This is a genomic window from Kitasatospora sp. McL0602 (genome assembly GCF_052076145.1).
Lineage (GTDB): Bacteria > Actinomycetota > Actinomycetes > Streptomycetales > Streptomycetaceae > Kitasatospora.
Genome location: NZ_CP197246.1, coordinates 4,093,092 through 4,205,217, shown reverse-complemented (window position 1 = coordinate 4,205,217; position 112,126 = coordinate 4,093,092). Strand labels below are relative to the sequence as shown.

Genomic DNA, 112,126 nt, shown 5'->3' with positions numbered 1-112,126 from the left:
CGTCCCGGATGCGGCCGTAGCCGCGCAGGATCTCCATCAGCAGGGAGTGCTGGCTCCAGCCCTCCATGATCGGGTGGCACTCGGTGACCGAGATCCACCAGCCGTGGTCGGTGACGTGCGCGTGGAAGCGCATCAGCGAGGGCACGGCCAGGTTGAAGAGGTTGGCGCGCTCGCTCGCGGTGAAGGCGCGCAGCGCGGCCGTCACCTGGTCGGCGGGCAGGCCGCGCAGGTCGGTCAGGCCCGCCGAGACCTCGGCGGTGGCGTGCACCAGCTGCATCGGGCGGGAGAAGCCGCCCAGGTGGATGGAGGTGCGGAGCATCTCGTGCCGCTCGGTGACGAAGCGGACGATCGCCTCGAACGCCGCGTGGTCGAAGGGCTTGTCGTCCTTGATCCGGCCGGTGCTGACGTTGTGGTAGTTGTTCTGGCCCTCGTCGGCCAGCATCTCGACGACCATGCCGAGCTGCACCTGCGAGAGCGGGTAGGCGTCGGTGACGTTCGGGGGCAGCATGGCCCGGTCGACGTCGGAGACCAGCGCGAACGGCGCGGCGAGGGTGACGGCGTGCGCGGCGGCCGGGCGGCCGGTGATCAGCTCGCTGAGCCGGGCGACGGTGCGGCGCTCGAAGACGTCACGGACGGCGAGGTCGAAACCGCTCTCGCGCAGCGCGCCGACCAGGGCGACGGCGCGGATGGAGTCTCCGCCGAGCTCGAAGAAGCCGTCCTCGACGCCGACCCGCTCGACCCCGAGCACCTCGCGCCAGACGGCGGCGACCTGCTCCTCGACGGGGGTGCGCGGCGCGACGAAGGCCGCGCCGGTGCCCAGGGCGTCCTGGTCGGGGGCGGGCAGCGCGCGCTGGTCGAGCTTGCCGTTGACGGTGAGCGGGATGCGCTCCAGCTCGACGAAGGCGGTGGGGACCATGTAGCCGGGCAGCACGGCGGCGCAGTGCGCGGCCAGCTCGCCACCGGTCGGCAGCTCACCGCCGATCAGGTACGCGACCAGGCGCTTGTCGCCGGGGGCGTCCTCGCGGGCGACCACGACGGCGTCCTCGACGCCCGGGTGCTCCTGGAGCACCTTGGCGATCTCGCCGAGCTCGATCCGGTAGCCGCGGATCTTCACCTGCGAGTCGATCCGGCCGAGGAACTCCAGGCTGCCGTCCGGGCGGCGGCGGGCCAGGTCACCACTGCGGTAGAGCCGGGCACCGGCCGGGCCGTACGGGTCCGGCACGAAGCGCTCGGCCGTCAGCTCGGGGCGGTTCAGGTAGCCGCGCGCCACACCGGGGCCCGCGACGTGGATCTCACCGGGGACGCCGATCGGCGCCAACTGGCCGTGCTCGTCCAGCAGGTAGACGCCGAGGTCGGCCAGCGGGTGGCCGATCGCGTTGCCGGCACCGGCCGCCAGGTCGGCGGCGCCGACCCGGTGGTAGGTGGTGTGCACGGTGGTCTCGGTGATGCCGTACATGTTGATCAGCTCGGGCGTGTCCAGCCCTCGGCGCCCGACCCACTCCCGCAGTGCGGCGAAGTCCAGCGCCTCACCGCCGAAGACGACGGTACGCAGGCTCAGGTCGGCCGGCTCGGCGCGGAGGCCGTCGACCCGGATGAGCTGGGCGAAGGCGGAGGGCGTCTGGTTGAGCACGGTGACGCCCTGCTCGACCAGCAGGTCGAGGAAGAGCTCCGGGTCACGCGCGGTCAGGCTCGGGACGATGACGACCCTGCCTCCGTGCAGCACGGCGCCCCACAGCTCCCAGACCGAGAAGTCGAAGGCGTAGGAGTGGAACATCGTCCAGACGTCGGCGGGGCCGAAGCCGAACTGCGGTGCGGTGGTGTCGAAGAGGCGCAGCACGTTGGCGTGGCTGAGCACGACGCCCTTGGGCTTGCCGGTCGAGCCGGAGGTGTAGATGACGTAGACGGTGTTCGCCGGGCCGGCCAGCGGCTCGGGGTTGTGGGCCGGGGCTTCGGCGGCCTCGGCGGCGTCGACCAGCCGGCCCGCGAAGACCTCGGCGAGCAGCGGGCGGGTCTCGGCGTGCACGACGGCCAGCTCGGCGCCGGAGTCGGCCAGCACGTAGCCGAGGCGGTCGCTCGGGTTGGCCGGGTCCAGCGGGAGGTAGCCCGCGCCGGACTTGAGCACGCCGAGCAGCGTCGGGAGCAGTTCGGGGCCGCGCTCCAGGCAGACGCCGACCAGCCTCTCCGGGCCCGCGCCAAGTGAACGCAGGTGGTGGGCGAGCCTGTTGGCCTGCTCGTTGACCTCGGCGAAGGTGAGCTCCACGCCGTCGGCGACGACGGCGACGGCCTCCGGGGTGCGGGCGGCCCACTCCTCGAAGACCTGGTGCAGGGTGCGGTCGACGGGGGCGCTGGGGGTGTGGCCGTCCAGGGCACCGGTCAGCACGGCGATCTCGTCGCCGCCGAGGATCTCCAGGCGGGCGACGGGCTTGGCGGGGTCGGCGGTGGCCTGCTCCAGCAGGGCGGCCAGGTGGGCCGTCATCCGGGTGGCGGTGGCCGCGTCGAAGAGGGCGGTGGCGTACTGGAGGCGGCCGCCGAGGGTGCCGTCGGTGCGCTCCTCGACCTGCAGCAGCAGGTCGTACTTGGCGATGACGTCCTGCCACTCGAAGGTCTCGACCTGGATGCCGGGCAGCGAGATCGCGTCGTGCCGCTCCTCGTGCCAGGTCAGGGCGATCTGGTGCAGGGGCGTGCGCGAGGGGTCGCGCTCGGGCTGCAGCTCGTCGACCAGGCGGGCGAACGGCACCTCCTGGTGGTCGAAGGCGTCCAGCACGGTGGCGCGGGCCTGGTCGAGCAGCTCGCCGAAGCCCGGGTCACCAGCCCAACGGGCGCGCAACACCAGGGTGTTGATGCCGTACCCGATGAGCTGCTGGAGCTCGGGGCGGGTGCGGCCGGAGACGACCGTGCCGACGTTGACGTCGGGGCGGCCGCTGTAGCGGGCGATCAGCACCTGGAAGGCGGTGAGCAGCACGACGAACGGCGTGGTGCCGTGCGCCTCGGCCAGCGCCCTGACCCGGGAGGCCAGTTCGGCCGAGAAGGCGAGGGGCACGTCGGCGCCGGCCGAGTCCCGGATCTCCGGGCGGGGGCGGTCGGTCGGCAGTTCGGTGGGCAGGCTTCCGTCCAACTGCTGGCGCCAGTGGCTGAGTTGCTTCTCCAGCACCGGCCCGGCGAGCTGCTCGCGCTGCCAGGCGGCGTAGTCGGCGTACTGCAGGGTGAGCGGTGCGAGCGGGGCGGGGCGGCCCTCGACGGCAGCGGTGTAGAGGGCGCCGAGCTCGGCGCCGAAGACCTTCACCGACCAGGCATCGCAGGCGATGTGGTGGAAGACCACGGCCAGCAGGTGGTGGTCCTCGGCCAGCTTGAAGAGGCTGGCGCGGGCGGGCCACTCGGTGGCGAGGTCGAAGGAGATCCCGGCCTCCTGCTCGACCAGCTCGGTGGCGCGCTGCTCGATGTCGGCGGAGCCGGTGAGGTCGACCAGCGGCAGCTCGACGGGCGCGGCCGCGTCGATCAGCTGGACGGGCTCGGTGCCCTGGAGGGCGTAGCGGGTGCGGAGGATCTCGTGTCTCGCGACGACCTCGCTCCAGGCCCGCTCCAGGGCGGCGGTGTCGAGGGTGCCGCGCAGCCGCAGCACCAGCGGCACCAGGTACTCGGCGCTCTCCGGGTCGAGGCGGTTCAGGAACCACATCTGCTGCTGCCCGGCGGAGAGGGCCAGGGCGCCGCTCCGGTCGGCGCGGCCGATCCCGGCGGCCGCCTTGCGGGTGCCCTTGCGGCCGGCCAGGCGGCTGCGCAGGAGCTCCTCGCGGCGCTCGGCCGCGGTCATGGTCTCGTTCTGGGCGGTGCTCATGCGCTCTGCTCCTCCATCAGCTCGGAGTCGGTCATCTGGTCGATCTCTGCCGTGATGGCGGCCTCGACGGCCTCGGCCATCTGGGCGACGGTGGGGCCCTCGAAGATGGCCCGGACGGGCATCGGGACCTCGAACTCGGCCTGGATCTCGGCGATCAGCCGGATCGCCAGGATCGAGTTGCCACCGGAGTGGAAGAAGTTGTCGTGCACGCCCACGGTGGCGCCGAGCAGTTCGAGCCAGATCTCGGCGATCCGCTCCTCGACGACGGTGCGCGGGGCGGTCTTCTCCTCCTGGCGCACCTCCTCCGGCGCGGGCAGCGCCTTGCGGTCGACCTTGCCGTTGGCGTTCAGCGGCAGGGCGGCCAGCGGGGTGAAGGTGCTCGGCACCAGGTAGCCGGGGAGGTACTCGGCGCAGTACGCGTCGAGCTCCTCGGCCGGTACGGCGGCGCCGTCCTTGGGTACGAAGTACGCGGCCAGGCGGGCGTCGGGCTGTCCGCCGTCGGTCTCGGTGACCAGGGCGACGACCACGGCCTCGGCGACGTCCGGGTGCCGGACGAGCACGGCCTGCGCCTCGCCGGGCTCGATCCGGTAGCCCCGGATCTTCACCTGGTTGTCGATCCGGCCGAGGAAGTCGACCGCGCCTTCGGGCAGCCAGCGGGCCAGGTCACCGGTGCGGTAGAGCCGGGTGCCGGGGGCGCCGTACGGGTCGGGCAGGAAGCGCTCGGCCGTCAGCTCCGGCTGGTCGGCGTAGCCCCGGGCGACGCTGATGCCGCCGACGTAGAGCTCGCCGATCGCGCCGATCGGCAGCGGGCGCAGGCCCTGGTCGAGCACGTACATGGTGAGGTTGGGCAGCGGGCGGCCGATCGGGACGATGCCCGTGGTGCCGTGCTGCGCGACCGGGTAGATGCAGGTGCCGACCGACGCCTCGGTCGGGCCGTACTCGTTGACCAGGCGGCCGTCGCCGAGCCACTCGGCCCACTGGCCGGCCAGTTGGCCGGAGAGGGCCTCACCGGCGACGACCACGACACCGGCCAGTGCGGCGGCCTGGGCGGGCGTCACCTGGCGGGAGAGGATCTCCAGGTGGCCGGGGGTGAGCTTGAGGAAGCTGAACGGGCCCGCCTCGACCAGGCGGGAGCCCAGCTCGGAGAGGTCCATCGCCTGCGGCAGCATCGTCACCCGCTGGCCGCAGAGCAGCGGCGCCCACAGGTTGGGCACCACCAGGTCGAAGGCGACGGAGGAGAACACCGCGCCACCGCCCTGCCCCTGCGAGGCCAGCTCGGCGACGGCCCACTGGAGGTGGTTGGCCAGGCCGCGGTGCGGCACGGCGACACCCTTGGGCTTGCCGGTCGAGCCGGAGGTGTAGATCACGTACGCGAGGCGGTCGAGGTCGGCCCGGACGCCCGGCGCGGTGGCGGGGAGCAGCTCCAGCCGCTCGGCCACGGCGTCGACCCGGACGACCCTGCCGTCGTAGCGGCCGTCGAAGCGGCTGCCGTACGAGGTCTGGGTGAGCACCACGGGGGCCTGCGCGTCGGTGGCCATGGTCGCGACGCGGCCGGCCGGCCAGCTCGGGTCCATCGGCACGTACGCGGCGCCGGCCTTCCAGACGGCGAGCAGCGAGGCGAGCAGCGAGGCGCCGCGGTCGATCAGCACGCCGACCACCGACTCCTCGGTGACGCCGAGTTCGCGCAGGTGGTGGGCCAGGCGGTTGGCCTGGGCGTCCAGCTCGGCGTAGCTGGTGAGGCTGCCGTCCTCGGCCACCGCGACGGCGGCCGGGGTCTCGGCGGCCTGGCGCTCGAACTGCTGGAGCGTGGTCAGCTCGACCTCGTAGCCACGGCCCAGGGCGAAGCCGTTGAGCAGCGTGTCGCGCTCCTCGGCGGGCAGCAGGTCGATCTCGCCGAGTGCGGCCTGCGGGTCCTCGGCGACGGCGGTGAGCAGCCGGACGAAGCGGTCGGCGAGGGCCTGCACGGTGCCGGTGTCGAAGAGCGCGGTCGCGTACTCCAGCTGCCCGGCCATCGTGCCGTCGCTGCTGCGGCGCATGTAGAGGGTGAGGTCGGTGTGGGCGAGGCCCCAGAGCGCGGCCAGGGTGTCCTGGTCCTCGGCCTGTTCGGTCGCGCCGTTGAACTCCTCGTCGTGCAGGTCGAAGGCGACCTGGTAGAGCGGGGTGCGGGAGAGGTCGCGGATCGGCGCCAGCTCGTCGACCAGGCGCTCGAACGGCAGGTCCTGGTGGCCGAAGGCGTCCGTGCAGACGGCCTTGACGCGCTCCAGCGCCTCGGCGAAGCCGAGCTCGTGGTCGAGGGCGCAGCGCAGCACCAGACTGTTCAGGAAGAAGCCGACGACGTTCTCGATCTCGGCCCGGTCGCGGCCCGCGACGGGGGTGCCGACGGGGACGTCCCACTGGTTGCCCTGGCGGGCGAGCAGCGCGGCGAAGCCGGTCAGCAGGGTGGCGAAGGGGGTCGCGCCGTGCTCGCGGCCGAGCGCGGTCAGCTTGCTGACGGTCTGCTCGGGGACGGTGAAGAAGACCACCGAGCCCCGGCCGTCGCGGACGGCGGCGCGCGGGCGGTCGGTGGGCAGGGCGAGCGGGGTGAAGCCCTCCAGCACGCCGCGCCAGTGGTCGAGTTCGGCCTCCAGCAGCTCGTCGGTGAACTGCTCGCGCTGCCAGACGGCGTAGTCGGCGTACTGGATCTCCAGCGCGGGCAGCTCGGGCTCGCGCTCCTCGATGGCGGCGGCGAGCAGCTCCCTGAGCTCGCGCTCCATGATCGCGGAGGACCAGCCGTCGGTGACGATGTGGTGCATCGTCAGCGTCAGCACCTGCTCCTCGCCGGGGAGGCGGGCGAGCAGGCCGCGCAGCAGCGGGCCGTTCTCGAGGTCGAAGCCCCGGCCGAACTCCTCGGTCAGCAGCTCGGTCAACTCCGGCCGCTCGACGTCCAGTTCGCGGACGTCGACGGAGAACGGCTCCTGCACGAACTGGAGCGACTCGCCGTCCACCACGGCGTACCGGGTGCGCAGCGCCTCGTGCCGGGCGACCAGCGCGTCGACGGCCCGGCGGACGTGCTCGGCGCGGGTGTCGGCGGGGACGCGGAGGAACATGCCGGCCACCCACTCGGCGCTCTGCGGGTTCATCCGGTCCATGAACCAGAGGCGGTGCTGGCCGAAGGAGAGCGGCAGGCCGCCCTCGCGGTCGATCTTGGCGATGGTGCTCACAGCGGTGTCGTCGGCCGGCGCGATCAGCTGGGCCTGCGCCTCGACCGTGCTGGCGACCAGCAGGGCGCGCAGCTTGACCTCGCGGCCGGAGAGGCGGCAGAGCTGGTTGGCGAGCCGGGTCAGCTGGAGCGAGGTGCCGCCGAGGTGGAAGAAGTCGTCGTCCAGGCCGACGCGTTCGACCTTCAGCAGGTCCTGCCAGACCTGGGCGATCAGCAGCTCGGTCTCGGTGCGCGGGGCCTGGTAGGAGGCGCGGCCGCTCTCGGCGTCGAGGCCGGGGACGGGCAGCGCCTTGCGGTCGACCTTGCCGCTGGAGGTCAGCGGGAACTCCTCGACCTCGATGAAGGTCGCGGGGATGTGCGTGTCCGGCAGCCGCTCGCGGAGGAAGCCGCGCAGTTCGCCGAGGATGTCGCCGCCCCGGGTCTGCACGTACGCCGCGAGGCGTAGGCCGCCGTCGGGGGCGGTGAAGGTGGTGACGATGGCGCCGCCGACGCCCGGGTGGGCGACGAGCGCGCACTCGACCTCGCCGGGCTCGATCCGGACGCCGTTGACCTTGGCCTGGTCGTCCGCGCGGCCCAGGTACTCCAGGACGCCGTCCTTGCGCCAGCGCACCCGGTCACCGGTGCGGTAGAGCCGGGAGCCGTCCTTGGCGAAGCCGTCCGGCACGAAGCGGTCGGCGGTCAGGTCGGGGCGGCCCAGGTAGCCACGGGCGACACCGACGCCACCGGCGCACAGCTCACCCGCGACGCCGATCGGGACGGGCAGGCCGTTGGCGTCGGCCACCAGCACCCGCATGTTCTCGATCGGACGGCCGATCGGCACCGGGCCGGCCAGCTGCGTACGGTCGAAGCGGTGCGCGGTGACGTCGATCGAGCACTCGGTCGGGCCGTAGGTGTTCCACACCTCGACGTCGACGAGGCGCAGCACCCGCTGCACCAGCTCGGCGTGCAGCGCCTCACCGGCGGAGAAGAGCAGGCGCAGCGAGCTGCAGCCCGCCCAGCCCGGCTCCTCGACCAGCAGCCGCAGCACCGAGGGCACGACCTGGAGCACGGTGACGCCGTACTCGGCGGTCGCGCGCAGCAGCGCGCCCGGGTCACGCTCGGCCCCGACGGGCGCCAGCACGACGGCGCCGCCGGTGATCAGCGGGGCGAAGACCTCCCAGCAGTGCGCGTCGAAGGTCAGCGCGGTCTTCTGCAGGACGCGGTCGTCGGCGCCGAGGCCGGGGCCGCTCAGGACCCAGCCGATCCGGTTGCCGATCCCGGCCTGGGTGACGACGACACCCTTGGGGGTGCCGGTCGAGCCGGAGGTGTAGATGACGTACGCGGCGTCCGCCGGGGCCAGTTCGGCGCCCGGGGCGCTGGTGGGCCGAGCAGTGGTCTGCTCGCGCAGCTCGGCCGCCGTGACCGCCCGGACGCCCGCCTTCGCGAACACCCCGGCCACCGCGTCCTCGGTCAGCACCAGTGCGGCACCGGTGTCCTTGACGATCCAGTCGAGCCGGGCGAACGGCTGGTCCGGGTCGAGCGGCACGTACGCACCGCCCGCCCGCCACACCGCGAGCAGCGCGACCACCAGGTCGGCGCCGCGGCGCAGGCAGATCCCGACCACCTTGTCCGGGCCGACACCCTCGCCCCGCAGGAAGTGGGCCAGCCGGTTGGCCCGCGCGTCGAGCTCGGCGTAGCTGAGCTCGACCCGCCCGTCGACCACGGCGACCCGGTCCGGCGTACGCGCCGCCTGGCGGGCGACGAGCTCATGGACGGGGGTGAACTCGCCGGTTGAGCCGTTCGACCACGACTCGGAAATCATAGGTACTCCTCAGACGGTCGGCAGCTGCCGATGGGCGGGTCGAGTGGTGCGGTGTTCTTGCGGGGGTCAGGCGGCGGCTGCGGTCTGCTCCATGCGCTGACGCAGGCTCAGCGGGCGCATGTCCGTCCACACCTCGCCGATGTGCGCCAGGGCCTCCTCGCGGGTGCCGGTGAAGCCTTCCGCGCGCCAGCCGGCGGGCAGCTCGCGGTCGGCCGACCAGAGCGAGTACTGCTCCTCGTCGTTTAGCACCACGTGGAAGGCGGGAGCGGTGTTCTGTGCACTGGACATGGAAATCTCCTCAGACTTCACGAGTCAGGTTCTGGTCCGTCGGGACCAGCCTCGGGGGGGCGTCTATACGAGGTCTCTGTGATCACTACTGCCGCCGCATACGCCGACGGCCCGCCGGAGATGTCTCTCCGACGGGCCGTACGCGATGGGATGTTCCCCTACTGGGGAGGCCGCCTGATCGCGGGCGTCAGCACGGCGGCGACCGCCATCAGCGCCATCGCCGCGGCGACCCCCACGACCGTCGTCCGGGTGCCGAGCGCGCTGAGCAGCAGACCGCCCGCCAGCGCCCCCGCCGAGTTCATCCCGGAGCTCGCCAGCGCGAAGACGCTCGTCACCCGCCCCTGGAGCGCATCGGGGGTGACCTGCACCTGGTAGACCCCGGCGACGACGTTGACCAGCGCCCCCGCGAAGCTCATGCCCGCGAACAGCGCACCCAGCTGCACCGGCCCCGAGGTGAAGGCGACCGGCAGCGTCAGCAGCGCCCAGGCGACCAGCGTGCCGCAGATCAGCACCGACATCGGCAGCCGCCGCATGCACCACGGGCCCGCCAGCGCACCGGCCACCCCGCCCACACCCGACACCATGCCGATCAGGCCGATCGTCAGTGGCGAGCCGCCGTGCTGCTTGACCACCAGGACGAGTGCCAGCGCGAGGATCTGGAAGAGCAGGTTGCTGCCCGCGATGAGCGTCACCGCGGCCCGCATGAAGCGCTGCTGCCAGACCCAGGCCAGCCCCTCGGCGATCTCCGTCCGCACCCGCCTCGGTTCGACCGTCCGGGCCTCCTGGAGGTCCTTGCGGATCAGCAGCAGCGTCACCAGCGCCGCCAGGTGCGCGACGGCGGTGAAGCCGAACGGCAGCCAGCCGGCCAGGGTGAACAGCCCGCTCCCGGCCGGGCCGCCGAGCAGACCGGCGGCCTGCCCCCGGGCCTCGTTCTGGCCGAGCGCGGCGGACAGCTGGTCGGGCCGGACGAGATTGCGGACGGCCGCCCGCTCGGCCAGCCGGTAGACCAGCGCGGCGCTGCCCTCGAAGAAGGCCGCCGCCATCAGCAGCGGCAGCCAGAGGCTGCCGTGCAGCACCATCGCGGCGACGGACCCCATCGCCAGGACGCCGACCAGGTCGCAGGCCACCATCACCCGGCGCCGGTCCCAGCGGTCCACCGCCACCCCGGCCGGCAGCTGCACCAGCAGCTGCGGCAGCACGGCGGCGAAGCTCACCAGACCGGCGGCGACGGGCGTGCCGCCCTGCCAGACCACCAGCAGCGGGTAGGCGACCGTGCCCGCCCGCAGGCCCAGCATCGAGATGCCCGCGCCGATCCACAGCATCAGGAAGTCCCGGTTGCGGCGCAGTGGTTCGGCCGGTGCCGCCACCGGCGCCTCGGCCTGGAGCACGCTCATCGGAGGTCGTCCCCGTCGGTGTCCCAGGCCGTGACGGTGCCCTTGCGGCACCACTCCAGCACCGCCATCGCGCTGTACATCTTGTTCGCCGCCTGGTCGAAGGCGATGCTCGCCGGGCCGTCCAGCACCTCCGCGGTGACCTCCTCGCCGCGGTGGGCGGGCAGGTCGTGCAGGAAGACGGCCTTCGGGCTGTCCTCCCACAGCGCGGCGGTGATCTGGAACGGCGCGAACAGCTCACGCCAGTTCGGGTCCGGCTTCGAGGTGCCGGTGGTCTGCCAGCGCGAGGTGTAGACGGCATCCACGTCGACCGGCAGCTCGTCCATGTCGTGCCGCTCGACCAGCCGCGAGCCGCTCTTCGCGGCCCGCGCCAGCGCCTTGGCCCGGATGTCCTCGGTGATGCCGAAGCCGGGCGGCGTACGCAGCTCCAGCTCGACCCGCTCGAAGCGCATCAGGCCGAGCGCCAGCGCGGCCGCCGTGTTGTTGCCCTCCCCGATGTAGAGCACCCGCAGGCCGTCGATCCGCCCGAACTGCCGCAGCAGCGTGGTCAGATCGGTCAGGCCCTGGGTCGGGTGCTCGTCGGCGCTCATCGCGTTGACCACCGACATCCGGTCCTGCCCGGCCCAGGCCCGCAGTTCGGCCGTCTCGCCGGCCGTCCGGGCGACCAGGACGTCCAGCATCCGGGAGAACACCTCGCCGGTGTCCTGGGTGGTCTCCCCGGTGTTCAGTTGGAGGTCGTCGGGCCCGTAGCTGACGATCTGTCCGCCGAGGCGCAGCGCCCCGGCGGAGAACGCCGTCCGGGTCCGGGTGGACGTCTTGCGGAAGTAGACCCCGGCGACCGCCCCGTCCAGCGGACGCACGGCCCCGGCCCGCCCGGACGCGAAGTCGGCACCCCGTGCCACGACGGACCACAGCTCGGCGTCGGTGAGGTCTTCGAGAGAGATGAGGTGGCGTACGGCCACGGCGTGCTCCTGGGAGTTCGATCGACTGGGGACCATGCGGCTGTCAGACGGCGATCGGCACGACCTGCGGCTGTGCCAGCACCTGGTACGCGACGCTGGACAGCTCGGCCGAGCGGTCCAGCCGGGCGACGTTGAAGTAGATCCGACTGTGCGTCAGAAGCTCGGGGGCGACGACGAGTTGCAGCTCGGGGTGGAACGAGAACGGGATGATGGACCCGCTCACGCAGCCCGTCAGCCGCTCCGCCGTCGTACGGTCCGCGAAGCCGACCCGGGTGCCACCGAGCAGGCGGCCGACCGCGTCGAGGTCGACCCGGCGGTCGCCCGGCACCACGGCCAGCGCGTATCTCTCGCCGCCGCCGGCGAGCTTGACCCGGACGACGATGCACTTCGCGGCCTGCTCCAGCGGGTGCCCCCGCAGCTCACTCGCCGCCGCCGTGTTCCCCTCCGGCTCGTGGTCGATGATCCGGAGGCCGCCGGGACCGGCGCCCTCCAGCAGCTCCATCAGACGTCCGTAGGTGGAGACTTCGGCCGGGCTCTCGGTCAGCAGGGCGACGGTCATCTTGGCTTCCTCACACGGATCGGGGTCAGGGTGTGGAGCGGCCCGCCGCCCTGCCTCAGGCAGCCACGGCGGGCCTTCGTGCTTGTCGGAGCTCAGACCCGCGCGGGCTCCCGCACGGCCTTCGGCTCCGCTTCGAACGTCGGGAGGTGGTCGGCGGCGGGAGTCTCGAAGTCCTCGTCCTCGATCTCGCCCTCGACGGACAGACTCGGCACCCAGGCCAGCCACTTGGGCAGCGTCCAGGACTTCTCGCCGAGCAGCGCGAGCGCCGACGGGAGCAGGATGCCTCGGACCAGGGTGGCGTCGATCAGGACGGCAACGGCCATGCCGACCCCGAGCATCTTGTAGTCGGCCATCGACAGCGTGGCGAAGATCGAGAAGACCGCGACCATCACCACCGCCGCGCTGGTCACCACACCGGCGCTGCCGGAGATGCCCTTGGTGACGGCCAGCCGGCCGTCCGCCCCGCGCAGGTGCAGCTCGCGGATCCGGCTCAGGATGAAGACGTGGTAGTCCATCGAGAGCCCGAAGAGGATCACGAACATGAAGAGCGGCAGCCAGCTGATCACGCCGCCGTAGGGGCGGAAGCCGATCAGTGAAGCCCCGTGCCCGTCCTGGAAGATGAAGGTGATGACGCCGTACGCGGCGCCGATCGAGACCAGGTTGAGCAGGATCGAGATGAGCGGCACGGCCAGCGAGCGGAAGGCCGCGACCAGCAGCAGGAAGGCGAAGCCGAGGACGAAGGCGAACACGATCGGGATGCTGCTGCGGACGGCGTCGGCGAAGTCCGAGATGGCGGTCTCACCCGTCACCGCGTACTCCAGGCCGTCGACCTTGCCGAGGCTCTCCGGCAGGGCCTGCTCCCGCAGGGTCTTGAGTGCGGCCACGGCGGGCGCGTCACTGGTGTTGCCCGCCAGCGGCACGTACACCACGACGGTGTTGTTGGCGGCCTCGCCGACCGGCGTGACGGCCACCGGCTCGTGCAGCGCACCGCCGCTGGCGGCGACCTGCTGGTGCAGGGCGGCGACGGCCTGCTCGAAGGCGGGGCTGTGCACGGCGGCGCCGCGCGCCACCACGATGGCCGGGGCGGGGCTGCCGGGGAAGGCGTCCTGGATGGCCACCATGTTGGCGATCTCCGGGACGCTGCGCGGCAGTTCGTCCTGCAGGCTCGGGTCGGCGAGGCGCATGTTCAGCGCGGGCACGGCGGCGATCAGCAGCAGTGCGAGCACCGAACCACCCCAGACCAGCGGGCGCTTGACGACCTGGCCGACCAGCGCGCCCCACATCCGGGAGTCCCGGGCGGCGGCGCGGCGGCGGCCCAGCCAGGGCAGCCGGCCCGCGTCCATCCGGTGGCCGAGCAGCGAGAGCAGCGCGGGCAGCGCGGTCAGCGAGCCGATCACGGCGAGCAGCACGACGATGATCGTGCCGACGGTCATGCCGGTGAAGGTGTCGATCCCGGTGAAGAGCAGCCCCGCCATCGAGACCATCACGGTCAGGCCGGAGACGGCCACCGCCCGGCCCGAGGTCGCGGCGGTGATCCGCAGCGCCTGCTCGGGGGTGCGGCCGGAGAGCCGCTCCTCGCGGACCCGGCGCAGGTAGAAGAGCGAGTAGTCGACGCCGACGGCCATGCCGACCAGCAGCACCACCGAGGCGGCCGAGTTGTTGACGGGCACCCAGTGGCCCGCCAGGTGCATCAGGCCGAGCGCCGCCGCGACGGCGGTGATCGAGAGCAGGACGGGGATGCCGGCCGCGACGAGCGCGCCGAAGACCACCAGCAGGACGAGCAGCGTGAGCGGCACCGAGGTCTGCTCGGCCGTGGCGAAGTCCTTCGCGGTGGCCTTGGCGACGGCCTGGTTGACGCTCGCGTTACCGGCCTCGACGATCTTCAACTCGGGGTGCGCGGCGGCGACCTTGGCGACCGCCTGCTCGGCGGCCGCGACGGTGGTGTCCGCGTTGTCCCAGCCGTAGCCGGGGCCCGCCAGCTGGAAGGTGACCAGCACCGACCGGCCGTCGGCCGCGATCAGACCCTGACCGGCCTCCGGCGTCGGCTCCTTGACGTTGGTCAGGGTGTCCGAGGGCAGTGCCCGCAGCGCGGCGGCGATCTCCGAGACGGCCTTGCGCATGGCGGTGTCGGTGGCGAAACCCGTGCTGGCCGGGCCCGCCTGGACGAGCACGCTCTCGGCCGGTGGGCGCGAGTTGGGGCCCGCCTGGTCGATCATCCGCTGGGCGACACCGGACTCGCCCGGGTCGTAGCTCTTCGGGCTCTTGCCGCCGCCCACCACCGAGCCGACGGCCAGCGCCAGCACGACGAAGGCGATCCAGCCCAGCAGGGCGGTCTTTCTGTGTCTGGCCGACCAGCCGGTCACCCGCTCGATCAGCGGCTTGCGGTGTGACTGAGTCGGTTGGGCATGACGGGCAGTCCGTTCGACGGGGGTCGGCACGGCCATCTCCTCTTCTCCGGTGCTGCTCACTCAGAGATCTGGTCGGTCGGTCGGGGGTTCAGCTGGTCAAGCTGTGGTCACGAGCGTCCGCGCGGGTTCCGCGTACGCTGTTTTCGTTCCTGGTTGCCGGGGTGTACGCAGCCGGGGTGTAGGCGCGCACCACCAGCTCTCCGGCGCCCGCGGGTTCGCGGGCGATGGCGGCCCAGCGGCCGCCGCCGATGTGCAGGTCCTCCACCACCCAGGCCCCGGGGCCCGTCACGGCGGAGTGCCGGACGAACACCGGCCCGGGGAGGGCGGGTTGTACGTCGACCGAGCTGACGTCGGCCATCAGGCCGATGCCGCTCGCCTTGAGCACGGCCTCCTTGCGAGTCCAGCACCGCAGGAACTCGGCGAAGCGCCGGTCCTCGTCCGGCTGGGCTCTCAGGTGGGCGAGCTCGCTCGCGGAGAGCACCATCGGTGCCACCTGCTCCGCGTCGACGAAGTTCAATGAGGCTTCGAGGTCCACGCCGAGCTGGTAGCCCGCCGTGATCCCCAGCAGCCAGTGCGGGCCGGAGCGCGACAGGTTGTAGGTCAGCTCGCTCGGCGGCCACACCACGCACGGCGCACCGTGGTCGGTGCCGCCGCACTCGGGGCAGCGCAGCCGCCCCATCCGCAGCCGGGGAGGTGCGGTGTCCAGATAGCCGGCCAGGATCCGGCGGACGGCGACGTGCGCGCCCGCGTAGTGCCGGCCCGCCTGTTCGGCCATCTGCCGGGCCCGGTCGCGTTCGGCGACCGAGAGCACGGCGAGGTCGTCCGCGCTGAGCGGGCCGGAGGTCGTCCCGTGCCAGACATGCGTCACGCCGGCGTCGAAGACCTCCCGGCGGTCGCCAGCGTCCATCAGCCCTCTCCCTTCCTCGTGCTCCCCGGACGGGAGATCTGCCACGACCCAGCGTCGGACCGGGCCCTATCAGAGCCCTATCCGGGCCCTATCAGGCAGCTATCAGGCAGCTATACGAAGGGGGTTGGACGCACGGAGGCCCAGGTCGGATGTGCTCCGACCTGGGCCTTTGGGCGTTCCCGAAAGGGCTGCTTACCGCTGCGTGGTGATCACCAGCCGCTGCCGGACGTAGTCCAACGCCGCCTCGCGCTCCTCGGGCGAGGCGGCGTTGATCAGCACGTGGCCCATCCGCTGGTCGGAGGAGAGCAGCGGCTCGACCAGGTCGCCGACCTGCTTGCGCAGCCGGACGCGGACCACGGCCGGGTGCTCCAGCACCTCGTCCACGCCGTCGATCGCGGTGATCGTACCGGGGGTGGTGGTGGGGAAGAAGGTCGCCGCGTGCGAGACGGGCTTGGTGTTGACCAGCTCGTCCACGGGCAGGCCGAGCGCCAGCCGGAGCACCGCCTCGTAGAGGTCGAAGCCGTACGTCAGGCTGATCGCCTCGGGGATGTAGTCGCCGGGGGTGCGCACGGCGACCTCCATCAGCACCGGGACGCCGTCCGGGCCGACCCGGAACTCCAGGTGCACCAGGCCGGTGCCCATCCCGATCGCGCTCACCACGCCCCGGGTCAGCTCCGCCACCCCGGCGGCCACCGCCGGGTCGGTGAAGTCGTGGCCCGGACGGTGTGCCAGCTCGACGAAGGCGGGCGGCGGGGTGGTCGCCTTCTCGGTGACGTTCTCGAACAGCACCTCGCCGTCCCTGACCAGCGCCTCCCAGCTGAACTCCGGCCCAAAAATGGCCTGTTCGACCATCAGGCGGCCCTCGGCCGCACGCCGCGCGATCACGTCGTCGACCGCCGCCCGGTCGGCGACCAGCTCGACGCCGGTGCTGCCGCTGAGGGACAGCGGCTTGACCACCACCGGCAGGTGGTCGAGCATCCACTGCTCGGCCGCCCGCAGGTCGTCCGTCTGCAGGTACGCGGGCTGCGGGACGCCGTGCGCCGCGAAGGCGTTGCGCTGGAGCGCCTTGTTCCGAGAGATGGTGGCGGCGTGCAGCGACGGGCCGGGCAGGCCGAGCCGCTGCTGCGCCAGCGCACCGGCCAGCACGTGCGGCTCGGCGAACGCGACGATGCCGTCCGGCACCCGGTCCAGGATCGCCCGCTGCACGCCGTCCAGCCAGGTCTCCTCCAGCCCGTTGGCGATGCGGTAGTGGGGGGCACGGTCGTCGTCGGGGTTGGCCTCGACGTACCGGACGGCGAGGCCGAGCCGCAGCGCCGCGTCGAGGTAGGGGCGGCCCATCGTGCCGACGCCGACCAGCAGAATGTCCTTCATCGCGAGTTGCCTTTCTTGGGCGGTCGGGCGGTCAGTTGGTGACGGTGGCGACGGTCAGGTCGGAGCTCTGCCGCTCCAGGAGCCGCTGCACCGGGACGACCAGCAGGGCGGCCGCGCAGAACACCACCGCCAGCCCGACCCAGCCGAGCGGCCCGGCGGCGATCACCAGCCCGGTGAGCACGGCCGGCCCGGCGATCCGCTGCCCGGTGTCGCCCAGGCTGAACACGGAGAGGTAGATGCCCCGGCTCTCCTCCGGCGCGTACGCGAAGGACAGCTCCCAGCCGCCGACGGCCTGCCACAGCTCGCCGAAGGTCAGCAGCGCGCAGCCGATCACCAGCGCGGCCCCCGCCCAGAGGGCGGTGCGCCCGTGGGCGGCGGCCAGCGCCAGGCAGCTGGCGGCCAGTGCGACGCCGCCCAGGCGCAGCGCGCGGGCGGCACCGGCGGGGCTGTCCACCTTCTTGGAGAACGGCACCTGCAGTGCGATGGCGAGCAGGGTGTTGACCAGGATCAGCACCGGGACGAGCCCGGCCGGGGCCTTGGTGGCCTGCAGCGTCCAGAGCGGGATGGCGACCGAGAGGATGGTGCCGTGCAGGCTGATCACGCCGTTGAAGCCGGTCAGCACCAGGTAGCGCCAGTCCCGGAAGCCCTTGATCGCGGTCAGCGGGCTGACCTTGCGCGGCGCGGCGCCGGTGGTGAGCCGCAGCCGGGCCAGCAGCCCGGCCGCCAGCACGAACGCGGCGGCGTTGCCCAGCACGATCCCCCGGTACGCCCACGGGCTCTCGGCCGTCAGCAGCGGAGCGGCGAGCAGCGCGCCCAGCGAGAAGCCGACGTTGCGCACCGTGCGGATGATCGCCATGGTGCGGGTGCGGTCCTCGGCCTCGGTGGTGGCGGCGGCAACGGCCTGGCTCATGGCCGGAGTCGCGCCCTCGGCGGCGGCCAGGCAGGAGGCGACCACGGTGAAGCCGACCACGCCGTGCACCAGCGTCAGCCCGACGAACCAGCCGGCCCGCCAGAGTTGCAGCACGATCAGGGTGCGCTGCGGGCCGATCCGGTCGGCCACCGCGCCGATCGGCACCGTGACCAGGAAGCCCACCGCACCGGCGATGGCCAGGCCGAGACCGACCTCGGTGGTGGACAGCCCGACCGACCGGACGAAGACGATCGTCGACCCGGCCAGGAAGAGGCCGGTGCCGATCGCGCTGATCAGCGAGACGACGGCGAAGGTCCGCCCGGCCGGGCTGCTGGGCAGGTAGTCGCGCGGCGAAGGCAGCCCCATCACTCGGCCCCGTCCGTCTCGGTGGTCCGGATGTCGACCAGCCCGGCGGCGTGCTCGGCCCGGCGGGCGGCCTCGGCGGTGTCCGGCCCGGTGGCGATGACGAACCCGGCCCGCTCCCAGGAGCTGGTGGCGGCCCGCACGGTCGCCCCGGCGGCGAGGTTGAGGTGCACCTCGTACACGCCGGGGGCGGCCTCCGCCGCAGCGGCGTCGACGGCGGTGACCACTCCGGGGGGCGCGGTGACGAAGCGCACGGAGGCGCCCTGGGTGACGGGGAGTTCGGGGACGGCGCCCGCGCCGGACAGCACCTGGATCAGGTTGACCAGCACGTCGCTGTCGTAGGCCAGGTCGAGCAGGACGGTGATGCCGTCGCCGGGGAGCCGGCCCGCGCACTCGACCAGGTGCGGCCGCCCGTCCGCGAGGATCCACTCGGCGTGCAGGATGCCGCTGCGGAAGTCGACGGCGGTGGCGAGCTGTTGGATCGCCCGGCGCAGCCCGGCGACGGTGTCGGCGGGCAGGTCGGCGGGCAGCGCGTGGCCGACCTCGACGGGGTACCTGGAGTCCTGGACGCTCTTGGCCGTCACGTTCCAGAAGCCCACCACGCCCTCGTGCACCAGCGCCTCGACGCTGACCTCGGGGCCGTACAGCCGCTGCTCGACCAGGAAGCGCGCGGCGCCCTCGTACTTGGCCCGCAGCGCGGGCTCGTCGGCCTCGGTGGCGTGCGCCCAGGCGGTGGCCGAGTCGTCGGCCTCGTCGAGGAGTTGGACGCCGAGGCTGGCCTGCCGGTTGGCGGGCTTCACCACGACCTCACGCCCGTTCGCGGCCCGGAAGGCCTCCACCTCGGCCGCCGAGGTGACGGTCGCGAAGGCGGGCTGGGCTATCCCGCTGCCGTCGACGGTGCGGCGCAGCACGGCCTTGTCGCGCAGCACCCTGGCCGCCTTCGGCCCCGCCCCCGGCAGCCCCCACGCCTCCGCCAGCGCCGCCGCGATCACCACGCCGTACTCGGCGGCGGGCACCACCACCTGCACCCCAGCCGGGCGGTCCACCGCCTCGATCACCCGCTCCGGGTGCTCCTCGTCCTGTGTCGGCGCGGGCCGCAGCTCGGCCACGCAGCGCAGCCCCGCGACCTGCTCGACCGCGCCGCGCGCCTCGATGACGCCGGGCTCCTCCAGCACCAGGACGGACCGCTCCGGTAGGAACGTGTCCAGCTTGGCGAGCATCACGGGGCTGTAGCCCACCAGTACGTGTGTGACCTGCTGAGTCATCAGAGCCTCGCTCGTGGGGACGGAACGGTGGGATGGGGGTGAGCCGAGCATGCCGTGGCCCGGCCGACCGGCAACAGCACCTCGACGGTTCGGGTCTGCGCAACTGCCAAAACCCGTGAGGACGTTGCCCCGAGGGGCGCGGGTGGCCCGGCTCCGGACGGAGCCTCTAGGCTGGCGGGCATGTTCGTGAAGGTGTGCGGGGTACGCAACGAAGGTGACGTCGCGGCGGTGGTCGCGGCAGGCGCGGATGCGGTGGGCTTCCTGCTCACCGAGAGCGTCCGGCGGGTCGAGCCCGAGGTGGCGCGGCAGCTCGCCGCAGCGGTGCCGGCGCAGGTGCTGACCGTGGGTGTTGCGAGCGGCGTCCCGGCGGCCGAAGCGGGGCGGCTCGCGCTGGCGGCGGGCGTCGACGCCCTGCAGCTGCACGGCGCGTACCCGAGGGAGGCGTTCGAGGAGCTGGCCGGGCTGCCGCTGCGGCTGCTCCGGGCGACGACGCTCGACAGCGGCACCGAGCTGACCACGGGGGCGTACGGCGAGGAGATGCTGCTGCTGGACTCCCCCGTCGCGGGCTCCGGCGAGCGCTGGGACCTCGCGGTGCTCGACCAAGCCCGCCCGCAGGGGCACTGGCTGCTGGCGGGCGGCCTGACCCCGGCGAACGTCACCGCCGCCGTGCGGGCCGCCCGGCCGTGGGGCGTCGACGTGTCGAGCGGCGTCGAGTCGAGCCGCGGGGTCAAGGACCACGCCCTCATCCACGCCTTCGTCGCCGCCGCCCGCGCGGCCTGACGACCGGCCGCACCACGCCTCCCGGGGGACATCTCAGCCCTCTCCCCCGGGCACCGCCCGCTGCTCGGCGAGCGCGTCGCGGGCCCAGGTGAGCAGCGCGACGGCCATGAAGGCGCCGCCGACCGCGCAGACCCCGCCCCAGCCCGCCAGCCGGTAGGCCGCCGTGCCGGAGGCGGAGCCGAGGGCGCCGCCGACGAAGTACGAGGTCATGTAGACCGAGGCGATCCGGGCCCGTGCGACGTGGGTGAGGCTGTAGACCACGCTCATGTTGAGCAGGTGGGTGCCCTGGACGGCCATGTCCATCACCAGCACGGCGACGATGAGCCAGGCCAGGCTGCTGTGACCGGGCCACATCACGGCGAAGGAGGCGACGCCGAGGGCGGTCAGCAGGCCGGTGAGCGGCCGCTGCCAACCCGCGTCGGCGGCCCGGCCGGTGACCTTGGAGGCGATCGCGCCCGCCGCGCCGACCAGCGCGAACAGTCCGATCGCCGACTCGCCGTAGTGGTACGGCGAGCCGGAGAGCAGGAAGGCGACCGTCGCCCAGAAGGCGCCGAAGCTGCCGAAGACGCAGGCGCCGATCACCGAGCGGCGCCGCAGCACGGGTTCCGTCCGGGCCAGCTGCCAGGTCGCCCGCAGCTGGCTGCGGTACGAGATGTCGACCTCGGGTTCGGTGGCCGCCATGATCTTCGCCAGGGTGAAGGAGAAGGCGAGCGCGACCACGGCCGCGATGGCGAACATCGCCCGCCAGCCGAGCGCGCCGCCGACCAGCCCGGCGATGGTGCGGGAGAGCAGGATGCCGACCAGCACGGCGGTGAGCATCGTCGCGACCACCCGCCCGCGCTCGTGCTCGGCGGCGATCGTCGCCGCGTACGGGAGCAGGATCTGCACCACGCTGGCGCCCAGCCCGACGGCGGTGCCGGCCACCAGCAGCACCGGCAGGCCGGGTGCCAGGGCGGAGAGCACCAGGGCCGCCGCTTCGAGGCAGAGCAGCACGCAGACGAGCCTGCGGCGGCGGACGATGTCGCCGAGCGGGACGAGCAGCAGCAGGCCCAGCGCGTAGCCGATCTGGGTGGTGGTGACGAGCACGCCGGTGGAGCCGGAACTCGCGTGGTACGTCTCGGCGATCTTCGGCAGCAGCGGCTGGCAGTAGTAGAGGTTGGCCGCGCCGAGCCCGCAGGCGACGGCGAGCAGCCAGACCAGGCGGCGGGGGGCGCCGAGCGCCTCGCCGTCGGCGGGCGTCACGGGGTCGGCGATCGTCGTCATAGTGGCCTGCTCGGTGCCGGTGCTGATGCCAACTCAAGATCCCATTCTGTGACGGTTCGCGGACCTCGCGGGCCCACGCTGCTCAGCGGCTGTGGACCGGGCCGTTCCCGAACGAACTCCAGGCCTCCTCACGCTCCGCCTGGGTGGGCACTACAACCAGTACATGGCGGCGTCGCCGCGAGGGGGAGGTCGGCGGGAGTACTTCGTCACCTCTGCCCCGGGCACGCCACGGCGCGCTCCGGGGCAGGGGGGAGGTGTCAGGCCGGGTCGCCCGGCCGGGTGCGCACGGTCACGGCTGCCCGGACGCGCTGCTCCAGCTCGTCGAGGGCGGCGGCGGTCGGCGCGTCGATGACGAAGTTGCCGACGCGGTCCTCCGAGCTGAGCAGCGGGCCGAGGTAGCGGCCCTGCTCCTGCTGGACGAAGACGGCGCGCAGGGTCGGCGGGTCACCGGCCTCGCCGACCGGCACCTCGGGCCAGAGGTCGCCCTCGCCGGCCCACTGCGGGGTGATGCCGGGCCAGTCGACGGTGACGCCCTCCAGGACGCCGGGGGTGTGCTCCAGGTAGACCTGCCGGGCGTGCCGGGTGGGCGCCGGGTAGGCGGCGTCCTCGCCGAGGGCGATCCGGATGATCTCGGGCTCCAGCGGGCTGCCGGTGGCCAGGTGGTAGAGCACGGTGATGCCGTCACCGGGGGTGCGGGCGGCGACCTCCATCAGGTACGGGCGGCCCTCGGCGTCGAGGCGCCACTCGGAGTGCGTCATGCCGTCCTGGAAGTCCAGGCCGGTCAGCATCCGGTGATTGGCGTCCAGCAGCGTGTCGCGCTCGGTGCCGGGCTCGCCGGAGACGGTGTGCGCCAGCTCGACGAAGGTGCTGGCGTGCGCGTCGGTGGTCTCCTTGCGGGTGACGGAGGAGAAGATCACCTTGCCGCGCTGGATCAGGCTCTCGACCGAGTACTCCTGGCCGATGATCTTCTGCTCGACCAGGATGGTCTCGTGCTCCGGGTAGCCCATGAGCAGTTCGAGCAGCGTGGCCTCGTCCTCGACCGTCTCGACGCCCGAACTCGAGTGCCGGGTGGCCGGCTTGATCACGGCCGGGTAGCTGACACCGGCCGGGTCGAAGGCCTCCCGGGCACCGGCCGGGACGACCACCGCGGCGGGGCTGAACTCCGGGAGGTAGAAGCGCTGGAGGTACTTGCTGCGGCAGGCCCGGGAGGCCCGCAGGCCCGGCGAGGGCAGGCCGAGCGCGTCGGCGACGATCCCGGTCGGCTCGACCAGGGTCTCGCCCGCGGCGTAGATGCCGACGACGGTGTACTGCTCCCGCCAGGCCTGCACGGCCGCGACGACACCGGAGTTGAACGAGCCGTCCACGTCGACCGAGCCCTCGACGAAGGCGATGTCGTCGATCACGGAGGCCGGGTGCGCCGGGTCGGCCGTCCCCGCGACGGCCTGCTCGCGCCAGACCGAGCCGGTGATCAGCAGGACCTTGAGGCCGCGCCGGGAGAGCTCCCGCAGATAGAGCGGCGCCCGGCAGATCGCCAGGAACGATCCGGTGAGTATGAATGCTTCCGGCTTCGCCGCCGGGGCGGAGGTGTCGCCCATGCCGTTCGCCCCTTTCCGGGGAAGTGCGCGCGCGGGCCGTCGACCCGGAGGTGTCCGGCCCGCGCGCGGGAGCCTTGTCAGTTGAAGTCGAGCTTGCCGGTACGCGTGCGCTTCAGCTCGAAGAAGTGCGGGTACCGCGCCAGGGCCAGCGCGCCGTCGAAGATCTTGACGGCGTCCTCACCGCGCGGGATGACGTTCAGCACCGGGCCGAAGAACGCGACACCGTCCAGGTGGATGGTCGGCGTGCCGACGTCGTCGCCGACCGGGTCCATGCCCTCGTGGTGACTCCTGCGGATCTCGGCGTCGTACTCGGTGCTCTCCGCCGCCTTCAGCAGGTGCTCGGGCAGGCCGAGCGCCTCCAGCGCCTCCTTGGCCACCGCGAGGTAGTCCTTGTTGCCACCAGGGTGGATGCGGTTGCCGAGCTCGGTGTAGAGATCGCGCAGGACTCCGTCACCTTGGTGCCGGGCGGCGGCCGCGACGACCCGGATCAGGCCCCAGGAGTTGTCGATCAGCTCGCGGTACCAGTCCGGCACCTCGCGGCCTTCGTTCAGGACGTACAGGCTCATGATGCGGAACCTGACGTCGACGTCGCGGAGCTGCTCGACTTCGAGTATCCAGCGGGAGGTGATCCAGGCGAACGGGCAGGCCGGGTCGAAGTAGAAGTCGACCCGGGGGGTGTCCTCGGTGCTCTTCGCCAGGGTGGTGTTCTCGGTCATGCAGACATCTCCACTATGGTCGATCCACTGTCCGTCGGCAGGCCCGAGCCGGGCCCGCCGGATGGCCGGCGACCGCTTAACAAGCGGTCCACCGGCCATCCTTGAGTGTAAAACGGGGTTCCGCCAGATCTCAGAAGCTGGCGGCGATCTTCTTGCCGGCCGCGTCGGCGACGTAGTCGGTCAGCGAGGCGTACTTGTCGCGCAGCTCGCGCTTGAGCACCTTGCCGGTCACGCCGACCGGGAAGTCGTGCTCGTCGCTGACGATCTCCAGGAAGCCCAGCTCCTGGTGACCGGCCGCCTTGAGCGCCTCGTTCGCCAGGGCGAAGACCTTGTCCGCGCTCAGGTCCTCGGAGACGGTGACCACGCCGACCGGCACGGTCTTCCCGCCGGCCCGGCCGGCCAGCACCGCCGCGTCCTCGATGCCGGGGACGTCGAGCAGCAGGACCTCCTCCATGTGCACCGAGTAGGCGGTGCCGTGCTCGGTCTCGATGGCGTCCACCGCGCGGTCGACCAGGAAGTGGTCACCGTGCTCGTCGCGGTAGGCCATGTCGCCGGTCAGCCAGAAGCCGTTCAGCTTGAAGCTGTAGGTGGTGGCCGAGTCGTTCCAGTAACCGGGCGTGATGGCCGGGCCCTTGGCGGCGAGGAAGCCGATCTCGCGGTCCTCCGCGACACTGCCGTCCTTGCGCAGGATGGCGACCTCGGCGACACCGACCGGCTTGCCCGCGCAGCGGTCGTTGCGCTCGGACTCCAGCGTCCGGGCCTTCAGCAGCACGCCCCAGCCCAGCTCGGTGGTGCCCAGGCGGTCCAGGAACTGGGCCGGCGTACGACTCGCGCTGCGCTGCTCAAGCACCTTGGTGATGTGCGCCTGGTGCAGCGCGTCACCGATCGAGATCCAGACGTTGACCGAGTCGATGGTGCCCGCCGGGAGCTCCAGCGCGGCCATCTCGGTGTAGCCGTGCGCGAAGGACATCACCGAGGTCGGCTGGTACTTCTCGACGGCGGCGGCCAACTCCTCACCGCTGCCGTCCCGCAGGGCGACCAGCGGGGTGCCGCCGAGCACCGCGTAGACGGTGTACGCGACGCAGCCCAGGTGCGACTGCGGCAGCGCCGTCATCATCAGGCCGCCCGCGGGCTCCTTGTGGTCGACCAGGCGGAACTTCGGGCCCGCCGCGATCGACTCGTGGGTGTGGATGGTGGGCTTCGGGCGGCCGGTGGTGCCCGAGGAGTGCAGGATGGTGACCGGGTCGGAGGGCGAGTGCTTCCAGTACGCCTTCTCCGGCAGGGTGGCCTTCGGCGGGGCGGGCAGCTCGTCCTCGGCCTGGGTCCAGAGCAGGCTGGTGAGCTTGCCGAGCGCGTCGCCCAGCTCGTCCAGCCGGCCGCGGGAGGCGTACAGGCCGACCGGGCCGGTCTGCTCGATCAGCGAACTCGCGATGAACTGCGAGGCATTGGAGTTGAGCAGGACGGCGATGGCACCGATCTGGGCCAGCGCGTAGAAGTGCACGTGGTAGGCGAAGGAGTCGTCGATGAAGATCGCGACGCGGTCGCCCTTCTGCACGCCCTTGGCCAGGTACCAGACCGACCAGCTCTGGGCCAGCTCGTCGATCTCGACCAGGCTGAAGTCGTACTGCGGCTGCCCGTCGGTGTTGACCACCGGGCGCGGCGAGTGGACGAAGGCCAGCTCCGGGTGCGGGTTGGCCGCGATGGCCGAGCGGAGCAGGTTGCCGCCGCCGACGGTGGTGTCCTCGGCCAGCTTCACGCGCTGGTCGGGGCTCAGGACGGTGAGGGCGAACTCGGACATGGTGGTTACCTTCCGGGATGCGTGGGGCTGATCGGCAAGTTCGGCACGTTCGGTAAATTCGGTACGTTCGGGGTGCTTCACGTGTGCGCCTCGAAGATCCGGGCACAGGTGTCGCGGTAGTGGTCGAGCTCGGGGCCCAGGAACCCCTTCAGGCGGCCGAGAAGGTGCTCGAAGCCCGTCTCGTCACCTGCTTCGACGAGGTCGGCGACCCGGCGGATCGAGGCCGCCAACCCGCTGCGCGCCGAAGGGGCCTGCGGGTTGGCCGACTGGACGTCCCAGTAGACCTCGGGGGTGCCGCCCGCGATCCGGGCCAGCAGGGCGAGCAGGGTGTCGTGCGGCGGGGGCGCCACCGCACGCAACTCGCCGATGGTGATGTCGAGTTCGGTGAGTGCCAGGCCGAAGGAGAGCACCGTGGCGTGGGTCAGGGCCTGGGTGGCGGCGGCGAGCCGGTCGTGCTCCCGCTCGGTCACCTCGACCACCTTGCCCTGCCAGCTCTCCACCAGCCCGATCAACTCCCGTACCAGTGGGCCGTCCTGGACGACAACGGCGGCCACCGGGCGGCCACCGAAGCCGAGCGACGGGGCGAACATCGGGTTGAGGCTGAGCGCCTCGACCTTCGGCGCCTGGTCCCGGATAGCCGCCACCACCGACTGCTTGACCGACAGGGTGTCGACCAGCAGTGCGCCTTCGCGCATCGCGGCCGCCACGCCCTTGACGGCGGCCAGCGCCACCGGCTCCGGCACGGCGAGCACCACCAGGTCGGCGGCGGCGAGCACGGCGGCCAGCTCCGGGCCGATGTCGGTGATGTCGCCCCGCAGTTGGCGGACGCCTTCCGGGGCCCGGCCGGTGTCCACGACGGTCACCGCCCGGCCCGAGCGGAGCAGCGAGTCGGCGAACAGGGCGCCGACCGCGCCGGCCCCGCCGACGACGACGCAGCTGTGCAGCTGCGAGGAGGGTGCAGTGGTCACGACTACCGTGCCTCGACCGGGAATTCGGCGGTGGCCAGGAAGGCGGAGACCATCGCACGGGACTTGACGACCGTCTCCTGCCACTCCTCGTCCTTGTCGGACAGGGCGATGATGGCCCCGCCGACCCCGAAGGTGGTGCGGTCCTTGGTCGCGACCAGGGTGCGGATGATGATGCTCAGGTCGGCCGCGCCGCCCAGCGAGAACCAGCCGGCCGAGCCGGAGTAGATGCCGCGCGCACCCTCCTCCAGCCGGTCGATGATCTGCATCGTCCTGACCTTCGGCGCACCCGTCATCGAGCCGCCGGGGAAGGCCGCCCGGACGGCACTGACGGCCGACTCCTCGGCCCGCAGCACACCCCGGATGGTGGAGACCAGCTGGTGCACGGGTGCGTACGTCTCCACGTGGAAGAGCTTGGGCACGTGCACCGAGCCGACCTCGGAGACGATGTTGAGGTCGTTCCGGAGCAGGTCCACGATCATCAGGTTCTCGGCGCGGTCCTTCTCCTGGCTGAGCAGGTCGAGCCGCAGCGCCTCGTCCTCGGCCGGGGTCGCGCCGCGCGGGCGGGTGCCCTTGATCGGCTTGGACTCCGCGACCCGGTCGGTGCCGACCGTCAGGAACCGCTCGGGCGAGGCGCTGAGCACCGCGACCTCGGGGAAGTTGAAGTACGCGCCGTACGGCACCGGGCTGATCCGGCGCATGTGCGCGTAGGTGCGCAGCGGGTCGATCCGGCCGTGCAGGCTGACGGTGTTGGTCAGGCAGACCTCGTACGACTCGCCGTTGCGGATCTCGACGTGGCAGTCGTCGATCCGGGAGAGGTAGCCGGCCTCGTCGTGCTGGAAGCTGATCTTCTCCGCCAGCGACGGGTCGGTCATGCCGACGCCCTCGAAGGTCGCGGACAGCTCCGGCCAGGTGGCGAACTCGGCGGGCGGGTTGACCGCCAGATCGGCCAGCCGGTCACCGACCCGGTCCAGCCAGGCGAGCGCCGAGGCGTCGTCGCCGTCCTTGGAGAGCGCCAGCACGTAGGAGGTCTTCTCCTGGTGGTCGAAGGCGATCATCCGGTCGGCGAAGACCAGCGAGGCGTCCGGCGTCTCCGCCTTGTGCCGGAGGTCGCCGCCCGTCTCCGCCTTCAGCTCGTAGCCGAGATATCCGACGTAGCCGAGGTTGAAGTCGAAGGGCAGGCCCTCCGGGACGGCGGTGGCGCGGGCGGAGATCTGCTCCTGGAGGTAGTCGAAGAACGGCTTCTCGACGATTTCCTGGCTGCTCCCCGGGCGCTTGACGCTGACCGCGCCGTCGAGCGTGCTGTAGGTGAGGTACTCGGCGAGCGGGCCGTCGGCGTCGCCCATGAAGGAGAACCGCGACATGCCCTCGACGACATTGCTGCTGTCGAGCCAGAAGGCGTGCTCGGAATCCGCGTAGAACTCGCGGAACACGGCCTCGCGGCAGGGCAGTGCGGGCACCTTGCGGACGTGCACGTCGTACGCCGAGGTCTCCGGCTGTACGACCGGGCGCGGGGCCCCGGCGACGGAGTAGTCGACGGGAATCCGCTCGCCGCGCGGCGCCTGCCCGAGGGCGAGGTCACGGAAGTTGGCGAGCAGTTCGCGGCCGAACTCGCTGCTGATCGACTCGGGGTGGAACTGCACGCCCCAGATCGGGCGGGTGCGGTGCCGCACGCCCATCAGGATTCCGTCGGTCGTCCAGGCCGTCTCCTCCAGCTCCGCGGGGATGTCGGCGCCGACCAGCGAGTGGTAGCGGACGACGGTGTACGGGCTGGGGATGCCGGTGAAGAGGTCGGTGCCGTCGTGCGTGACGAGGGCCTCGCGGCCGTGCATCGGCTCCGGGGCGTGGGTGACGGTGCCGCCGAAGAGGTGCACGATGCCCTGGTGGCCCAGGCAGACGCCGAGCACCGGCAGTCCGCTCTCCAGGATGGCGCGGGCGCTGATGCCGAAGTCCTCGGCGCGGTCCGGACGGCCGGGGCCGGGCGAGATGACGATGGCGTCGAACTCGTCGAGGTCGATCGCGGACCAGTCGGCGCCGTGGCGCACGACGACTGGCGGACGACCGTTGACCTCACCGAGCAACTGGTACAAGTTGTAGGTAAAAGAATCGTAGTTGTCGATCAGAAGTGTGCGCATGAGGGCCCGTTCCTTCTCCGGAGCGATTCGTGGGGAGCGTTCCGGATGTCGTTCATCGGTTCGTGTCGGTGACTGCGGCTCCGGCGGGCGCCGACGGGCCGTCGATGATGAGGTCCTCGACCCGGCAGGTCTCCGCGATGATGAGTTCGTAGAGCCCGCGCAGGAAAGTCCCGCTCATCCCGTGCGTCTCGGCGTACTGCGCGGCGCGTTCCTGCACGATGCCGATCCGGTGCGGCTGCATCATCGGCACGTCGTGCTCGCGCTTCACGTGGGCGATCTCGATACAGATCTCCAGCCTGGCGCGGAGTTCGTCGAGCAGTCGCCGGTCGATGCCGTCGAGGGTCGTTCGCAGCGATTCGAGGAGTTCCGAACCGGTCCGGTCGAGTTGACCGGATGCGGGCGGCGTGCGGGGCATGGGAAATTCCTCCGGTGCCGGCGTGGAGAGGATTCTTGTTCGATGCCAAGACTCTGCCGCCGCTGGACGGGGAAGAAAAGGGGCTCGATGGTTCGGGTCAGCGCAGTACAGAAACACGAGGGGAGAAACCCGGGGGGCGGCGCACCGAACGCCGCGCAGGCCCTGCCGGTCACCCGACGGGCAGGGCCTGCCAGGCTGTTGACGCTGCGTCAGCTGGCGAGCCGGGCGGCGACACCGAGCACCAGGTCGTTCGCCTCGGGGGCGCCGACGGTGATGCGCACGCCCTCCCCCGGGAAGGTGCGTACCCCCACGCCGACCGCGCTACACGCCGCCCCGAAGGCCTCCGACTCTTCGAGCAGCGGCAGCCAGAGGAAGTTGGCCTCCGTCTCGGGCACCGTCCACCCGGTGGCGCGCAGGCCCGCCACGAGCCGCCCGCGCTCCTTGACCAGCTCCTCGACCCGGGCCATCAACTCCGCCTCGGCGCCCAGTGAGGCGACGGCCGCGGCCTGCGCCAGGCCGTTGATCCCGAACGGCGTGCCCTGCCCGCGCAGCGCGGCCGCGACGGGCTCGTTCGCGACGGCGTAGCCGACCCGCAGGCCCGCCAGCCCGTACGCCTTCGAGAAGGTCCGCAGCACCGCGACGTTCGGCCGGTCGCGGTAGAGCTCGATGCCGTCCGGCACCTCTGCGTCGCGGACGAACTCGCGGTACGCCTCGTCCAGCACGACGGTGACCCGCTCCGGCACCCGGTCGAGGAAGCGCTCCAGCTCGGCCCGCCGCACCACCGTGCCGGTGGGGTTGTTGGGGTTGCAGACGAAGACCAGCCGCGTCCGCTCCGTGACGGCCCCGGCGAGCGCGTCGAGGTCGAAGGTGTGCGCCCGCAGCGGCACCTGCACCGGCTCGGCGCCGGAGGCCCGGGTCAGGTGCGGGTACGCCTCGAACGACGGCCAGCCGTACGCTACTTCCCTGCCTGGCGCTTCCTCGCCCGCGCCGGCTGCCGAACGGACGAATTGCTGAATCAGACCGACCGACCCGACGCCGAGCGCAATGTGTTCGGCGGGCACGGCGAGACGCTCGGCCAGGCTTGCCGTCAACTCGCGGCAGAAGCGGTCCGGGTAGCGCTGCAGCCGCTCACCTGCGGCGCGCACGACCTCCAATACCGACGGCAGCGGAGCATAGGCGTTCTCGTTCGCGGAAAGGTCGTGAATTGTCGTCAACGCGGGCACCTCGTCATTTCTCTTGGGACGGCCCCGAGTGGGGAGATACACGGATGGATAAGACATAAGGAACCGCGCGGGGTGCACCGGAACTCGGCGGTCCGAATGGTGGACACTCCGTCAGCTCGACGGCCTGTCCGGCCGGCCGGCCCTCCGCCCAGCCGGACATGCGCACGTCAGCAGGCCCGGACGGGGGTGTTCAGGTCGGCCAGGTCGTCGAAGCCGGCCATGTCCCGCCGCTGGTCGCCGCTGCAGGCCATCATGTAGCCGAGCTGGAAGCGGTGTTGAGCGCCGAACTCCTCCTTCAACCGAGCCACGTGGGACTGCAGGGAGCGCTGGCTCAGGCCGAGCCGGCGGGCGATCTCACGGTCCGAGCGGCCCTCGACCAGCAGCTTGCAGATGGCCAGCCGGACGGCCGGCATCACCTCCATGGCCGCCTGGGTGGCGGAGGTCGGGTAGAACGGGAAGCGGGCGGCGCGGTCCCACGCCCGGTCGAAGGTGTCCGCCAGGAAGCGCACCACCGCGAGGTCGGTGACCTTCGTCGCCCGGGTCTTGTCCTCGTTCGCGGGGATGAAGGCGGTGGCCCGGTCGATGATGATCACCCGGTCGAAGAACTCGGGGAGGGTGCGGACCTGTGCACCGAGCCTGGTCACGGCCCGGACGTAGTCCTTGGTCGCCTCGTCGAAGCGGGTACTGTGCTGGTAGAGCGTCCGCATCGAGACCTGCCGGTCCAGCAGCGCACGCACCGCCTCCAGGGCGTCGGCGAGCACCGGGCCGGGGCGGGGGCCGTCGGGCTGCGCCGTCAGCACCTCGAATCTGACAGTGTCGAGTGCTTTCTTTATCTCGTTGTTGATTTCTGGTAGCCCTTGCAGGTGCCGGACGGATGGAATCTGCCCGTCCCCCTGGAACTCGCCGCGCGCCTCTTCTCTCGGCTGCGCGGGCGCCGCCGCACCGGCCGCCGGGAGGGGAGGAGCCGCTTCGAGCTCGGCAGCGTGGTCAACGCGTCGGGAGAGGTCGGCGAGGGCATTGGCGATGTCGCGGAGCGAGCCGCCAGAGATGTCCGATTCTTGCCGGTTTGCGTTCACTTGCATACCTCGCTTCCTGGAAGGTGCGGTAATCCGAACCACGGTAGATCTTTCGCTCCGCGATGGGGAGGGGGATCGTTGACCGGGCAGCCAGGGACACATTCGCAGACGTTCCACGGTATACGGATTACAGCTTCCGCTTTCTGTCGCTGGCAGCATCGTCGCAGGTCAGCCCGGGGAAGATGGCCGCCTCCGGGGCCAGCTCGCAACCGAGGAGTAGGTTTCATGAATCAGGGAATCGCCGTCCAGGCCCGCCCCGCGACCATCACCACCGGAATTCTCGCGCCCCTTCTCGTCGGCCTGCTGGCATTCGTCGGCGCCTGGGCCTCATCCGGAGTCTCCGCCGACCCGCACACCCAGGACCGCGCCGATGTCGGCTGGAATGCGGTCAGCGCCAAGGCCTGAAAATCCGGCCCGGAAATCACCGGACTGACGGGCAGCAGTCCCGGACTGCCCAGGACGCGGACAAGGGGGGCGAAAGTGCAGGAATTCGAAGAACTTCGGGCACTGGACGGGCATGATCAGGCCGGCCTCGTCGCACGCGGCGAAATCACCGCCCGGGAGCTCCTCCGAGCCGCGATCGAACGCGTCGAGCGCTACGACACCGACGTCAACGCGGTCGTCATCCGCCACTTCGAACAGGCGCTGGCCGCTGCCTCGGCGGCGCCCGCAGCTGAGAAGGATCGCGGGCCGCTGCACGGGCTCCCCTTCCTGCTGAAGGATCTGGGGCCGTCCCTGGGCGGCATCGAGGCGACCGCGGGCTCCGCCTTCCTGGCCGGGTTCGTCCCGGCCGCCGACAGCGAACTCGGGCTGCGCTTCCGGGCCGCCGGGCTCCAGGTCTTCGGCAAGACCAACACCGCCGAGTTCGGCGTGCTCCCCACCACCGAGCCCGCGTACCACGGCGCCACCCGCAACCCCTGGGATCTGAACCGTAGTTCGGGCGGTTCCAGCGGTGGCGCGGCGGCCGCCGTGGCCGCCGGTCTGGTGCCGGTGGCGCACGCCAGCGACGCGGGCGGCTCGATCCGCATCCCGGCGGGCGTCTGCGGCGTCTTCGGGATGAAGCCGACCCGGGCCCGCACCCCACTCGGGCCCGCCGTCGGTGACCTGATGAACGGCATGGCCTCCGAACACGTCGTCACCCGCTCGGTCCGGGACAGCGCCGCGGTGCTCGACGCGATCGCCGGGCCCGCCCTCGGCGACCCGTACCCGGCCCCGCCCGGCCCCACCTCGCCGGGCCCCACCTCGCCGGGCCCCGCCTCGTACGCTGCGGCTGCCGCCGTCGACCCGGCCCGGCCGCTGCGGGTGGCGGTGAGCACCCGCCCCGCCCTCGGCACCCTGGACGCCGCGAGCCTCGCCGCCGTCCGCCACGCGGCGGAGCTGTGCGCCGCGCTCGGCCACGAAGTCGTCGAGGCCGCACCGCCGGTGGGCTTCGCCGATCTCGTCGACCCGTTCCTCGACATCTGGGCGGCCGGGGTCTCCTCCGCGGTGATCGCCTCCGCCGGTCTGCTGGGCCGCCGCCCGGAGCCCGGCGACATCGAGCCGCTCACCTGGCTGCTCTACGAGCAGGGCCAGCGCCTCGGCGCGGCCCACTACCTCCTCTCGGTCGGCCACCTCCAGCGTGCTGCACGTGCGTTGGCCGCCTTCCAGGAGGACTACGACGTGCTTCTCACCCCGACGACCGCCTGGGTGGCCCCGCCCCTCGGCACCTTCGCGGTCGGCACACCCGAGCAACAGCTGCGCCGGGCGGTCGAGTTCGTCCACGAGACGCCGCTCGCCAACCTGACCGGGCAGCCCGCCATGTCGGTGCCGCTGTACTGGACCGACGACGGACTGCCGGTCGGCGTCCACTTCACCGGGCGCTTCGGCGACGAGGCCGGCCTGTTCTCGCTGGCAGGCCAGCTGGAACGCGCCGCCCCGTGGGCAGCCCGCCTCCCGGCACTCGGGGCCACGTCCCAGGCTCTCGCTGCACGGCAGTGAGTCAACCAGCCGTGCAGCGGTGAAGTCCGAGGACCAGACCGAAGGACTCACCATGAAGATACGTGTCGCCCAGCGCAACTCCCGTCTATGGCTAGGCGCGACCCGCCTGGCGCGGCAGATCTACAGCCACGCCTACGGCGCCGAGATCCGGCCCTCGCCGGACTCCTTCATCGTCGCCCACTCCGACCCGTGGGCCGAGGACGGCACCGGGATCAGCAGCTGCGTCGGGATCAGCCGCGCCTCCGACGGCCGGTTCTTCTCCGAGCGGTACCTCGACGACCCGATCGACGTCGTCATCTCCAAGCAGTTCGGCGAGACCGTCCCCCGGGAGCGGATCGTCGAGGTCGGCGCCCTCGCCAGCAAGGAGCGCGGCGCAGGCCAGGAGATGATCCGGATCACCCCGGTCGTCTCCTGGTTCATGGGCATGGAGTACATCCTCTGCACCACGACCAGGGCCCTGCGCGACGCCCTCGAACGGTCCGACATCACCTTCACCCCCCTCGACGACGCCGACCCCGTGGTGCTCGGCCCCGAGGAGCGCAGGGCCTGGGGCACGTACTACGACCAGGAGCCGCAGGTCGGCGTGATCTCGCTGCGCGGGGTGTCCTCGCTCTTCGCCGAGATGACCGGCAGATACGCCTTCATCGAGCCGGAGGCCCCGGCCGACACCGAACGCACCGAGGAGGTGTTCAGCGTTGCTGGCAGTTGAGCAAGCCCTGCGGCGGTACGCCGACAGCGACCGGCCGCTGGTCCGGGTGCTGAACCCGGCCGGCGGGGCCGCCACCGTGCACGGCTACCGCGAGATCACCCGGGCCGCGCAGCGTCTCGCGGGCACCCTCGCCGAGGGCAGCCGGGTCGGCGTCGTCTGTGCCAACACCCCCGAGTTCGTCGTCGCGGACTTGGCGCTGCTCGCCGCCCGCGCCGTGGAGATCCCCGTCCCGCTGGCCTTCAGCGCCGAGCAGGCCGCCGGCCTGCTGGAGGAGGCCGACCTGCTGCTGGTCGACGCGGCCGGGCAGGCCCGACTCGACGAGTGGGGGCAGGCCGCCGCCCTGGCGCCCGGCTGCCGGGTCGTGCGGGTCGACCTGGCGGAGCTGAGCGCGGGCGCGACGGAGCCGTACCGGGCGCGGGAGACCACCGAGGACTGGATCTGCAAGGTCATCCACACCTCCGGCACCACCTCCCGCCCCAAGGGCGTCCGGATCCGTGCCCTCGGCATCGACGCGCTGCTCGCGTCGCTGCACGGCGCGATGCCCCCGGCCGCCTTCACCAGTTACCTCTCGACGGTGCCGTTCAGCCTGCTCATCGAGCAGGTCACCGGGCTCTACCTGGTGCTGCTGGACGGCGGCAGCGTCACCCTGCTACCCCCGGAGGCGGAGCTGATCGGCACCTCCGCCACCGCCGTCGGCGCCGTGCTCCCGCACCTGCGGGCCGCCCGGCCGACCGCCCTGGTCGCCACCCCGGGCCTGGTCACCGAGCTCGCTCACGCCGCCAGGGCGGCACTGGCGGCCGGCGCGAGCGTCCCCGAGACGCTCTTCGGCACCACGCAGGCGCCGGTGCTCTGCTGCGGCGGGGCACCCGTCCACCCGGACGTGCTGCGGGAGTTGGACGAGCTCGGGGTGCCCGTGTACGAGGGGTACGGGCTGAGCGAGAACAGCTCGGTGGTCAGCTGGAACACCCCCGGATCGCGCCGGATCGGCACCGTCGGCAGGCCACTGCCGCACGTCGAGACCCGGCTCGGCCCGGACGGCGAACTGCTGGTCAGGAGCGCCTCGTTGTTCGCCGGCTACACCCGGGACGATCCGTCCAGCTGCGACCTGGTGGACGGCTGGCTGCACACCGGCGACCTGGCGAGCATCGAGGACGGCTTCATCCGGATCACCGGCCGGAAGAAGAACGTCATCATCACCTCCGCCGGGCGCAACATCGCCCCCGAGTGGGTCGAGGCCCAGTACGCCCGACTGCCGTTCGTCCAGGCCGTCGCCGTCGTCGGCAACCAACTCCCGGAGCTGCACGGGCTGTTCGTGCTGGCTCCGGATACCGACCCGGAGGCGGCGCGGGCCGCGATCGCCGAGTTCGGCGCCGAGCACCTCTCCGAGGTGGAGCAGGTCCGGGCCGTCCACCTCGCCGAGGCCGACAGCCCCGCCTTCCGCCGGTACTTCACCGTCACCGGCCGCCCCGTCCGGGCGGCACTCGAACTTGCCATCACCAACCACGACTTGGACACACCCCCGAACGAATCCCTGCACGCGTCCTTGGACGGGAAGGAGCCGGACATGCCCACGCAGCCCATCGAGGAGCCGTACGGGAAGGGCGCGGGGAGGCTGCTGCGCCCCGGCGCCGAGGGGCAGACCCTCGCCGATCTCGACCCGGCGCACGTCGTCGGGCTGCTCGCCGAGGCCGGCTTCCTGCTGCTGCGCGGGTTCGCCCCCTCGCTGGAGGAGTTCTCGGCCTTCGTGAAGGCGCACTCCGAGCGCGTCACCCTCGACCCGGCCCGGTCCTTCCACGGCGGCGACGTCGCCCAGAAGGTCGACGCGGGCGTCCAGGCGCTCGGCCTGCACATCGAGAACGGGAACAGCCCCTTCGTCCCGGACCTGACGTGGTTCCTCTGCGAGAAGGCCGCCGCCATCGGCTCGCAGACCACCGTCTGCGACGGCTACCGGGTCTGGGACCGCGTCGCCGACCGGGCCCGTGCCGCCTTCACCGGCCAGGACGTGATGTACAGCCGCCGGGTCGAGGAGGACAAGTGGAAGACCTTCGTCCTCCACCAGCTCGGCGGCGCCAAGCCGCTCGCCGAGATCACCCTGGCGGACTTCCTCGCGCTCATCACCGACCAGGACTCCACCACCGTCGAGCCCGCCGCCGACGGCTCCGTCACCTACGCCTACCGCGCCCCCGCCGCCCGCACCACCCTCTTCGGCGAGCGGCTCTCCTGGGCCAACAGCATCTTCGGCCCTTCCTACAACTACGAGCCGCCGCGGATCACCTTCGCCGACGGCAGCGAGATCCCGGCCGAGCTGCTCACCGAGCTGGCGAAGCTCGCGGAGGAGGAGACGGAGGACCTCGCCTGGCAGGACGGCGATGTCGCGCTGATCGACAACACCCGTGTGATGCATGGCCGTCGGGCGATCACCGACCCCGACCGGACGATCTACAACGCCCAGAGCTACCTCAAGAGCGGCCTCCGCTGACCCCCTCACGTAACCCTGGGAGCCCCCGAATGACCGAGCAGACCACCGAAAACCCCACCGGCACCGGCCTGAACGCCCCGGCCGTCCGCCAGGTGCTGGCCGAGCTCTACCGCGCGTCCGAGTCCGACGACGCCGTCGTCGAGCACGCGCTCTCCCTCGTCGCCGGGCGGGAGGAGCCCCCGTCCCTCGCCGAGAGCGTGGAGCTGACCACCGAGGCGCTGCTGCCCGTGCAGCCCAAGGTCGGGCAGATGCTGCACCACCTCGTCCGGACGCTCCGCCCGGTCAGGGTGGTGGAGTTCGGCACCTCGTACGGAATCTCCACCATCCACCTGGCCGCCGCGCTTCGGGAGAACGGCGTGGGCACGGTCGTCGGCTCCGAGATGAACGGCCACAAGGTCGCCCAGGCCCGGAAGAACCTCGAAGCCGCCGGGCTGGCCGATCTGGTGGAGATCCGCGAGGGCGACGCCCGCGAGACGCTCGCCGACCTCGACGGGCCGGTCGACCTCGTCCTGCTCGACGGCTGGAAGGAGCTCTGCCTGCCGATGCTCGACCTGCTGGCGCCGAAGATGCGGCCCGGCACCGTGATCGTCGCGGACAACCTCTCGATGATGCCGCAGGAGTACCTGGACCGGGTCCGTGCCGAGGGCGGCGACTACGTCTCCATCGACCTGCCGCTCGGCGAGGGCATCGAGCTCTCCACCCGGGTCACCCCGCCCCCCGCCGGCTGACCGAGCCACCGACCTTCCGCCGTACGAGGAGCGCCGCCATGACCGCCACCACCACCGACCCCCAGTTCGCCGCCGTCGCCGAGGCGGTGCGCAGCGAGTTGGCCACCGTCACCCACCTGGCACACATCAACACCTTCCACCCCGGCGCCTTCGACTGGACGGCCGCCGCCACCCCCGACGAGCTGGCGTACCTCTCCCAGGTCGCCTTCGGCGAGCCCGGCCACGAAGCGGCGGCCGTCGCCTACATCACCAAGGAGCTGGCCCAACTCGCCGAGATCGAACGGCACGTGAGCACCGTGCTGGCCCTGATCATGGGCGAGCTGCACGACCTCCGGGACGACATCAACACCAGCCACGAGCTGCACCACGCGCTCTCCTGCTTCGCCGCCGAGGAGATCCAGCACGCCAACACCTTCTACCGCTACGCCCGGGAGATCTCCGGCGTCGAACCCCGGGTCTTCCAGGGCCTGTTCACCGAACGGCTGGCCGTCTTCCGCACCGACGACCACCCGTACGTCAAGCTCGTCGCGCTCTGTCTCTCGGCGTACGTCGGCGAGTCCGTCATCACCGTGTACGAGCACCGCACCGACGCCCTCGACCCGCAGCGGGCACACTTCTTCACCCGCCTGCTGCACACCCACGGCCTCGACGAGGCCCGGCACGTGAAGATCGACCACGTCGCGATGAAGCTGCTGCACCCGGCCCTCACGCCGGAGCAACAGGCCCGCGTCCGGGTGCTGCTGGAGCAGATCGAGGACCTCAACCGGCGGCTCGCGGGCAACTTCCAGGAGGCGACGAGCAAGGCGCTCGACATCGACTACACCCTCGGCAACCCGGCCGCCGCCATCCAGCTGGAGATCACCAAGGGCTTCGGCGCCCGGCTCTTCGCCGAGGACGGCACGCTGCGCGACGCGGACGAGATGCTCGACGCCGAACTCCTCGATCTGGTCATCCGGTTCTCCGGCCGAGGGTCGGTGCACGGCACCGCCACACCGCCGCTGACGCCGTCCCTGGCCGGCTGAAGCCCCCGCACCGATCGGGGAATCCGAAATCATGGAACTGGAGCGCTTCACGAGGGCCGGCCTCCTCGCCCTCGCCCTCGGCACCTTCGCCGTCGGGACGGACAGCTTCCTGCTGGCCGGGATGCTGCCGCAGATGGCCGCGGCCCTGCACGTCAGCATCCCGGTCGGCGGGCAGGTGATCATCGCGTACGCGCTCGCGCACGCGCTGCTCTCCCCCGCCGTCGTCGCCGCACTGCGCTGGCCGAGCAAGCCCGTCATGCTGGCCGGGCTGAGCCTCCTGGTCCTGGGCAACGTCCTCACCGGACTGGCGCCCGACTTCGGCCTCGTCGTGGCCTGCCGCATCCTGGCAGCCCTCGGCGGGGCCGTCTTCCTGCCGATCTGCACCGTCACCGCGGTGTCGACCGTGCCGCCCCACCGACGCGGCTTCGCACTCAGTACCGTCCGCGGCGGCTCCACCGCCGCCGCCGCCCTCGGCATCCCGACCGGGGTCGCCTTCGCCACCCTGGCCGACTGGCGCCTCGCGATGTACTTCGTGGCGGCGCTCGGCGCCCTCGCGGCGGTCTGCGTCGCGCTCCTGACGCCGGGCCTCCCCGCCACCGCGCCGATCCGCCCCTCCCGGGGGCTGGCGCCGCTCGCCGACTCCCGGATCGGCCTGACCCTGCTGATGACGGCCCTGGTCTTCTGCGGGCTGTTCACCCCGTACAGCTACGCCGCCCAGCTCTTCCACGACGGCACCGGCACCGACGGCGGCAGGCTCGCCCTGCTGCTCGGCGCCTGGGGCGCGGCCGCTCTCACCGGCGCCCTGACCTCGGCCCGGCTGACCGACCGGCTCGGCGCCCGGCGGGTCATCCGCGGCTGCGGCCTGATCGGCCTGATCAACCTGGCGCTGACCCCGTGGTCGGCCGACCGGCCGCTGACCGCCCTACTGGCGGCCGTGGTCTGGGGGTACTGCGGCTGGGTGCTGATCGTCCCGATCCAGCACCGCCTGATCGGCTTCAACCCGGCCGCGGCGCCGTTCTCCATCCTGTTGACCTCCACCGCCTGCTACACCGGCCTGGCGCTCTCCGGGGCGGTCGGCGCACTGCTGATGACCTGGACGGACGCCCGCTACCTCGGCCCGGTGGCAGCGGCGATCATGCTGATCGGCCTGGCCGTCGGCGAGTTGCGACCCCGGCTCGCGTACTGACCCGGCCCACGCACCGACCCTCCCGAGAACGGCGGCGCCCCCGGCCAGGATCTGGCCGGGGGCGCCGCCGTGGGCCGAACGGCCGCTACGGCAGGGGCGCGACGGGGGCTTCGCGGATGCCGAGCAGCGTGCAGCCGGTCTCGGTGGTCATCTGGTGCACACTGCCGGGCTCCTCGATGACGAGGTCACCGACCCGGTAGCGGTCACCGTTGTCGTTCACCAGCTCGCCCTGGAGCACGAACATCAGCTCGTACCCCAGGTGTTCGTGCAGATCTCCGTGGGCACCGGCGCCGAATCTGATCAGTTGGGCGGTCGCCATCTGGTGGCCGTCGGTGGTGTAGATCTCGTGGATGTCCGTTCCGGCGCGCCCTGGTTGGACCCAGTGGTCCCACCCGATGGACTCGAGCCCATCGTCGGACAGCAAGTTGCGAAGTACCGTCACGTGACGGGCCGTTGAGTCGATCATGGACTGTGTGAGAGTGGCCATTCAGACGTTCTCCTATCCGTTTGACTGGCGTCCGGCAAGCCCTTCAGGACCGTGCGGTATCCAGCTTCGGCTGCCCCGCGCGGCCCGTCATCCGCCGACGGAGGAGAGCGTTCCGGTGGTCCTCGGAAGGTGGAGCTCCGCTCGCCGGACTCGTCCACCGGTGGACGGGAAGGCCCGGACTCCCGATACCCCTGCCGGGACTGCGTCAGGTCCCGATCTCCACCCGGAAGGTCTCGGCCAGCCCCCGGGCGCCCTCCTCCGTCACGTGCACCACCCGGGGGCTCACCCCGTGGCGCAGCCAGTGGAGTTCGAACAGCCGGGCGGTGATCGCCGCCCCGAGCGCACCGGAGAGGTGGTGCCGCTGCTCGCTCCAGTCCACGCAGTAGCGGACGGCCGCCCGGCGCGTCGGCGCCCGCTCCAGGTCGATGCCGAAGGCGGCCAGCTCGACTCCCCCGGCCTCGGTCACCGCGTACCGGACGTCCCGGCCGTAGCCGGAGGACTGGTCCCGGACGGCCTCCTCGGGCCGGTGGACTCCGTCGTGTCCGGCGATGATCCCGGCCTCCAGCAGTGCGCCCATCAGGGCCACCCCGAGCTGCCCGGCCAGGTGGTCGTAGCAGGTGCGGGAGCGGCGCAGCGCGTTGCTGACGCTGCTCTGCCGCAGCGAGGTGACGGGCAACGGCGGCGCGATCACGGCGAGCGCCTCCAGCGCCGTGCTGACGTCGGGCCCGGCCAGTCGGTAGTACCGGCGGCGGCCGTCCGGCTCCACCGTGATGAGGCCCGCCTCGACGAGTTTGCCCAGGTGGGAGCTGGCCGTCGGGCCGCTGACCCCGGCCTCCTCGGCGAGTGAACCGGCGGGCAGCGCCCGGCCGTCGCTGAGCGCCTTGAGGATGCGGGCGCGGGAGGGGTCGGCGATGAGGGCCGCGGCTCTGGCGATGTCGGTCTGCCGACTCACCTGGTCCCCGACCCGTCCGGCCGTCGTGGTGGTCATGGTCGTCATCGTGGTCACGGCCTCAGCGTATGCCGACTTCACTTCGACCGGCAGCGAAATGTCGTGGGGTCGTCAGCTCGCCGATATGAACCTGACACTTCGATGGGGAACGAAGCATTCTGCCTCCAGACTTGACGTTATGACGCTGAACGACTCCTCGACCGCACCAGCTCCCACTCCTCAACTCGCCACCGGACAGAGCCAGGTGGCCGCCAAGCGGCAGCCGCTGGCGTTACTTCCACTGATCGCCCTGAGCCTCGGCTACTTCCTGGTGATGCTGGACGTCACCGTCGTGAACGTCGCCGTGCCGAACATCCGCGAGTCGCTGCACACCGGCGCGTCCGGCCTGCAGTGGATCGTCGACGGGTACAGCACCTTCTTCGCCGGGCTGCTGCTGCTCGGCGGTGGCCTGGGTGACCGCCTCGGGCACCGCCAGCTCTTCCTCACCGGGCTGGCCGTCTTCACCGCCGCCTCCGTCGGCTGCGGGCTGGCCTCCTCCACCGTCGTGCTGGTGGTGGCCCGGCTGGCGCAGGGCGCGGGCGCCGCGTTCCTCGTCCCGTCCTCCTTCGCCCTGCTCCAGGCCGCCTACCCGGACCGCGCCCAGCGGGCCAGGGCCGTCGGCATCTGGGGCCTGGTCGCCGCGATCGCCTTCGGCGCCGGGCCCGTGGTCGGCGGGATGCTGGTGTCCGGCCTGAGCTGGCGGGCGGTCTTCTGGCTGAACCTGCCGGTGGCCGCGCTCGCCGTCCTGCTGACGCTGCGGCACGTCCCCTCCCCCGCCCGCAAGCCGAAGGCCGGACGGATGGACCCGGCCGGGCAGGTGCTCGGCGTGCTCGGCCTGATCGGTCTGGCGGGCGCACTCAACGAGGCCGGCTCGGCCGGCTGGTCGTCCCCGGTGGTGATCTCCGGCTTCGTGCTGGGCGCGGCCGCGCTGGTCGTCTTCGTCCTGGTCGAGCGGCGCCTGGAGAGCAGGATCGCGACGCATCCGGACGGCCGAGCCCCGATGCTGCCGCTCTCGCTCTTCCGGCAGAGCGGGCTCAGCCCGACCACCGTGATCGGCCTGCTGCTCAGCATGGGCTACTACGGCATGCTCTTCGTGGCCACGCTCTACTTCCAGCAGGAGCGCGGCTACAACGCCCTGGGCACCGGCCTCGCCCTGCTGCCCTCGGTCTGCATGGGGTTCCTCGCCGCACCGCTCTCCAGCCGGGTCACGGCCCGCACCGGGCCGTACCTGCCGATGGCCGGTGCGCTGCTGCTCGGCGCCGTCGGCTTCCTCGGCTGGCTGGCGGCCGGGCCGGACACCCCGTACCCCGTCCTGCTGTTCGCCCTGATGGCCACCGGCCTCGCCACGCCCGTCACGGTGGTGGCCTCCACCGTCGCCATCATGGAGTCGGCCCCGGCCGGTGGCGCCGGAGTGGCCTCGGCCGTCTTCAACGTCTCCCGTCAGGTCGGCAGTGCGATCGGCGTGGCCCTGTTCGGCACCCTGGTCGCGGCCTCCGGCCACCTGGTGGGCGGGCTGCACACGTCCGCGCTCATCGCCTCCGCGGCCTTCCTGGCCGGCTCGGTGCTGGCCGCGATCACCCGGCGGCGGACCGCAGCCGCCAACGCCTAGGCCGACCTGCCCGGCCGACGACTCCGGCCGCCCTGCCCCGGCCGACATCTCGGGCCGGGCGTACGACTCCGTGCGCCCGGCCCGAGATGTCGGCCACCTGCCTGCCCGCCCACCCGGCCACGAGAACCAGGAGGTCCGATGAAGACGCACGTCTGTGAGGAGGAGTGGTTCGCGAACGACTGTCCCGCCGCACCGACCGCCCGTGTCCTGCTGGCCGACCCGGATCCGATCTCCCGGCACGTCCTGGCCACCGTGCTCCGGCGGACCGACCAGCTCCGCCTGGTCGCCACCGTCGACATCGCGCACCCGCCGAACCGGTGGCCGCTCGCCGGTGTCGACGTGGCGATCCTGGCGGTGGGGCCGAACGACGACCACGCCCGAGCGGTGCAGCAGCTGACCGCGCGGCACATCCGGGTGCTCCTGCTGGGCATCGGCTGGACGAGGGCCCGGCTCGACGCCGCCTTCGCCTCCGGCGCGGGCGGCTGCCTGGTCAAGGACACCCGGCTCGGCGGGCTCGTCCCGGCGACCCGCGCGGTCGCCGCCGGTCACACCGTGCTCTCCCCCGACCTGCTCGCCCTCTACCGCTCCCCCGCCCGGTCGGCGCGCCCGGACACCGTGCCCCTGGCGGCCCCGCCCCCGGGCCGCCGGCTCCGCCGTCTGCTGTCCTCCCTCACCGACCGCGAACGCGAGGTGCTGACGCTGCTCTCCGGCGGCTTCTCCACCGCCGAGGCCGCCCACTCCCTCAAGGTCTCCCCCGCGACGGTGAAGAGCCACGTCTCACACTCCCTGGCCAAACTGGGCGTCCGCAACCGGGTCGAGGCAGTCCTCCTCGTCCAACGCGTCAACGACCCCCGCCAGGCCTGACCGAAGACCCGGCGGTCGACTCTCCCCGGCCGCCGGGCCGCGTCAGTGCTTCGGCACCGTGTTCACGTAGTTGGTGCCGGTGGCGTAGAAGCCGTCCACCGCCTTCTGCACGTCGGCCTGGGAGACGGCCTGGTCGGCCTTGTAGTAGAACCAGTTGACCCGCATGTCCCAGCTGCGCGGACCGGTGAAGGGCAGGTCGACGAACCAGGCGCTGAAGTGGGCGCCCATGGCCTCCCGGGGGAAGTACTTGCCGTTGCTGCTGAACAGCTCCTTGCCGTCCATCGAGTACGTGGACACCCCGTTCATGGACGTGACCATGAAGGTGTGCCAGCCGCCGAGGTGGGTCCGCAGCGCGTGGGTGACCCGGTCCGGGGGCTTGGCGCTGTACCAGCTGGTGGTGTCGAGGTCGGGGTCCTTCACGCCCCAGCCGCCGTTCGGCATGTACTCGTAGTCGAGTTCGCTGTAGTGCTGCGAGGTGTCCCCGGAGGAGATCGCGAAGAACGACTCATTGAGGTGGTCGCCGTTGCGGCCGGTGGTGGGCTTGTCGCTCAGGAAGATCCGGGCGGCGAAGGTCCCCTTGAAGATGTTGGTGTCGGTGCTCAGCAGCTCGGACTGCCGGGTGCCCGCCTTCGTCCCGTCGGTGCTGGCCTTCAACTGGAGCACCTGACCGCCCTGCGCGGAGGCCTCGGACGGGAAGCTGACGTCCGAGGGCTGCCAGGTGTCCTTGATCCCCGGGCCGCCCTGATCGGTGCGGGCCTGCCAGCCGTGGGCCGTGAGCGCGGGGTCGTCGAAGCCGCTGTAGTGGAAGTTGTCGAACACCACGCCGGCCGGCAGCGCGGCCGCCGACGGCGCCGCCGTGGGAGCGGTCGAGCCCTGGGCCGCCGCGACGGCACCGGCACCGGCACCGGCACCGGCACCGGTCGGCTCGTCGCCCCAGACCAGCACGCCCCGGAGGTACGCCGTCACCAGCTTCGACGGCGCGAAGGCGGTCGACTCGGCGTTGAACGACCGGTCGGCGGCCTGGTCCAGCTGCTTGTGGTCGGGGCGGAAGAGCTGCAGCTCGATGCCCTCGGTGCTCGCACCGGGCGCCAGGCTGCCGGCCCCCGGGCCGAAGCTGATCTGGAGGTACCGGCCTCCGGCCGAGCCCGGCGCGGTCAGCGCGCCGATGCTGCCGGAGACGTTCGAGCAGCCGAAGTGTGCCTGGACGCAGTTGAACGCGTACCCGGAGACGTCCGTCGCGGTGAAGTAGTACCGGAGCGTCACCTCACTCAACGGCACCGCGCTGCTGGAGTTGTTGACGACCTCCAGCCACGGCTTGGCCGCCGTCGCCGTGGCCGCGCCGTCCGTCCTGTACCGGACGGTGAGCTCGCCGTCCGCGGGCTGCCCGGAACGCCACATCGGGTAGAGCGCGGTCGCGCCGCCCACCAGCACGGTCACCAGCAGCACCAGCTTCAGCTGCGTCCACCCGCGGCGGCGGGGCGGGTCGACGGAGATCCCCTCGGGAATCCCGTTGGCCGAGAGCCGGACCCGGCCGCCACCGGGGCCGCCGGCTATCCGGCCGTCACGCCGGCGCCGCCTGACGGAGGCCGCGTAGGTCGCCAACGACAGGACGACGATCCCGGCGCTGAGGGCGAACATCAGCCGGGACACGTCCGTCACTCTGGTCAGCGCGAAGGCGATGCCCGCGATGACGACGCAGACCCCCGCACCCTTCAGAGAATTCATTGCTCTTCTCGATTCATTTCCAGGCGGAGACGCGTGTCACGTAGGACTTCACCACGGACAGCACCAGCCAGTACGTGCGCACCACGGCGTACACCAGCTCGGGGATCAGCAGGGCCTCGACGAGCATTGCTTTCCAGCCGAGATTGCGTACTCGCAGAGCCGGATAAACAATCCAGAATACGAAGAGGGCCAGGAATATCGGCGACTGGACGAACCCGGACGCCGCCGCCTTGACGAGCTGCGTGGTACCCCAGCCGAGAATGTAGACGGCCCCGACGAGCCCCATGATCATGCTCGCTATGGAATGCCAGGTGAATTTCGTCCAGCCCCGGCTGCGCAGGGTGTCCACCGTGCCCCGGCCCCACCGCTCGCGCTGCTGGATGAGTTCACGCAGCGTCGGCATCAGGTCGGTGTACGCGATGCAGAGCTGGTTCGCGGTCACCTTCCAGCCGGACTCCTTGAGCGTCAGCGTGGTCTCGTAGTCCTCCACCAGATTCCGGTGGTCCTCCCAGAAGACCTCGCCGCGCCAGTCGAGCACGCTCTGCAGGGCCTCGCCCCGGTAGAAGGAGCCGGCCCCCGACATGGTGTGGACATCGGTGCGGTAGCGCGAGTTCGCGGCCCGGCCGTACTCGATGATCTGCATGCCGAGGAGGTAGCGCTGCCAAGGATTCTGCCACAGGTCGGTCCGGCCGAGGCAGGCCGCGCTGACGCCGCCGAGCTCGGGGTCGGAGGAGATGACGTTGCGGGCCCGCTCGATGAACTTCGAATGCAGCTCGGTGTCGGCATCCATGACGAGGACATGCCGCACGCTCTCGGTCAGCCGTCCGTCGACGGCCTCTCTCAGCCAGCGGATGCCGTAGTTCAGCGCACCGGCCTTCTTGTGCGGGTTGTTGTCCAGGTTCAGCACGACGGTCGGCGGCGAGCTCGGGTCATCCGCGAACTGCTGCGCGAACATCTGGGTGCGGTCGGTCGAGTTGTTCACCACGACGATGATGAGGTCCGGCGGACGGCTCTGCCCGGCCAGCGAGCCGAGGGCCGTGAACACCCCGACCTCCTCATTACGTGCCGGGACGAGGGCAACGGTGTCATAAAGGACCGAACTGCCCACTTCGTCGAGGGCTATACGGCCCCTGCGATGCCGATTGCGTGGTGCATCCGACGCCACAGCATGTGCACGACGCGCAGTTGTACCGGACAAGACCTTCTCCCCCCGTTTAGGTGAACATTTACAGAACTCGCACCTTGTGCCATTCCCGTGAACACGGAGACCGTACCGCACGAATAGTCGAACTCTGAGGGGGGATCCGCCCCATTCGAAGACCCGACGCAGGCGCACTCGCACTCCCGGATATTCCCCCCCGGCAAAGCGCAACAATTCAGGCATCCCGACGGCCCCACACCCCCGCAGCCGCCACCCCCACCACCCCGAAGTGACAGGCGCCACACCTGCCCCAGGCGCCCCTGCCCCCGCGCTGCACCCCGGACATGACAGAGCCGGCCCGTGTCAGTGACACGGACCGGCCATGGATGTCTCAGGGAACAGCAAAAGCCCCAGGTCACGGCGAGTGAGTCCTGGGGCTTCTACAGAGCCGCCTTCGGGATTCGAACCCGAGACCTACGCATTACGAGACCATCAGCGATCGTGGCGGCTGGTTCCGCCTCGTGCTCCGTGGTGCCGTTTCGCCTGATCAGAGCATGTGCAGAGGGTTCTGTCATGACACCCCGTGTTACCTCGTCCAAAGGCGTCCGGCCGCACACCGGCCGCACATGGCCACACTGCGGCCACTGATTCGGCCAACGCGCGGCATGTCGGTACTCCACAACGGACGCCGAGTCCCCCATGCCGGGGCGGCGACCCGCAGGCCGCCACCCCGCCAGAGCCATCAGCGTCCGTGCAGACGACCGGCCAGCAGCTGGGCAGCCGAGTGGTAGCCCTCGGCGTTGGCAAGCTGACCAAGGAGGATCTCGATCGCCTCGTACTCCCCTCGGGTGATGGCCACCGGCGCTCCGTCGGTGTCGAGTGCTTCCTTCACGCTCTCGGCCAGGGCCAGCGGACCGCCCTCCGGATGGTCGACGGCGCCCGTCGCCACGCCAGCGACTACGTCGTTGTCGATCACCAGGTTGGGCAGGTTGCCGGCCTGGATCACCATCCCCGAGAACCTGGCGCTGCCAGAGATGCTGTTCGTTACACCCACCGCTGTTTCCCCCCTTGCGAGTTGATCTTTCTTGCTCGAACCATAGCGCGAAGCGGAATACGGGAGTGTCGTTTTTGATTGGTCTCTTCGTACGATCGTGCGAAGGGGGCTGGGTGAGCGATCTCAAGGTGTTTCGGCTCGGGGCGGACGGCCAGGATGTGGAGCTGCAGGGCTCGACGGTGGCGCTGGAGGTGGAGCTGCAGCGCCGGGTGGAGGCCGGGATGGAGCGGATGCTCGGCATCCGGTTCCTGGCGACGGAGTACTCGACCGGGCCGTGGCACCGGGGGCGGGTTGACTCGCTGGGCCTGGACGAGAACAACGTGCCCGTCGTGGTCGAGTTCAAGAAGGGCAACGACAGCGGGGTCGTCTCTCAGGCTGTGTCGTACCTGACCTGGTTGAAGAGCAGCCGTCACGAGTTCGAGGCGCTCGTCAGAGCGAAGCTGGGCGCCGAGGTGGCGGAGTCCGTCGACTGGCGTGCTCCGCGGGCGCTGTGCATCGCGGCCGGGTATTCGCATCACGACCGGGTGGCGGTCGGCGACCTTGGCCGGTACTGGCCGATCGAGTTGGTGCGCTACCGGGTCTTCGACGGCGGGCTACTGAGCCTTCAGCGCGTCGAGCCGATCTCAGGGGCCGTCGGCCAGGCGACTGTCCGCCGGTCGAACGCGGGCGTGGCGCCGTCGACTGCGGTCGAGGCAGAGGAGTCGTTGGCCTTCGGCGACGTCCCGGAGTGCCTCCGGGACCTGTACGGGGAGCTGGATGAGGTGCTCACCGCATCAGGCGAGGTGGAGGTCGTCCCGCTGCGGCACTACATCGCCTACCGCCGCCTGCAGAACGTGGCGAGCGTGATCTTCCGGCCGTCGCCTTCGCACCGGGCGATCCTGCTGTACCTGCGGCTGGACCCGGACATGGTGGAGCTGGAGGAGGGGTTCACGCGCGACATGCGCGGGATCGGTCACCTGGGGACCGGCGACCTGGAGGTGCGGGTCGCCTCGGCACCGGACCTGGAGAAGGCGGTGCCGCTCATCCAGCGGGCGGTCCAGGCGGCCTGACGAAAGCAGAAGGGCGGCGGGAGCATCATGCTCCCGCCGCCCTTTGACGTCTGCCGCCCTTGCAGTACCGGCTGTCCGGGGTTCTCACCGTCATGCCTCCGGACCCGCGAGGACGAAGTCGTCCTGGGTCAGCGCCGCTCGCAGCCGCTGCTCGGCGATCTCGGCGTAGTGCGGCGAGAGTTCGGCTCCGACGAAGCGCCGGCCTTCGCGCAGGGCGGCGACGCCGGTCGAGCCGCTGCCGGTGAAGGGGTCGAGGACGACACCGTCCTCGGGGCAGATCTGGACGAGCTGCTGCATGATCTCCAGCGGCTTCTGGGTGATGTGGACGCGGTCCTTGCGGGGCTGGCTCGCGATGAAGTGGCCGGGCAGGTAGATCGCCCGGCTGTTGTCGAGGGTGCCCTTGACGCCCCAGCTGATGAACTCCGCGCTCTGCTTGAAGCCGCCCTTGCGCGGTCGGCTCGCGGGCTTGATCCACGGGATGGTGCCCTGCCACGTCCAGCCGGCCATCTGCAGCGCGTCGCTGGTCGTCGGCTCCTGCCTCCAATCGCTGAAGACCATCGCGACGGAGTGCTCGGTGCTCGCCCGGTACGCCTCGGTCAGCAGCTCGGTGAGCCAGGAGCGGTAGGAGCGCTGGTCGCGGTTCTCGCCCGGAAAGGTCTTCAGGTCGTGCGCGGAGTTGGACGTCACGTACTTGGCGCGGGCGTCGCGGCTGGTGCGCTCGGAGCTGGTGCGTCCGCCGCTGTTGTACGGGGGGTCGGTGATGACCGCGTTTACGGACTCGTCAGGCAGGGCCTTGAGGACGGTGAGGGCGTCGCCTCGGTGGAGGGTGAAGTTGCTCATGGGGGCCTCTCTCAGGGCAGGGGTGGACCCGCTCCCGGCAGCGCCCGGCGGCAGCCGCCGGGAGCGGGGATGTCCGGGACGGTAGCCGCGAATTCCGGCCCGACCTAACGGCGGCGCGGACGCCGTCGGGCCTGGTGGAGGGGCCGTTTGGTGCGGCCGGACTTCGCGTCTACTGTCTCGGCATGCCAACCGGGCAGGAGGCCAACTCGGCCCGGGGTGGCCTGTGTTGATCCGTGTTGTCCCGTCCAACGGGGCATCGGCGGATCTGCGCCCACTCCCTTCCTCGTTCTTCCAGGAGACCTCGTGTTCCGGCTGAGATTACGAGCGCGGCTGGCTGCCGCGCATGACCCAAGACCGGCGTCCGGGAGCTACCAACTCCCTTGACCCGGGCCCGTCCTGAGTGGCGGATTCACCACCGGCGCGGTGCCGGCGACTTCTTCGCACGAGAGGCCGGCACCGCGTCTCCTACGAACTCCGAGGAGCCGCTGCGATGCAGCATGCCCTGGCACAGCCGTGCCTTGATCCGCCCGACCCGCTCGTCCGGGCTGTCCGCGTCGCCGAGCGGCGGCGACGATGAGGAAGTCCGCTGGCACTCTCGTCAGCCTCGTCGCGGTCGGGCCGCTGGTCCTGGCGCTGCCGATCGTGGTCGCCGCCGCCGGTAGCGCCTCCGCCACCTGCATCCCCGGTGGCGATTCACAGGCTGTGGATACCGCCGCCGTCGCTCAGCAGGTGCAGGCGATCCTGAACGGCTCCAGCCCGCTCAGCGCTCCGGGCGTCGCCGGGCTGGAGAAGCCGGACGAGCAAGTCCCCAACGCCAAGGTCATCCAGGCCACCGGCGTCGCGATGCACATCCCCGTCCGAGGGCAGGTCGTCGCTCTGGCGACCGCGCTCCAGGAGAGCGGGCTGCGCAACATCAACTACGGCGACCGCGACTCGCTCGGGCTGTTCCAGCAGCGGCCCTCGCAGGGCTGGGGCACGGCCGAGCAGATCATGCAGCCGGTGTACGCCTCGACGAAGTTCTACGAGGGGCTCAAGCAGGTATCCGGCTGGGAGTCGATGACCGTCACCCAGGCCGCGCAGGCGGTCCAGCGGTCCGGCTACCCGGACGCTTACGCCAAGTGGCAGCCACTCGCGGAGGCGCTTCAGCAGGCCATCGCTCCGCTGCTGACCAACCCGGGCACCGGTTCGACTGCGTCACCGGTGCCGGTCCCGAGCCCGACGCCGACTGGCCCGAGCACCATCACCCCGCCAACGAGCGGGGGCAGTTGCTCGACTGCCGGTGGTGATGGCAGCGACTTCGGGACGATCCCGCCCGGCACCCTCCCCCAGGGGTACGCGATCCCGGCCGACGCACCGCCCCAGGTGCAGACCGCGATCCGCTGGGCGCTCGGCCAACTCGGTACGCCGTACCAGTGGGGCGGCACCTGCAGCGACTCCCACGGCACCGACCCGATGGGCCGCTGCGACTGCTCCTCGCTCATGCAGATGGCGTACAAGGCTGGCGGAGTCGCCCTGACCCGGACGACCTACACGCAGGTCACCGAGGGCTCACCCGTGTCCGCCGGCGCGCTGAAGCCGGGCGATCTGCTGTTCACCCGCGGGACGGCCGCCGTGCCGGAGCACGTCGGGATGTTCATCGGCGGCGGCCTCGTAGTGCAGGCCCCCAAGACCGGTGACGTGGTCAAGGTCTCGCCCCTGGCCGAGTGGTCGCCCCAGATTCTGGCGGCCCGCCGGATCGTCTGACCGGCGCTTCTCCCCCCTCCCCCCTCTCCTCTTTCTCTTCGGCGCACCTTCTGCGTGCCCGCATTCCCCTGGAGTTCGTCATGTCCTACCTCGCCGACAAGGCCATCCAGCTCGCCTTCGACCCGGGCATCCAGCCCAACGAGGGCGGCCTGCCCGGTCTCTCCGTGCTCAAGCAGGTGATGGGCTCGCTGAATCTGTTCGGCATCATCGCCGTGGTCGGGGCGCTCGCCGTGAGCGCCGGGGTGTGGGCCTGGGGCCACCACTCGGGCGGCCACCAGGCCGAGGCCAACGGCAAGAAGGGCGTGCTCGTCAGTGCCGGCGCGGCCCTGCTGCTGGGTGCGGCCAATGGCGTTGTTGCGTTCTTCTCCGCCCTGGGAAGCCAGGTCAAGTGATCATGCAGAAACGTTCCACCTCTGCTTCTCGCAGCGGTACGTCCGGCGGCGCCTTCGTGCGCCGCCGGGTGCTGCTGGGCACCGTTGTCCTGGTGGCGCTCGTCGCCCTGGCCGGCCTGTTCTCCTACCTCACCCGCGACAACCGGGCATCCTCCAACCATCCTCCGATTCAGCCGAGTTCGCCCCCGGCCGCGTCAGCCTCGGCCGCGCCCTCGGCCACAGCGGGCGGCCGGACAGCAGCGCTGCCCTCGCCGCCGGACACGCGCGACCCGATCGCGTTCGGGAAGGCGGCAGCGGTGGCCCTGTGGTCGTACGACACCCGGTCCTACTCCCAGCCCGAGCTGGTGGCCGCCCTCCACCGGTGGCTGACGACCGAGGGGCAGTACATCGACGCCGACTCGGTCGAGCACCAGGTGCCCTCGCCGATGCTCTGGGGTCGGATGGCCGACTCCGGCCAGTTCGCTACCGCCACCGCTGCCGAGGCGCACTTCCCCGACAGCTTCACCCGCGCGCTGCAGGCCGACCCGGGGGCGATCACGAAGGCGTACGTGTACGCCGTCACCGTCTCCGGCAAGCAGTCGATCTCATGGAACGGCTCGCCCCAGGGCGGCGCCGAGGACCGATCGGCCACCCTCGCCGTGCAGTGCCGCCCCGATCATCCCTGCGCGCTGGTCGGCGTGATGCCGTCCGTCGCGCCCTGACACCGCGAAGGAGGTGCCCTTCGTGGGCGTCTGCGATATCCCCCTGATGAGCCAAGTCTGCACCGTGGTCGACGCGGTCAGCTTCGTCTCCAACCCCGGCAAGTCCATCACCGACGGCATCGGCGCGTGGATCGCCAAGAGCATGGGCGAGCTGGCGGCCAGCGCCGTCGACCTCGCCGCGCGGGCGGTGGACCAGACCACCGCCATCAACCTCAGCGCCCCCTGGTTCCGGGACAACTACCAGCTCATCCTGCCGATCGGCCTCATCCTCACGGTGGGCACGCTCTGCGCCCAGCTGATCCTGGCCGCGTGGCGCCGGGACGAGCGTGCCCTCGCCCAGGCCGCCTGGGGCACCATGACCGGCGTCCTGTTCTCCTTCGGCGCGATCAGCTTCACCGCCGTGGCCGTCACCACGGTGGACGCGCTGTCCGCCGGGTTGTTCAAAGCCGCGAACACATCGGTCGACGACGCGGTCAGGCGCCTGGTCAAGGTGTCCGAGCTAGGGGCGATGTACCCCCTCGGCTGGGCGATCCCCTCGCTCGTCGCGGTCGGCTGCGCGATCGGCGCGTTCCTGTACTGGGGCGTCATGGTCGCCCGCAAGGTCGGCGTCCTGGTCCTGGTCGCGCTCGCCGCGTTCGCCGGGGCCGGCGGTGGCTGGGAGGTCGCCAAGCGCTGGCGGCGCGGCTGGATCGAGGCCACCGCCACCCTGGTGGTGTCGAAACTCCTGATGACCGTGGTGTTCCTCGTCGGCGTCTCGGCGATCGGCAAGACGGACGCCAAGGACGGGCTCGGCGCACTGTCCGACGCCATGGCCGGAATCGTGATCATGGTGCTGGTCCTGCTCTGCCCGTACGCCGTCTACAAGTTCGTCCACTGGGCCACCGACGGCGGCGGCCACGACGACCTCCACCGCACCGGCGTCGCGGGCATGGCGGTCGCGGCCGGAGCGGCGAAGACCGCGGGCAGCCTCGCGATGCAGATGGGCACCGGTACCCCGGCACCGCAGGGGCCGAGCCAGGTCCCCGGCATGGACGGTGGCGGTTCCGGCGGCATCGACCCGACCGGGCGCATCAGCAAGGAAGGCATCGACGCCGGCCCTGCCCAGCCGCAGAGCAAGTTCCGGTTCGGCGAGGACTCGAGCGCGCCGGGCGACCGCGGACGCGCCCTGGTCACCCGGCCCGGCCTCCCGGCCTTGGTCACCCGCCCCTCGTCCGAAGGCGGTGGCGGTGGCGGAGAACCGCAGGCCGATGGCGGCGAGGCACAGAGCGCCTCGGCCGCTCCGAGCACCGGGGGCTTCTTCAACGCCGGTACGGTCGCGCCGCCGAGCCCGGGTTCGGCCCCGACCGCGCCTGCCCCGTCAGCGCCCGCTCCGGCTTCGGCTCCGGAAGGGCCGCCGGCCGCCGGACCGCCTCCGGCCGGAACGTCCGCACCGGACCCGGTCCGGTTCATCTACCCGAACCAGCCGCCCGCGTCCGGTTCCTCCTGACCGGACCACCACCCGGGGCGGGCCGCCGCCAGCGACCCGCCCCGGGCCCCCACCGCACTCACCGCCGAAAGGAGTCCAGCCATGGCACCCAGAAGAGCGTCGCGCCCCCGCCCGCCGCCCGCCCGCTCACCCCCTGGATCACCCGATGTCCTCAAACTCGAAGCCCGACGCCCCCGCGTCGGTCAAGTTCCCGCACCGCAGCCGCCGTGGCATCCTCCTCGGCCTCAGCGCCTCGCAGCTGATCACCGTCTCGGCCACCGGCCTGCTCCTGCTCGCTGTCCTCGTCACCCGCGGCGTCGTCGGCGCCTTCCAGCTCATACCCCTGTGGGCCGGTGTCGCCGCATTCGTCCTCATCCGCTACCGGGGCCGCACCCTGGCCGACTGGGCACCGATCGCAGTCCGGTACGCACTTCGGCGCTTCCGGGGACAGCTGGTCTGGCTCGCCCGCCCGTCCCGGCGGCCGGTGCGCGAGGGGCTGCTCCACCTGCCCGGCAGTGCGGCCAGCCTGCGCGTGGTCACCGCCCCGGACCGCCGCTACGGCGCTGTCCACGACCCGCATGCCGGCACCCTCACCGCCATCGTCAAGGTCAGCAGCCGCGCCTACGCCCTGCTCGACCCCGGCACCCAGAGCGCCAACGTGAGCGGCTGGGGGCGAGCCCTGGCCGCGCTCTCCCGCACCGGGCACGTCGCCCGCATCCAGGTGATCGAGCGCACCGTCCCCGACTCCGGCGACGCCCTTCGCCGGTACTGGGAGGAGCACGGCAAGCCCGACGCCCCACTGGCCGGTGCCCTCTACGGCGAGCTGATCCAGAACGCGGGCCCGGCCGCCGCCCCGCACGAGTCCTACGTCGCCATCGCGCTGGACTTCAAGGCGGCCCGGCGTCTGATCAACCAGGCCGGCGGCGGACTCACCGGTGGCTTCTCGGTCCTGGCACAGCTGACCTCGGCGTTCGAACAGTCCGCCCGCACCGCCGGTCTCAACCCGAACGGCTGGCTGTCCGCCACCGAGATCGCCGCCGTCGCACGCACCGCCTACGACCCCAAGTCCCTTGCCGCGCTGGACCGCTGGTCCGAGGACGGCCGCCCGGCCGCAGCCCCTGCCGCTTCGGGCCCGGTGGTCGTGGTGGAGAAGGCCGACCACATCTCGACCGACTCCGCGCACCACACCACCTACTGGGTGGAGAACTGGCCCCGTACCGAGACCAGCCCCGGCTTCCTCCACCAGGTGATGTTCGCCTCCGGGGTGCGCCGAACCGTCTCCCTCGCCTACGAGCCGAAGGACCTGGACGCCGCGATGCGCGACGTCCAGCGGAAGAAGGCGTCGGTCATCGCCGACTCCGCCGAGCGCGTCCGCAAGGGCCAGGTCGCCAGCGAGGCGGACTCGGTGGAGTACCAGGACATCCAGGCCCGTGAGCGCCAGCTGATCGCCGGACACGCCGACGTGGCACTGACCGGCCTGCTGACCGTCTCCGCCGACACCGAGGACGAGCTGCGCTCCGCATGCGCCGTGGTCGAGACGGCCGCCGTCGGCGCCCAGCTCGACCTGCGGCCCCTCACCTGGCAGCAGGCCGAGGCGTTCACCGCCTCCGCCCTGCCGTTCGCCCTCGCCGCGTAATGCCGGCCACCACCTCTTCCGAAAGAGCACCCCGATGCCGGCCACCACTGCCACCACGGCGCAGGACTTCGTCCCGTACGCGACCGCCGCGATCGACTTTCACCGCGTACTGAACGTCCCCGCAGGTCCGCTCGTCGCCTCCCGGGCCGAGCTGGACTCACTCCACGAGCACCTCGTCGCACTGCACGGCCTCCTCGACGCCCATACCCAGCGCACCTCCCCGCTGCTGCCGGCCGAGGGCGACCACCTCAAGGCCACCCGCACCCGTCTGTGGCAGGCCGCCGAGCACCTCCACGCCGCCTACCACGCCTCTCCCCGGCCGGGCAGTGGCGAGGTCCCCGGTGCCGAAGCCTGCCGAGCCCGACGCCCCGAGGGCGCCCCGGAGCTCAGCATCTGCCGCCGCCACCAGGACGCCGCCCAGCTGGTCCGCCGTCGCACCACCCCTGCCGACCTGCACTCCCCCTTCACCGGCCTCGTCCGCCACTGACCCCGGAACTCGTGATCATGCCCAGGAACCGCGCCACCGCCAGCCACCTGTTCGTCCCCCGCAAGACCTCCCGCGCCCAACAGCGCGCCGCCCGCGCCGAGTTCGCCGAGGCCCGTACCAAGGCCCGGCGCGCCGAAGCCCCTGTCGAACGTCCGGAGTTCGAGGGTGTCGACCCAGAGCTGCAGGCCACCTACCCCGCCTCGGGACGCCCTGGCCGCGCCTCCGCCCGCGGCGGCAAGCTCCGGCTGCCGAAGCACCGGATGACCACCGCAGTCGCGGGCGGGGCCTACCCCTTCCTGGCGGAAGCCGGCCTCGGCGCGGAGGGGATCTTCATCGGCCGCGACCTCCATGCCGAAGGCTCCTTCTGCTACGACCCGTTCGCCCTCTACAACTCAGGCCGAATAGAAGGGTTCACGAACCCCAACGGGGTGCTGTGCGGCGTGATCGGCATGGGCAAGTCCGCCCTCGCCAAGTCCATCGCCACCCGCGCTATCGCGCACGGCTACAAGATCTACATTCCGTCCGACCCGAAGGGCGAATGGTCCGCTCTCGCCGAGGCCCTCGGCGGCCAGACCATCGCGCTCGGCCCCGGCCTGCCGGGGAAGCTCAACCCGTTGGATGCTCCGACGCGGCCCGCCGGGGTGAGCGAGGAAGACTGGACCACCGAGGTCCGCAAGCGGCGGCTCCTGCTGCTGGCAAGCCTGGCGGCCACCGTGCTCAAGCGCGATCTGCTGCCGATGGAACACACCGGCCTCGACGTCGCGCTCGACCTGGTCGTCGCCGAAGCCGAGGCGGTGGGCACAGTGCCGCTGCTGGGCGATATCGCCCACGCCCTCGGCCGCCCCGAGCGCCTGGACGCAGCCCTCGGCGAAGAGGCCGGCGGCCTCGGCCGCGCGGTCGACGACTTGGCCCACGCCCTTCGGCGGCTCGTCCACGGTGACCTCAGCGGCATGTTCGACGCGCCGTCCACGGTCACCTTCGACCCCGACGCGCCGATGCTCTCGATCGACCTGTCACGGCTGGGCAGCAGCGGCGACGACACCGCGCTGGTGCTGGCCATGACGTGCGCGAGCGCCTGGATGGAGTCCGCGCTGTCCGACCCCAATGGTGGCCGCAGGTGGGTGATCTACGACGAGGCGTGGCGGATCATGCGGCACGTCGGCCTCCTGGAGCGCATGCAGCAGCAGTGGAAGTTGAGCCGGGGCTTGGGCATCGCCAACCTGCTCATCCTGCACCGGCTTTCCGACCTGCTGTCCGCAGGTGACGCCGGATCGCGCGGCCGGGTCCTGGCCGAGGGCCTCCTCGCGGACTGCAGCACCCGGATCATCTATCGGCAGGAGCCGGACCAGATCGCGGCGTCCATGGTCCTACTCGGCCTGACCGGTGTCGAAGCCCAGGCCATCGCCGCCCTACCCCGCGGGCGTGGCCTGTGGAAGGTGGCGGGCCTCAGCTTCATCGTGCAGCACCTCCTGCACCAGCGCGAACGCCGCCTCTACGACACCGACTTCCGCATGGCTGCCTAGCCAACTGCCAATCAACCAAAGCAAGTTGGTGACAAGTGTCGCACACCGGCCACCCGCGCATCGTCTACACCGATCATTCCGAGCTGACGGAAGACGACTTCGCCGCCTTCGAGTCCCTGATGGCCTCCCAGCGCATCGCCCGGGGCAGCGGCTTCGACGACAACTGGGAGCTGGTCCTCACCGAGGAGGGCTCGGACAGGAACGGGTGGCTGCACACCACCGGCGTCTTCCGCCCGGCTGCGGACGACCGGATCACCCGCCCAGTGCCTCTGGGCTACGTCGAAATGAAGTTCAGCCGGGACGGGACGGCCCTGCCGGACACTCCGGCAGGGGCCGACCGGCAGCGGACCACCGCCGCCCTCGCCCGCAGCACCAGCGGACACCACGGTGCCGGCGCCGAGGCGATCCCCGCCGCACCGGCCGCCGCACCGGCGGCACGCCGCACCCGCTGACCGTTCGCGCCCTGCGCGGCCACGGCCCCGGCGGCATCGATTCCAACCGGCAACCGACTTGTGCAGGGACTTCACCACCATGAGCAACCCGAGCTACTGGGTGTACGAGGGGAGCCGCCGCAGGCCCGGCGGGCTGGCGAGCGATCCGGCCCTGCTCCCCGACAACGCTTCGCCTCTCTACGGCCCGCCCTCTTCTCCCGGGCAGGCGGCTTCGCCGGAGAGCCTCGACCGCGCCACCCGCCGCCTGGCTGCGGCCGACGAGGTGGAGTTCCCGAGCCTGTTCGGCCAACTCGTCAGCAGCAACTTCGGCGCGGTCGGCCAGCTCCACGAGCTGCTCAGCGCCGCCGCTGACTGGTGCCGGGACCACGATGCGCGTCAGTACGGGGCCGAGCTGGAGACCCTGGCGGACCGAGTCGCCGATCTCGGCGAGGAGCTACACCTCGTCAACGACAGCCTCGGCCGTGAACTGGCCTCCCGGAGCGCCCGGCTGGCCGCCGCTGTCAGCCGGTCCCCCGCGCGTCCGACTCGGCCCGCACTCACCTCAGCGACTCCGGCCGCTGCCCGGGAGGGCACGCGGAAGCCGGACCCCGTGCCCCGGAGTCAGCCGCCGATCGCTGCGGCCTCGCCCGGCCACCGCCGGTCGCTCTGACCGGTGCTACCACCGGATCACGGCCCTGCCAAACCGGCGGATCTCCGCATCCTCGTTCCCTCACCCACCCACCGGCCCCGGCGCTCGCCAGGCCGCCCTCTCGAAGGAGACGCCCGTGCATCCCGACTCCGTAACCGTGCTGTTCAGCGACACGGGCGGAGGCATCAACGCCCGCGTCTTCGGACCCTTCACTCCGGGCAAGCCCGCAGACGCTGCCAACCGCCAGCGCTACACCGACATCACCGTCCCGCTCGAACAGCGGGGACTCGACTGCACCATTGACTTCGGCCTCGACGACTACATCGTCAACGCGGAACTTCCCGACGGCAGCCACCTGACGATCTCGCCGGAGCAGTCCGACTACCCGGACGACACCCCTCCGGGCTGGCTGGTGACCCGGTCGAATCCCGATGACCCCGACCTGTTCGAGATCGTCTACGACAGCCAGGCCGGCGGCCCCCAGCAGTTCAACGCGGGGAGCGTCCCGCACCTGCTGGCCAGGGTCGATGCCCGCCTCGACGAGTTGGGCGTCGCGACACGAGAGCAGGCGGCGGCGGTGCAGCAGCGCGCCGAGTCCTTGCTGCACCGGGCCGGGTTCGTCCCCGTCGTCCGCTTCCGCGACAGCTACCACCGGCTGCCCGCTGCCATGGCTGATTCGGGCGAACGGCAGGCAGCGCTCGGCCGGGCTCTCGACCTCCTGCGGGACGAGGGGTACGGGTACGCCTTCCCCGCTGATCTGCTCGCCGCGGATCCGCGCCCCACCGCCGCCCCGGGCAACCAGCTTGGGGTCTCGCTACCCCTGGTCGGCCGGAGGATCGCCGAGGCCGGCCACACGCGGGAGGTCGTCGAGGCCCTCAGCGAGCTGACCGCCCCCGGCGACGGCGTCCTCGACCAGGTCCTCGGTGTCCTGGACGGAACTGCCGACTGGTGGGAGGGCCTCGGCGGCGGCGCGGATGCGCACTACGCCGCGCGCCTGCGCTACATCTCGGAGCACGTCGGGGGCTACGTGCGGGAGGTCCGGGCGATGCGGGGAGACCTCGCCGACCGGCACGCCCCGCATCCGGGCCGCTCCCGGCCAGCGCTCCCGCCCGTCCGCGCGATGGTCGCCGACGAGGCCCGGGTTGCTGCTGCCCTCGCCTCCTCCCCTACGGCGACCCGCACCCTCACCGGCCATCCCGTCGAAGCGGCCCTGGCTGCGGCTGCCGCCGCTGTGCGCCCGGCCGGGCCCCGCCGCTGACCACCACCGCCCGAAAGGAGCACGGCAGTGCCTCATTCGAACAGACCGCACCCCTCCGACCGCTCACCACCCGTACCCCGAAGCGGAGCCCCCTCGTGCCTGCCGAAGCCCCCGACTCCCTGCCCCACGTCACCCTTGGCCACCACCCCGATCACGGCATCGTCGCTGCCCTGCCCACGCAGTCGGCCGCCGCCCAGTGGTTCCTGGAGCGGCTCGAGTTCCAGCCTGTCCCCGGCCACCGGAGCCTGTATGCACTGACCGACCAGCACCGCGAACCGACCGAGCGCGCGGCCTGGGCCGCCAAGCTCCTCAACGGTGCCGGCTACCGCGTCGACACCGACCTGGCCCTCACGCCCAAGGCCGCCAGCCAACCGGCACGGAAGCAGGTCGATGCGCCCGTCCAACCACCGGCTCGTGAAGTGGACACGGGCCCTGACGTGGCCTTCGCAGAACACCCCCGGCTGGGCGTCGTTGCCGCCGTCGGTGGCAGCCAGCCGCTCAGCCCGGCCGTCTTCTTGGAGGTCGACGGCTGGCGCCACCACCGCGAGCTGGACATCTACCTCGCCCCGTCGGCTGGAGGGCGGGCCGAGTCGCTCGACGCGGTAGCCCACACCACGGTGGCGTTGCAGCGCGGCAACTACCAGGTGGCGATGCAGCCCGAGCTCGCCGAAGCCGTCGCCGCCCGCCGGGCCCCGGCACCCGAGGCGTTCACCACGCACAGGTTCCGCGTCGACGAGGCCGTCCTCGCCAAGAGCCCGGCGGCCCGGTCGGTGACCACCGCGAACGCCGCTGTCCCGACCGGCCCGCCACCTGCGGCAGCCGACCCGCGAGTCGCCTTCGCGCGTGCCCGCTGACCCCGAACCGCCCTGACTAGGAGAAGAACAGAGATGGCAGTGAAGAAGGTCTGGAAGATCACCCACTCGTGTGGGCACCACAGCGAGAGGGACCTCGGCAACCGCCCGGCCGACCGCCGCGCTGGGTTCGCCGACTGGCTCGCCAAGCAGGACTGCACCGACTGCTGGCGGGCGGCGAAGGACGGCGACGAAGCCGACAAGGCCGCCTGGCTGGAGGCGAAGCGAGCCGCCGAACAGGCGGAGTCGGATGCCTGGTCCGAGCAGTACCGGATGCCGCCACTGGAGGGCACCGACAAGGGCCGGGCCTGGGGCGTTCGCTGCCGCCACCAGGTACTGGCCGCCGCCTACACGGCCCTCGTCCTGGAGGCCGGCATGTCCGAGGCTGCCTGGGAGCAGATCGAGGAGCGGGCCCGTACGGTCACGCGCGCCGGCTGGTGGATCGACCAGCGCGCTTCCGATCCCGGAGACCTGGAGGAGCTGCTGGACGCGGCCGTGGACACGGACCGGCCGACCGAGAACCCCTTCGTGTGACCTGCCGGTGCCCTGTCCTGCTCCAGGGCACCGGCCTCATCTCTCCACTTCCGCAAGCCGATTGGGAATGCACCACCGTGTCCAACTACCCTCTGCACTGCACCGTCCGCCGGAGCGAGAGCACCACCGACTTGCTCACCGCGCTGCATGACGCCGACCCCGGCTTCGCCACCTACCTGCTGGCCGCCTGGGAACCCGATGCCGTCGCCCAGTCGGATGTCGCCCTGCCGCAGTTGGCGGCACTCCTCGACGAGCCGCTGGCGCTCCGCAAGCCCCGCACGGGGCACACCCCGTCCCGCCGTCTCACCTGGCACTGCTCGATCCGCAGTACCGTGCCGGCCTCGTTCACCGACGACGACTGGTTCGAGCTGGCCTGGGAGGTACTCGACGCCACCGGCATCGAGCCGGAAGGCGACCAGCACAGCTGCCGCTGGGTGGCTCTGCGCGCCACCAGCGACAGGCTCGACATCGTCGCCACCGTGATCCGCCAAGACGGCCGTTGGGCCCGGCTGCACAACGACGAGCACTTCGCCCGCTTCGCGTGCGAGAAGTTCAGCCGCGACCACGGGGCCTCGCCGCGCTGACACCCGTGCAGCTCCCGGCCACCGGCATCTACCACCGATCACCGGCCGGGCCAAACCGCCGGATCTGCGGATCCTCTCCCTGTCAGCCCGCTCGCCGGGTGCCGCCGACCGTCCGAGAGGGGACACCGTGATCGCCTACCTGCAGCGCGCCACCACCACGGCCGCGCTGATTCCCGCCCTCTACGGGCACGATGACCCCCGCTACCGGCTGCGGCCTCGGCTGATCGGTGCCAACTACCGGGGCGCCGACAAGCAGCTGCCTCTCTTCGGCGACCCGCAGGAGGTCCTCGGCGGCGGCGTCCTGGACGCCCCTGCTGCCCGAATCGGCTCCCGGGCGCCCGAGCGGCCGGTGTGGCTGTGTTCGGTCAGGTCAGATCCGCGACACCCGGACCTGACCGATGGCCAGTGGGCCGACGTCGCCCGGCGTCTGGTCACCGCCACCGGGCTCGCCCCCGAAGGCGACCCGTACGGCTGCCGGTGGGCCGCGATCCGCACCCTCGACCGCTCGGTGCACATCGTCGCCACCGTCGTCCGCGAGGACGGCAGCGTCCACAGCACCTACCGGGACGCCTTCCACGCGCAGGCCGAATGCCACCGCATCGCCACCGTCCTCGGTCACCTCAGCCGATCCGTCCCTTCCGTCACCACCGCCAAGGACTACCTCATGCCCACCCCCACGATCGCCATCAGCCTCGAACCGAGCGGCAGCGTCGTCGCCAAGGGCTCCAGCGACGACCTGTCCGCCGGCCTGCTCAAGCACGCAGGATTCGCCGAGAAGGGCGACTGGTACGGCCGCCGGCACCGGCTGCCCACCACCACCGCACCGGCCGACCGCGCCGCCATCGCCACGCATGCCGCCGAGATGCTGCGGGCCGCCCGCTACGACGTCGACCTCGACCCGGGGCTCGACACCGGCCTACTCGCGGGCAACGCCGACCGACACGAACTCGCCACCGCCAGCGGGCAACTCCTCCAACTCACCGACCAGATCCGCGGCGCCAGCGACTTCGGAGAGCTCGCCGCTGTGCTCGACGACCTGCTCGACCCGGACGGCGGGGTGCTGACCAGGGTCCACGAAGCCATGGAGGCCGCCTCCGAGCAGATCACCGACCTCGACCCCGAGCAGTTCGCGCTCTCCGACCGCTTCGGCTTCGCCGCCGACTTCATCTGCGCTGCCCAGAGCGAGCTGGCGGGTGCGCTCGACGAGGTACAGCGCGCCAAGTCCCACCAGGTCCCCGCAGCCACCGCGCTGGCCACCGCGCCCTACTCCGCTGCCGCCACCGACGCGGCCCGTGCCGTCTCCCCTGCCGTCACCGCCCGTGGGGTGCACGCCTCTGCCCCACCCGCCGCCCCGGCCTCACCGGCGGCAGCACCTCGACCCGCCACACACACCCGCTGACCACCAGCCCTATGCCTCTGGGGAGTTGCCGTAATGCCTGACCACTACTCGTCGATCGGCGAGGCGATCGGCGCTGCGATGAAGCACAACATCCGTCTCGCTCACGGACCGGCTGCCGACCCGCCGCTTCAGGTCCGCTACTTCCCGCCACCCGCCGCCGACCCGTACTCAATGCCCGGCATGATCTCGCGACTGGAGGTGACGGCGAGCCCACGGGACGTCGCCGGGATCGTCGAGGAGGCGACCGGCGTGCTGGTCGGTCCTTTGCCGCAGCTCACCGAGCTGGTCGCCGCATCGGCCGACTGGGCCAGGGCTCGGCTCGACTTCGACGTCCCTCACGACAACCCGGCCTTCGACGTGTGGGCACGGCTGGCCTCCGCCCACAAGATGCTGGCCCACGCCCAGGAGGACCTGGACGCCGCCATCGACGGCATCGCCGCGTTGCCGGCCGGGCTCAGCGATCCACGGCACCACGACGTGGTCCAGGTCCTACGGACGCGGGAGCTGCTGCACGACGTCATGGGCGCCCCGGCGCCCGCACCCGGCGACGAAGCCACGCGGCGACAGGCCGCCCTCGCCGGATCTCCCAACGCCCCTACCCAGCGCCCGGCCTCGCCCCCCGCCGTACCCGCGACACCGGCCACCGCACCTTCCCCGGTACCGGTGGCCCCGCCCACCGGCCGCACCCGCTGAGCGCCGCAGAGGCGCCCCAACTCCCCTTCTGCTCAGGAGAATCCCAATGTTCCACAACTTCACTCCCGCGCCCCGAGTCACGTTCACCTGGGACTCGCGGGGCAACCTCACCGCCGAGGCCGACTCCAACCCCGAACTGGTCGCCACGCTCCTCGTGCACGCCGGTTTCACCCCCGCCACCGGCACACCCTCCGCGCTCCCCACCCTGCCTGGCGGCATGGACCTCGAAGCGGTGCGGGACGTGCTGGCGTACGCCGACCACATGCTCCGCGCCGCCCGGTATGTGACGGCCATGCCGCCCGCACTGAAGACGATCCACGGCCATGCCGAACGGTTCAGCTACCGGCTCAGCCCCACCGAATCCCTCGAAGCCGCCATCGAGCAGCTCTCCGACTCCCTGTACCACTGCGAGGACGTTGCCGACATCGCGCGCATCTCCGACACGATCTTCAACGAGGGCGAGGGAGTCCTGCTCGCCGTCGACAATTTCGCCCGGACCGCCGCACACAACCTGGCCGCCTTCGACACCGAGGAAGCCGGTGCCATCGCCGACCAGTTCCTCAGCATCGCCCGGCGGCTGGACACCATCACCTCGGTCTACGGCTTCATCGGCGAGAACCTCCTCGACCTCCATGACAACGTGACCGCCGCCCAGCCGTCCGTTGTCCCGGCCACCACCCCCACCAGCTGAAACGTTCCCTCCCCCCGCCAGGAGAAGTCCCGTGATCCGTACGAGAGCCGAGCGCGCCCCGCCCCCGCCCGCTCGCACACACCAGGAACTGCCTTGCCCTCCCCGCGCACCAGCGCGCCGTCAACCACCACCGGGTCCGACGCGCTCCTCTACCTCCTCTTCGGCGCACTCGGCGCCGCCCTCGCCTTCGGCTCCCTCGCCTGGCTGACCGGCAACATCGCCAACTCCTTCTTCGGCAGCGGACCGTGGTCCCCGTTCCGCGCCACCGACGCCCTGCTCCACCCCGATGTGCTGTGGCCGAACCTGAGCGCCACCGCGCTGCTGGTCGGCGCCCGCATCGTCCCCGCCCTGCTCACCATCGCCCTGACCGTCACGGTCCTGGTGCTGTGGATGCGCTGGCGCGGCGGTGCGAAGACCGGACTCGCCCGCAAGGCCGACCTCACCCCGCTGCTGGACCGCGAGGTCACCGCGAAGGCCCGCAGCCTGCGCCCGAGCCTGAACGGCCGGGAGTGTAAAAGAGGTCGCACCGAATGACCGGGGCATCCTGGTCGGCACGCTCTCCCCTGGCAAGGCCGAGGTCCGCGCCTCCTGGGAGGACGTCCTCGTAGCGATCATGGCACCGCGTTCCGGCAAGACGTCCGGTCTGGCGATCCCGGCGATCCTCGCAGCCCCGGGCCCGGTGCTGTTGACGTCCAACAAGGCGGCCAACGACGCCTACACCACGACGGTCGACGCACGGGCGGAGGTGGGCACCGTCTGGACGCTCGATCCGCAGCAGATCGCGCACCACCCGCGCGAGATGTGGTGGGACATCCTCGCTGACGCCCGGGACCTTGCCGGGGCCAAGCGGCTCGCCGGCCACTTCGTCACCGCGTCGGTGGACGAGTCCAGCGGCTCCGACTTCTGGTCGACCGCGGCGAGCAACACACTCGGCGCGCTGTTCCTGGCGGCCTCCAGCCACCGGCGACCGATCACCGACGTCCTGGCCTGGCTCGCCTCCCCGGCCGACCGCACCCCTGTCGACCTGCTCGCCGATGCCGGCCACCACGCCGTCTCCTCCCAGCTCCAGGGCACCGTCTCGGGTGCGACGGAGACGCGGGACGGCATCTACGAGACGGCACGGCAGTACGCGAGCTGCCTCCTGGACCCGGAGATCGCCGCCTGGGTGACCCCGACGAAGGGCCTGCCGGAGTTCAAGCCGTTCGACTTCGCCACCTCCCGCGACACCCTGTACCTGCTCAGCAAGGACGGCGGCGGGAGTGCGTCGGCGATCATCGCCGCTGCGGCCGACGCGGTGATGCGGGCGGCCGTGATCGTCGCCGAGCGCTCCGGCGGACGGCTCGACCCTCCGGCGCTGTGCGTCCTGGACGAGGCCGCCAACGTGTGCCGGATCTCCGATCTCCCGGACCTGTACAGCCACTTGGGCAGCCGGGGCGTCATCCCGATGACCATCCTGCAGTCCTACCGACAGGGCCAGCGCTGTTGGGGCGAGGCCGGCATGGACGCCCTCTGGTCCGCTGCCACCGTCAAGGTGATCGGGTCGGGTATCGACGACGCCGACTTCGCGGACAAGCTGTCGCGGCAGATCGGCGAGCACGACGTGCAGACCACCTCCGTCTCCACCTCCGACGGCGGCAAGTCCACCTCGGTGTCGATGCGCACCGAGCGGATCCTGCCTCCGGACGCCATCCGCGCGCTGCCCAAGGGCAAGGTCCTGCTGTTCGCCACCGGCATGCGGGTGGCGATGCTCGACCTCAAGCCCTGGTACAAGGAGCGCTCCGCCAAGGAGATCGGCCCGGCCTCCACCCGCGCCACCAAGGCGATCACCGAGCGTGCCCTCGCCAAGGGCGCTGACCGCGACGACTTCGGGCTGGTGTCGTGAACCACCGGCGCACCACCTCCCGACAGCCTGACCTCCGGTCCAGCATCACGCAGCCGTCGTTCGTCGGCCCAGGCTGGCGCCGCTCGCACGGCAACACCTGGGTCTACCAAGACCTCCCGGGGGCCGCCCGCATCCACGCCACCCTGCTGGACGACGGGAACTGGTTCCTGGACCTGTGGTCGGCGCAGAACCGGCTGCTCGCCCGCGGTTCGGCTCCCGCCGACGAGGTCGGTGCGCTAGCACCGGCTCTCACCTCCAACGCCACCCGATGGGCGCCTCCGCCCGGCATCGAAGCCTCCCATCGCCGCTTCGCCGAAACCGTCGAGGCAGTACGGGACGGCAGCCGGCTCACGCCGGACGAGACCAGGGTCCGAGCGGCCACCGCCGCCTCGCCAGCAGGCGCCCTCGCCGGACGCCGTCCTGCCTCGGCACATCCGCTACCGGACGCGCGCCCGGCTCCACCTGCCGCTGCCCGCCACAGCCGTTGACCCCCGTCCCTCACCGAAGGTCCTTCCCCGATGTCCATTTCGACGCCATCGCTGACGCCGACCTGGAGAACGGCGAGGCCGACGGCTGCTCCCCGTGGGCTTGCCGGTCTGGCTCTCCCGCAGCGGGCGATCTCGCGCTCGCCGCCTAATCCCCTTACGAAGACTTGGAGTTGACCATGTTCGGAAGTACCTCGTCGTCTCGTGTCCCGCGCTCCGATCGGCTGGCGGGTTCTCCGGTCGTCCGTCGTGGCGGCCAGTGGTGGCTCGTCACCGGTAGCGGGTCGATCCTGGCGACGGACCCGACCTTCACCGGTGAGCTGGACCGCTTCGCCGCAGCCATGGCCGCCGCCGACCGTGAAGTCGCCCGCATCCGGGACGAGCGGGCAGCCGCCCGGAAGGAGGGGCCGTGATGGACGCCCTGCTCAAGGGCGAGCAGGCTGTCCTCGGCGCGGTCCTGCTCGACCCGGCCGAGCTCGACAGGTTGTCCTGGCTGATGCCTGCCGACTTCTACCGGCCGGTTCACCAGGCCCTCTTCGCCGCGATGCGGACGATCAACGCCAGGGAGCGGCCGACCCGCGAGGCGGACGGCACGGTGCCGATGTCCTGGCTGACTGGCACCGTCGCCGAGGCCGGCCGTCACGTACGCGGGCTGAGCGCTTCCTACGCGCACACTCTCATCGCCGCGTGCCCGCGTCCGCAGAACGCCCCGGTCTACGGCCGGATGGTGCTCGAAGGCTCCATCCATCGGACGGTGACGGAGCATGCCATCCGGCTGGAACACGTCGCCCGCGTCGATGCCGAGCAGCAGCAGGTCGACGGTGTGCTGCACCACGCCGACGTCCTGGCAGATGTTCTCAGCGACCTCGCCAGCCGCTGGGGCACCGAGCCTCGGCCACTCGCTCCGCCGTCTACCGCTGCGGGACTCGCGCAGCCGACACCGATGCCGGTCGTACCCGCACAGACCGAGGACGAGCAGTTCCTGCTGGCTGTCCTCGTCAGCCAACCCTCGGCCATGGCCGAGGTCTACGACTGGCTGCGGCCCGGCGACTTCGCCGAGCCCGGGAACGGCCAGGTCTACCGCTGCCTGGGGGCACTCCACCACCGGGGTGAACCGATCGACGAGGTGACCGCCCTGTGGGAGGTCCAGCGGCGCGGTCTGCTGGCCGACGGCACGCTCTCCCAGGAGCACCTCGACCGCGTCTTCGGCGGACCGGGAGCGGGCTCGGCCGAGTGGCTGGGCGACCGGGTCATCCGTTCCTCGGTCGTACGCACCGCTGCCGGGGCCGCCACCACGATCCGGGGCCTGGCCGAGAACGAGGCCATGGCGCCCGGCCGTCTCATCGGCCAGGCCCTGCATGCGCTCGGCTCGCTCGACGAGGTCCGCGCCCGCTGGCGCACGGCCAACAACCGCCTTTCCCCGGGCGCCGAGAAGGCCGGCCCGCCGGAACCGTCCGCTCCTGCGGCCCGGGTGCACGCGGCGCTGGCCCGCAGCTCCCCCCGGCCGGCGACCGCGAAGGGCGTCCCGTCGGCCGCTCCCCTTGCCCGGTCGGGCACCGCATCGCCCCGCCGCACGTCGCCCTCCCCTCATCACCGGAGCGTCCAGTGAACAGCCCCATGTCGGAGACCTTGCTGCTGCACGCCACCGCAGCCTCGCTCGACGCCCAGCGTGACAAGTTGCCCACGGTGCACGCCCCGTTCCGGCTTCCCGACCCCATCGCCGTGGGCCGCCAGATCACCGAACTCGGCGGGTCCATCGTCGAGATGGGAGACGAGTACCTGTTCCGCGCGGAGGTGTCCGCACCGCAGGCGCACACGGTGCGCGCGGCCGAGGCGTTCGCGAACGCTGTCGGCAGCGTCGCCCAGGCGGCCTCCGCCCTCGGCACGGTCGCCCAACAGCTCGCCTTCGTCGCTCATACGGCCGGTAAGCGCGGTGAGCCCGCGTACGAGGACGCTCACACGATCGCGGGTGAGACCGTCGAGTTCGCCGTCGAGACAGCGCGCGACGACCTCGCCGAGGCGGCCCGGACTCTTCGGACGGCTGCCTCGGCCATCTCCCCGCCGTCGGTCCAGCTCAGGCGGGCCGCCCTCGCCCGCTCTCCGGCTGCCGCGTTCTCCGGGGCGGCGCCGACCACGGCCGCCGCCGCAGCTGCTCCGGCCCAGCTGGTCCCCGGCCGTGCCCGGTGAACCTTCAATCCCCCATCCACGACTACCGCTTCAGGGAGTGACCATGCTTGACGACGATGCCCACCACTACGCCGCCCGGCTCAAGTCGGCCGCGACTGAGCTCGCCCGCGCCAGTGCCCGGCATCCCTACTCCTTCTCCAACGCCTACAGCAACGGCCGCGAGGTTGCCGTCTGCGATCTCGCCGAGGCCGTGGAGCGCGTGGAGTTCCACCATCGCGCGGCCATCAGCGAGGCGGGCTTCCACTCGCAGGACCCCCGTTCCAGTGCCCGCTCTTCCGTCCTGGCCCGGGAGTGGAGTTCCACCGGGTCAGTCCTGGCCCGAGTCAGCCTGGATCTCACACGGGCAGTGGAGGTGTCGAGCCATCTCGCCGACGCCCGCGTGCGGGCCCCGGAGACCGCCAGCACCTTCGAGAAGCAGGCCGCCGCCGAGGTCGACCGTCTCCTCGCCAACGCCCGGACGGGGATCGACCGTGCCGTCGACATGATGTTCTACAGCGCCGACTACCTGACCGGCGAGCGCCCACTCCCGGCGCCGGACCTGGCCAACCTGTTCGCCACGACGAGGGAGCCGGGGCCGGCGTCAGAGCGGGAGAGGGCAGCACTGTCCCGGTCCGGCAGCAGCGCCTTCCCCGCCCTGTCGCCCACCCCGCACGCCCCCACGACGGCTCCGACCGCCCGCCGGGTCCAGCGGTGACGGCTGTGGCCCCGGACTCCTCGTGCGCCCCGCTGATCGGATCGCTGTGCAGTGGGTACGGCGGACTCGACCTCGGTGTCCAGGCCGCACTGGGCGGCCGTCTCGCCTGGCACGCCGAAGTCGACCCCGCACCGGCCGCGATCCTCGCCCGGCACTGGCCCGGGGTGCCGAACCTGGGTGACATCACGACGGTCAACTGGGCCGACGTTCCGCAGGTCGGTGTCCTCACGGCCGGCTTCCCCTGTCAAAGACGTCTCGGTCGCCGGACGCCGCGCCGGACTGAACTCCGAAACCCGATCAGGGCTTTGGCTGCATGTCGCGCGTGCTGTCGAAGCCCTCCGCCCCTGCCTCCTGGTGGTCGAGAATGTACGCGGACTCCTCACCTCCCCCGCCGGTTCCCCTGGCGACGTGGAGCCCTGCCCGTGGTGTCTGGGAGACGACCCAACCCAGCCTGATCTGCGGGCACTTGGTGCCGTACTCGGCACCCTTTCCGAGCTCCGGTACGACGCGAAGTGGCTCGTGCTTCGCGCCTCCGACGTCGGCGCACCCCATCACCGGGCCAGGGTCTTCCTCACCGCCTGGCCCGCCGACCACGGTGCTGAAGACGCCGACCAGCAACATCGCGAAGAACGGCGGCAGCCAGCACCCGGCCAAGCGCAAGAGCGGCGGCCACGGGCCGAATCTGGCGGACGAGGTGGAGTGGCTGCTGCCTACCCCGAAGGCCAGCGACGGGATCAAGGGCTCGCCGAACCAGCGGCACGGCGGCGGGGACCTGACCCTGCCCTCGGCGGCGGCAACGCTTCGGCCCTCCTCGCCCCGGCGACCGGTCTCGCGGGCTCCCTGGCGACCGGTGCCCCCGGCGGCGGCCTCGGTGGCGCTGCCGCTGTGGGAGGACCCGGCACCCCAGAGCGAGCCGACCCCGGGAGGTGGGGACCGTACGCCGTCGCCGTCGCCCGGTGGGAGACGCTCACCCGCCCGGCGCCGCCGGCCGCCGACGAGGGCGGCAGGCTGCGGGCCGAGTTCGTCGAGTGGATGCAAGGGATCCCGGCGGGCTGGGTGACCGCCACCCCGGGACTCGGCCGCCCGGCCCAGCTCACCGCCCTCGGCAACGGCGTGGTGCCCCAACAGGCTGCCAAGGCTTTGGAGTTGCTGGATCCACCCTTTCCCCGCTGCCCGCGCTGCCGGGCGCGGTAGGCGGCTTCTAGCTGCTTTTGACGGCCGTACCAAATCGCGGATTCTCCGGACTCTTCTCCCGGCAGCCGCACCAACCGAGAGGGCTGCCATGCCTGCGCATGCCCCGGCTCGCCGGGCACTCGCCCGCGCGCCGCCGACCGCACGACCGAAGGACTCCCCTTGAGCACCACCCCCGTCGTCTCCGGCCGGGCCCAGGACAGCAGCTACCGGGCTGTCCTGGGCGCCCCGCACGTCGCCCGCCTCCTCGCAGGCACCCTGATCGGACGGCTGCCCACCGGCATGGCCCCGGTAGCGATCCTGCTGCTGGTGCGGGCCGAGCACGGCTCGCTGGCCCTGGCCGGGCTGCTCGGTGCGCTGTACGGCCTGGCCGCCGCGATAGGCCAGCCGATGCTCGGCCGCCTCGTCGACCGCTACGGCCAGACCGTGGTCCTCTACACCGCCGCCCCTTCCGCGAGTGCGGCGTTCCTGCTGCTGCCGTGCACCGGCCCGACGCGACACCCCGTGCTCGCCGCGCTGTCCGTACTGGTCGCCGGCCTCGCGACCCCGCCACTGGAGGCCGGCCTCCGGGCTCTGTGGTCACACGTCCTGCCCGACCCCGCCCGCCAGCGCGCCGCCCTGTCCCTGGACAGCAGCTCCCAGGGCTTGGTCTTCGTGCTCGGCCCGCTGCTGGCCACCGCTTTCGCGGCTGGTGCCGGAGCCCCCGCCGCGCTGGCGGCGACCGCGGCACTCGGCCTGCTCGGCACCGGCCTGGTCATCACCGCCGAACCGTCCCTCGCATGGGCACCGAACCCCCCGGTCGAGCGCACACACCGGATGGGGCCGCTTCGGGTGCCGGGTCTGCGAGTTCTGTTCGCCGCTCTCACCGGGACCGGCGTCGCCCTCGGCGCGGTGAACGTGCTCGCCCTCGCCTCCGCCGAGCGCCACCACGCCGACTGGTTGTCCGGGGTGATGCCCGCCGCACTGTCCGTCGGCAGCATGCTCGGCGGCCTGGCCTACGGCCGCCGCGCCTGGCCCGGCGCACCCGCTCGGCACCTGGTGGCCGCCTCGATCGGCTTCGCCGCTGGGTGGATGGTGCTGCTGACCGATCCGATGCCCGCCATCGCCGTGCTCGGCGCCGTCCTGCCCGGCAGCTTCCTCGCCCCACTGCTGACCGCGAGCTTCCTGACCGTCGACCGCCTCGCTCCCGACGGCGAATCGACCGAGGCGTTCGCGTGGCTCATCGCCTGCATCGGCGTCGGCCAGGCCGCCGGCACCGCCCTCGCCTCCCTCGCCAGCTCCGCAGGGCCGCTGCCCGCCGCCCTCGTCCCGCTCGCCGGGGCCGCCGCCGCCTTGTGGCTGCTGCGGCGCTTCAACCACCTGCTCTCCACCTGACCACTCCCCGCCTCTGCCGAAAGCGCCCCATGAACACCAGCTACTCTTCTGCAACTCCTTTCCCTGCCATGCACGTTGTGTGGGACTGGAACGGGACGGTCAAGGACGACCTCGACGACCACGTCAACGCGCTGAACGCGACGCTGCCCGCTCTCGGCGGCGACCTCGTCAACCAGGAGACCTACCGGGCCAAGCACACCGTCCCGATTCCGAACTTCTACGCCCGCCTGCTCGGCCGCGAGATCACCGAGCAGGAGTGGCTGGACAGCGACAGCGCGTTCCTGGACCACCTGCGCGCCCAGCCCGTCCGGGTCCGCGATGGCGCCGTCGAGCTGATGACCGCGCTGCACGAGGCCGGACACACCCAGTCGCTGCTGTCGCTGTGCCCGCACACCACGCTCCTCGCCGAGGTCGACGAGGCCGGGATCGGGCACTTCTTCGACCGGATCGACGGGCGCACCGGCGCGTCCGGCGGCACCAAGGCCGCTCCGCTGGCCGCCCACCTAGACGCGCTCGGCCTCACCGGCCAGGGCCACCGGGTGCTTCTGGTCGGCGACGCCGTCGACGACGCGGATGCTGCCCACGCCAACGGCGCCCACGCGGTCCTGCACACCGGCGGGCTCCACCACCCCGCCAAGCTCGCCGCCGCCGGCCATCCCCTTGCCGACTCCCTCGCCGCCGCCGTCGCCCTCGGATCGCAGCTCATCGCCCGGACCGCTCACCCCGCCTGCGTCTAGCACGACTTGGCGGCCGTGCCAAACCGCCGAATCTGCGGATCCTCTCCCTACCCGCACCCCTGGAGCACGCCCGTGACCCGCCGAAGAAGACCCTCTGCACCCCTCGCACCCCCTGTCCGTCCGAACCACCTGGATGTGCCATGTCCGACCCGACCGCGGGCACCCCCGAGCCCGAGCCGATCCGCATTCCCGACGAAGACCTCGACGACCTCGCCAGCTCCCTCGCGCGCACCATCGCCGAGGTCCGCCAGCACGGCGTCCTCCTGGACCGCCTGGGCACCGAAGCCGACACTCCCGGCATCGAGGAGCCCGCGACGCCCGCCGAGAGCGAACCTGGCGGCCCGACCTCGGTGTTCATCCTCGCCATGGGCGGCGCGGAGTACGCCGCCGAGCTGGCCGGTCTCGGCAACTGGGTCACCCACGTGCTCCTGCCGACCTACGGCCGGGAGATCAGCTCCACCCGCCCCTGGTGCTCGGCCTGGTACGAGCACCAGGAGGCCGTCGCCCGTCTCCACGGGCTCTGGCTCGCCTGGCAGCAGCTCACCGACGCGGAGGCCGGCCTCACCGGTCCCTCGACCTGGCACCGCGATCATCTCGACCACGCACTCCTCCAACTCCGCGCCCCTGACGGCCCGTTCGGCGCATGCACCACGAGCCCGGCCCGGTCCAACCACCGCGTGCTGGCCACGCCCGACCAGCTGGGACGCACCGCATGACGACCACCGACTTCTACCTCGACTTCCAGCTCGACGACCTGGAGCCCGCCGACGACCACGCTGCCGAGGTGTACGACCGCACCTGGGTCGACGACTTCACCCTGATCTCTCGCCAGGACGTGGGCGAGCGCAGTTTCATCGTCGCCTTCGACGCTGCGGCCACCTGGGACATCCCCAACACGGCCAACATCGTCTCCTTCGATGTTGTCCGCGACAGCAGCCAGAGCAGGTTCAGCATGCACCGGGCCGGGCACGCCACGGTCGCGTTCGCTCAGCGCTGGCTCGTCAACCGCGGCTGCCCTCCGGACGCGCTCGCGCCGGTCATCGACGTCCCCACGCCGGCGGACGAGCTGACCGTCCGCGTCGAGGACCGTATCCGCCGCTCTGGCACTCGCCTGGAGGTCGTCGACTACCAGGTCATCGACGGGGGCGACGTCGAGGGCTGGAGCATCGCCGTCGACCGTCAGGACAAGGAGCTGCCTGTCCGCCTGTTTCTCGAATCAGTCCAGCCCGACCAGTTCACCTACACGGTGCGCGAGGGGGCGTTCGCGGATCACGCCGCCGCCGAGGACTGGCTGGAGAAGCGCTCCACCCCGCTGCCCAAGGCGCCCGAGTACCGCCTCGATGCAGAAGCTCTGCGCACCAGCGCTGCACTCTCCCGCACTACGGCGCTTCCGGTGGCGGCAAGCACCACCGCGAACGCCCCCGCCACGCCCGTCAACTCCCCGCAGACTTTCGGGAGGTCACTGTGAGCCGCGCCAAGTTCGCCTTCGCCGCGCACCCCGACGCCATCGCCGACCTGCGTGAACTCCCGGAGCCCATCCGGGACCAAGCCCTGCTGCACCTGCAGGACCTGGTCCACGGCGAGCGCGTCGCCAGCCGCCTCGACGGACGGCTGGAGGGCTGCCACAAGATCGTCCTCGGCGCGGGCGGCGACTGGGCCACCCACCGCCTGGTGGTGCAGTTCCGCGAGGCCCCGCCCACCTCCCAGCACTCCCGCGAGGTCTACCTCGTCTCCGCCGGCCCCCGCCTCGACTACGCGGTCTACCGCTCGGCCCAGAACAGGCTGGGCCGCACCGGGCTCAGCGTCACCCCCGACATGGACCCGGGCCAGCAAGCCCGCATCCGGGCAGCTCAGGAGGCGCGCGTCCAGGCCGCCCGTGCCCGATCCGCGCACCTCCCGCAGAACCACCGCCCCGTCGGCGCCACCCACACCACCGCCTCGCCCGGCTTCACCCCCACCCCCGCCCGAAAGGCCCGATGATGACCACCGACGCAACGCCCAGCCGCTCCGACCTCGCCGGTTGGCTCACCGACGCCGCCCAGGCCGTCGCCGGAGTCCTCACCGCCGAGTACGCCACCCCGGCCGCCCGCTCCTACCTCCACCCAGTCCTCGGGCCGCTCGCCGCCGGGCCCCGCGTGGTGGGCGAGCTGAACTTCCGGTTGGAGGACCTGCTCGACGAGCCGCTGCCGGCCACCCCCGTCGGTCTGTTCGCGCTCGCCTCCTACGCCTCCGCACTGGGCTGGCTGACCGAGTCCCTCGCCGACCTCACCACAGCGGTGGACGCGATCTGCACCCGCGCGGGCATCCCCGCGCTGGAGCCCGAAACCGTGGCCGTGCTCGACCCGGCCGCAGACCACGAAGGCTTCGACTACGTCTTCAACGCCCTGGAGCTGGCCGCGATCCAGACCGCAGCCGACGCGGCCGGGATGACACCCGGCGTCTACGTCGAGGTCCTCGCCGACGCCCTGCGGGCCGCCGCCGCCATCACCGACGCCTGCATGGAGATCAGCAGCGGCCTGATCGAGGACGCCCAGTACATCGTCGACGAGGCCGCCAGCGACGTCCGGATCAGCGAAGGCCCCGGCAGCCTCCCCACCCTGGTCCGCTCCCTGCTCGCACGCATGGAGGCAGCCGAGTGAACCCCCACGACCCGCTCAAGACGCCCGGCGCCCAGACCGCCACCGCCACGCTCACCGATGCTGATCCGCAGCGCGTCGAGGGCGTCCTGCGCCAGCTCGCCCCGAAGTGGACCACCGGGGTTGTCCACACCATCGCCAAGTACGGCCCGGAGATGCGGGTGCGTGACCTCGCCCAGTACTTCCCGTCGGTTACTCAGCAGTTCATCGGCAAGCGGCTGGCCACCATGCACGAGACCGGGCTCGTGCGACGCGACGCCGAGTTCGACCGGACGGCTCCCTACCGCCTCAGCCAGCGGGCGCTCACCCTCGGACCCGTGTACCGGTCCCTGGCGCAGTGGTCGTCGGAGCACGTCGAGCGGACGCCGACGAGTCGCAACGACCGGATCGAGGACGCGCTGCGTCGCCTGCAGCCGCTCAACACCACCAAGGTCGTCCAACTGCTGGCCGAGCACGGCAGTCTCCGGTTCACCCATCTCGCCGAGGGCGTCGGCGTCTACGAGCAGCTGATCGCACCCCGGCTCGCGCGGCTCCAGGAGGACGGCCTGGTCATCCGGGCCGGCTCCCGGCACGGCGACCCGTACACCCTGACCGAGGCCGGACAGGCGCTCGGCCCGGTCTACGCGGCCATCCAGCGCTGGGACGACCGCTGGGTCGGCGCCGCCACCGTCGCGGTGCCGACCGCCGTGCGCACCTTCGCCGCTCCGGTCAACGGCGACGGCATCCGCACGGCTGCGGCGCTGCGCCGGAGCGCGGTGCCGGCCGCACTGTTCAGCCACTCCACGCCGCATCAATCCCGTACGGCCCCTGCGGCAACAGCAGCCTCCAGCCCGGCGCGCGGGCGGTGAACGCCGTGATCACCCGCCACAGACCCGTCCCCCACCGCCGCCACGGGCCCGCTCGCCGCGCTGTCGTCGCGTTCGCCGGGCGGGCCCGCCCACCGCCAGCTCAAGGAACATTTCGGTGTCCTCCACCACCCCTCCTCTGCTCGTCCAGCCGCTGCGACTCGCCGGTCCCGGAGACCCTCGGCTGATCACTACCCCACTGACCGCCGTCCACGGTTGGAGCCGCGCGCACACGCCCGACGGCGGCCTCCGCCTCACCAGCCCCTGTCGAACCGCCGTCCTCACCGGCGACGGAGCCGCCGGCCGCGCGGGCACCTGGACCGTCCACGGGCACAGCGGCCCCGGCACCGATCCCCTGTGGCGGGCCACCTTCGGTCCCGGCACACCCGCCGAGATCACCGCCGCGTTCTGCACCGTGCTCGCCGACGGCCTGCGCACCCGGCACCGTGACTACCTGCTCGGCGGACCGCACTATCGGCCTGACACCCCAGCCTCCGTCCTGGCCGACCGCGGCTGGCGGCCCGACCAGGCTCCCAAGGGCTTCCACGACCAGGCGGCGCCGGACCACACCGCCGTCTACCGGCACCGGGTCGGCCACCAGCCCCACGACGCCGAGGTCGCCGGGCTGGCCCCACCGTCGTGGAGCATGCTCGGCGGCGACCCGCAACACCCGTCGTGGCGTGCGGAGTTCACGATCGGCCTGCCGTTCTACCCGCTCGTACACGCGGCCCGCGCCTTCAGCAGCACCTCACCGGTGCAGCGGCGCGTCGGCGACATACCGACCCGCCACCTGGCCCTCGTGACCGTACGGCGCCCTTCCCGGAGCACCCCCGCCCGCCCGATGCCGCCGGCCTGGTCCGGTCCTTCCACACCGCCCGCTTCCCGGCCCGCGCCCGCAGCGCGGCGCCGCTGACCCCTGGGGCCTTCCATGCCGAACTTCACCGCCCCGGCGCGCGAGTACCAGGTCGCGCCGCGCTTCCTCGCCGGCTCCACCCACACCGGCGACCCCGGTCTGATCCCTCTGCTCGACGCGGGCTGGGCCCTGAGCCGCGACGACCTGGGCAACGTCCTCGTCACCGCACCCGACCACACCGTCCGCACCGGATTCCTCCCCGAAGGCGAGCGCGGCGACCTGTGGATGATCAACGCCCACTCCGACGCCTTCGCGCCGCCCGCCTGGCAGGTCACCGTCGACCTGTCCGCCCCTCCCGAGATCGTCGGCGACTTCACCGCCGCCCTCGCAGCCGCCCACTCCGCCGCACCCAGCTCGGTGCTGCACGGTGACACCGGCGGCTACGACGTGACGGACCGCCTCCTCGACGAGCACGGCTGGCGCCTGGAGACCGAGCGGGCGACCGCCGTCTTCCGCTCGTCCGACGGTCTCGTGTCACTGCACCGAAGGGTCGGCTACCTGCGCCCCGAGGCCGAGATGGCCGGCGACGTCGAACGCTGGCTGTTCGAAGTCGGTCCGCCCAGCCACCGCTGGTACGCCACCGCCACCACGAACCTCCCCGACCACCTCCTGGACACGCTCACCACCGCCGTCACCGCCACGGCCCCGGTCCAGCGGTACCTGCGGAACCACGAGCTGGGGCACCTCCCCTCGCAGGCGACCGCTACGCCGACCGCGCCGAGCCCGCTGGAGGTCGCGCGCATCCGAGCGGCCACCGCCCGCTCCGCCCCCGCACCGAGCGCGAACCCTTCGGTGCTCGCCTACACCACCACGACCCGGCCCGCGGCACTCCCGGTGCCCGCGCTCGCCGGCCGTACCCTCTGACCCGGCGCGAGGACCCGACATGCCCAACACGCCCGAGCAGCCCCGCCACTACCGGATTGCCCCGCGCTACCTCGCGAACTCAGACTCCGACGGCTCCGAAGCCGTCCAGTCGCTGCTCGATGCCGGGTGGGCTCAGAGCCGGGACAAGGCGGGGAACACCTTCGTCGCCTCACCGGACCTACGCGCCCGCCTGGCGCACCTTCCCGAGGCCGACGGCCCCATGTTGTGGAAGATCAGCGCGGGACCGGACGCCTTCGCGCCGCCGACGTGGCTGGTCACCTTCGACTACCAGACCCCGCCCGAGGTCGTCGCGGACTTCACCACCGCCTTCGCCGACGCCTACACCCACGGCCCCAGCGCCTACCTCGACCACGGCGGGCGGACCGTCGGCGTCGAGACGTGCCTGGGGCTCCTCGCCGACGAGTGGAGCCTCGACCCGACCACCCCGTTCCTCACCTACCAGTCGCCGGACCGCTTCGTCCGGCTCCATGTCCGGGACAAGCCCCTGCGGCACGACGCCGAGATGACCGGCGGCACCGAACGGTGGCTGTTCGAGGCCGGGGCGCCCGGCCACGTCTGGTACGCCACCGCCTCCTCCCGCCTGCCCGAACACCTCCTCCAAGCGCTGACCACCGCCGTCAGCAACCCAACGCCGGTCCACCGGTCCATGCGGCGCATCGACCTCGAGCACCTCGCCGCCGAGGCCACCGCGACGCCGACCACACCAACCCCGCTGGAGTTCGCGCGAATCAGCGCCGCCACCTCCCGCTCGACCTCCACCCCTTCCTCCAGCCGGACCCCACCGACCCCGGCGCCCGCTCCCGTCGGTGCAGGCAGCGCCGCAACTCCCCGAAGGAGCCGACCTTGAGCAAGCCCTTGCACGGCCAACCCCTCAGCCCCGCCGAGACCACCCTCCTGCGCTACCTCACGGAGGGCTACACCGTCGCCGAGATCGCCCACCGGCAGAGCGCCAGCGCCGCCACCGTCCACTCCCGCGCCGCCCGAGCCCGCCGCAAACTCGGCGCCACCAGCAACGACCACGCCGTCCAGCTCCACGCCGAGCAGCAGACCGCCACCGCCCGCACCCGCTGACCAAGCCCCCCTTGGAGAACACCGTGTCAGACCCGACCGCCCTCGACCATGCCGATTCCCTGATCGAGAAAGCCTGGGCCCGGCCCATCGCCGAACTGGAGAAGGCGTCGGTCCGCCAGCCCGTCGAGGACCCCCTGCTCCGAGCCGCCATGCACACCAGGAGCTACCTCGCCGTGGTCTCCAACTCCGCTGTCGTGCACCAGGACCGCCTCCACGCGCTGACGCGGCCCGGCCACGTGCCCGCCTTCTACGACCTCGACCGGATCACCGCTACGGCGAGTTCGCTGCGGACCGCGTACGCCGAGAGCAACACCGCCCTGAGCGCGATCATCAACCTCGTCGAAGCCCGCAAGTACGAGCTCAAGACCGACGGCGGCCCGGACGCCGAGCGCGTCCGGGCTGCCACCGCCCGCACCGCGCCCTCCCGGCCGCTGGGCCTGCCCACCGACCGGCCCGCCCAGCAGGCCCCGGCCGCTCGTGCGCCGGCTCCCGTGGCCCACCGGTAGGACCCGAGGTCAGTCCTCGGCCCAGTCGCGGTGGGTGCCAGGGTCGGCGGCACCCACTGCGCGAGCCAGCTCCTCCACGGTCAGCTCGACCCGCTGGCCGTCCCGCAGCTGGGCCCGGACCGCCTGGTCCTTCGACCGCCCAGCCCGGTCCGCCGTGGGAACGGCCCACTGGCCGTCAGCGATCATCACGAGGTCGCCCATCGTCCACGGCCGTCCCGTGCTGCGGATCTTGGTCTCCAGTGCCGCCATGTCGCGGCCTCTGCTTGGCTCCACTGCCGTTCTCCCCCTCCGGTCCCGTGTACGGCCGCGCGCCGTAACTCCGCTTCAGCACCCGGCACCTGCGATCCATTCCCGCCAGTTCGCCCACGGCAGACCGAACTGGTCCCGGAAATGACTACGAACTTCGGCATGCTGCATGTCAAAGTTCTCATGTCGCCGAAACCGCAGGTCAACGAAGGGACCGTCCCCGTGAGCACGTCCAGCAGCCTTCTCCCCGCCCCCGTCCGCCACCCTGTCGAAGAGCGTTCCTGGCTCGCCTCCGACCACTGCGCGGAACCCGTGCTAGCCCTCCTCGTCGGGCTCGGCTGGCCGATCGTCGACACCCCCGAGGCGAACGTCCACTGCACCAGCCCGGACGGCCGGGTGTACGTCGGCTGGCTGCCGGAGGACCCGGGGGCCTGGCAGCGCGGCATCGTCTGGCGCGTCCAGGTCCGCCCGGCCGACGCCGAACCGTGGACCCAGGATTTCGGCATCGACACCCCGTCCGAGGCGGTCGCCGGGTTCCTCTCCGCGCTTGTCGCCGTCCCCGCCCGCTGACCACCCATCCGCAGCAGCACCGTCCAACCGACCCAGGAGAAGCCGCGTTGCCCTTCGTTCGAACCATCGAGTCCGCCCTCACCGACGAACTGCCCGACAGCGAGAGCCCCGTCGCTGGACGCGCGATCTACCAGACCCTGCGGCAGCGCGGCCTCGCCTTCGAACCCGTCCACACCGGCGGCGGCTACTTCGCCCTGTCCCTACTGGTCCCCGGCGGGGAAATCCTGGTCACGGACGACGACGGACAGATCGCACGCCCCGCCGAGGGCCACCACGCCTGGCTCGCCTGCTTCTACCCGTCGCCGACGTCGCCGTTCGATCCCGACGACGACGTCGTGGACGTCTACGTCGGCGACGGAAGCCTCTCCTTCGCGGACGACTGCGCCGCCTGCACCGACTCGGTGGCCCGCTGGCTCGCCACCCACCAGGCCAGCGCCGCGCCCGCGCCGCTCACGGTCAGCTCCGGAACCGAGGCCGACACCTCCCGGTCCTCCCTCGCCCTGGCCACCTGACGCCGTCAGCAGGCCACCGCCACCGCCCGGGTGCCCGGCCAACGCCGGGCACCCGCCACGGCCTCGCGTACTCCTCCCCTCACACCAGGAAAGCGCCCGTTAACGGGCCGACCCAGCACCACCGAAAGGGCCTCCCCATGAAGCTCACCGTCGATTTCACCCGCATCCCGGGTCCTGCCATCGCCGCGCTCGGCGCGCTCAGTGCCTTCTCTGTCCAGCCGAACACCACCGACTTCGCCGCTGCCCTCTGCATAACCGCCAGTGGTCTGCTGCTCGCCTTCGACGATGTCCACGAGCTGGGCCTGCGGCGCGACCGGAGGGTCGTCGCCCACCTCGCCAAGACCTCCGACGGCGCGCGCGTGCGCCAGATCGGCAACGCGCTGAGCCTGCCCGACCGCACCGTCGCCAGATCGCTCGACCGACTGGCCGCCGACGGCCTCGTAGTCCGCGAAGCCGAGGGCGAGTCCCTGCCGATGCGCTCCTACCGGCTGGCCGACTGAACCCCCACACGCCCCGGTCTGCGCTACCCGGGGAAGGAACCCCAACCAACAAGGAGAGACCCACGAGCACCCACCGCGCCGACTTCCACCAGGTGGTGGTCACCACCACCACCGAGCACCGCGCGAGCCACCGCATCCTCGCCAGTGCCAGCCTGCAGATCGTCCGCGCCGACCAGGTCCGCGCAGGCGACCTGATCGTCTCCGGCTTCGACCCGGCGCGCCCCGGACGGTTCCCCCGCAGCGGCTACTTCGCCTCGGGCCCCTACCGAGCCCGTCCCATCCCGTACGACCCGACCTGCGGCTGCGGCGTCTGCGGCCTCCCCGAGGTCCACGGCCCCGACGGCACCGTCGTCCTCACCACCGGCCACCCATGGGACACCTGCGACCCGTGGCCCGCCGACGACCTCGTGCTCATCCAGCCACGCCGTCGCCTGCCCACCCCGAGCGAGAGAACCTGATGGCCACCCACCGCGCCCCGCTGACCAACCACCACGCCGACCACAGCCTGTGCCCGCCGGACCACAAGCACACCAGTTCCGGCAAGCCCCTCCACCCCGACTGCCCCGGCCGCACCTACTCCCGGGCCGTCTGCACCTGCGGCACCTGGCAGTTCAAGGGCCCCGGCAAGGGCTACGTCAACGAGTCCCGCAGGCGACACCTCACCAGCCACGCCCCGCTCACTCCGGGCGGCCCGGCCGTCCTGCGCGCCCTGCTCCGCCTCGACCTCCCGTGACCGCCCTCGGGACAACAGCCCACCTCTCCCTCCCTGCCTGGAGAACCGCCATGCCCCAGTACCTCACCGTCCATGACCTGCTCGCCCAGCTCCAGAACCTCGACCCGAACCTGCGGGTCCGCCTCGCCGTCAACCCGGACTGGCCGTTCGCCCACTACGTCGGCACCGAGGTCGTCGTCCACGACGGCATCGCCTACATCGGCGAGGACGGCCAGGACGGCTACCTCCCGCCCACCGTCCGCGACCACCTCGCCTGGGCCTGACCACCGATCCGACCCGACCCGCCCAAGGAGCACAGCATCACCTCTTCTCACCCCAGAACCGCCCTCGCGCTCGACGGCCTCGCCCTGCGGCCGATGCCGGCCGGAGTCCGCGGTGCCCTCGTCCACCGCGCTCCCGCCGATCCCGCCCATCCCGTCGGCGTCCTCTGGCTGCCCGACGACGCCCCCCGTCTTCCCCTCGGTCGCATCAGCCTGCGGTGGGAGGCTGCCAGCTGCTCCGGCTGGGACGTCACTGCCCGCCTCGGCCTGGCCACCACCGAGGTCCACCTCGCCTCCTGGCACGCCGCCCCCGACGACTGGCCGCACCTCGTCCGCCCCACCGTCCGCGAGGTCACCGGCCTGTGCTCCGCCCTCGCCGTGGCCACTGCCGCCCTCAACCTCTCCAACCGCCTCGCCGAACTCTGAGCACCGTCGAAAGGAAGCCATGTACGCGCAGACCGACCTGGACGAGATGGGCACCGACCGAACGCACACCGCGCTGACCGAGGCCATCCAGCAACTTTCTCCGACCCACCCGGTCCGCCAGCTCTGGGAACACCTGGACGCGACCTTGACGGCCGGTGGCGTCGAGTGTCTGCCGAGCCCGTGGGACGACCTCCCGCAGTGCCGTGGCCACCAGTCCCGCGAGGAGGCGCTCCGGTGCAGCTGCCTTGAAACGAAGTAGACGACCGCTGCTCCACGAGCTTCATCGCGACCCGACGAGGCCGCCCCTCGCCCACCGGCAGGGGCGGCCTCGCCGTACGTCCAGCCCCCTGCCGGGCAGCGCGTACGCTCGTCACCGAACATCCAAGGAGGACACGATGGCCGACGACCCGCAGCTCTGGGGCTATACCGAGGTCGCCGCGCACCTCGGCATCAGCGTCGGCGCCGCCCGCAGCCGCAAGAGCAGGGGCGCACTGCCCGCACCCGACGACGACAGCGTCCCGGACCGGCCTCGCTGGAAGCCCTCGACGTTCGCCCACTGGAAGCCGCGCGGCCAGGGCTACCGCAGCGACCTCTCCACCGAGTCCCCCGACGAACCGGCCACCGACTGACCAGGCTGGCCCTACGCTCTCTACCCATGAGTGCCTCTCCGATGCCCTCCCCGCCGTTCCCGCCGCCCGACTCCGCCGTGCTCCGCTTGGTCGTCGCCAACGCCGTTAACTCCGTGCGCACCGGCGAGGCCACCGTCGAGCAGGCGATCCTGCACGCCGCCGTGCACGGCTGGTACGAGGGCCACATCCAGGGCGAGGACGAGTGCCCCGGCTGCGACTTCCGGGGAGGACTGCCCAAGTCGACCACCCGTAGCTGACAGCGGCTGCGGCACGGTCAGGAAGGAACACTTCACTCCCATGACCGACCGTCCCTCCCGCCCCCGGCCCTTCGCGCTGGTCACATGCGGTCTTCTCGCCGCTCTCGGAGCCGCCACCGCGATCGTCGCGGCGATCTCCGACGCCTACCCGGTGTGCGCCGCCGGCCTACTCGTCCTCGGCGGATCGGCCCTTGGCGCCTACCGCGCCGCACGAGCCGCCGACACCCGGACCGACCAGCTCGTCCTTCAACGGCTTCGGCAGGACCCCGCCCTCGACGGCGACACTCTGGCCGCCGATCTCGCCCTGCGCCCCGCCGCAGTCCGACTCAGCCTCCACCGGATCTCCCAGAACGGCAGCCTTCCCGCCCCGGGCGGACCGCCGGACGCCGGGCACTGACCAGCATGACGACAGCGAAGGGGACCGTCACCGAACCGGTGGCGGTCCCCTTCGCGGTTCCGTCCTCGTTAGGTTGGTGAAGAGTCGTTATTCCGGACGTGCTGTATTCCTCGACCCGCGAGCGGCTTGGAGCAAACACCAGTACAGGCCGTGGCAACAGTGCGCGAGACTGCCCGCCATGACGGACGCCACCACTCCCGCCCAGCCACCCATCACCGACGAGCGCTGGTTGACACCTGGCGTACGGGGCATCGGCGTAGCCAGTTTCCTCGCCGATGTCGGGCATGAGATCCCGACCGCGCTGCTGCCCAGTCTGTTGACCTCCACGCTCGGCGCTCCGGCTGCCGCGCTCGGCGCGATCGAGGGTGTCTCCGACGCGCTCGCCGGGGCTGCCCGCTTCGGCGGCGGCGTGCTGGCGGACGATCCCGCCCGGCGGCGCAAGGTCGCGGTCGGCGGATACGCCACCACCGCGGTGCTCGGCGCGGCGACGGCCGGAGCGAGCACGGTGTGGCAGGTCGGTGTGCTGCGGGCTGCGGCCTGGACCGCGAGGGGCCTGCGGGTGCCGGCCCGCAACGCCCTGCTTGCCGACATCGTGCCGGCCTCGGTCTACGGGCGGGCATACGGCTTCGAGCGAATGATGGACAACCTCGGCGCCATCTTCGGACCCCTGCTCGCGCTCGGCCTGGTCGCCTGGCTCGGCGTGCAGTGGGCGATCGGCCTGTCTGTCATCCCCGGCCTGCTGGCCGCTGCCGCGATCGTCTACGCGATCCGCCGCACCCCGAGGCCGAGCAGCCGCGACAAGGTGCCGCTGAAGATCCGGATCCGCCCGCTGCTGCAGGGCGATCTGGGCAAGCTCCTGGGCGCGGTCGCCGCGTTCGAGGTGGGCAACGTCGCCGCCACCCTGCTGATCCTGCGGGCTTCCGACCTCTTGGCGCCCGAGCACGGCACGAAGAGCGCGACGACGATCGCGCTCGGCCTCTACACCGCCTACAACATCGCGGCGACCCTCGCCTCGGTGCCGGCCGGGCGGCTGGCCGACCGCCTCGGCACTCGTGGGCCTGTCCTGGTGCTGGCCGCAGGTGTGGCCGCGTTCGCCGCCTCCTACGGCCTGTTCGCCGTCGCGGGAGCCGCCCTCGCGGTCCTTGCCGTTCCGTTCGTACTGGCCGGGATCGGCATCGGCGCAGTGGAGACCGCCCAGCACTCCGCCGTCGCCGCCCTCGCGCCCAAGGACCTGCGCGGCTCCGCGTTCGGTCTGCTCGCCACAGTCCAGTCTCTCGGCAACCTCGCCGCCTCCACCATCGCCGGGATCCTGTGGAGCGTGCTCTCTCCGACAACGGCCTTCGCCTACCTCGCGGCCTGGATGCTCGTCGCACTGGTAGGACTGCTGGCCAGCGCCCGACGCTGACGCGGAGCAACCGCCGGTCGTGTTGCATCTGACGCAACATCGTTGCGTCGGCCGCGCCGTGCAGGTCAGTGCCCCCAGCCGGGGCGCGGGCTGAACGCCCGGACCCCGGATGAGCTGCACGTCAGCCGTCTGAGCGGCTCATGTCGAATTGTTGCAACAGATGCAATTCGACCCGTTACGCCAGGTAGAGCCCTGCGAACGTGCCGTCGAACCCCAGAGCGATCTGTCCCTGAGCGAGCGAGGGGTAGTACGTCCAGCTCGGGTCGGTGAGCATCGCGTCGAAGTCGGCGCGGGTGATCTCGGGCTCCAGCCACTGGTGGCCGCAGCGGCAGCGGACCCAGACGTTGCGACGGTGGTTGATCAGCAGCCAGTCGCGACGGGCCCGGCAGCCGGAGCAGGCCACCGGCATGCCGCGCAGGGCCAGCTCGTGCGGGCACTGCGCGCCGCGGACCGCGTCCGGACCGCTCGGCGGAGCCGTCTCGTACTCCAGTTGGAGCAGGGGGTCGCTGGCCGCCGGCTGCAAGGCAGGCGGGGCCGGGGTCGTGGTGGGCTGTTCGGTGGTTCTGAGCACGGGTTCTCCGTTCACGCGGTGCAGGTTCTTGCCTAACACCCGGCGGAACTGGGTGTCGAGGGATTTCGGCGGACCGGTTGGTCAGCGCCGGGGGCCGGGTCGGCGGGTGTCGGCGGTCGGACGGGCTGCGGACGAGGCATCGGCCCGGGTGCCCCGGCGGGCGGGTGCCGCCTTGGCGCGGGTCGTGCTGGCCTTGGGCCTGTCGGTGCCGGTGGGCGAGGAGGGCAGGTTGGCGATGCGGCGGATACGCCAGACCAGCACGTCGTCGGTGTCGCGCGCGGTGTCGAGTTCCCGCCAGGAAGTGGCTTCCTCCATAAGGGCCTTCGGATCGTGGCCGGCCTTCTCGGCCTCGGCGAGGGTCGCCGCCAGTGCGTCGTGCCGACCGGTCGTGCCGGTGCGGTTCTCCGGTTCGCCGAGGGCGGCTCGGATGGTGGCGTCGTGGCGACGGCGCTCGGGCTCTGGCAGGGCCTGGCCCATCTCACGCATCGCCCGGACCGGACTGGCGGCGGTGTGCCGGTAGGCGGCGCGCAGGTGGTCGGCCGCCTGCTGTGAGGCCGCTGCCTGCTGGGCGTGCCCCCGGGCCGAGTGCCAGCGGGCGGCGGCCATCGCGACTAGGACCAGGGTGGAGAGGACCATGGCGGTGGCACCGCCGTCCTCCCCACGTCCCAGCGCCGTGCCGGCGTGGACTATTCCTCGGGCGGCCGAGCGCAAAGCACGGATGTCGGCGTTCTCCGCGCGAACGTGGCTGCGGGTGGCGCGTTCGAAGGCGCGGGCTGCGTCTCGCAGTTCGGTGCGGCTGACCGCCGGGGAGGTCTGGGCGAGCGCGTCGAGGAGTTCACCGGTGCCGACGAGCTGGGCTGCGGCTTCGTCGTCGCCGTCGTTGAGCACGGCGGCGGCGCGCTCGGCGATGCCGGCGGCGTCCCGTCGGTGCCGGGCGGGAGCGGAGCGGCCGGTACTGGTGCTGGGCGTTGCGCTGTCGACGGGCCCGTCGGTCAGGCGGCGGCGGATCCGTGGCAGTGAGAGGTCTGAGGAGAGGGTCGACCCGGCGAACCAGACCGGTTCGCTGTCACGGTTGCGGTCGCCGGGCAGGGCCACGTTGTAGCCGAGCACGTCGCCGCTGGGGGCGTGACGGAGTTTCACCCGCAGGCCCGCCTCGCGCAGGCGGGAGAAGAACTCCTCTTCCGTGGCGGCTCCGGCGACGGCCTGGCGGACGGCCTCGCGCAGCGTCTCGCGCGGGGTTTCGGTGCGGCCGATGCGCTCGGCCTTGAAGCGCTCCTGGCTGGTGGGGGTCTTGGCTGCGGTGCCGTCGCCGGGGGTGAGTTGACGCAGGCCGTAGTCCTTCTCTATACGGCGGGCCTCGGCCTGGGCCTTGCGGCGGTCGAAGGAGAGTCCGGCAAGACGGCCGTCCTGGCGGACCAGAGTGGCGGCGATGTGGATGTGGTCCGGCGCGTGGCGGACGGCGACCCAGCGACAGGCTGCGGTGTCGCCTTCGGGAGCGATGCCGGTGGCGTGGACGATGCGGCGGGCGATGTTCGCCCAGTCGTTGTCGTCGAGGTGGCGGTCGCCGGGGTCGGCGCGTACCGAGCAGTGCCAGATGGTGGTGTCGGGGGCACGGCTGCCGACGGCCTTGACGGGCTGGTCGAGTTGGGCGGCGAGCTGGGCGATGGTGTGGTGAGGGTTGCGTCCGGGGTCGGGGGCGAAGTTGTTCCAACTCGCCACGAGGTGCTGGTCGGTGTGCTCGTCCCGCTTGCCCGGCCCGAAGAGGTAGCGGACCAAGCCGTAGGTGCCGCCGCTGCCGGTGCGGATCTTGGGGATCACCGGCGCACCATCCAGGCGACCGCGCCGTCCACTGCGGCGATGGAGGCTTCGACACGCTGCAGGAGCTGCCTCAGGTCGGCGGCTGGCTGGCCACCCGAATTCAGGTAGAAGGCAACCTGGTTGAGGTTGTTGCCGACGGCGCCGAGCTGTCGGTTGGACTCCATGAGTTCCTGGATACCGCGCCGGTAGTCGGCGACGGCAGCGTTCGGGTCGGCGCTCGCGGCGGCAGCGAGCACCGCGGCTGCGGTGTAGCCGCCGGGGGCGAGGCCGGCCTGATCGGCGGCGCGCTGGAGGAGGGACCACTCGGGGTCGCTGAAGCGGGGGCAGACGCGGTTGGTGCGTGGGACGGGCTGGCGCAGGCGGCGGCGGGTGGCGGCACGGACGGCTTCGGCGTCCGGCAGGTTCTGCTGCTCCTCCCCTTCCGTCGGCACCCCTGGGCCGACTCCCCGGTCGTCGGCAGGCCCCCCTGGGTCTGCCGACGACCGGGGAGCCTCCGCCCCCTTCGGGGCGGGGGCGGGGTAAGGACTCCTTACCCCACAACTTGCTCCGCCAGGAGCCTGATCACGGTCACTGACCGGTGCCGGGGTGATGCCGTCCTGGTCGGTGCCCGTCACCGGCTCGTCTCCGTGTCCCGCTGCTGGACGTCGCGGACGAGGTCCTCGATCCAGTCGATGGCCAGGACGGGGTGGTGGAGGGTCCAGGGGCGGGAGTGCCGGCCTCGTTGGACGGTCCGGGTGCCGTCGGTGCCGGTTTCGACGCGGTGGAGGTGGCCGCGCTGGTGCAGGACGGTCAGCCAGGAGTCCGCCTCGGTCCAGGTGGTGGGGGTGGTGCGCATGGCTGGGGCTCCGGTTCGGTGGACGGGTTCTGTGTCGGGGTGGGTGGGTGACCGGCCGGGGTGATTCGTCGGTCACCCCGGCCGGTCGGTCCCGGTCAGTCCCGGTTGGCGGTGGCGAGCTGGTTCTGGCGCTGCTGTTCGCGGAGTTGGGCCATCAGCTGGGTGAGCGTGTCGCTGGACAGCGTGCGGTTGGAGCCGCGTATCGCCTGGGCGACGATCTGGCGGGTCAGCCGGTTGTTCGCCTCTTGGACTGCCTTGTTGGCGATCTCCAGCAGCTCCTCGGTGTCCCGGTCGTCTGACCGGTCCGCGACTGTCCGGTCGGTGACCGGTGGGGTGTTAACCGAGCTGACCGTCGGGTTGGTGGCGTCGGTCACTGTGACCGGCTCGGCCTCGGTCAGCTCCGGCCGGACCGCCCGGTCAGTGACCGCCGGGCCGGTGACCGCGCTGACCGACCGGGTGTCTTCCGGCTGACCGCCCTGGTCAGCCGCCTCGGTCACTGTGACCGGCTCGGCCTCGGTCAGCTCCGGCCGGACCGCCCGGTCAGTGACCGCCGGGCCGGTGACCGCGCTGACCGACCGGGTGTCTTCCGGCTGACCGCCCTGGTCAGCCGCCTCGGTCACTGTGACCGGCTCGGCCTCGGTCAGCTCCGGCCGGACCGCCCGGTCAGTGACCGCCGGGCCGGTGACCGCGCTGACCGACCGGCCGAGGTGACCGGTGGCCGCCAGGGCGTTGTCCGCGATGTCGGTCAGTTCGGTCACCGGCTCGGTCAGTGCGGCGGCGGCACCGGTCTGACCGAGGTCGCCTTCGGTGTTTCGGTGGGTCCGGCCATGTCGGTCGGCCGGGTTGACCGGTCCGCGGGCGAGGAGGATGTAGAGGTGCACAGCCCCGGCCAGGGCGAGCGGCGCGATGGTGGACAGCACGGCGACCACTGTGTCGCCCAGCCGCAGGCCGGAAGTGGTGCTCTGCTGGTTGAGCCTGACCGCGTGCAGCGCGTTCGCCCACAGGCTCGTCCCGGTGGCTGCTCCGAAGAGCAGCCACACGTAGGCGCGGGCACGCAGCGGGGCGTCGCGCATCACCAGCAGCGCCCGGATGCTGTAGGCGATGAACCCGTCGACGATGATCGGGAAGAGGTAGGTCAGGAAGCCTCGGACGTGGACGGCTGACGCCATCTGCTGCAGCGCGTCGTAGGACAGTGCGCACCCGGCGGCGCCCAGGGCAATGACGACGGTCCGGTCCCAGCCGGTGACGGGCGCGCTGGTGGGGGTGGCGGCGGTGCTCATGCGGCCGTCCCGAAGTCGTCGGCCCGCAGGTCGGTGCCGGCTGCCGCCGCGCTGCCGCCGCGTGCTTCCTGCTGGAGCTCCCGGTTGCGGATCTTGCGGCTGGTCTCGCGGTAGAGCTTCAGGGCGTGGTCCTCGGTGATCTTCAGCAGCCTGGCAAGGCGCTCGACGCTGACGCCCTGCCGGTATCCGGCGAGGACGACTGCTCGGCGCTCGGCCGAGGTGAGGTGAATGTCCCGCCCGGCGATGGTGGCGTTGACCCGGCCGTAGTCCAGGCGCTTGGCGATCTTCTCGTGCAGGGGCTCGCGCTCTTCCTCGGTCAGTCCGCCTCGAATCCCGTGGGTCTCGTTGCCTTCGAGGGCGGCGTCGAGGCAGACGAGGCGGACCGGGCACTGGCCGCACAGCGACAGCGCGGTGGCGATCTTGGCGGTCTCGTCCGGCCCGGGGAAGAACACGTCGGGGTCGACGGGGTTGTACTCGCTCGGGTGGCAGACGGCCTGGTCGTGCCAGGTGTGGTCGCCGAGCGAGCGGTAGCGCTCGGGGGTGGTCGTGGTGGTCATGCGGGGTTGCTCCGATCGCTCTCCGCGCGCAGGTCGGCGTCGGCGGAGAGGTGCGCTGGGTCGGTGAAGGGCGAGGCGGCGCGCTCGGGGCGCGGCCGGTGCGGCGGCTCAGGCGGCGCGCTGGAGGCGTCTGCGGTCGACCGGTTCGAACTCGACCCGGGTGGTCATCTCTGCGAGCCGGGAGGTGACGCGGTCGCCGAGATACGCCTTGAGGTCCCTGATCCGCAGGTTCGTCGTGATCAGGGTCGGGAGCATCGCGTTGTACCGGCGGTTGACCAGCCGGTACGTCTGCTCTTCGACGAACTCGCTCGTCTTGGCTGCCCCGAGGTCGTCGAGGATCAGCAGCGGTACCCGGCTGTAGGCGGCGAGCACCCGCTCGGCGTCGGTGTCGGAGCTGGGCCGCAGTTCGGCGTACAGGTCGGCGGCGGTCGTGGCGCGCCAGCGCACGCCGATGCCGGCTTCCACCAGTACCCGGACCGCGCCGTACGCCTGGTGGGTCTTGCCCGCGCCGGTCACTCCGGCCAGCAGGAGGCTGGGGCCGGTGGTGACCTGGCGGCGTGCTCCGGCGCTGTGCGCGACGGCCTGGGTGGCGACCTGCCGGGTCCAGGCCAGGACGAGCGGGTGGTCGGCCACCGCGTCGCGGTACCGCAGCGGCATCCCGGCGGACAGCGCTTGCTCCGGCGAGAACGGCTCCGGCTCGTCTGGGACGGCGTCGACCGTGGCGTGGTCGATGCCCCGGGAGGCGAGGATCCGGGCTATCCGGTCGAGGGCCGACGGGCCGTCGGCGAGGGTCTGCGGGTCGCGGTAGGTGCGCATCACAGCTCCTCGGCGTAGGCGGCGTGGGCGTCGACCGGGTTGGTCCACCCCTGGTGAGCGGGCAGGTTAGGCCGGAATCCCGGCCGGGCCAAACCGGCGTTTCGTGAGTTCATGGCGTCGTTCACCAGGCTCGGCAGCCGGGACGGGTGGCCCTGGATCTCGGCGAACCGCCGCAGCCCGGCCCGCACGTGCTCGGCGTCGATGCCCTCGTCCAGCAGGCTCTTGACGACCTTGCCGAGATGGCCGAGCACGCTGCCCGGTGGACGTTGGGGGCAGGAGGCGACGTACTCGCCGACGAGTTGGCTGGCCGAGACGGCGTCCGCCTCGGGCGCTGGCCGCCCCGTAGGTGAAGACGATCCAGGATCCAAGATCCTGGATCCAGGCGCCGAGGGCTCCGGGAGGTTTCGGGGAGACTTCCGCGAATTCTTGACCGCAGCGCCCTGACCTGCGGCTTTTCTGGCGGCCTCGGTGGGCTGCGGCTCGATGTCGAGCAGCGTCTCGGGGACGGTGTCAGGGACGGACCGCGCCGCGACAGGAGCCACTGGGAGGTGCTCTGCGGGCTGTGCGAGGGTTCCCCGGGCATTCGCCGAGTCCTCGGCGAGGTATCGGGGAGGGTTCAGCGAGTCCGACGCGAGGCCGAGCTGGTTACCTGTCGAGGAGGTGCGCTGGGTGCAGGGGCCCTTGCACGGGCCGCACCGCTCCGGAGCGCAGTGCGGGCAGGAGGGCAGACGGGACAGGCTCGGCTTGTCGATCTTCTGGTGGCGGTCCCACGTGATGTAGTGGAGGTACCGCTTGCCGTCGCAGCCGGTGTACCGGTGGATCAGCCCCGACCGCTCCATCTGCATGAGGTGGTCCTCGACGTCGACGGGCGTCTGGTCGGCGCGCACCACCCAGAGCTTGCCGTAGATGATCGCGGCGTGGTCCTTGTGGCGGCCACGGTCGTCGCACTCGGTGGACAGGCCGAAGAAGGTGCGCTCGGCGTAGATGGTCAGCTCGGCGAGCGTCTCGCTGGTGTACGCCTCCGGCTTGACCGGTCGGATCCGCGACATGTCAGCGGCTCCGGCGGGTGGCGTCGAGATCGCCGACGACGAGCTGCCCGGTAGCGAGGTCGAGGGTGTGCGGCCGGGTCCAGTCGGCGTTCGGCCAGGTGCGCAGGACCCACCTGGCGGCGACGTTGGCCTTGGTGCGGGTCAACACGATCCGCGTCCCGGCCGAATCTGCGGCCCGAGCGTGGGGGTGCGGCCACTGCTGCTCAGGGTGGGCGAGACTGACCTGCAGGGCGGTCGCCCCGGGTATCAGGTCTGTGAGCTGGACTGCGAGGCGGTGCTGGCGGTCAGCGGCGTCTGGGCAGGCCAGGGTTCCGCTCGGCATGGCAAGCATGCGATACTCCGTTGTTCGTAGGAGCGCGCGGCGGTATCTCGTGCAAAGAAGTCCCGCCGCTGCGTGGTAGTGAATCGGCCCCCTTCGGGGTGCCGGCCCGGCGCTTGGGAGTTGGTAGCTCCCGGGCGCCGGTTCTCGTTGGCGAGACATGTCAGGGCCCGTGTGCTCGCATTGGCCCCACCCCCTCGCTGGTCTGTCTCTTCCCCGGGTCGCTGCCCGGCGGCGGACGACGAACATACGTAGACACCTGTGGCAAGTCCACCCGGTAACCCGCTACGGGTCGCACTGGGTTCGCGACGGCTGGTAGCGGGGAGGGATGCTCCTCCACGACCGGTCGGCAGCGACTGGGCACCTACCCCTGCGGCACGTTGCACAAATGGCCACGACGCCGCACGATAGGGGTCTTCCAGGGACTGGCACCACGGAGAGTCGAGTTTCGACCACCAGGTGCGATACAGGAACGTACGTTACTTGCGCGGATGTATCAAGCCTGGACTACAGTGGTCTCACACACCGCCCCCGGTCGCCGCCCAGCAGGAGTTCATGTGCCCCCACGTCAGGTCGACGGCAGTCGCATCCGCACTGTCCGGCGGGGCATGGAGCTCGGCCAGAAGGAGCTGGGAGACGCGGTGGGCGTCAGCGCCCCCACTGTCGCGCGCTGGGAGAACGGCCAGGACTTCCCCAAGGGAGAGAAGCTCCCCGCGCTTGCGGCGGCGCTAGGTCAGCCGCTGGACGCCCTGTTCCCCTACGAAGGCCCACCAGACCTGCAGCTGCTGAGATGCGACGCCGGCCTCAGCGTGGCTCAGGCCGCCGAAATCATCGGCACGAGCCGGGTGCCCGTGAGCAACGCCGAATCCGGGCGGCGCCGACTTGCCGATGCCTACATTCAGCCGCTCGCAACGGCGTACAGGGTGACCGAGAAGGAGCTGCTGGCCGCCCAGGACTGCTCGTTCGGCGTGCGCCCCAAGATCTCGCCCGACAGCCAGGCATCTGCACCCCGCACAGTCGGGGAAAAGATCAACTACCTTCTGGAGCACGGGTACCCCGGTCAGGAAGCGCCGTCCGACGAGAAAATCGCGCGGGCCGTCAATGACTACGCAGGCACGGCGGTCGTCACGGCGGACGACGTCGTTGCCCTTCGCACGGGTGTCACAACCGAGGCTTCTGACACTGTGCGCGCGGGCCTGGCCTCGGCGCTCCAGGTCGACTCGGCCCTCTTCCAGGATGATGCCGAGGTGAGCCCAGCGGCACGCGAGTTCTTGGAATCGCTCCGCTTCCTCGGCTCGATCCGCGGGGGGCGGATCCTCGGTCTGGCTGCCCGCGGCAACAGCGAGGGCCTGTCAGCCGAGATGATGGCTACCATCAACTCCCTCGTCGGGGAACTGAAACACAAGCTGCCAGAGGACGGGGAGTGATCCTCGCAGGCTTGATCCCTGAGTAGCGTTCGCCCTGCGTGCGTCGTTCCTGCTACTGGCGTTGCTCACGAGAACCGGTTGTGGCTCAACTGGCAGACCACCCGCTGGTCCTCAGCTGGGCCGATACCGACGGCCGGTCGGCGCCTGCGGGCGGCCACCGCCACCCCGGCCGATGCGCAGGTCCTCCGGCGGCTCCGCGACGAGGCGGTCGCCGTCATCGACCGCACCACCGCCGGACAGGCCGAGCAGCTGCTCGTGCCCGCCCGGTACTGGGACCTCGTCCTGCCGTAGCCCGGGGATCAACCCTGCTGTTCCCGCTCCGCCGTCGCCACTCACCGCCTAGATTGACGGGGTGAATCCGCGAACCGAGGTGTCGTTGCCGCTGGAGCTGGGGCGCCTGCTGCCCTCGACCTCACCCACCCGGTGGCGTGAGGCGGTCCTGAGGGCCGGCCAACTCCTCGCACCGGGCTGGGCCGTCGCCCCCGTGCCGGCCACCCCCGGGGCTCTCGCGCTCGTCCTGTACGCCGTCAGCGCGGACACCGCCACAACGCCGGAACAGGTCACCCTGGCAGAGGTGACCGCCCTGCTCGATGCCGCGCCAGACCTGGACCAGGAACCTGCCACCACGCGCCTGCTCATCCACCACGCGCTGGAGAGCGGCGGGCACCCGATCGGCGACCGCACCCACCCGGCCTCCCGTACGGCGGCCCGCCTCCTGCACCGGGACGAGCCACTGGACATCCCCCTGGCCCTCGGCGGCGGCGTCGCCGGCCCCTCCGCCCTGCGCTATGCCCTCCCGCGCCTGCGCGCGCTGCTCGCCGGCCTGACCGAAGAGCAGCTCAGCGGGCTCCCGTCGGTGGAGCCCATCCCGGTGGAGGCCAGCGCCCATGTGACGGGCGCCGTCAAGATCGTCACGTCCGATAGCTGGCTACCCCTGGGCTGCCCCGTCTGCCGCCGGGCCGAAGGCGCAACCGTGGCCGTGGACGGCGACCTCGCCACGTTCACGTGCCGCAAGCGCCACACCACCACCGACCACCAGCTGGGCGCCCGGCACGTCCACACCGCACTCACCCGCACCTCCCCCGGCGGCAAGCCCGTGCGCGGGGACCTGTACGTCGTACACCCCGACCAGCCCGCCGACGCCGATCCCCGCCAGCTGTGCGTGTGGCTACGCGCCCCGGTCGGAGCCCTGTACTAACCGCGGTGCCAGAACCGGTTCTCGTGAACAGAGCCACGCGACCGATGGTCGACCGGCCCGGAACGGTCCGGCACGAGCTTCGATGCCGCCGTTCCACCCGGCCACAGCGAAGGGACGGCGGCCCCACCCCCTATTGGGGTGGGGCAGCCGTCCCTTCGCTGTTCATGCCCTCAGAACTTCAGGGCCGAGCCCTGGCCGCACCGAGGTGTGGGCGCACACGGGGCCGCGCCACTACGCGCTGAGGTCCACGCCGAGCAGCTCGGAGAGAGTGGCCACCGTCTGCTTCGGGTCCTGGTTGTGAACGCCCGCGAGGCCGAGGTGCTCTGCTGCCTGAACGTACGCCTCGGTGTCATCGACGAAGATGCACTGCTCGGCCGACATCTCCATCATCTTGAGCGTGACCTCGAAAAGGGCCTGGTCGGGCTTCCGCATCAGGTGGTGCTCGGAGATCACCACGACGTCGTACAGACGCTCAAGCTCGTAACCGTCGTACAGGTCCCATGGCGCGAGCCCCACCGAGTTGGACAGGATGCCGACCTTGATCCCGGCGCGCCTCGCCGCAGCAGCCGCGTTGATCAGCAGCGGCTCAGGGCGAAGGTCGCCGAAGATGCGGCCCATCAGGTTGTCGGGGGCCACGCCCAGCATCTTGCCGGCGAAGGTGTTCCACTCGGTCTGGCTCACCGCGCCGCGCTCCAGGTCGGAGGTGATCCGAACGCCTGTCTCGTCCTTGTACAGGGCCGTGAGGCAGGCACCCTGCGGGAGTCCCTCGCGCTGTTCGAAGGCCAGCACGGCGGGCAGGAGCGGGGTGGTGAGCACGCCTCCGAAGTCGAGGATGAGGCCGGTGCGGTGGGACATGCGGGAACTCCATTGCTGAGATTTCGTACGTGCATCCAGATCGGACGGCGTCACGGACCCGGCCGCATAGAGAGCGGCAACAGTAGCTGTGCGTCAAAGGCCAGGGTGCGCTAACGGGACAGGCAAGACCTATGAGTCCGCATCTCCAACGGTACCAGCCCGGTTCATAAGGCGGATGGTGCTGTATCTCACCTACCAAGGGCCATTCAAGATCGCCCTGCCGCCCGCTCTGGGCGGCGCGGGCGGCAGGGCCTTCGAAATCATCGCAGGACGCCGATTACAGGCTTTCTATCGGCTCGTCTTCAACTGTCGCGGAGTGCAGGAGAACATCTCGCGCCTGCTCGATGGTGATTTCCGAGTAGACCCTGCTGACTCGCGCTAGCCATGCCGCCTCACTGTCGGTGTCGACGAACGGCTTCTCTCTCAGAGGGGCGGCGGCCCGCTGACTGGCCGGCGCGCTCTCAGCGGCCAGGAGTGCCGCCTTAATCCAGTGCGCCTCTGCGGCTGGTTCGGAGTCGGGATGTGAAGCAGTGAAATCCTCCGCAGCGAACATCAGCTCTCGGGGTGCGTAGTAGCGCAACTTTTCGCAGGCGTCACCGATATCCTGAGTCCATCTGTCGAGGCGCACATCAATGGGGACACGAATTTGCACAAGCTCCGAAAGACGCCGCCCAGGCGGGTAGAGGCTTGTGCCAGGAAATGCATCCACCAGGTCGAACCAGAGAGGATAGATTCCGTAGAGGGTGCGCCAATTCTTCCACTGGGCCGCCACCGCACGGGTAGTGGGAATACTCGCGCCTACGGCGACGATCAAGAAAAGCAGGTCCATCCATATTGACGTGGCGTCAACGAGCAGCTGCACAGTGGAGGGGCTCATGGGGAAGGCCACCGCCGACCAAAGGATGGTGATACGGGCCAACGTATGAACCAGGCCCATCCACATCGAAATGCCCATCAGGCTCAGCCCGATACGCATGCTTGCGCACTCGGCCTGGCGGGCTGCCCTCGTCCACTGGTATCCGCAGATAGCGGTCGTGACTAGCGGGAAGAAGTAGAAGACGGTCATGTAGACCGCGACTCCCCACTGTCCGGCGTGGTCGATGAGGAAATTCTCGCTCGGCGTGCGACGGTCCACCACGGTGAAAAATAGGACCGTGAGCAGAATGACACCTACCGCGCCAACCTTGTAGGACGCGCGGGCGATCCAACGGGAGACTGCCACGTGGCGGGGCACGACCGCCTCCGAGCTCTTCCCGTAGCTGGTGGCGACATAGGTCAGGGCCGCGATGATCGCCGCCGTGCTGGCGAAGTGCCTCAGCAGGGCGCTCAGATCCACCACGGGAACGCGATCCATCGCATGCATCACCGCGGGCGTATAGAGCCACAGGGCTACGGCGAAACCGGCATACCCGCCCCAGAGCGCCCTGCGGTGGGAGTCACCGTACCGAACCGCGGGAAATCTCCACACTACGATGACAGTCATTACTGCCGCCGTCAGGTATTGAATGTAGTGGAACATGAAACCAATGACTATCTGTGCAGGCCGCACGATCTTGCCGCCACGGAAGGCGGGTCAATGCGGCCTTAATTGCCGGTAGGGAAGTTTTTGCGCGGCGACAGCCGCTATTACACGTCGCGAGAGCCGTCCAACTGCAACTAGCGCCCGCGCCTTGGCGGAGCGACCGGGTGCACGAGCGAGGACTCCAGCAGGCTGACCATATCGTCCCCGGTGAAAGCCTGGCGCCGAGCCAGCCGCTTTATCAGTGAGGCTGAAATCTCCGCCTGCTTTTCCTCGGGGCTGCCGAAATCTACGCGCCCTTGGACCAGGGCCAACGGGAAACGCTGCAGGACCTCTTCACGAACTCGCTTGGGGACATACCGCTCGATCTCGGCAGCCGTAAGGGAGGTCCCGTGATCCAGCCATTCATGCGCGAGCTCATGGAGAATGATGTGCTCGGTGCGATTACGACTTGAACGACGGCGGTAGAGAATGATCGTGAACTCTGGCGTTTTTACCCTGAGCCCGCAAGCGGCGCCCAAGCCTCCGTCGGGGTCGTCCAACGGCAAAAGTTGAATCTGCCGATTCAATGCAGTCTCCATATTCCGCACCAGCGCCTCGACGCTGAAGGGGGTCGGAATGGGGAGACCGGCAAGCAGCCTCTCGCACATCTTAACGAGAGAACGCTGCGACGGGCTTCTACGCCAACGCATACTCGCTCCAGTTCACTGCCAGCCCGTCCTGATACTCGCACGCCAGGCATTTGCAGCCAGGAGCATTCGTCTGAGGCGCACGGGGGTCGGCCGTCACGCTTCATCCACAACTGATCGTACAAGGCGGAATGTGTGGTACGCGGGGGGCGGGCGTGTAGCGAAGGTCACCCAATGGCGATGGGGCGCTACCCACATTCCAAGATCGAGATTGGTCCTGCGGCACCCTTATTGATCTTTGTGCACATGGCGCGGTCCCGACCGAGCCCAACCGTCGACGGCGCGACGTCCGCAACCGCCCTGCCCTGGCGGCCAGGTCCTCGCCAGAGCAGGGATGACGCGCTCGATCCCGGCGATCCGGACGGCCAGTCCGCCCTCCCCGATGGGCCCCGTTGCCGGTGTAGGGTTTCAGACTGCGCTGGTGCGGACTCCGCCATGGTCGGAACGCATCGTGGTAGTCGGCTCATCTTGGAGGACAGGTGCCAGCGGTCCAGCGAATCACCTCCCGCAACGCGAAGTTCCAGCTGTGGGAGGCCCTGCTCACCAACCGGAAGAAGCGCAACCAGCTCGGCGAATTCCTCGTGCAGGGCGTCCGGCCGATCTCGCTGGCCGTGGAGTACGGCTGGCCGATCCACGCGCTGCTCTACGACGACCGGCGGAAGTTGTCGGGCTGGGCGCAGGAGCTGCTGCGGACGACGCGGTCCGAGCGGATCGTGATGGCGCCGGAGCTGCTGGCAGAGCTGGGCGAGAAGGCCGAGGGCGCGCCCGAGGTGATCGCGGTGGTCGGGTTGCCGGCGGACGACCTGAACCGGATCAAGGTAGGTCCGGACTTCCTCGGTGTCCTCTTCGACCGGCCGACCACGCCGGGCAACATCGGGAGCATCATCCGGTCCGCAGATGCATTCGGGGCGCACGGGATGATCGTCTCGGGTCACGCCGCCGACGTCTACGACCCGAAGGCCGTGCGGGCGACCACGGGCAGCCTGTTCTCGCTGCCGTCCGTCCGGGTTCCGGGGCCGACCGAGGTGATGGCGTGGGTGGAGCAGCAGCGTGCCGCCGGTCAGCCGCTGGTCCTGGTGGGCACGGACGAGAAGGGCGACGCCGATGTCTTCGACTTCGACCTCACCCAGCCTGTGCTGCTGCTGGTGGGCAACGAGACGACTGGTCTGTCCAGCACGTGGCGGGAGCTGTGCGACTTCACGGTGAGCATCCCGATGACGGGGGCGGCCAGTTCGCTGAATGCGGCGAACGCTACGACTGCTGTCCTGTACGAGGCTGCCCGGCAGCGGATCGCGGCCGGGCAGCGTTCGCGCTGATCTCAGGTCAGGTCCAGGCACCGCCCGCAGCAGCACGGCGGTAGACCTCCAGGTACTTCGCGGCGATCACGTGGTGGCCCCAGCGCTCGACCGCTGTGGCGCGGAGGTACTCCGGGGCCGGGAGGCCGGCCAGGATCTTGGCGGCCTCCTCTGCGGTGGGCTTCTGCTCGACCGGTAGGGCGATGCCGACGTGCGGGGCGATCTCGCCCAAGCAGCCGTTGTCGGTGGCGATGACTGGGGTGCCGCTGACGGCGGCCTCGGCGACGACGGTGGCCCCGGGCTCGATCCACTCGCCTCCGAAGGGGCCGCCGAACGGCTGGGAGAGGGCAAGCAGGGCCACCGCACCGGCGAGCAGGCTGGTGCGGTGACTGCCTCCGACCTCTCCGATGTACTCGGTGCCGGGGTAGTCGGTGAGGATGCCGTGCAGGTAGTCCGGCTCCCATGCCGGTCCGGCGAGTTTCAGCGGGAGCCCGGCTGCCTGGGCGAAGGCGGCGGCATCCCGGGCGCCCTTGTGGACGGAGACCCGGCCGAGGAACAGCAGGATGCCGTCCTTCCTCTCCCGGTAGGTGTAGCGGTCGGGGTTGACCGGCAGCCGGATGACCGGCGCGTCCGCGGACGCGGCGGCGCGGCGCTGGGCGTGGGAGAGGTAGACGCCGTTCGCCGTGTGTTCGGGTACGCCGTTGAGGTGGTGGGTGCGGACGGCGGGCCAGTCGGGTTCGGCGGGCAGCAGTTGGCCGTTTGTGTGGTCGTGCACCACGTCCGGACCGAAGGCGCGCAGCGCCTCCCGGGTGGTGTCGAAGGTGGTGGCGTCGGAGACGGTCAGGCCCGGTCGGGCGGTGCTGCCCGGGGCGCCGACCAGGAGGATCTCGCACCCGGCGGTCAGGAGTCCGTCGATGAGGGTGGCGACCACCCACTGGATGCCGCCGTAGCCCTGTGGCGGGACGGTGATCCACTGACGAGTGTCCTGTCCGTACCGGTGGGGCGGGTTGAGCATGGCGATCTTCACGGGTGCCTCCGGGCCTGGTCGAGGAGTTCACGGCCGATGCCGGTCAGCACCGCACCGGTGTAGAGGGCGGCGAGCACGGCGGGGCGCGTGCCGGGGCCGCTGGAGCGGTTGCGTCTCCACTCCTTGCGCAGGCCGGCGCGGGCGGTGTGGCGGCGGACTTCGCTGCGGCCCTGCCAGTAGGCGCGGCGGAGGAGGTAGCCGGGGCGGAGCCGGTGGGCGGGGATCAGGTGGCGGACCGGCGTGTCGTGGAGGACAGCGGTGGTCGCGCCGTGGGCGGCGAGTCGGCGTACGAGCGTGGTGTCCTCGGCGGAGGCCAGGTTGGTGCCGACGCGGCCCAGGCGGCTGTCGAAGTCGAGGCCGAGCAGGCGGGTGTGGTCGCGGTCGAGGGCGAAGCAGCCGCCCCAGATACTGGCGGGCAGGTCGGGGTGGTGGGAGCCGAGGTAGTGCAGTTGCCCGGCGGTGAGCCACCACGGGGTGCGGCGGCCTTGGAGGTCGGCGGTGATCCGGGTGCCGGCCACATGTGCTCCGTCGGCGAGTGCGGTGCGCAGGCTCTCGATGGCGGCGGCGGTGGGGACGATGTCGTCGTCCACGAACACGACGTGCCGGGTGGGTGCCTCCTTCAGCGCGAGGTTGCGGCTGTAGGACAGGCCGATGGTGGCCCCGTTGAACAGGACGGTGCGCCGGTCGGCGGGCGCGGCGAGGCGCCGCCGGGTGGTGGTGTCTGCGGTGGTGTCCACGACGACCAGGAGGTGGTCGTCCGGGCCGAGGACGCAGGGGAGCCGGTCGAGGGCGGCCAGGAGCAGGCCCGTCCGGTTGCTGCACACCGCCACGGTGAGAGGTGCGGTCACCGGAGCACCTCCGTCCAGCGCCGGGCCGGTGCCCGATCGGCGAGCTGGGTGGCCAGGTCGGCGAGGTCTCGGACGTGCAGGCTGTGATCGGCGGCGGGGTGCCGGCGGACCTCCAGGCGTTCGGCCCGCACCTTCTCGTACGCGGCGAGGAGTGCAGGGTCGACGCCCGGTGGAGCGCTCCAGCCGGTGGGCGGGGTGACGAGCGCGGCGTGGGCGCCGAGGCGCTGGGCGGGGGCGGCGTCGTGGTCGGGCCGGTCGCCGACCATCAGCGTGGTGGTCGGGTTCCAGCCGAGCTGCTCGATGGCCCAGCCGAGCAGGCCGGGGTCGGGCTTGGCGATGCCCACGGTGGTGTCGAGGGCGACGAGGGCCAGGTGCTCGGCGGCGCCGCTGGCGCGCAGGACCTCCTCGCACTCAGGGGGCTGGTTGGCGACCACGCACACCGGTCGCTGCTCGGCGAGGGTGGCCAGGGCGGCGACGGCTCCGGGAACCAGCTGCGCAAGGTCGGTCCAGCGGCGGCGGACGCTGGTCCAGGCGTGCGCGCCTGCCGGGCTGTAGAGGCCGGGGCTGGCGGTGGCGCTGGCCCGCTGGAGGTAGAAGCGGCGCATCTCGGTGGTGAACTGCTCGACGGTCAGGGTCGGGTCGGCTTCGCCGACCAGCTCCAGGACGCCTTGGAGCCAGACGAGTTCGAACGGCTCGTCGTAGTAGAGGACGCCGCCGACATCGGTGGCGATGGTCTCGGCGGCCGAAGCGAGGGGCTTGGTGGGCTTGGTCACGGCGTGTCCGTCCGGGAGGTGGCGGTGGTGTACCACTCGGGCTGGGTGTCGGGGGTGGTCTCCAGGGCGAGGGCGGAGTGGGGCTGGACCGGTCCGTGGGCCCTGGCCCAGGCGGCGGTGGTGGCGAGGCCGTCGGCGAGCGGGGTGTCCTTCCAGCCGCCGAGCAGCATCCGGGCGAGTTCGCTGCTGGTGTAGGCGGCGTGGACCTCCTCACGGGTGGCCAGGTGGCGGATCGGGTGATCCGGCACACCCATCGCCTCGCGCACCGCGTGGGCCATCTCCAGGACGGTGCACGGCTGTTGGCTGCCGACGTTGATCACCCGGTTCCAGTGGCGGGGGTTGTCCGCGGCGTCGAGGAAGCACCCGACGATGTCGTGGACGTAGGTGAAGGAGCGCCGCTGGCTGCCGTCCCCGTACACGGTGATCGGCTCGCCGCGCATGATCTGGTTGAGGAAGATCGCTACCGCGTTGCGCAGCGGGTCGCCCATGTTCTGCCGCTCGCCGTAGACGTTGTGCATCCGCAGCGCACTGAACGGAAGGCCCTGCATCTGCGCGGTGATGGCCAGTTCGCGTTCGATGGTGAGCTTGGCGTTGCCGTAGCTGTCGACGGGCTGCGGGTGGTCGTCCTCGCACATCGGGACGCGGCCGGTGCCGTAGACGGCGACGGAGGAGGCGTAGGAGAAGTAGCGGACCTTAGTGCGCAGTGCGGCGTTGATCAGGTGGATGCTGCCGAGGACGTTGACCTCGTAGTTGTGGCCCTTGACGGCGTGGCTGATCCCTTCGGCCGCGAACGCGGCCAAGTGGAAGACGCTGTCGAAGGCGTGGCTGGCGAAGAGGTCGTCGACGGTGGTGCGGTCGGCGATCGAGCCGGTGACGAAGGCCGCGCCGTCGGGGACGTTCTCCTTCTTGCCGCCGTCGAGGTTGTCGAGGATGACGACCTCGTGTCCGGCGGCCAGGAGCCGGTCGGCGAGGTGGGAGCCGATGAATCCGGCCCCGCCGGTCACCAGGTGAAGGGCCATGCTGTTCTCCGATCGGGTTGGGAGGCTCAGGAGTTGAGGAGGGCGCGCACTCGGGCGATGTCCGCCTCGGCGAGCGCGACCTGGGTGGGGAGCCGGGCGGCGAGGTGGTCGCGGAGCTTCTCGGTGTCCAGGCGGGCGAGGTGGTCGGCGGCGGCCGGGTCGGCGGTGAACGCGGCGATGTCGCGGTGGACGTCGCCGGCCGGGACGGCGGGGCCGTAGGTGTCGGCGAGGACGCCGTGGAACTTCGGGGAGTGGCCGAGGGCGACGGCCGGGGTTCCGCTGGACAGGGCGCCGATCGAGGCGTGCAGGCGCTCGGAGATGACCAGCTCCGCGCCGCCGAGGACGGCCTTGTAGTCGCCGGCCCCGGTGCCGTCGGCGTCCAGGACGTGCACCGGGACGCCGGGCAGACGGGCCGCGATCTGCCGGGCCAGGAGGCGGTCGTCGTTGTGTTCGCGGGAGTCGTGGCAGTGCGGGACGAGGACCAGCGGTCGGCGGCGAACGCGCCACAGCGTGTCGGCGAGGCGGGTCAGCGCGTCCAGGTGCTGGGTGTCGGTGATCGGGCTGTAACGGGTGACGCCTCGGCTGGGTGCCAGGCACAGGTACTCCTGGCCGGTGTCCAGGCCGGCGGCGGCGAGCAGCTGCGTGGTGCGGTCGGGGCTGGCCGGTTCGAGGAGGAAGGCGGGGTCCGCGGCGAGCTGGACCTTGTCGTCGTCCAGGGCGAGCTGTTCGGTGAGGTAGGCCAGGGTGGTGCTCTCGCGGACGGTCAGCAGGTCGAGCCGCTGGGCGGTGGCGGTGAAGGCGGCCTGTTCTGCGGGGTCGGTGAACGGGCCGACGGACTGGCCGACCATCGCGGTGGGGATGCCGAGTTGCTGGGCCCGGTCGAGCACGGCGAGGTAGGGGGTGGAGACGCCGTAGTCGGAGGTGTGCAGGTCGCCGCCGGTGGCGAGGACCAGGTCCGTGTGCTGGAGCAGGCGGGCGGCGCGTTCGCGGCGGTGCTGCTCGGTTTCGACTGGCCGCAGGGTTGCCCAGGAGCGGGAGACGACGAACGGGTCCGCGGTGCAGTCGGCGCCGCTGCCGGCGAGCGCTTCGGTGTCCAGGTCCGGGGTCTGGGTGAGGACGGTGACCGTGGTGTCCGGCGTGGTGGTCAGCGCGGCGGCCAGGGAGCGGGCGAGGGCCTCGACTCCGCGGCTCTCGCAGCTGGTGATGCCGGTGATCAGGATGTTGGGCACGGTGGGTCTCCCGGGCTAGTGGGTTAAGGCGAGGAGCTGACCGAGGACGCGCCGGTAGTTGAAGCTGCGGCGCAGTTCGTCCTGGATGCGGCCGAGCCTCTGGCGGTTGGCGGGAGCGTCCCGCAGGAGCCGGGCGAGGTCCTCGGCCGGCTCCTCGCCGAGGATGAACGGGGTGATCTCCTCGCCGTAGAGGCCGGTGGTGTAGGCGAGTTCGGGCGGCAGGACGGGCATGGTGCCGGCCGCGACGGTCTCGAACATCCGGGGGGTGAGCAGGTGCTGGTGGGCGAGCAGGGGCCGGGCCAGGACCGGGGTGATCTCTGCCTTCGCCATCTGGGTGAGGACTTGGCCGAACTGGACGGGGCCGGTGACCTTCACGCCGTGCTCGGCCAGCCAGCCGGGCCGGTTGGCGGTGGCGGCGAGGTGGTCGGGGTGGGGGTCGCCGGACCACCAGCGACCGGCCACCCGCAACCGGGTCAACGACGGCCGCGCGGACCGAGCGGCTTCGACTAGGGCACCGAGCGCGTCCCAGCGCCACCAGTTCGCGCCGACGTACTGGAGGTCGTAGGTCGTTGCCGGTGCCCGCTCCGGGCGGTGCACGGGCTTGGGCATCCCGAAGTAGGGGAAGAACCGGGCGCCGTCCGGGAGATCACCGAGGCGCGGTTGGAGGATGACGTCGCTCAGGTCCCGGTACAGCTGCTGCCACTGCTGGTGGCCGTAGGCTCCGGCGGAGTCGTCCACGCCGAGGACGGTGTGCACTCCCCAGTGGGCGTCCGGGTCCAGGACGATCCGGCGCTCGCGCGGGAAGCGCTCGCACAGCTCCCGCCGCCGCTCGTCCAGGAACTGGCGGCCCTCGAAGACCAGAACCAGGTGGGTGCCCCATGCGAGGTCGTCGACGACCGGCAGCAGGCTGGGGACCTGGTCGTCCAGGCGGCACAGCGGACCGGCGAGGGCGACTTCGCAGTCCAGTGCCGGAGCGGCGCGCACGTACTCGCCGATCATGTGCGCCGATCCGGCCTGCCAGTGGAAGTCCCCGGCGAACAGGACCCTCATCGCGCGCCCCCGCCGGCGTGCAGGCGGCGGTGGGCGCGGCGGCGCCGCGCGATGGTCGGGGCGAGCCGCAGCAGCCACCAGGTGGCGGCGGTCGTCTCCGCCCACCCTCGGGCCGGGGTCGTGTCGCCCCCGACCGAGCGGCCGGCCAGGTCCTGGCGCAACCACCGCCCGGCCAGCGAGAGGATGGCGGGCCACGTCCAGGTGACGTCCGTGAGCAGGAAGTAGTAGCGGTTGCGGCGCATCTGCACGCGTCGGTAGGTGCTCGCGCCGGTTCCGCCGCCGCCGTAGTGCTGGATGCCCAGGTCCACGTTGAGGGCGACCCGCCAGCCTGCCCAGCGGGCCCGGCGGCACAGGTCGGTCTCCTCGTAGTAGGTGTGGAAGACCCGGTCGAACAGCCCGAGGGTGCGCAGGACCTGGGCGCGGACGAAGAGGGCGGCGCCCTGGACGTAGGCGTGCTCCAGGGTGGCGGGGGCGCGGCCGTGCTCGGGGCCGGCCGGGGAGGGGCGGTTCGGGCGGTCGCCCACGAAGCCGTCGGCCTCGCCCAGCTTCAGCGCGAGGCGCGACCACTCGTTGTGCTCGTCCAGGGCGACGGGCACACCGTCGGCGTCGGTGTAGGTGTACTGCATGGGGCCGCAGATGCCGTAGGTGGGCCACTGCTCCATGAAGGCGGTCAGCTGGTGGATGAGGTCGGCCGGGGTGCGGGTGTCGGGGTTGACGAGGAACACGTAGTCGGCGCCTGCGGTCAGGGCGGCGCGCATGCCGACGTTGTTGGCGCGGGCGAAGCCCAGGTTGGCGTCGTTCTCGATGATCCGCACTGCGGGGAAGTCGTCGCGGACCAGCGCGGTGCTGCCGTCGGCACTGGCGTTGTCGACGTACCAGACGGTGAGGTCGAGGTCGGGGGTGTGGCTGGCGAGGAGGGTCGACAGGCAGGCGGGCAGCCAGCGCGCCTCGTTGGTGCCGACCGTGATGGTGGCGACCTTCGGGCGGTGGGCGGGTGCGGTGCTGGTCATGATGCCTCCGTGGTGTCGGGGACGAACTCGATGACGAGGCTGCGGCGGGGCCGCGCGGTGGGGTTGGGCCGCGAGGCGTGGACGGTCCGCACGTCGTGCACGGCCACGTCGCCGGCCCGCGCGCCGACCGGCAGGACGGACCCGGCGTCGCGGACTTGGTCCACGTCGGCGTCGTCGGCGAGCAGGTGGCTGCCGGGCACGAATTCCAGGCAGCCGTTGGAGGCGTCGGAGTCGTCCAGGAAAAGGCTCAGGTTGATGGCGCGGCCGGGGGCGGCGTCGGTGCGGTCGCGGTGCCAGGGGACGGCGGCGGCCAGGTGAGGCATCTTGACGATCATGGCGATGACCCGGGCCTGCGCGGGGCCGCCGAGGATGGTCTCGGCGAGGTGGTGCAGGGGGCCGGTGGCGAACAGTCCGGCCGCGAGCGGTGCGCCCGGCTGCTGCTCAAGGTTGTGGACGCGGTAGAGCACCGGCGTGCTCTCGCTATCGCGGGTGAAGTGCCAGAAGTCCTCGCTGCGGTGGCCGCTCTCGAAGGCAGCCACCAGGGCGTCGGCTTCGGCGCGCAGTCGCTCCAGCAGCGGATCGGTGACCACGGCCGGGACGACGGTGTACCCGTCCGCCCAGAGCTGGCCGAGGTCGGCGGCGGTCGGCGCGCTCACCGGGTGGCCCCGGCGGCGAGCTGCTCGGTGAACCAGGCCACGGTGGCGGCCAGGCCGTCCTCAATCGCCGTCTGCGGCACCCAGCCGAACACCTCGCGGGCCACGGTGGTGTCGGGTCGGCGGCGTACCGGGTCGTCCTCTGGCAGGGCGGTGAACTCGACCTCCGCGTCGGAGCCGGTGAGGTCGAGGACCAGGTGGGCGAGGGCAAGGACCGTGCGCTCGTCCTCGGTGCCCAGGTTGACCGGGCCCGGCTGGTCGCTCGCAGCGACCGCGAGTAGCCCGGCGACCGTGTCCTCGACGTAGCACAGGGAACGGCTCTGGCCGCCGTCCCCGGTCACTCGGAGCGGCTGTCCGGCGAGTGCCCGGGTGACGAAGGCCGGCACCGCGCGGCCGTCGTCGGCCCTCATCCGGGGACCGAAGGTGTTGAAGATCCGCACGATCGCGGTGTTGGTTCCGTACTCACGGCGGTACGCGGCGGTGGCAGCCTCCGAGAACCGCTTGGCCTCGTCGTAGACGCTGCGCGGCCCGATCGGGTTGACGTTGCCCCAGTACGCTTCGGTCTGCGGGTGCTGGTGTGGGTCGCCGTACACCTCCGAGGTCGAGGCCAGGACGAACCGGGCGCCCTGTTCCTTAGCCAGCTCCAGCGCGTTCAGCGTTCCGATGGAGCCGACCGACAGCGTCGGGATGGGGTGGCGCAGGTAGTCCGCCGGAGAAGCGGGCGAGGCCAGGTGGAACACCACATCCACCCCATCCGGGACGGCGAGCTTGTCGTTGATGTCCTGCTCGACCAGCCCGAAGCACTCGACGCCAACCAGGTGCGCGATGTTGGCTCGGCTGCCGGTCAGGAAGTTGTCCACGCAGACCACGGCGAAGCCGTCGCGGATCAGCGCGTCACACAGATGGGAGCCGATGAATCCGGCTCCGCCGGTCACAACGGCGGTCCTTCGGACCATGGGAGTCCTCCTGGCTCGGGCACGCCCGACCCGCCCGGCGGCACGAGGGCACGGCAGGCTGGAGCGGCGTACGCGGTGAATGGGTGTAGGCGCGGCCGGCTGTCGCGCCCCGATGATCGCTGCGAGTGGTCCGTCGCCATGACGTCTTCTCGCTGCGTGGCCTGGTCAGCAACAGGTCACTGAGGTGGTCCCCGGCCGCCCCCGGGCACCCGGCCGCTCTTCGGCCAGCCGGATGCCCTTCGGGGGGAGCACTAGCTAACCCCCGATCAACTCCCTGTGAACAGAGCGGGTTTGTCGTTTTCCTGTCGTCTTCTGGCCCCAGGCGCCCCAGATGTAGCATCAGCACACAGTGGCGAACCGGCTACAATCCGGTGAACACATCAGGGGGTTGGGGATGGACCGCACCGCCGGCTTACGCGCACCAATGCGGCTGGTTCACCCGCTCAGCGTCGTGCGCGACGAACGCGGCTGGACCTATCAGGACGTCGTGGACATCGTCGCCAAGCCCACCCGCCGGTCGGCGGACCGACGCAAGGCGTGGAAGTGGGAGCACTGGGGCGTCGAGCCGGACGCCGAGAGCCAGGTCGCACTCGCCGAAGCGATCGGCGTGCCGATACGCGAGGTGCACCGGCTCGGCTGGCCCGGATGGTTACCGGACGGCGGCCCGGTACGTACCGGTTTCCCCTGGACGAAGGCGGGGACGCTCCAGTCGTTGGACGACACCCTGGAGCACGCCATGCCCGACCGACGCGGATTCATGAAGCTCGGCGGCCAAGCCCTGACCGTTCTGGCTGGCCAGTGGCTCACCCGAGATCCCGAACCGGTGACCGCAGCGCTCACCGGAGGCCGCATCGACAGCCAGCTCGTCGCGGACCTGGAGGACGGCCTACCCCGGCTACGTCGGATGGAGGCAGCGTTCGGCGGCCCCTGGGCCCGCCATCTCCTGGACGCCGAACTCGACACGGTGACCGGCATCCTCAAGGGGGCGTCCTACACCGACCGGGTCGGACGGCGACTGCTCCGGCTCAGCGCCGAACTCGCCCGTCTCGCCGGGTGGTCCTCCTTCGATGCCGGACTCCACACCGCGGCCCAGCGGTACTGGACCAGCGGTCTGCGAGCCGCTCATTCCGCCGGCGACCACGCGCTGGGCGCCAACATCATCAAGTCGATCAGCCTCCAGTGCTACGACCACGGTCTGTTCGCCGACGCCCTCAGGCTCGCGGCAGCAGCGGTCGAGGGGGCGGGCGCCGTCACCCCCCGCACCCTGGGCATGCTGCTGTTGCGGCAGGCTCGCGCGGCGGCGGCCTGCGGCGACCGCGCCGAGTGTGACCGCCTGCTGGCCGCCGCCGAGACCCAGATGGGCCGCGCCTCCACCGGCGACGACGATCCCGCCTGGACCGGCTACTTCGACACGGCGGAGTTCTATGCCCAGGCCGCCGCCTGCCACGCCGACCTTGGTCGGCCGCGCCTCGCTCGGGACAACTACGCCACCGCGCTGACCCTTATGCCGGTCGCCAAGCGACGCGACCTGGCCACTTACACCATCCAGCACGCCCGGACCCACACTGCCCTCGGCGACGCCGACCACGCCGTCCACCTCCTGGAAACAGCCATCCCGATCATCACCGCCGCCCCGTCCCAGCGAAACGCGGACCGCGCCGCAGCGGCCCGCGCCGAACTACCGCTCGCTACGAAGGACCCGAAAGTCCAGCGCCTCGACCAGCTGCTCGCCACACTGGCCGCATGACCACACACCCCACCCCGCGCGTGGCCCTCGTCTCCGGCGGAAACCGGGGCCTCGGCCTCGCCATCGCCGCCCGCCTCGCCGAACAGGGCATGCAGGTCGTCCTCGGCGCCCGCGACCGCCTCACCGGCCGCGAGGCGGCGGAAGCCCTCGGCCGCAAGGGGCTGTTCGTCCACTCCCACGAACTGGACGTCACCGACCCGGCCAGCGTCGCCCGATGCGTGGCCGATGTCGCAGCACCGCTCGGCCGTCTCGACGTCCTGGTGAACAACGCCGCCGTCGCCGTCGACCGCGGCCAAGCCGCCTCAACCCCCGACTTCGAGCGCGTCCGGGCGACCCTGGACACCAACCTCCTCGGCGCCTGGCGGCTCGCCGCAGCAGCTACTCAGGAGATGACGAAGAACGGTTACGGCCGCATCGTCAACATCACCAGCCACCTCGGCTCACAAAGCAACATGGGTACCGGGAACGTGAGTTACCGGGTTTCCAAGGCCGGCCTCAACGCCCTCACCCAGATCCTCGCCGCTGAACTCGACGGCACCGGCATCCTCGTCAACGCCGCCTCCCCAGGGCGCATGGACACCCGCATGGCCTACGGCGAGACAGACCGCACCCCCGAGGACGCCGCTGACACACCCGTCTGGCTCGCAACCCTCCCCGAGGGCGGCCCCACCGGCGGCCTCTTCTATGAGCGCGAGCCCCTACGTTGGTGACCGAGTTCGGATAAGGGGCTGCGGTCGCTGCTGCTGTTGCTCAGGCGTTGGCCAGCCACAGGCCCTTGTACTGGATCTTGGGGTGCCGGTGATCTCTTGTGGTGGTACCGGCCGGGGTGTAGCCGCAGGACCGCAGCAGATCCTCCGTTGTGGCCTGGTCTCGTTCCTCGTTGTAGACGCCGACGATCAATCGGCCGCCCGGGGCGACAACATGGTCCAGCAGATGGGCCATGTACGCTCCACGCAGGTCCGCTGGCACGTAGTCCACGCCGGTACGGACGGCGTCGAAGCGGTGTGGAGGCTTCCAGCCCATCGCGTTGGCCGTCCAGATCCGATGCGCCCACTGCGGGCAGCGGGTTCGGGCGAGGTCGGCGAGGGCGGTGGAGATCTCTACCCCGTAGGGCTCGATGATGATCCCGGCTTCGGCCGCCCAGTCGGTCAGGCTCTCCATCAGGTGGCCGTTGGCGCATCCGATGTCGAGGAACGTCCCACCGTGGGGTGGGAGCAGGTCGACGAGCAGGCTGCGGGCTTCTCGCCAGCGGATCTGGTCGCCGCTGTGGCCGGACTGGGCCCGTGGGTTGTCGCTGTTGAGGTAGGCCGGTTCGATGACGCCCAGGACGGCGGCGTGCCACTCGGTGGCCGTGATCTCGCCCGCCTGGTACGCGTCGTCGATGGGTGCCAGATCGCTCCAGCCTCGCTCCTTCGCGCTCGCGATGTCCTCGGCGTCGTGACTAGCCAGACGGCGCGTGGCGGGGTCCATGCGTGCTCCTTCCCTATGCAGAAGGTCCAAGGCTCATCCGGCAAGTTCGGGTGCGGCACCCTGCGGCGGTGCGACTCCGGTCAGTTCACGGGCGCGGTTAGCGAGCGGGCCGGCGAGATACGGGTAAAACCCTCGGGCGACGGCCTGGAGCATCTCGGCGAGGGCGGTTAGCTCGCCGATGCGTCCGTCCGGGGTGTCGAGGACCGCGGTGAAGTCCCGCCGGATTCGGGCGGCAACGGCTGGGACGCGGAGGCTGTTGGCGTGGAGCATTCCGACGTCGAAGCCTATCGGAACCAGGCCCCAGCGCTCCCAGTCAAGGATGGTCAGGGTGGGGCCGTTGAGGTTGGCCCAGTGGAAGTCGCCGTGGCCGGTGACCCGCTCGACTACTGTCCGAGGGGCCGGGACGCCAAGGTACTGGGGGAAGGCGCGCTCGATCCAGGCGTCACGGACGGTGGTCCGCATGCCCTGGGCGGTGGCCAGGGTCTCGACCGCGCTCCGGAGGCTGCGCCACCAGGAGTCGGGCAGGCCGGGATCAGTGGCCAGGTCAGGCCGGTCGGAGACCACCGGGTCGGTGACGTAGTCGAGGAGGTCGGCCTGGTACCCATGCCCGCCTCCGGTCCAGTCGAGTACACCGTGGAGATGGGGACGGGGCACGTCC

113 protein-coding genes and 3 pseudogenes (2 of these 116 only partly in view) are annotated in these 112,126 nt (G+C 71.6%); 66 read left to right on the top strand and 50 right to left on the bottom strand.

Features of this window, described 5'->3' with window-relative positions; genetic code table 11:
• The 11 genes from ACR68M_RS19220 to ACR68M_RS19170 form a co-directional block, all read right to left on the bottom strand.
• A protein-coding gene (locus tag ACR68M_RS19220) for an amino acid adenylation domain-containing protein (protein WP_441245336.1) crosses the window boundary here: on the bottom strand, window positions 1–3,832 show its 5' portion. The gene continues 6,911 nt to the left of window position 1, outside the view; only the first 3,832 of its 10,743 coding nucleotides appear in the window; it begins with the start codon at window positions 3,830–3,832; its stop codon lies off the left edge, out of view.
• Entirely contained in the window at window positions 3,829–8,832 is a 5,004-nt protein-coding gene (locus ACR68M_RS19215) for an amino acid adenylation domain-containing protein (protein ID WP_441245335.1), read from the bottom strand. Before ACR68M_RS19215 ends, ACR68M_RS19220 begins: the two co-directional genes overlap by 4 nt.
• Window positions 8,833–8,898: 66 nt before the next feature.
• Window positions 8,899–9,120, bottom strand: coding sequence for an MbtH family protein (locus ACR68M_RS19210; protein WP_441245334.1), 222 nt, complete (start codon window positions 9,118–9,120; stop codon window positions 8,899–8,901).
• Window positions 9,121–9,278: 158 nt separating this feature from the next.
• Complete coding sequence (locus ACR68M_RS19205; protein ID WP_441245333.1) at window positions 9,279–10,514, bottom strand: MFS transporter; 1,236 nt, start codon at window positions 10,512–10,514, stop codon at window positions 9,279–9,281.
• Complete coding sequence (locus ACR68M_RS19200) at window positions 10,511–11,509, bottom strand: ornithine carbamoyltransferase (protein WP_441245332.1); 999 nt, start codon at window positions 11,507–11,509, stop codon at window positions 10,511–10,513. Before ACR68M_RS19200 ends, ACR68M_RS19205 begins: the two co-directional genes overlap by 4 nt.
• A 7-nt stretch (window positions 11,510–11,516) precedes the next feature.
• Window positions 11,517–12,032 (bottom strand): YbaK/EbsC family protein, encoded by a 516-nt coding sequence (locus tag ACR68M_RS19195; RefSeq protein WP_441245331.1) that lies wholly within the window; start codon window positions 12,030–12,032, stop codon window positions 11,517–11,519.
• A gap of 92 nt (window positions 12,033–12,124) precedes the next feature.
• Window positions 12,125–14,500, bottom strand: coding sequence for an MMPL family transporter (locus ACR68M_RS19190; RefSeq protein WP_441245330.1), 2,376 nt, complete (start codon window positions 14,498–14,500; stop codon window positions 12,125–12,127).
• A gap of 28 nt (window positions 14,501–14,528) precedes the next feature.
• A complete protein-coding gene (locus tag ACR68M_RS19185; protein ID WP_441245329.1) occupies window positions 14,529–15,347 on the bottom strand; it encodes a 4'-phosphopantetheinyl transferase family protein in 819 nt (272 codons plus the stop codon).
• A gap of 192 nt (window positions 15,348–15,539) precedes the next feature.
• Window positions 15,540–16,718: an ATP-grasp domain-containing protein gene (locus tag ACR68M_RS19180; protein WP_441245328.1), complete on the bottom strand. Its 1,179-nt coding sequence runs from the start codon at window positions 16,716–16,718 to the stop codon at window positions 15,540–15,542.
• A gap of 31 nt (window positions 16,719–16,749) precedes the next feature.
• A complete protein-coding gene (locus ACR68M_RS19175; protein ID WP_441245327.1) occupies window positions 16,750–17,994 on the bottom strand; it encodes an MFS transporter in 1,245 nt (414 codons plus the stop codon).
• Window positions 17,994–19,256: an ATP-grasp domain-containing protein gene (locus tag ACR68M_RS19170; protein WP_441245326.1), complete on the bottom strand. Its 1,263-nt coding sequence runs from the start codon at window positions 19,254–19,256 to the stop codon at window positions 17,994–17,996. The genes ACR68M_RS19175 and ACR68M_RS19170 overlap by 1 nt, the downstream gene beginning before the upstream one ends.
• Before the next feature lie 180 nt (window positions 19,257–19,436).
• On the opposite strand from ACR68M_RS19170, the gene ACR68M_RS19165 reads away from it, so the two are divergent.
• Complete coding sequence (locus tag ACR68M_RS19165) at window positions 19,437–20,036, top strand: phosphoribosylanthranilate isomerase (RefSeq protein WP_441245325.1); 600 nt, start codon at window positions 19,437–19,439, stop codon at window positions 20,034–20,036.
• A 33-nt stretch (window positions 20,037–20,069) separates the two neighbouring features.
• On the opposite strand, the gene ACR68M_RS19160 is transcribed toward ACR68M_RS19165, so the two are convergent.
• The 9 genes from ACR68M_RS19160 to ACR68M_RS19120 form a co-directional block, all read right to left on the bottom strand.
• Window positions 20,070–21,299, bottom strand: a complete 1,230-nt coding sequence (locus ACR68M_RS19160; RefSeq protein WP_441245324.1) for an MFS transporter — start codon at window positions 21,297–21,299, stop codon at window positions 20,070–20,072.
• Window positions 21,300–21,556: 257 nt separating this feature from the next.
• Window positions 21,557–22,894: an ATP-grasp domain-containing protein gene (locus ACR68M_RS19155; RefSeq protein ID WP_441245323.1), complete on the bottom strand. Its 1,338-nt coding sequence runs from the start codon at window positions 22,892–22,894 to the stop codon at window positions 21,557–21,559.
• Between the two features lie 77 nt (window positions 22,895–22,971).
• The gene (locus tag ACR68M_RS19150; protein ID WP_441245322.1) at window positions 22,972–23,610 is read right to left on the bottom strand and encodes a mycothiol-dependent nitroreductase Rv2466c family protein; all 639 of its coding nucleotides are present in this window, start codon (window positions 23,608–23,610) and stop codon (window positions 22,972–22,974) included.
• A gap of 130 nt (window positions 23,611–23,740) precedes the next feature.
• Window positions 23,741–25,408 (bottom strand): AMP-binding protein, encoded by a 1,668-nt coding sequence (locus ACR68M_RS19145; protein ID WP_441245321.1) that lies wholly within the window; start codon window positions 25,406–25,408, stop codon window positions 23,741–23,743.
• 77 nt (window positions 25,409–25,485) lie between these two features.
• The gene (locus ACR68M_RS19140; protein WP_441245320.1) at window positions 25,486–26,376 is read right to left on the bottom strand and encodes a prephenate dehydrogenase/arogenate dehydrogenase family protein; all 891 of its coding nucleotides are present in this window, start codon (window positions 26,374–26,376) and stop codon (window positions 25,486–25,488) included.
• 2 nt (window positions 26,377–26,378) lie between these two features.
• Window positions 26,379–28,508 (bottom strand): aminodeoxychorismate synthase component I, encoded by a 2,130-nt coding sequence (gene pabB, locus ACR68M_RS19135; protein ID WP_441245319.1) that lies wholly within the window; start codon window positions 28,506–28,508, stop codon window positions 26,379–26,381.
• A 52-nt stretch (window positions 28,509–28,560) separates the two neighbouring features.
• The gene (locus ACR68M_RS19130; protein ID WP_441245318.1) at window positions 28,561–28,923 is read right to left on the bottom strand and encodes a chorismate mutase family protein; all 363 of its coding nucleotides are present in this window, start codon (window positions 28,921–28,923) and stop codon (window positions 28,561–28,563) included.
• 209 nt (window positions 28,924–29,132) lie between these two features.
• Entirely contained in the window at window positions 29,133–30,203 is a 1,071-nt protein-coding gene (locus ACR68M_RS19125) for a histidinol-phosphate transaminase (RefSeq protein ID WP_441245317.1), read from the bottom strand.
• Window positions 30,204–30,313: 110 nt separating this feature from the next.
• Window positions 30,314–31,228 (bottom strand): LuxR C-terminal-related transcriptional regulator, encoded by a 915-nt coding sequence (locus ACR68M_RS19120; protein ID WP_441245316.1) that lies wholly within the window; start codon window positions 31,226–31,228, stop codon window positions 30,314–30,316.
• A 219-nt stretch (window positions 31,229–31,447) separates the two neighbouring features.
• Here ACR68M_RS19120 and ACR68M_RS19115 point away from each other — a divergent pair, with 219 nt between their 5' ends.
• The 7 genes from ACR68M_RS19115 (at window position 31,448) to ACR68M_RS19085 (ending at window position 39,323) form a co-directional block, all read left to right on the top strand.
• The gene (locus tag ACR68M_RS19115; protein ID WP_441245315.1) at window positions 31,448–31,627 is read left to right on the top strand and encodes a hypothetical protein; all 180 of its coding nucleotides are present in this window, start codon (window positions 31,448–31,450) and stop codon (window positions 31,625–31,627) included.
• Window positions 31,628–31,702: 75 nt separating this feature from the next.
• Complete coding sequence (locus tag ACR68M_RS19110) at window positions 31,703–33,199, top strand: amidase (protein WP_441245314.1); 1,497 nt, start codon at window positions 31,703–31,705, stop codon at window positions 33,197–33,199.
• Window positions 33,200–33,251: 52 nt separating this feature from the next.
• Window positions 33,252–33,908: a thermostable hemolysin gene (locus tag ACR68M_RS19105; RefSeq protein ID WP_441245313.1), complete on the top strand. Its 657-nt coding sequence runs from the start codon at window positions 33,252–33,254 to the stop codon at window positions 33,906–33,908.
• Entirely contained in the window at window positions 33,895–36,387 is a 2,493-nt protein-coding gene (locus ACR68M_RS19100; protein ID WP_441245312.1) for an AMP-binding protein, read from the top strand. The genes ACR68M_RS19105 and ACR68M_RS19100 overlap by 14 nt, the downstream gene beginning before the upstream one ends.
• Window positions 36,388–36,416: 29 nt before the next feature.
• On the top strand, window positions 36,417–37,115 hold the full coding sequence (locus ACR68M_RS19095; protein ID WP_441245311.1) for an O-methyltransferase: 699 nt from the start codon (window positions 36,417–36,419) through the stop codon (window positions 37,113–37,115).
• Window positions 37,116–37,153: 38 nt separating this feature from the next.
• Window positions 37,154–38,137 (top strand): hypothetical protein, encoded by a 984-nt coding sequence (locus ACR68M_RS19090; RefSeq protein WP_441245310.1) that lies wholly within the window; start codon window positions 37,154–37,156, stop codon window positions 38,135–38,137.
• Between the two features lie 31 nt (window positions 38,138–38,168).
• A complete protein-coding gene (locus tag ACR68M_RS19085; RefSeq protein ID WP_441245309.1) occupies window positions 38,169–39,323 on the top strand; it encodes an MFS transporter in 1,155 nt (384 codons plus the stop codon).
• 85 nt (window positions 39,324–39,408) lie between these two features.
• Here ACR68M_RS19085 and ACR68M_RS19080 read toward each other — a convergent pair whose 3' ends face one another.
• Together ACR68M_RS19080 and ACR68M_RS19075 are read right to left on the bottom strand one after the other, a co-directional pair.
• On the bottom strand, window positions 39,409–39,747 hold the full coding sequence (locus ACR68M_RS19080; protein ID WP_441245308.1) for a cupin domain-containing protein: 339 nt from the start codon (window positions 39,745–39,747) through the stop codon (window positions 39,409–39,411).
• A 268-nt stretch (window positions 39,748–40,015) separates the two neighbouring features.
• Entirely contained in the window at window positions 40,016–40,807 is a 792-nt protein-coding gene (locus tag ACR68M_RS19075; protein WP_441251649.1) for an ArsR/SmtB family transcription factor, read from the bottom strand.
• 130 nt (window positions 40,808–40,937) lie between these two features.
• Between ACR68M_RS19075 and ACR68M_RS19070 the strand changes: the two genes are divergently transcribed.
• Together ACR68M_RS19070 and ACR68M_RS19065 are read left to right on the top strand one after the other, a co-directional pair.
• Window positions 40,938–42,407: a DHA2 family efflux MFS transporter permease subunit gene (locus tag ACR68M_RS19070; RefSeq protein WP_441245307.1), complete on the top strand. Its 1,470-nt coding sequence runs from the start codon at window positions 40,938–40,940 to the stop codon at window positions 42,405–42,407.
• A 138-nt stretch (window positions 42,408–42,545) separates the two neighbouring features.
• Window positions 42,546–43,271, top strand: a complete 726-nt coding sequence (locus ACR68M_RS19065) for a LuxR C-terminal-related transcriptional regulator (protein WP_441245306.1) — start codon at window positions 42,546–42,548, stop codon at window positions 43,269–43,271.
• A 42-nt stretch (window positions 43,272–43,313) separates the two neighbouring features.
• On the opposite strand, the gene ACR68M_RS19060 is transcribed toward ACR68M_RS19065, so the two are convergent.
• The 3 genes from ACR68M_RS19060 to ACR68M_RS19050 all read right to left on the bottom strand — a co-directional run bounded on the left by ACR68M_RS19060 (window position 43,314) and on the right by ACR68M_RS19050 (window position 47,146).
• Window positions 43,314–44,996: a cellulose binding domain-containing protein gene (locus tag ACR68M_RS19060; protein WP_441245305.1), complete on the bottom strand. Its 1,683-nt coding sequence runs from the start codon at window positions 44,994–44,996 to the stop codon at window positions 43,314–43,316.
• A 13-nt stretch (window positions 44,997–45,009) separates the two neighbouring features.
• Complete coding sequence (locus ACR68M_RS19055) at window positions 45,010–46,380, bottom strand: glycosyltransferase (protein ID WP_441245304.1); 1,371 nt, start codon at window positions 46,378–46,380, stop codon at window positions 45,010–45,012.
• A gap of 499 nt (window positions 46,381–46,879) precedes the next feature.
• On the bottom strand, window positions 46,880–47,146 hold the full coding sequence (locus tag ACR68M_RS19050) for a hypothetical protein (RefSeq protein WP_441245303.1): 267 nt from the start codon (window positions 47,144–47,146) through the stop codon (window positions 46,880–46,882).
• 158 nt (window positions 47,147–47,304) lie between these two features.
• Between ACR68M_RS19050 and ACR68M_RS19045 the strand changes: the two genes are divergently transcribed.
• Window positions 47,305–48,240, top strand: coding sequence for a DUF5655 domain-containing protein (locus ACR68M_RS19045; protein WP_441245302.1), 936 nt, complete (start codon window positions 47,305–47,307; stop codon window positions 48,238–48,240).
• A gap of 90 nt (window positions 48,241–48,330) precedes the next feature.
• Here ACR68M_RS19045 and ACR68M_RS19040 read toward each other — a convergent pair whose 3' ends face one another.
• Window positions 48,331–49,080: a DNA-methyltransferase gene (locus ACR68M_RS19040; RefSeq protein ID WP_441245301.1), complete on the bottom strand. Its 750-nt coding sequence runs from the start codon at window positions 49,078–49,080 to the stop codon at window positions 48,331–48,333.
• A gap of 573 nt (window positions 49,081–49,653) precedes the next feature.
• On the opposite strand from ACR68M_RS19040, the gene ACR68M_RS19035 reads away from it, so the two are divergent.
• From ACR68M_RS19035 to ACR68M_RS18855, 37 genes and pseudogenes are all read left to right on the top strand, one after another.
• Window positions 49,654–50,823 (top strand): C40 family peptidase, encoded by a 1,170-nt coding sequence (locus ACR68M_RS19035; protein WP_441245300.1) that lies wholly within the window; start codon window positions 49,654–49,656, stop codon window positions 50,821–50,823.
• An 80-nt stretch (window positions 50,824–50,903) separates the two neighbouring features.
• Entirely contained in the window at window positions 50,904–51,215 is a 312-nt protein-coding gene (locus ACR68M_RS19030) for a DUF6112 family protein (RefSeq protein WP_441245299.1), read from the top strand.
• A 2-nt stretch (window positions 51,216–51,217) separates the two neighbouring features.
• Complete coding sequence (locus tag ACR68M_RS19025; RefSeq protein ID WP_441245298.1) at window positions 51,218–51,916, top strand: hypothetical protein; 699 nt, start codon at window positions 51,218–51,220, stop codon at window positions 51,914–51,916.
• Window positions 51,917–51,962: 46 nt separating this feature from the next.
• Window positions 51,963–53,402 (top strand): SCO6881 family protein, encoded by a 1,440-nt coding sequence (locus tag ACR68M_RS19020; RefSeq protein WP_441245297.1) that lies wholly within the window; start codon window positions 51,963–51,965, stop codon window positions 53,400–53,402.
• Window positions 53,403–53,547: 145 nt separating this feature from the next.
• A complete protein-coding gene (locus tag ACR68M_RS19015) occupies window positions 53,548–55,017 on the top strand; it encodes an SCO6880 family protein (protein WP_441245296.1) in 1,470 nt (489 codons plus the stop codon).
• A 34-nt stretch (window positions 55,018–55,051) separates the two neighbouring features.
• Window positions 55,052–55,504 (top strand): DUF6238 family protein, encoded by a 453-nt coding sequence (locus ACR68M_RS19010; RefSeq protein ID WP_441245295.1) that lies wholly within the window; start codon window positions 55,052–55,054, stop codon window positions 55,502–55,504.
• Between the two features lie 17 nt (window positions 55,505–55,521).
• Window positions 55,522–57,027, top strand: a complete 1,506-nt coding sequence (locus ACR68M_RS19005) for an ATP-binding protein (RefSeq protein WP_441245294.1) — start codon at window positions 55,522–55,524, stop codon at window positions 57,025–57,027.
• Between the two features lie 35 nt (window positions 57,028–57,062).
• Complete coding sequence (locus ACR68M_RS19000) at window positions 57,063–57,479, top strand: hypothetical protein (protein ID WP_441245293.1); 417 nt, start codon at window positions 57,063–57,065, stop codon at window positions 57,477–57,479.
• Window positions 57,480–57,558: 79 nt separating this feature from the next.
• Entirely contained in the window at window positions 57,559–58,128 is a 570-nt protein-coding gene (locus ACR68M_RS18995; protein ID WP_441245292.1) for a hypothetical protein, read from the top strand.
• A gap of 115 nt (window positions 58,129–58,243) precedes the next feature.
• A complete protein-coding gene (locus ACR68M_RS18990) occupies window positions 58,244–59,365 on the top strand; it encodes a hypothetical protein (protein WP_441245291.1) in 1,122 nt (373 codons plus the stop codon).
• A 95-nt stretch (window positions 59,366–59,460) separates the two neighbouring features.
• Entirely contained in the window at window positions 59,461–60,219 is a 759-nt protein-coding gene (locus tag ACR68M_RS18985; RefSeq protein WP_441245290.1) for a hypothetical protein, read from the top strand.
• A gap of 33 nt (window positions 60,220–60,252) precedes the next feature.
• Window positions 60,253–60,750 carry a hypothetical protein gene (locus ACR68M_RS18980; protein WP_441245289.1) on the top strand — a complete coding sequence of 166 codons (498 nt, stop codon included), beginning with the start codon at window positions 60,253–60,255 and terminating at the stop codon, window positions 60,748–60,750.
• 77 nt (window positions 60,751–60,827) lie between these two features.
• Window positions 60,828–61,334 carry a hypothetical protein gene (locus ACR68M_RS18975; protein WP_441245288.1) on the top strand — a complete coding sequence of 169 codons (507 nt, stop codon included), beginning with the start codon at window positions 60,828–60,830 and terminating at the stop codon, window positions 61,332–61,334.
• 127 nt (window positions 61,335–61,461) lie between these two features.
• On the top strand, window positions 61,462–62,733 hold the full coding sequence (locus tag ACR68M_RS18970) for a hypothetical protein (protein WP_441245287.1): 1,272 nt from the start codon (window positions 61,462–61,464) through the stop codon (window positions 62,731–62,733).
• 33 nt (window positions 62,734–62,766) lie between these two features.
• The gene (locus ACR68M_RS18965; protein ID WP_441245286.1) at window positions 62,767–63,426 is read left to right on the top strand and encodes a hypothetical protein; all 660 of its coding nucleotides are present in this window, start codon (window positions 62,767–62,769) and stop codon (window positions 63,424–63,426) included.
• Window positions 63,427–63,472: 46 nt separating this feature from the next.
• Window positions 63,473–64,117, top strand: a complete 645-nt coding sequence (locus ACR68M_RS18960) for a hypothetical protein (RefSeq protein ID WP_441245285.1) — start codon at window positions 63,473–63,475, stop codon at window positions 64,115–64,117.
• Window positions 64,118–64,210: 93 nt separating this feature from the next.
• Window positions 64,211–65,999: pseudogene (locus tag ACR68M_RS18955) on the top strand (type IV secretory system conjugative DNA transfer family protein).
• Window positions 65,996–66,487, top strand: coding sequence for a hypothetical protein (locus ACR68M_RS18950; protein WP_441245284.1), 492 nt, complete (start codon window positions 65,996–65,998; stop codon window positions 66,485–66,487). The pseudogene ACR68M_RS18955 and the gene ACR68M_RS18950 overlap by 4 nt, the downstream one beginning before the upstream one ends.
• A 176-nt stretch (window positions 66,488–66,663) precedes the next feature.
• A complete protein-coding gene (locus ACR68M_RS18945; protein ID WP_441245283.1) occupies window positions 66,664–66,897 on the top strand; it encodes a hypothetical protein in 234 nt (77 codons plus the stop codon).
• Entirely contained in the window at window positions 66,897–68,093 is a 1,197-nt protein-coding gene (locus ACR68M_RS18940) for a DnaB-like helicase N-terminal domain-containing protein (protein WP_441245282.1), read from the top strand. Before ACR68M_RS18945 ends, ACR68M_RS18940 begins: the two co-directional genes overlap by 1 nt.
• An 8-nt stretch (window positions 68,094–68,101) precedes the next feature.
• Window positions 68,102–68,671 carry a hypothetical protein gene (locus tag ACR68M_RS18935; RefSeq protein ID WP_441245281.1) on the top strand — a complete coding sequence of 190 codons (570 nt, stop codon included), beginning with the start codon at window positions 68,102–68,104 and terminating at the stop codon, window positions 68,669–68,671.
• A 43-nt stretch (window positions 68,672–68,714) separates the two neighbouring features.
• On the top strand, window positions 68,715–69,365 hold the full coding sequence (locus ACR68M_RS18930; protein ID WP_441245280.1) for a hypothetical protein: 651 nt from the start codon (window positions 68,715–68,717) through the stop codon (window positions 69,363–69,365).
• Window positions 69,362–69,553 (top strand): annotated as a pseudogene (locus ACR68M_RS18925) (DNA cytosine methyltransferase); the annotation flags it as partial. The gene ACR68M_RS18930 and the pseudogene ACR68M_RS18925, both read left to right, overlap by 4 nt.
• Window positions 69,543–69,920: pseudogene (locus ACR68M_RS18920) on the top strand (DNA cytosine methyltransferase); the annotation flags it as partial. The pseudogenes ACR68M_RS18925 and ACR68M_RS18920, both read left to right, overlap by 11 nt.
• A 330-nt stretch (window positions 69,921–70,250) precedes the next feature.
• On the top strand, window positions 70,251–70,559 hold the full coding sequence (locus ACR68M_RS18915; RefSeq protein WP_441251648.1) for a hypothetical protein: 309 nt from the start codon (window positions 70,251–70,253) through the stop codon (window positions 70,557–70,559).
• Between the two features lie 159 nt (window positions 70,560–70,718).
• Complete coding sequence (locus ACR68M_RS18910; RefSeq protein WP_441245279.1) at window positions 70,719–71,930, top strand: MFS transporter; 1,212 nt, start codon at window positions 70,719–70,721, stop codon at window positions 71,928–71,930.
• A gap of 68 nt (window positions 71,931–71,998) precedes the next feature.
• Entirely contained in the window at window positions 71,999–72,667 is a 669-nt protein-coding gene (locus ACR68M_RS18905) for an HAD family hydrolase (protein ID WP_441245278.1), read from the top strand.
• A gap of 140 nt (window positions 72,668–72,807) precedes the next feature.
• On the top strand, window positions 72,808–73,383 hold the full coding sequence (locus ACR68M_RS18900; protein ID WP_441245277.1) for a DUF4913 domain-containing protein: 576 nt from the start codon (window positions 72,808–72,810) through the stop codon (window positions 73,381–73,383).
• Window positions 73,380–74,135: a glycosyl hydrolase gene (locus tag ACR68M_RS18895; protein WP_441245276.1), complete on the top strand. Its 756-nt coding sequence runs from the start codon at window positions 73,380–73,382 to the stop codon at window positions 74,133–74,135. The genes ACR68M_RS18900 and ACR68M_RS18895 overlap by 4 nt, the downstream gene beginning before the upstream one ends.
• Window positions 74,132–74,647: a hypothetical protein gene (locus ACR68M_RS18890; protein WP_441245275.1), complete on the top strand. Its 516-nt coding sequence runs from the start codon at window positions 74,132–74,134 to the stop codon at window positions 74,645–74,647. Before ACR68M_RS18895 ends, ACR68M_RS18890 begins: the two co-directional genes overlap by 4 nt.
• The gene (locus tag ACR68M_RS18885; RefSeq protein WP_441245274.1) at window positions 74,647–75,306 is read left to right on the top strand and encodes a hypothetical protein; all 660 of its coding nucleotides are present in this window, start codon (window positions 74,647–74,649) and stop codon (window positions 75,304–75,306) included. Before ACR68M_RS18890 ends, ACR68M_RS18885 begins: the two co-directional genes overlap by 1 nt.
• Window positions 75,303–76,151, top strand: coding sequence for a winged helix-turn-helix transcriptional regulator (locus tag ACR68M_RS18880; protein ID WP_441245273.1), 849 nt, complete (start codon window positions 75,303–75,305; stop codon window positions 76,149–76,151). The genes ACR68M_RS18885 and ACR68M_RS18880 overlap by 4 nt, the downstream gene beginning before the upstream one ends.
• Before the next feature lie 115 nt (window positions 76,152–76,266).
• Window positions 76,267–77,061 carry a DUF317 domain-containing protein gene (locus ACR68M_RS18875; RefSeq protein ID WP_441245272.1) on the top strand — a complete coding sequence of 265 codons (795 nt, stop codon included), beginning with the start codon at window positions 76,267–76,269 and terminating at the stop codon, window positions 77,059–77,061.
• A 15-nt stretch (window positions 77,062–77,076) separates the two neighbouring features.
• Window positions 77,077–77,925: a DUF317 domain-containing protein gene (locus ACR68M_RS18870; protein WP_441245271.1), complete on the top strand. Its 849-nt coding sequence runs from the start codon at window positions 77,077–77,079 to the stop codon at window positions 77,923–77,925.
• A 19-nt stretch (window positions 77,926–77,944) separates the two neighbouring features.
• A complete protein-coding gene (locus tag ACR68M_RS18865; RefSeq protein ID WP_441245270.1) occupies window positions 77,945–78,793 on the top strand; it encodes a DUF317 domain-containing protein in 849 nt (282 codons plus the stop codon).
• Window positions 78,790–79,017 carry a LuxR C-terminal-related transcriptional regulator gene (locus tag ACR68M_RS18860; protein WP_441245269.1) on the top strand — a complete coding sequence of 76 codons (228 nt, stop codon included), beginning with the start codon at window positions 78,790–78,792 and terminating at the stop codon, window positions 79,015–79,017. The genes ACR68M_RS18865 and ACR68M_RS18860 overlap by 4 nt, the downstream gene beginning before the upstream one ends.
• 23 nt (window positions 79,018–79,040) lie before the next feature.
• Entirely contained in the window at window positions 79,041–79,523 is a 483-nt protein-coding gene (locus ACR68M_RS18855) for a hypothetical protein (RefSeq protein ID WP_441245268.1), read from the top strand.
• Window positions 79,524–79,532: 9 nt separating this feature from the next.
• Here ACR68M_RS18855 and ACR68M_RS18850 read toward each other — a convergent pair whose 3' ends face one another.
• Window positions 79,533–79,796 carry a hypothetical protein gene (locus tag ACR68M_RS18850; protein WP_441245267.1) on the bottom strand — a complete coding sequence of 88 codons (264 nt, stop codon included), beginning with the start codon at window positions 79,794–79,796 and terminating at the stop codon, window positions 79,533–79,535.
• 195 nt (window positions 79,797–79,991) lie between these two features.
• On the opposite strand from ACR68M_RS18850, the gene ACR68M_RS18845 reads away from it, so the two are divergent.
• From ACR68M_RS18845 to ACR68M_RS18790, 12 genes are all read left to right on the top strand, one after another.
• Window positions 79,992–80,339 (top strand): DUF317 domain-containing protein, encoded by a 348-nt coding sequence (locus tag ACR68M_RS18845; RefSeq protein ID WP_441245266.1) that lies wholly within the window; start codon window positions 79,992–79,994, stop codon window positions 80,337–80,339.
• A 47-nt stretch (window positions 80,340–80,386) separates the two neighbouring features.
• Window positions 80,387–80,851, top strand: coding sequence for a hypothetical protein (locus ACR68M_RS18840; protein ID WP_441245265.1), 465 nt, complete (start codon window positions 80,387–80,389; stop codon window positions 80,849–80,851).
• Window positions 80,852–80,988: 137 nt separating this feature from the next.
• Window positions 80,989–81,351: a helix-turn-helix transcriptional regulator gene (locus ACR68M_RS18835; RefSeq protein ID WP_441245264.1), complete on the top strand. Its 363-nt coding sequence runs from the start codon at window positions 80,989–80,991 to the stop codon at window positions 81,349–81,351.
• A 92-nt stretch (window positions 81,352–81,443) separates the two neighbouring features.
• A complete protein-coding gene (locus ACR68M_RS18830; protein WP_441245263.1) occupies window positions 81,444–81,809 on the top strand; it encodes a hypothetical protein in 366 nt (121 codons plus the stop codon).
• A complete protein-coding gene (locus tag ACR68M_RS18825) occupies window positions 81,809–82,084 on the top strand; it encodes a hypothetical protein (RefSeq protein ID WP_441245262.1) in 276 nt (91 codons plus the stop codon). Before ACR68M_RS18830 ends, ACR68M_RS18825 begins: the two co-directional genes overlap by 1 nt.
• Before the next feature lie 50 nt (window positions 82,085–82,134).
• Complete coding sequence (locus ACR68M_RS18820; protein WP_441245261.1) at window positions 82,135–82,347, top strand: hypothetical protein; 213 nt, start codon at window positions 82,135–82,137, stop codon at window positions 82,345–82,347.
• Window positions 82,348–82,440: 93 nt separating this feature from the next.
• Entirely contained in the window at window positions 82,441–82,770 is a 330-nt protein-coding gene (locus ACR68M_RS18815; protein WP_441245260.1) for an esterase, read from the top strand.
• Between the two features lie 19 nt (window positions 82,771–82,789).
• Window positions 82,790–83,029: a hypothetical protein gene (locus ACR68M_RS18810; protein WP_441245259.1), complete on the top strand. Its 240-nt coding sequence runs from the start codon at window positions 82,790–82,792 to the stop codon at window positions 83,027–83,029.
• A gap of 136 nt (window positions 83,030–83,165) precedes the next feature.
• Window positions 83,166–83,399 carry a MarR family transcriptional regulator gene (locus ACR68M_RS18805; RefSeq protein ID WP_441245258.1) on the top strand — a complete coding sequence of 78 codons (234 nt, stop codon included), beginning with the start codon at window positions 83,166–83,168 and terminating at the stop codon, window positions 83,397–83,399.
• Window positions 83,400–83,425: 26 nt separating this feature from the next.
• On the top strand, window positions 83,426–83,656 hold the full coding sequence (locus tag ACR68M_RS18800) for a hypothetical protein (protein WP_441245257.1): 231 nt from the start codon (window positions 83,426–83,428) through the stop codon (window positions 83,654–83,656).
• A gap of 40 nt (window positions 83,657–83,696) precedes the next feature.
• The gene (locus ACR68M_RS18795; RefSeq protein WP_441245256.1) at window positions 83,697–84,053 is read left to right on the top strand and encodes a hypothetical protein; all 357 of its coding nucleotides are present in this window, start codon (window positions 83,697–83,699) and stop codon (window positions 84,051–84,053) included.
• Between the two features lie 178 nt (window positions 84,054–84,231).
• Entirely contained in the window at window positions 84,232–85,458 is a 1,227-nt protein-coding gene (locus tag ACR68M_RS18790) for an MFS transporter (protein ID WP_441245255.1), read from the top strand.
• 175 nt (window positions 85,459–85,633) lie between these two features.
• Here ACR68M_RS18790 and ACR68M_RS18785 read toward each other — a convergent pair whose 3' ends face one another.
• The 9 genes from ACR68M_RS18785 to ACR68M_RS18745 all read right to left on the bottom strand — a co-directional run bounded on the left by ACR68M_RS18785 (window position 85,634) and on the right by ACR68M_RS18745 (window position 92,706).
• Window positions 85,634–86,029, bottom strand: coding sequence for a hypothetical protein (locus ACR68M_RS18785; RefSeq protein WP_441245254.1), 396 nt, complete (start codon window positions 86,027–86,029; stop codon window positions 85,634–85,636).
• 81 nt (window positions 86,030–86,110) lie between these two features.
• Window positions 86,111–87,847, bottom strand: coding sequence for a relaxase/mobilization nuclease domain-containing protein (locus ACR68M_RS18780; RefSeq protein WP_441245253.1), 1,737 nt, complete (start codon window positions 87,845–87,847; stop codon window positions 86,111–86,113).
• On the bottom strand, window positions 87,844–88,278 hold the full coding sequence (locus tag ACR68M_RS18775) for a MobC family plasmid mobilization relaxosome protein (RefSeq protein ID WP_441245252.1): 435 nt from the start codon (window positions 88,276–88,278) through the stop codon (window positions 87,844–87,846). Before ACR68M_RS18775 ends, ACR68M_RS18780 begins: the two co-directional genes overlap by 4 nt.
• Window positions 88,279–88,457: 179 nt before the next feature.
• Complete coding sequence (locus ACR68M_RS18770; protein ID WP_441245251.1) at window positions 88,458–88,682, bottom strand: hypothetical protein; 225 nt, start codon at window positions 88,680–88,682, stop codon at window positions 88,458–88,460.
• A 95-nt stretch (window positions 88,683–88,777) separates the two neighbouring features.
• A complete protein-coding gene (locus ACR68M_RS18765) occupies window positions 88,778–89,962 on the bottom strand; it encodes a DUF2637 domain-containing protein (protein WP_441245250.1) in 1,185 nt (394 codons plus the stop codon).
• On the bottom strand, window positions 89,959–90,519 hold the full coding sequence (locus ACR68M_RS18760) for a WhiB family transcriptional regulator (protein ID WP_441245249.1): 561 nt from the start codon (window positions 90,517–90,519) through the stop codon (window positions 89,959–89,961). The genes ACR68M_RS18765 and ACR68M_RS18760 overlap by 4 nt, the downstream gene beginning before the upstream one ends.
• 108 nt (window positions 90,520–90,627) lie before the next feature.
• Window positions 90,628–91,335 (bottom strand): ATP-binding protein, encoded by a 708-nt coding sequence (locus tag ACR68M_RS18755; RefSeq protein ID WP_441245248.1) that lies wholly within the window; start codon window positions 91,333–91,335, stop codon window positions 90,628–90,630.
• Window positions 91,335–92,384 (bottom strand): hypothetical protein, encoded by a 1,050-nt coding sequence (locus ACR68M_RS18750; protein ID WP_441245247.1) that lies wholly within the window; start codon window positions 92,382–92,384, stop codon window positions 91,335–91,337. The genes ACR68M_RS18755 and ACR68M_RS18750 overlap by 1 nt, the downstream gene beginning before the upstream one ends.
• A gap of 1 nt (window position 92,385) precedes the next feature.
• Window positions 92,386–92,706 (bottom strand): transcriptional regulator, encoded by a 321-nt coding sequence (locus tag ACR68M_RS18745; protein WP_441245246.1) that lies wholly within the window; start codon window positions 92,704–92,706, stop codon window positions 92,386–92,388.
• 605 nt (window positions 92,707–93,311) lie between these two features.
• Here ACR68M_RS18745 and ACR68M_RS18740 point away from each other — a divergent pair.
• The 3 genes from ACR68M_RS18740 (at window position 93,312) to ACR68M_RS18730 (ending at window position 95,328) form a co-directional block, all read left to right on the top strand.
• Window positions 93,312–94,130 (top strand): helix-turn-helix domain-containing protein, encoded by an 819-nt coding sequence (locus ACR68M_RS18740; RefSeq protein ID WP_441245245.1) that lies wholly within the window; start codon window positions 93,312–93,314, stop codon window positions 94,128–94,130.
• Between the two features lie 78 nt (window positions 94,131–94,208).
• Window positions 94,209–94,421: a hypothetical protein gene (locus ACR68M_RS18735; protein ID WP_441245244.1), complete on the top strand. Its 213-nt coding sequence runs from the start codon at window positions 94,209–94,211 to the stop codon at window positions 94,419–94,421.
• A gap of 61 nt (window positions 94,422–94,482) precedes the next feature.
• Window positions 94,483–95,328: a hypothetical protein gene (locus ACR68M_RS18730; RefSeq protein WP_441245243.1), complete on the top strand. Its 846-nt coding sequence runs from the start codon at window positions 94,483–94,485 to the stop codon at window positions 95,326–95,328.
• A 231-nt stretch (window positions 95,329–95,559) separates the two neighbouring features.
• Here ACR68M_RS18730 and ACR68M_RS18725 read toward each other — a convergent pair whose 3' ends face one another.
• The 3 genes from ACR68M_RS18725 to ACR68M_RS18715 form a co-directional block, all read right to left on the bottom strand.
• Window positions 95,560–96,183 (bottom strand): HAD-IA family hydrolase, encoded by a 624-nt coding sequence (locus ACR68M_RS18725; RefSeq protein ID WP_441245242.1) that lies wholly within the window; start codon window positions 96,181–96,183, stop codon window positions 95,560–95,562.
• Window positions 96,184–96,460: 277 nt separating this feature from the next.
• Window positions 96,461–97,702: an MAB_1171c family putative transporter gene (locus ACR68M_RS18720; RefSeq protein WP_441245241.1), complete on the bottom strand. Its 1,242-nt coding sequence runs from the start codon at window positions 97,700–97,702 to the stop codon at window positions 96,461–96,463.
• A 137-nt stretch (window positions 97,703–97,839) separates the two neighbouring features.
• Entirely contained in the window at window positions 97,840–98,352 is a 513-nt protein-coding gene (locus ACR68M_RS18715; protein ID WP_441245240.1) for a hypothetical protein, read from the bottom strand.
• 518 nt (window positions 98,353–98,870) lie between these two features.
• Between ACR68M_RS18715 and ACR68M_RS18710 the strand changes: the two genes are divergently transcribed.
• Complete coding sequence (locus tag ACR68M_RS18710) at window positions 98,871–99,707, top strand: TrmH family RNA methyltransferase (protein WP_441245239.1); 837 nt, start codon at window positions 98,871–98,873, stop codon at window positions 99,705–99,707.
• 7 nt (window positions 99,708–99,714) lie between these two features.
• Here ACR68M_RS18710 and ACR68M_RS18705 read toward each other — a convergent pair whose 3' ends face one another.
• Genes ACR68M_RS18705 through ACR68M_RS18665 form a run of 9 tightly spaced genes read right to left on the bottom strand, consistent with a single transcriptional unit; the run spans window position 99,715 to window position 108,251 of the window.
• On the bottom strand, window positions 99,715–100,713 hold the full coding sequence (locus ACR68M_RS18705) for a glycosyltransferase family 4 protein (protein WP_441245238.1): 999 nt from the start codon (window positions 100,711–100,713) through the stop codon (window positions 99,715–99,717).
• Window positions 100,710–101,561: a glycosyltransferase family 2 protein gene (locus ACR68M_RS18700; protein ID WP_441245237.1), complete on the bottom strand. Its 852-nt coding sequence runs from the start codon at window positions 101,559–101,561 to the stop codon at window positions 100,710–100,712. The genes ACR68M_RS18705 and ACR68M_RS18700 overlap by 4 nt, the downstream gene beginning before the upstream one ends.
• Window positions 101,558–102,334, bottom strand: coding sequence for an HAD family hydrolase (locus ACR68M_RS18695; RefSeq protein ID WP_441245236.1), 777 nt, complete (start codon window positions 102,332–102,334; stop codon window positions 101,558–101,560). Before ACR68M_RS18695 ends, ACR68M_RS18700 begins: the two co-directional genes overlap by 4 nt.
• A complete protein-coding gene (locus ACR68M_RS18690) occupies window positions 102,331–103,353 on the bottom strand; it encodes an NAD-dependent epimerase/dehydratase family protein (RefSeq protein WP_441245235.1) in 1,023 nt (340 codons plus the stop codon). Before ACR68M_RS18690 ends, ACR68M_RS18695 begins: the two co-directional genes overlap by 4 nt.
• A gap of 26 nt (window positions 103,354–103,379) precedes the next feature.
• The gene (locus tag ACR68M_RS18685; protein ID WP_441245234.1) at window positions 103,380–104,582 is read right to left on the bottom strand and encodes a polysaccharide pyruvyl transferase family protein; all 1,203 of its coding nucleotides are present in this window, start codon (window positions 104,580–104,582) and stop codon (window positions 103,380–103,382) included.
• 15 nt (window positions 104,583–104,597) lie between these two features.
• On the bottom strand, window positions 104,598–105,632 hold the full coding sequence (locus tag ACR68M_RS18680; RefSeq protein WP_441245233.1) for a glycosyltransferase family protein: 1,035 nt from the start codon (window positions 105,630–105,632) through the stop codon (window positions 104,598–104,600).
• On the bottom strand, window positions 105,629–106,642 hold the full coding sequence (locus ACR68M_RS18675) for a glycosyltransferase family 2 protein (RefSeq protein WP_441245232.1): 1,014 nt from the start codon (window positions 106,640–106,642) through the stop codon (window positions 105,629–105,631). Before ACR68M_RS18675 ends, ACR68M_RS18680 begins: the two co-directional genes overlap by 4 nt.
• Complete coding sequence (locus tag ACR68M_RS18670; RefSeq protein WP_441245231.1) at window positions 106,639–107,298, bottom strand: phytanoyl-CoA dioxygenase family protein; 660 nt, start codon at window positions 107,296–107,298, stop codon at window positions 106,639–106,641. The genes ACR68M_RS18675 and ACR68M_RS18670 overlap by 4 nt, the downstream gene beginning before the upstream one ends.
• Window positions 107,295–108,251 (bottom strand): NAD-dependent epimerase/dehydratase family protein, encoded by a 957-nt coding sequence (locus ACR68M_RS18665; RefSeq protein ID WP_441245230.1) that lies wholly within the window; start codon window positions 108,249–108,251, stop codon window positions 107,295–107,297. The genes ACR68M_RS18670 and ACR68M_RS18665 overlap by 4 nt, the downstream gene beginning before the upstream one ends.
• A 451-nt stretch (window positions 108,252–108,702) precedes the next feature.
• Between ACR68M_RS18665 and ACR68M_RS18660 the strand changes: the two genes are divergently transcribed.
• Window positions 108,703–109,998, top strand: a complete 1,296-nt coding sequence (locus tag ACR68M_RS18660; protein WP_441245229.1) for a hypothetical protein — start codon at window positions 108,703–108,705, stop codon at window positions 109,996–109,998.
• Entirely contained in the window at window positions 109,995–110,708 is a 714-nt protein-coding gene (locus ACR68M_RS18655; protein ID WP_441245228.1) for an SDR family NAD(P)-dependent oxidoreductase, read from the top strand. Before ACR68M_RS18660 ends, ACR68M_RS18655 begins: the two co-directional genes overlap by 4 nt.
• Window positions 110,709–110,748: 40 nt before the next feature.
• Here the strand turns inward: ACR68M_RS18655 and ACR68M_RS18650 are convergent, their stop codons facing one another.
• Together ACR68M_RS18650 and ACR68M_RS18645 are read right to left on the bottom strand one after the other, a co-directional pair.
• A complete protein-coding gene (locus ACR68M_RS18650; protein ID WP_441245227.1) occupies window positions 110,749–111,468 on the bottom strand; it encodes a class I SAM-dependent methyltransferase in 720 nt (239 codons plus the stop codon).
• Between the two features lie 33 nt (window positions 111,469–111,501).
• Window positions 111,502–112,126: the 3' portion of a hypothetical protein gene (locus tag ACR68M_RS18645; RefSeq protein WP_441245226.1), read on the bottom strand. Its footprint extends 191 nt past the window's final position; the window shows 625 of its 816 coding nt (coding positions 192–816); its start codon lies off the right edge, out of view; the stop codon is at window positions 111,502–111,504.

Excerpts from the sequence above, each read along its gene's own strand:
- ACR68M_RS19215 (WP_441245335.1), bottom strand. The coding sequence starts at position 8,832 with ATGATTTCCGAGTCGTGGTCGAACGGCTCAACCGGCGAGTTCACCCCC.
- ACR68M_RS19210 (WP_441245334.1), bottom strand. The coding sequence starts at position 9,120 with ATGTCCAGTGCACAGAACACCGCTCCCGCCTTCCACGTGGTGCTAAAC.
- ACR68M_RS19205 (WP_441245333.1), bottom strand. The coding sequence starts at position 10,514 with ATGAGCGTGCTCCAGGCCGAGGCGCCGGTGGCGGCACCGGCCGAACCA.
- ACR68M_RS19200 (WP_441245332.1), bottom strand. The coding sequence starts at position 11,509 with ATGGTCCCCAGTCGATCGAACTCCCAGGAGCACGCCGTGGCCGTACGC.
- ACR68M_RS19195 (WP_441245331.1), bottom strand. The coding sequence starts at position 12,032 with ATGACCGTCGCCCTGCTGACCGAGAGCCCGGCCGAAGTCTCCACCTAC.
- ACR68M_RS19185 (WP_441245329.1), bottom strand. The coding sequence starts at position 15,347 with ATGGACGCTGGCGACCGCCGGGAGGTCTTCGACGCCGGCGTGACGCAT.
- ACR68M_RS19180 (WP_441245328.1), bottom strand. The coding sequence starts at position 16,718 with ATGAAGGACATTCTGCTGGTCGGCGTCGGCACGATGGGCCGCCCCTAC.
- ACR68M_RS19175 (WP_441245327.1), bottom strand. The coding sequence starts at position 17,994 with ATGGGGCTGCCTTCGCCGCGCGACTACCTGCCCAGCAGCCCGGCCGGG.
- ACR68M_RS19170 (WP_441245326.1), bottom strand. The coding sequence starts at position 19,256 with ATGACTCAGCAGGTCACACACGTACTGGTGGGCTACAGCCCCGTGATG.
- ACR68M_RS19165 (WP_441245325.1), top strand. The coding sequence starts at position 19,437 with ATGTTCGTGAAGGTGTGCGGGGTACGCAACGAAGGTGACGTCGCGGCG.
- ACR68M_RS19160 (WP_441245324.1), bottom strand. The coding sequence starts at position 21,299 with ATGACGACGATCGCCGACCCCGTGACGCCCGCCGACGGCGAGGCGCTC.
- ACR68M_RS19155 (WP_441245323.1), bottom strand. The coding sequence starts at position 22,894 with ATGGGCGACACCTCCGCCCCGGCGGCGAAGCCGGAAGCATTCATACTC.
- ACR68M_RS19150 (WP_441245322.1), bottom strand. The coding sequence starts at position 23,610 with ATGACCGAGAACACCACCCTGGCGAAGAGCACCGAGGACACCCCCCGG.
- ACR68M_RS19145 (WP_441245321.1), bottom strand. The coding sequence starts at position 25,408 with ATGTCCGAGTTCGCCCTCACCGTCCTGAGCCCCGACCAGCGCGTGAAG.
- pabB (WP_441245319.1), bottom strand. The coding sequence starts at position 28,508 with ATGCGCACACTTCTGATCGACAACTACGATTCTTTTACCTACAACTTG.
- ACR68M_RS19130 (WP_441245318.1), bottom strand. The coding sequence starts at position 28,923 with ATGCCCCGCACGCCGCCCGCATCCGGTCAACTCGACCGGACCGGTTCG.
- ACR68M_RS19125 (WP_441245317.1), bottom strand. The coding sequence starts at position 30,203 with ATGTCTTATCCATCCGTGTATCTCCCCACTCGGGGCCGTCCCAAGAGA.
- ACR68M_RS19120 (WP_441245316.1), bottom strand. The coding sequence starts at position 31,228 with ATGCAAGTGAACGCAAACCGGCAAGAATCGGACATCTCTGGCGGCTCG.
- ACR68M_RS19115 (WP_441245315.1), top strand. The coding sequence starts at position 31,448 with ATGAATCAGGGAATCGCCGTCCAGGCCCGCCCCGCGACCATCACCACC.
- ACR68M_RS19105 (WP_441245313.1), top strand. The coding sequence starts at position 33,252 with ATGAAGATACGTGTCGCCCAGCGCAACTCCCGTCTATGGCTAGGCGCG.
- ACR68M_RS19095 (WP_441245311.1), top strand. The coding sequence starts at position 36,417 with ATGACCGAGCAGACCACCGAAAACCCCACCGGCACCGGCCTGAACGCC.
- ACR68M_RS19090 (WP_441245310.1), top strand. The coding sequence starts at position 37,154 with ATGACCGCCACCACCACCGACCCCCAGTTCGCCGCCGTCGCCGAGGCG.
- ACR68M_RS19085 (WP_441245309.1), top strand. The coding sequence starts at position 38,169 with ATGGAACTGGAGCGCTTCACGAGGGCCGGCCTCCTCGCCCTCGCCCTC.
- ACR68M_RS19075 (WP_441251649.1), bottom strand. The coding sequence starts at position 40,807 with ATGACGACCATGACCACCACGACGGCCGGACGGGTCGGGGACCAGGTG.
- ACR68M_RS19070 (WP_441245307.1), top strand. The coding sequence starts at position 40,938 with ATGACGCTGAACGACTCCTCGACCGCACCAGCTCCCACTCCTCAACTC.
- ACR68M_RS19065 (WP_441245306.1), top strand. The coding sequence starts at position 42,546 with ATGAAGACGCACGTCTGTGAGGAGGAGTGGTTCGCGAACGACTGTCCC.
- ACR68M_RS19060 (WP_441245305.1), bottom strand. The coding sequence starts at position 44,996 with ATGAATTCTCTGAAGGGTGCGGGGGTCTGCGTCGTCATCGCGGGCATC.
- ACR68M_RS19055 (WP_441245304.1), bottom strand. The coding sequence starts at position 46,380 with ATGCCTGAATTGTTGCGCTTTGCCGGGGGGGAATATCCGGGAGTGCGA.
- ACR68M_RS19050 (WP_441245303.1), bottom strand. The coding sequence starts at position 47,146 with ATGGTGATCCAGGCCGGCAACCTGCCCAACCTGGTGATCGACAACGAC.
- ACR68M_RS19040 (WP_441245301.1), bottom strand. The coding sequence starts at position 49,080 with ATGAGCAACTTCACCCTCCACCGAGGCGACGCCCTCACCGTCCTCAAG.
- ACR68M_RS19035 (WP_441245300.1), top strand. The coding sequence starts at position 49,654 with ATGAGGAAGTCCGCTGGCACTCTCGTCAGCCTCGTCGCGGTCGGGCCG.
- ACR68M_RS19030 (WP_441245299.1), top strand. The coding sequence starts at position 50,904 with ATGTCCTACCTCGCCGACAAGGCCATCCAGCTCGCCTTCGACCCGGGC.
- ACR68M_RS19025 (WP_441245298.1), top strand. The coding sequence starts at position 51,218 with ATGCAGAAACGTTCCACCTCTGCTTCTCGCAGCGGTACGTCCGGCGGC.
- ACR68M_RS19020 (WP_441245297.1), top strand. The coding sequence starts at position 51,963 with ATGAGCCAAGTCTGCACCGTGGTCGACGCGGTCAGCTTCGTCTCCAAC.
- ACR68M_RS19015 (WP_441245296.1), top strand. The coding sequence starts at position 53,548 with ATGTCCTCAAACTCGAAGCCCGACGCCCCCGCGTCGGTCAAGTTCCCG.
- ACR68M_RS19010 (WP_441245295.1), top strand. The coding sequence starts at position 55,052 with ATGCCGGCCACCACTGCCACCACGGCGCAGGACTTCGTCCCGTACGCG.
- ACR68M_RS19005 (WP_441245294.1), top strand. The coding sequence starts at position 55,522 with ATGCCCAGGAACCGCGCCACCGCCAGCCACCTGTTCGTCCCCCGCAAG.
- ACR68M_RS18995 (WP_441245292.1), top strand. The coding sequence starts at position 57,559 with ATGAGCAACCCGAGCTACTGGGTGTACGAGGGGAGCCGCCGCAGGCCC.
- ACR68M_RS18980 (WP_441245289.1), top strand. The coding sequence starts at position 60,253 with ATGGCAGTGAAGAAGGTCTGGAAGATCACCCACTCGTGTGGGCACCAC.
- ACR68M_RS18965 (WP_441245286.1), top strand. The coding sequence starts at position 62,767 with ATGCCTGACCACTACTCGTCGATCGGCGAGGCGATCGGCGCTGCGATG.
- ACR68M_RS18960 (WP_441245285.1), top strand. The coding sequence starts at position 63,473 with ATGTTCCACAACTTCACTCCCGCGCCCCGAGTCACGTTCACCTGGGAC.
- ACR68M_RS18945 (WP_441245283.1), top strand. The coding sequence starts at position 66,664 with ATGTTCGGAAGTACCTCGTCGTCTCGTGTCCCGCGCTCCGATCGGCTG.
- ACR68M_RS18940 (WP_441245282.1), top strand. The coding sequence starts at position 66,897 with ATGGACGCCCTGCTCAAGGGCGAGCAGGCTGTCCTCGGCGCGGTCCTG.
- ACR68M_RS18935 (WP_441245281.1), top strand. The coding sequence starts at position 68,102 with ATGTCGGAGACCTTGCTGCTGCACGCCACCGCAGCCTCGCTCGACGCC.
- ACR68M_RS18930 (WP_441245280.1), top strand. The coding sequence starts at position 68,715 with ATGCTTGACGACGATGCCCACCACTACGCCGCCCGGCTCAAGTCGGCC.
- ACR68M_RS18905 (WP_441245278.1), top strand. The coding sequence starts at position 71,999 with ATGCACGTTGTGTGGGACTGGAACGGGACGGTCAAGGACGACCTCGAC.
- ACR68M_RS18900 (WP_441245277.1), top strand. The coding sequence starts at position 72,808 with ATGTCCGACCCGACCGCGGGCACCCCCGAGCCCGAGCCGATCCGCATT.
- ACR68M_RS18895 (WP_441245276.1), top strand. The coding sequence starts at position 73,380 with ATGACGACCACCGACTTCTACCTCGACTTCCAGCTCGACGACCTGGAG.
- ACR68M_RS18885 (WP_441245274.1), top strand. The coding sequence starts at position 74,647 with ATGACCACCGACGCAACGCCCAGCCGCTCCGACCTCGCCGGTTGGCTC.
- ACR68M_RS18870 (WP_441245271.1), top strand. The coding sequence starts at position 77,077 with ATGCCGAACTTCACCGCCCCGGCGCGCGAGTACCAGGTCGCGCCGCGC.
- ACR68M_RS18865 (WP_441245270.1), top strand. The coding sequence starts at position 77,945 with ATGCCCAACACGCCCGAGCAGCCCCGCCACTACCGGATTGCCCCGCGC.
- ACR68M_RS18835 (WP_441245264.1), top strand. The coding sequence starts at position 80,989 with ATGAAGCTCACCGTCGATTTCACCCGCATCCCGGGTCCTGCCATCGCC.
- ACR68M_RS18825 (WP_441245262.1), top strand. The coding sequence starts at position 81,809 with ATGGCCACCCACCGCGCCCCGCTGACCAACCACCACGCCGACCACAGC.
- ACR68M_RS18820 (WP_441245261.1), top strand. The coding sequence starts at position 82,135 with ATGCCCCAGTACCTCACCGTCCATGACCTGCTCGCCCAGCTCCAGAAC.
- ACR68M_RS18815 (WP_441245260.1), top strand. The coding sequence starts at position 82,441 with ATGCCGGCCGGAGTCCGCGGTGCCCTCGTCCACCGCGCTCCCGCCGAT.
- ACR68M_RS18810 (WP_441245259.1), top strand. The coding sequence starts at position 82,790 with ATGTACGCGCAGACCGACCTGGACGAGATGGGCACCGACCGAACGCAC.
- ACR68M_RS18805 (WP_441245258.1), top strand. The coding sequence starts at position 83,166 with ATGGCCGACGACCCGCAGCTCTGGGGCTATACCGAGGTCGCCGCGCAC.
- ACR68M_RS18800 (WP_441245257.1), top strand. The coding sequence starts at position 83,426 with ATGAGTGCCTCTCCGATGCCCTCCCCGCCGTTCCCGCCGCCCGACTCC.
- ACR68M_RS18795 (WP_441245256.1), top strand. The coding sequence starts at position 83,697 with ATGACCGACCGTCCCTCCCGCCCCCGGCCCTTCGCGCTGGTCACATGC.
- ACR68M_RS18790 (WP_441245255.1), top strand. The coding sequence starts at position 84,232 with ATGACGGACGCCACCACTCCCGCCCAGCCACCCATCACCGACGAGCGC.
- ACR68M_RS18770 (WP_441245251.1), bottom strand. The coding sequence starts at position 88,682 with ATGCGCACCACCCCCACCACCTGGACCGAGGCGGACTCCTGGCTGACC.
- ACR68M_RS18765 (WP_441245250.1), bottom strand. The coding sequence starts at position 89,962 with ATGAGCACCGCCGCCACCCCCACCAGCGCGCCCGTCACCGGCTGGGAC.
- ACR68M_RS18760 (WP_441245249.1), bottom strand. The coding sequence starts at position 90,519 with ATGACCACCACGACCACCCCCGAGCGCTACCGCTCGCTCGGCGACCAC.
- ACR68M_RS18755 (WP_441245248.1), bottom strand. The coding sequence starts at position 91,335 with ATGCGCACCTACCGCGACCCGCAGACCCTCGCCGACGGCCCGTCGGCC.
- ACR68M_RS18750 (WP_441245247.1), bottom strand. The coding sequence starts at position 92,384 with ATGTCGCGGATCCGACCGGTCAAGCCGGAGGCGTACACCAGCGAGACG.
- ACR68M_RS18745 (WP_441245246.1), bottom strand. The coding sequence starts at position 92,706 with ATGCCGAGCGGAACCCTGGCCTGCCCAGACGCCGCTGACCGCCAGCAC.
- ACR68M_RS18740 (WP_441245245.1), top strand. The coding sequence starts at position 93,312 with ATGGAGCTCGGCCAGAAGGAGCTGGGAGACGCGGTGGGCGTCAGCGCC.
- ACR68M_RS18725 (WP_441245242.1), bottom strand. The coding sequence starts at position 96,183 with ATGTCCCACCGCACCGGCCTCATCCTCGACTTCGGAGGCGTGCTCACC.
- ACR68M_RS18720 (WP_441245241.1), bottom strand. The coding sequence starts at position 97,702 with ATGTTCCACTACATTCAATACCTGACGGCGGCAGTAATGACTGTCATC.
- ACR68M_RS18715 (WP_441245240.1), bottom strand. The coding sequence starts at position 98,352 with ATGTGCGAGAGGCTGCTTGCCGGTCTCCCCATTCCGACCCCCTTCAGC.
- ACR68M_RS18690 (WP_441245235.1), bottom strand. The coding sequence starts at position 103,353 with ATGGCCCTTCACCTGGTGACCGGCGGGGCCGGATTCATCGGCTCCCAC.
- ACR68M_RS18680 (WP_441245233.1), bottom strand. The coding sequence starts at position 105,632 with ATGAGGGTCCTGTTCGCCGGGGACTTCCACTGGCAGGCCGGATCGGCG.
- ACR68M_RS18675 (WP_441245232.1), bottom strand. The coding sequence starts at position 106,642 with ATGACCAGCACCGCACCCGCCCACCGCCCGAAGGTCGCCACCATCACG.
- ACR68M_RS18665 (WP_441245230.1), bottom strand. The coding sequence starts at position 108,251 with ATGGTCCGAAGGACCGCCGTTGTGACCGGCGGAGCCGGATTCATCGGC.
- ACR68M_RS18655 (WP_441245228.1), top strand. The coding sequence starts at position 109,995 with ATGACCACACACCCCACCCCGCGCGTGGCCCTCGTCTCCGGCGGAAAC.
- ACR68M_RS18650 (WP_441245227.1), bottom strand. The coding sequence starts at position 111,468 with ATGGACCCCGCCACGCGCCGTCTGGCTAGTCACGACGCCGAGGACATC.